Origin of the sequence: Paraburkholderia sp. HC6.4b (assembly GCF_014200875.1) — a bacterium.
In the GTDB taxonomy this organism is placed as follows: domain Bacteria; phylum Pseudomonadota; class Gammaproteobacteria; order Burkholderiales; family Burkholderiaceae; genus Paraburkholderia; species Paraburkholderia tuberum.
In genome coordinates this window covers 1-115,343 of the sequence record NZ_JACHDC010000014.1, presented here as the reverse complement: position 1 = coordinate 115,343, position 115,343 = coordinate 1, and the positions used below count along the sequence as shown (strand labels likewise).

The following is a 115,343-nucleotide window of genomic DNA, read 5'->3' as shown; positions in this document are numbered from 1 at the left end:
CGTGACCACCGCGATGCGGCGGATGCCGGAATTCAGGCAATTGGACAGCGCGAAGTCGATGATCCGGTATTTGCCGCCGAAGTGCACCGCCGGCTTCACGCGCTTGTTCGTGAGCGGGCCGAGCCGGGTACCGCGTCCGCCGGCGAGGACGATCGCGAGGGTAGTGCGTTGTAAGTCGTTCAGCCGTGCCGGAGTATTCATATTTGTCTCCTGTCGATCGGAGTGAGCCCTTCAGCACTCGCTCCGACCGCATGCAAGATGGTTGCTTGATTGATATACCCCCGGGGATGATCTGGTCGCTTCCTCTGCGCTGATGATTCGGGCTGCCTGGCAGTCGTGCCGCATTGCCGTTCTTCGCTGCCTGTTTTCGCGGGTCCCTCAGTCAGTTCTAGCACCGATTGGACGCGAGCGAATAATGTTTATTGCGAGGGCCGCGTGGCGGATCATCCTCAAACGATCGCCTGTTACGGCGCGTTTTTCGGTGCGGCGCAACACATTGGCCACGAGGTCGTGTCCGGACGATGCTCTGAGCCCAGAGCGCGCAATATGCATGCCATCTCGCCGCGGCCGTGTGCCGTGCCCGCAGTGCGCGACTGGCGGCGGAGTTCGGCGGCGCATCGTAGAATCGTGCGCTCCCTGCCTCGTGCATCCCTATTGCGTTTTTTGCAGAGCATTCCGATGAATCTTCACCGCCCATTCCTGCTTGCCCTGTCGAGTGTCTGCGCCTGTGCGATGCTGTGCGCGGCGTCCGTCGCGGTGGCCGCCACGCCGGCGGGCGCGCCGGTCAGCGAGGCGAGCCCGACCGCCGCGGCCGCGTCTTCGCTCGACGATTCCGGCCCGGCCTACGGTCCGGAGCTGCAGGGCTTCAGCTACCCGGCGCCGGTCGAACGCTTCGAATTCACCTCGCAGGGCGTGCCTTTGCAGATGGCCTACATGGACGTGAAGCCCGCGCATGCGAACGGCCGCACCGTGGTGTTGCTGCACGGCAAGAATTTCTGTTCGGCGACGTGGGACGCGACGATTCGCCGGCTGAGCGATGCCGGCTATCGCGTGATCGCACCGGACCAGATCGGCTTTTGCAAATCGAGCAAGCCCGAGCATTACCAGTACAGCTTCCAGCAACTCGCGCGCAATACGCATGCGCTGCTCGATTCGCTCGGCGTCAGCGAGGTGACGGTGGTCGGTCATTCGACGGGCGGCATGCTCGCCGTCCGCTATGCGCTGATGTATCCGCGCGAAACGCAGCAACTGGTGCTCGTGAACCCGATCGGACTCGAGGACTGGAAGGCGAAGGGCGTGCCGTCGCTGTCGGTCGACCAGTGGTATCAGCGGGAGCTGAAGACCACCGCCGACGGCATCCGCCGCTACGAACAGGCGACCTATTACGCGGGGCAATGGCGCGCGGACTACGAACCGTGGGTGCAGATGCTCGCGGGCATGTATCGTGGGCCGGGCAAGCAGATCGTCGCGTGGAATTCCGCGCTGCTCTATGACATGATTTACACGCAACCGGTCGTCTATGAGCTGGGGCAGCTCAGCATGCCGACGCTGTTGCTGATCGGTCAGAAGGACACGACGGCGATCGGTAAGGACGCGGCGCCGCCCGAGGTGCGCGCGAAGCTCGGCCATTATCCGGAACTCGGCCGCGCGGCCGCGAAGGCGATCCCGCATGCGACGCTCGTCGAGTTCGCGGGGTTGGGGCACGCGCCGCAGATGCAGGACCCGCAAGCGTTTCATCAGGCGCTGCTCGATGGGATCGCGGCGGTGCCGACGAATCGGTGAGCGTTCAAAAGGCTTTCTGTCCCGCCACCGTACTCCTACGTCGTTCACCGCTAGGCGAAACTTCCTGGCGGCTACTTTATGGTTCTTCGCGGATTTCAAGGGGGGACGCTCGCGGACAGGCTGTAGTCGGCCAATTTCTGCCGCTCGCCCCGACACAAGTGCGGTCACTCGAACGGCTGGTTCGCCTCCGCAACCTGCCGGATGCTCAAGGCTAACATCTCTTGAGGTTTGTTCGATGCCTGCCCACGTCTGCGGGCGTGGAAACGCGGGATAGCGCGTGCGGGCAGGCGTTGAATAAACCTGAAGATGACTCGACGTCTGGCAGCACATCGACAGAGGCCGGATTTACCCTGATGCAGGATTGATCAAATGGTCAAGCGGGCGGTTTGCGGTATCGGATTTGGTGAAGTGCTGTTTGCGTCACCAGCGGCGGTTTGCGACATTTCATTTAAAGGCTGCGCGTGCGCCGTTATCAATTGGTGAAGCGCGGCCGCAGCATTCGCAGGCTGACCCAGTTTGCATTTATCGTCGGCACGTCCGCCGGGCGCGGTGCGGCACCGCTCGTCTAGAGTATCGGCACGTCCTATGCCTAGGTCACCGCAGGACCCAGCAGAACGCGGTGATCGACATGTCGGAATCAGCAAACGAAATAGGCCAGCATGGAAATGCCTCCTTGGTCATAGGGGGGCATCTTGTCACGCACCGCGTCGGCTACACGCATCACGGCATCTACGTCGGCGATGGCAAGGTGTTGCATTACGCCGGATGGTCCTGTTCGCTGCGTCGCGCCCCGGTGCAGGAGACTTCCTTGAGTGAGTTTGCCGACGGCCACGAGATCCGCGTCGAGCGGACGCCCGGCAGAAGGTACTCGCGTGAGGAAGTGGTCCGGCGTGCGTACTCGCGTCTCGGCGAAGACTGCTACCGGGTGACCACGAACAACTGCGAGCATTTCTGCGCGTGGTGTCTGTGCGGCGAAAGCCGAAGCGATCAGATCGATGCCCTGGTCGCCTTGCCGCAGCGCTGCCTGCACGCGCTGGTCAACATGCTCAGGCAATTCGTGCGCGCAAAACCAATTCATGTCTCCACAGATAGGCTCGCGTGCTGACGAAGCCATCCGCTGTGCGTTTACACCAAATGAACAAGCACGCGCATGCGTGGCGATTTCGCTGGCGCAGTTGCGAGCGCTAGCAGGCATAAGACGCTTCACCAAATGGACAGTCCATTCCGGGTCGTTTTGATGATTTGATCAATCGGTCGCTGGGGTAAGTACTGACCTCGTCATGACGATTCGCCCGCGCAAGCGGTGGCGCCCAAACAGCCAACCCCCGAAGCCGACGGCAGATCGGCCCCTCATAATCGCGGCCCTGGGCCGTGACGATGAGCCGACCTCCCGGCATGCACTTTGCCTAGAATAGAGACGGAGACACCTCATACACATAAAAGGAGGCGCTGTGACAGACAGCACCGCGCGGTTTTCGGCGAGCATGCGGGAGGGGATCGAGAACCTTTCGCGCCGCCTGAAATTTGTCAGACAGGAGGGACACATCTGGCTCGGCGAGAATCGCATGATTCTCCTTCACACAGCCACGCTGGGCGCGCTGCGCAAGGAACTCGTCGACACGCTCGGCCTGGAGCGCACGCGGGGCCTGTTCACGCGAATGGGCTTTCAATCCGGCATGCGCGACGCAGAACTCGCCCGCACTTTACGCCCCACCGCGAGCGATTTCGGCCTGCTCGAACTCGGGCCGTGCCTGCACGTGCTCGAAGGCAACGTGCGAGTGACGCCGATCGAAGTGGACATCGATATCGCCAACGGCAAGTACTACGGCGACCACCTGTGGGAAGACTCGTTCGAAGCCGAAGTGCATCAGAAAATTTTCGGGCTGAGCAATGACCCGGTCTGCTGGATGCAGGTCGGTTACGCGAGTGGTTATACGTCGGCGTTGATGGGCCGCACCATCCTCTACAAGGAGACGCTGTGTTCGGGCTGTGGCGATCCGCATTGCCGCATCGTCGGCAAGCCGGTCGAAGAGTGGCTCGACGGCGACGAGATGCTGAAGCTGTACACGCCCGATCCGGTCATCGAAACGCTGTTGCAATTGCAGAGCGAAGTGGAAAACCTGCGCTCGCTGCAGCAGGAAGTGGCGCAGCCGGAAGAACTGGTCGGCGCGTCCACGGGTTTTCTCGCGGCGTGGGGGCTCGCGCAGCGCGCGGCGTCGAGCGACGTGACCGTGCTGTTGCTCGGCGAAACGGGTGTCGGCAAGGAGCGCTTCGCGCGCGCGTTGCACGGCGTGAGCCGGAGGCGCGACAAGCCCTTTGTCGCCATCAACTGTGCCGCCATGCCGGAGGAGTTGCTCGAGGCCGAGCTTTTCGGCGTTGAGCGAGGCGCGTTTACCGGCGCGCATCAGACGCGGATCGGCCGTTTCGAGCGGGCGGATACCGGCACGCTCTTCCTCGACGAAGTGGGCGAGCTCTCGGCGTCGGCGCAGGCCAAGCTGCTGCGCGTGCTCCAGGAAGGCGAGTTCGAGCGCGTCGGCGACGACCACGTGCGCAAGGTCGACGTGCGGGTTGTCGCCGCGACCAACGTCGAGTTGACGGAAGCGGTGCGGCGCGGCGCGTTTCGCAAGGATCTGTTGTATCGTCTCAATGTCTATCCGGTCACGATCCCGCCGCTGCGCGAGCGGGCCGACGATATCCCGCGTCTTGTCGAGCGATTCATCGCGAAGTACAGCGTGCGGCACAGCAAGCGCGTGCTGGGGCTCACCGATCGCGCGATAGCGACACTGCGCGCCCACGCGTGGCCCGGCAACGTGCGTGAACTCGAAAACGCGGTGGAGCGCGGCGTGATCCTCGCGCGACCAGGCGGTCAGATCACGGAGCGCGATCTGTTCACGGCCCTGCCGGAGTCCGGGGACGACAGCGCCGCATCACTCGACGAGCGTGGCCATCCGCTGCGCGAAAACGCGGACGTCGCCGACGCGTTGTTCGATCACATGATGCGCGAAGGCGTGCCGCTCGACCGCGTCGAGAACATGCTCATCGAAGCCGCGGTCGAACGTGCGGGCGGCAATCTGAGCCAGGCGGCGAGAATGCTCGGCATCACGCGGCCGCAGCTTGCTTATCGCTGGCGCAATCGCGAGAAGACCGCTCCGCCCGCGGACAAATAATCACGCTGCTCCGCTTGACGATTCGGGCCGCCCTTTGGGCGGCTTTTTTTTCTGCTGTGCGATGCGTGGCTCGCGAGACGTTTGATCAATTGATCAAACGTCTTGGCAGAGCATCGGCGCGGCTGGTGCCACGCGTGACCCATGTACCGCATTGCCACGCCTGTTTCGCCACTCCAGACGACGCACAGGCGCGCTGCCGCAGTCTCATCGCATGCAAGAAATCGCCGTCGACACGGCGTGTCGGCGTGCTCTTCATCAAATGATCAAACAGGCCGCCATCGCTTGATGATTTGATCATCGCCTCGCACCGCCATTTCGCGAGATTTGCGGTTTTTCTTCGGGCAAACCCTCGTTTTTTTGTACAAACCGCACATGGCACAGGTCGTGCAATAGACAAGAAAAACGAGGAGGCAACGATGCAAGATCCGAGACCGCTGTTCGACAGGACTCGACGATTCATTCGGATAACTGCGCAACGCGAAGATGGTTATGTCGAATTCGATTTCTCGGTCGGTGACCCCGATCTAGCTGTCGAACTGATCATGAACCAGACGATGTTCGATCGCTTCTGCCAGGTGAACTCGGTTCGCACGATTACGCAAACCGACGAACAGATCGGCCTTACGCGCGAACGCTGGCGATACGAGGGCTAGCGCCAGGCGAAACAGCTCATTCAGAAGAGTAGTGGACAAACACGGAGACAGTCTCATGCAAGTCGAAATCAAGACGCTCAAGGCCCAGCCGCTGCGTCAAACCTATGGGCACGTCGGGCGCCGTTTCGGCGACAAGCCGGCCTCGCGATATCAGGAGGCGACCTACGACATTCAGCCCACCACCAACTTTCACTATCGGCCGACATGGGCGCCGGAGTTTGAGTTGTTCGACGCGAGCCGCACGCAAATCCGCATGAAGGACTGGTACGCGCTGAAGGATCCGCGCCAGTACTACTACGGCGCTTATGTGACGACACGCGCGCGGCAACAGGAGGCGGCCGAAGGCGCGTTCGATCTGGTGGAGCGTCGCGGACTGCTGGCGGGGCTGTCGTACGAATGGCAGGAGCGCTTGATCGCCGGGCTGTTGCCGCTGCGTCACATCGAATGGGGCGCCAATATGAACAACACGCTGTGCGCCGATTACGGCTACGGCACCGCGATTACGCAGGCCTGCACGTTCTGCGCGATGGACCGGCTCGGCATTGCCCAGTATCTGTCGCGTATCGGTCTCGCGCTCGACGGCAACACGGGCGTCGCGCTGGAACGCGCGAAGACCGCGTGGCTGGAAGCCGAGGCCTGGCAGCCGATGCGCCGCCTCGTCGAGGACCTCTTCGTGATCGAAGACTGGTTCGAGACCTTCGTCGCGCAGAACCTTGTGCTCGACGGCTTGCTGTATCCGCTCGTCTATCAGCACTTCGACGCGTTCGTTGCGCAGCACCTCGGTGCAAGTCTCGCGATGCTCACCGAGTTCACGCAGCAATGGCAGTCCGATCACACCAAGTGGGTCGACGCGCTGATCCGCACGGTGAGCGCTGAATCGCCCGAGAACCAGCAACGAATTGCCGGCTGGGTCGAGTACTACCGCGCTCGCACGCTCGACGCGCTTCTCCCCGTTGCAGGCACGCTGCTCGACGGCGCGGGCGCTGCCGCACTCGATGAAAGCGGCGCGCAGTTCGCCGCTCGTCTTACGAAGCTCGGCGCATTGCCGGTGGCAGTAGTCCAACCCTGAGGCCGTCATGCAAAACGTCTACATCGCATTGCAGAACACCGACGAAACGCGCGCGATCGTTGCCGCGATTACCGCCGTGAATCCGGAGGCTACGGTCAACGAGTATCCGGCGATGGTGAAGATCGACGCGCCCGGCAAGCTCGTGATTTCGCGCCCCCACGTATCGGAAGAGTTGGGCCGCGACTGGAACATCCAGGAGCTGCAACTGAATCTGGTGTCGCTGTCGGGAAACATCGATGAAACCGACGATGCCTTCACGCTGCAATGGCACGCCTGATATAAACGGAGACGAATGATGGACGCACGCAAGAAGCTGAACCTGAAAGACAAGTACGCGCTGATGACGCGCGATCTCGGCTGGGAAACCAGTTATCAGCCGATGGACAAGGTGTTCCCGTTCGATCAGTACGAGGGCATCAAGATTCACGACTGGGACAAGTGGGAAGACCCGTTCCGCATGACGATGGACGCGTACTGGAAGTATCAGGCGGAGAAGGAACGCAAACTCTACGCGATCATCGATTCGTTCGCGCAGAACAACGGGCACATGAATGTCTCCGACGCACGCTATATCAACACGCTCAAGCTGTTCCTGACCGGCGTGACGCCGCTCGAATACGCGGCGCATCGCGGTTATGCGCATCTGGGTCGCCATTTTCGCGGGGTTGGTGCGCGCGTCGCTTGCCAGATGCAGTCGATCGATGAATTGCGTCACTGTCAGACTCAGGTCCACACGCTGTCGCTCTACAACAAGTATTTCAACGGCTTCGCGGAATGGCCGCATATGTACGACCGCGTCTGGTATCTATCGGTGCCGAAGTCGTACTTCGAAGATGCGATGAGCGCCGGTCCGTTCGAATTCATCACGGCGATTTCGTTTTCGTTCGAATACGTGCTGACGAACCTGCTGTTCATGCCGTTCATGTCAGGCGCGGCGTACAACGGCGATATGGCGACGGTCACCTTCGGCTTCTCCGCGCAGTCCGATGAGTCGCGTCACATGACGCTCGGTCTCGAAGTCGTGAAGTTTCTCTGCGAGCAGGACCCCGACAATGTGCCGATCGTGCAGAAGTGGCTCGACAAATGGTTCTGGCGTGGTTTCCGGCTGCTGACGCTGGTCGGCATGATGATGGACTACATGCTGCCCAAGCGCGTGATGTCGTGGTCCGAGGCGTGGAAGATCTATTTCGAAGACGCGGGCGGCGCGCTCTTCAAAGACCTCGAACGCTATGGCCTGCGCATGCCGAAGTATCACGAGATCGCGACGCAGACCAAAGACCGCGTCACGCATGAGGCTTGGGCAACGTTCTACAACTATGGCGCCGCTGCTGACTTCCACACCTGGGTGCCCTCCGACGAAGAACTCGACTGGCTTTCCGCCAAGTACCCGGAGACCTTCGACAGCGTCTACCGGCCGCGTTTCGAATACTGGCGCGAACAGCAGCAGGCGGGCAAGCGTTTCTACAACGCCAGTCTGCCGATGCTCTGCCAGACCTGCCAGGTACCGATGTTCTTCAGCGAGCCGGACGACCCGACCAAAATCGCCTACCGCGAATCGACGTATCACGGCATGAAGTTCCACTTTTGCTCGGACGGCTGCAAGGACATCTTCGAAGGCGAGCCCGAGAAATATGTGCAGGCGTGGCTGCCGGTGCACCAGATCTATCAGGGCAACTGTGGTGGCGCGTCGCTCGACGATGTTCTCAAGTACTACAACCTCAACCACGGTCACGACAACCTCGACTTCGCGGGCTCGCCCGACGAACGCAACTGGAATGCGTGGAAAGACGCATCCGGCGCCCACGTTTCAGGCGAATGAGCGCGACGCGACACGAGAACAGACAGACGAAGGAGACAAGCATGAGCATCACCGCGATCAAACCATACGCGTTCGAACCGGCCGACCGCGAGTCGCAATTTCATGGCAACCGGCTGCTCTATATCGGCTGGGAGGACCACTTGATGTTCTGCGCGCCGCTGTGCGTGCCGGTGCCGGCTGACATGACGTTCGGCGCGTTGGTGTCGGACGTGCTACCGGGTCTGTATGACGCGCATCCTGATTTTGCCGCGATCGACTGGCACACGGCGCAGTGGTTCAGATCCGGCGAGCCGTGGCGGCCGGACAGCGAGCGCTCGCTCGCCGACAACGGTCTCGTTCACAAGGACGTGATCCGTCTGCGGACGCCGGGCCTGACTGGCATCGGCGGTTCGTGCAGCTAACGCGGGAGACAGTGATGGACTACACCGTACGTATTGAACCGCTCGGCCAGACCATCGGCATCGAAGCGGGGCAGACGCTGCTCGATGCCTGTTTGCGTCAGGGCGTGTGGCTTCCGCATGCTTGCTGTCACGGGCTGTGTGCGACCTGCAAGGTGCAGGTCATCGACGGCGAGATCGATCAGGGCGACGCGTCGGACTTCGCGCTGATGGACTTCGAGCGCGAAGAGGGCAAGTGCCTGGCGTGCTGCGCGACGCCGATGTCCGATCTCGTGATCGAAGCCGACATCGACGAAGACCCCGACGCGCAAAATCTGCCGCTGCAGGATTACACGGGCACGGTCGTCGCGATCGAAGACGCCACGCCGACTATCCGCGTGATCCGGCTCGCGGTGGAGGGCGCCGGGCGTGTCGCGTTTCAGGCAGGCCAGTACCTGAATCTGCATGTGCCGGGCTGCGGGCAGCCGCGCGCATTCTCGCTTGCCAATGCGCCACATGACGGCGAGATCGAGATGCACATTCGCCGTGTGCCGGACGGGGTCGCGACCGGCTGGCTGCACGACGAACTGCGACCGGGCGCGCAACTGGCGTTCGCCGCGCCGTTCGGCCGCTTCTTCGTGCGCAAACAGGCGCAGATGCCGACGATCTTCCTCGCCGGCGGCTCGGGCCTGTCGAGCCCGAAGTCGATGATCCTCGATCTGCTGAACGAAGGCTCGACGTTGCCGATCACGCTGATCCACGGCGCCCGCACACGCGACGAACTCTATTTCGAAGCCTTTTTCAACGACCTGGCCGAACGCCACCCGAATTTCCGCTACCTGCCCGCGCTGTCGAGCGAGCCGGACGACAGCGGCTGGCCGGGCCCGCGCGGTTTCGTGCACGAGGTCCTGAAAGCGCAGTACTCCGACGCCGCGGGCATCACCGATTTTCGCGGCCACAAGGCGTATCTGTGCGGGCCGCCGCCGATGGTCGAGGCGTGCATCAAAACCTTGATGCAGGGCCGGCTGTTCGAGCGCGACATCTACACGGAGCAGTTCCTGTCGGCGGCGGATGCGAGCGAGGCGGCCAAAAGCCCGCTGTTCCGCATCTGACGCGCTCCGTCAGCTCACTCTAGGAGAGCGGTGATGACCTGGCGGATCGAAGTTGAAAACACCGGCGACACCTTCGGCTGCGCGGAGAACGCCACCGTGCTTCATGCGATGGCGGCGACAGGCGGGCGAGGCATTCCGCTCGGCTGTCGCGGCGGCGGCTGCGGTGTGTGCAAGGTGCAGGTGCTGAGCGGCCGCTATCACGCCTGCAAGATGAGCCGCGCTTGCGTGAGCGCCGACGAGGAAGCGCGCGGCACGGTGCTCGCATGCCGCATCAGTCCGCTCACGGATCTGTCGGTGCGCGTGATCGGCAGGATGGCGCGCTGCATCGACAAGGCGCGCGCCGGAATGGTGGCGGAAGAACACCACGAATCCATCCAGCAGCAACAGGCGCCGGGCGGCGTCTGAACCAGAACATCAAGGAGACACATCATGGCATTGCAAGGCGTACTGCGACCCGGCCATATTGCGCTGCGGGTCCTCGAAATCGATCCGGCGTTGAAGCACTACATCGACGTGCTCGGCCTGCATGAAACCGGCCGCGACGCGCAAGGGCGCGTGTATCTGAAGGCATGGGACGAACATGACCATCACAGCGTCGTGCTGCGCGAAGCGGACGAGCCGGGCATGGATTACCTCGGCTTTCGCGTCGACAGCGAAGCGACGCTCGACCGGCTCGCGAACGCGGTGAAGGAATCGGGCTACGCGAAAGACTTCCTCTGGATGGAAGCCGGCGAGCATCTGCATACAGGGCGGCGTTTCCGCTTCACCGTACCGACCGGCCACTCGATCGAACTCTTCGCGACGAAGGACAAGGTCGGCAGCGCGACCGGCGACGTGAACCCCGACCCCTGGCCCGACGGCCTGCGCGGCATGTCGCCGAGCCGCTTCGATCATTGCCTGCTGTACGGCGACGAACTCGACGATACCGTGAAGCTCTTTCGCGACGTGCTCGGCTTTTCGCTGGCCGAGCAGGTCGTTACACCGGAAGGCATGCAGATCGCCGCGTTCCTGACGTGCTCGAACAAGGCACATGACGTCGCGTTTATCCGCCACGCGGCGAAGAACAAATTTCACCACGTGTCGTTCCAGCTCGACAGTTGGGGCGACGTGCTCAAGGCTGCTGATCTGATTTCCAAGCACGACGTTGCGCTCGACATCGGGCCGACGCGTCACGGCATCACGCGCGGCGCGACGATCTACTTCTTCGATCCGTCCGGCAACCGCAACGAGGTCTTCGCGGGCGGCTACATCCACTACCCTGACAAGCCGACTATCACGTGGCACGACAAGGATCTGGGGCGCGCGATTTTCTATCACGACCGCAAGCTCAACGAGGCCTTCCTGAGCGTGTTGACCTGAGCCGCGCGACTGGCGCAACGAAACGATCGAGACTATCCATGACTGAATTCAAGAATTTCATTGGCGGCGAGTGGGTCGGCACGGATCGCACGTTCGAAGACCGCGACCCGGTCGACGACAGTGTGATCGGGCTCGTGCACGAGGCCGGCCGCGCCGAGGTCAACGCAGCGGTGCAGGCCGCGCGCGTGGCCTTGCACGGACCTTGGGCGCGCATGACGCTGCCGCAGCGCGTCGAACTGCTGTACGCGGTGGCCGACGGCATCAACCGGCGCTTCGACGACTTTCTCGCCGCCGAAATTGCCGATACCGGCAAGCCGCATGCGCTGGCGAGTCACATCGACATTCCGCGCGGCGCGGCGAACTTCAAGGTGTTCGCCGACATCATTCGCAACGTCCCCACCGAAAGCTTCGCCATGGCGACGCAGGACGGCGGCGAAGCCCTCAACTACGGTGTGCGTACGCCGCGCGGTGTGATCGCGGTCGTGTGTCCGTGGAACCTGCCGCTGTTGCTGATGACATGGAAGGTCGCGCCGGCGCTCGCATGCGGCAACACGGTGGTGGTGAAGCCGTCCGAGGAAACGCCGGCTACCGCAACGCTGCTTGGCGAAGTGATGAACGAAGTGGGCGTGCCAAAGGGCGTCTACAACGTCGTGCACGGTTTCGGTCCCGACTCTGCGGGTGCGTTCCTGACTGAGCATCCCGGCGTGAACGCGATCACTTTTACCGGCGAAACGCGCACCGGCGAAGCCATCATGAAGGCTGCGGCGAACGGCGTGCGGCCGGTGTCGTTCGAACTCGGCGGCAAGAACGCGGGCATCGTCTTTGCCGACTGCGATTTCGATGCGGCCGTGATAGGTATCGCGCGTTCCGCTTTTGAAAACACAGGGCAGGTGTGTCTCGGTACGGAGCGCGTCTACGTGCAACGGCCGATTTACGAGCGCTTTGTCGATGCGCTTGCGGCACGAGCGAAGGCGTTGCGTCCGGGGCGCCCCGGCGCCGAAGGCACCACCTTCGGTCCGTTGATCTCGCAGACGCATCGCAGCAAGGTGCTGTCGTACTACGAGCAGGCGCGCGCCGACGGCGCGGTGGTCGTAAGCGGCGGCGGCGTACCCGATATGGCGGCCGGGTTGAAGGACGGCGCGTGGATCGAGCCGACGATCTGGACTGGCCTGCCGGACGGCTCGCGCGTGATCCGCGAGGAAATCTTCGGCCCGTGCTGTCACGTCGCGCCGTTCGATGACGAAGCTGAAGTGATCGCGAAAGCCAACGACACGCCCTACGGTCTCGCCGCCACCGTGTGGACGCGCGACACCGGCACCGCGCATCGCATGGCGCGCGCGCTCGACGTGGGCATCTGCTGGATCAATTCGTGGTTTCTGCGCGATCTGCGCACCGCGTTCGGTGGCGCGAAACAGTCGGGGATCGGCCGAGAAGGCGGTATCCATTCGCTCGAGTTCTATACCGAGCTGCGCAACGTATGCGTCAAGCTGTGAGGGCTGAGATGAATCCGTTAAAAACAGAAGGGCTCGCGCCCGAAGCGATCGAGCGCTACGGCGACGAACTCTATCGCGCGTTGCGTCATGCCGAGCCGGTTGCGCCGCTGACCGCACGCGAACCCGGCATTACGATCGACGACGCCTACCGTATCCAGTTGCGGATGATTGAACGCCGCATCGCGCTCGGCGGCGAACGAGTGATCGGCAAGAAGATCGGCGTGACGAGCGAAGCGGTGATGAACATGCTCGACGTGCGCCAGCCGGACTTCGGGCATCTCACGTCGGCGATGGTGTTCGCGGACGGCGCCGCGATTGACGTGTCGCAACTGATCGCGCCGAAGGCCGAGGGCGAAATCGCGTTCGTGCTGAAACACGACCTTGCGGGGCCGGGCGTGACGAATGCGGACGTATTGCGTGCCACCGAGGCCGTACTGCCGTGCTTCGAGATCGTCGACTCGCGTATTCGCGACTGGAAGATCCGCATTCAGGACACCGTGGCCGACAACGCGTCGTCGGGCGTATTCGTGCTCGGCGATCAGGCGATCGACCCGCGCGAACTCGATCTCGCACTGGTCGGCATGACGCTCGAAAAGAACGGCGAGATAGCGGCAACCGGCGCGGGCGCAGCGGCGCTCGGGCATCCGGCCAACGCGGTGGCGTGGCTCGCGAACACCCTCGGCCGGCTCGGCATGACGCTCAAAGCGGGCGAGGTGATTCTGTCCGGCTCGCTCGCGGCAATGGTGCCGGTGACGGCAGGCGACTCGCTGCGGATCAGTCTCGGCGGCATCGGCAGCGCGTCGGTGCGTTTCATTCAGGGAGAAAAACCATGACGCTCGATCAAACGACGATCGACGCCCTCGCGCATCGGCTCGACGAAGCTGAACTGCAACGGGAGGCGGTCACCAAGATCACCGACGCGTATCCGCAGATCGACTGGGCCGACGCGTATGCGATCCAGGATTCGCTGCGTGCCCGCAAGGAAGCGCGCGGCATGAAAGTCGCGGGCTTGAAGATGGGCCTCACGTCGCACGCGAAGATGCGCCAGATGGGTGTGACAGACCCGGTCTACGGCTTTCTCACCGACTACGGTTCGTGCATGGACGGCGCGGCAATCGACACGTCGTCGCTGATCCACCCGAAAGTGGAAGCGGAAATCGCGTTTGTGACGAAGCATCCGCTTGCAGGTCCCGGCTGCCACATCGGCACCGTGCTGGCCGCAACAGACTTTGTGCTGCCCGCGGTGGAAGTGATCGACTCGCGCTACGAAAACTTCCGCTTCGACCTGAAGAGCGTAATTGCCGACAACACATCGTCGGCGCGCTTCGTGACGGGGGGCCGGCATCGCAGCGCCGCCGGTCTCGACCTGAAGAATCTTGGCGTGGTGCTGGAGAAAAACGGTGAAATCGTCGCGACGGCGTCGGGCGCGGCGGTGCTCGGCCATCCGGCCGCCAGCGTCGCGATGCTCGCCAACATGCTCGGCGCGCGCGGCAAGGCCATTCCCGCGGGCACGTTGATCCTGACCGGCGGCGTGACCGAGGCGATTGCAGTTGCCGCCGGCGATTCGGTCACCGCGCGCTTCCAGCATCTTGGCAGCGTTTCAATGCGCTTCGTCTGAGCGAAGCGTGCCTGCATAAACGGAGACATTTATGCCCATCATCAACGTTCATCTCATGGAAGGCCGGACCGACGAACAGAAGGCGCGTTTGATCGGCGCACTGACCGACGCCGCCATCGAATCCATCGGCGCGCCGCGCGAATCGGTGCGCGTGCTGCTGATCGAAATCCCGAAGACGCACTTCGGGATTGGTGGCAAAACCGCATTCGAACTCGGGCGCTAGTGCGCCACGCATCAAAGGAAATCTGTCCATGTCAAACGTACAGGGCGCATCGGCGCCGCAAAAAGTCGCCATCATCGGCTCCGGCAACATCGGCACCGACCTGATGATCAAGATTCTGCGTCACGGCAAGCATGTCGCGATGGCCGCGCTCGTCGGTATCGATCCGCAGTCGGACGGCCTCGCGCGCGCGCAACGGCTCGGTGTGCCGACGACCGCAGGCGGCATCGACGGATTGCTCGCCATGCCGGACTTCGGTGACATCCGCATCGCGTTCGACGCCACCTCGGCAGGCGCGCACAAGCATCACAACGCGCTGCTGCGGGCGCACGGCATCAAGGTCATCGACCTGACGCCCGCCGCGATCGGACCGTATGTGATTCCGTCGATCAATCTCGACGACGAACTCGACGCGCCCAACATCAACATGGTGACGTGTGGCGGGCAGGCGACGATTCCGATGGTCAACGCGGTGTCGCGTGTGGCGAAGGTCCACTACGCGGAGATCGTTGCGTCGATTTCCAGCCGCTCTGCCGGTCCAGGCACGCGCGCCAACATCGACGAATTCACCGAAACCACGTCGAAGGCGATCGAGGTGCTCGGCGGTGCGACGCGCGGCAAGGCGATCATCGTTCTGAACCCGGCCGAACCGCCGCTCATCATGCGCGACACCGTCTTCACGCTGTCCGATCCCGCGGATCGCGACGCCATAGAAGCGAGCGTCGCTGCGATGGCCGAGCGCGTGCAACGCTACGTGCCGGGTTACCGGCTCAAGCAGCGCGTGCAGTTCGATCTGTTCGACGCAAGCCAGCCGCTGAACGTGCCGGGCGTCGGCCCGATCACAGGGCTGAAGACCTCGATCTTTCTCGAAGTGGAGGGCGCCGCGCACTATCTGCCGGCTTATGCGGGCAACCTCGACATCATGACCTCGGCCGCGCTCGCGTGCGCCGAACGTATCGCCGAAACGCGGCTCGCGCCGCTCGCGGCCTGAACGCGCAACGGAGCGACCATGCATAACCGTAAACTTTATATTTCCGACGTGACACTGCGCGACGGCAGCCACGCGATCCGTCATCAATACAGCATCGCGAACATGAAGGCGATCGCGCGCGCACTCGACGATGCGCGCGTCGATTCAATCGAGGTCGCACACGGCGACGGACTCTGCGGATCGAGCTTCAACTACGGCTTTGGCGCGCACAGCGACGTCGAATGGATTGCGGCCGTCGCTGAAACGGTCAGCCACGCGAAGGTCGCCACGCTGTTGCTGCCAGGCGTCGGCACCGTTCACGATCTGCGCAACGCCTACGATGCGGGCGCGCGCATTGTGCGCGTTGCGACGCATTGCACCGAGGCGGATGTGTCGAAGCAGCATATCGAGCACGCGCGCGAACTCGGCATGGACACCGTCGGCTTTCTGATGATGAGCCACATGACGACGCCCGCCGCATTGGCCCAGCAGGCAAAGCTGATGGAAAGCTATGGCGCGACCTGCGTCTATGTCGTGGACTCGGGCGGCGCACTCTCGATGGACGGCGTGCGCGAGCGCTTCCGCGCCTTCAAGGACGTGTTGAAGCCCGGCACCCAGACCGGCATGCACGCGCACCACAACCTGTCGCTCGGCGTGGCGAATTCGATTGTCGCGGTCGAGGAGGGCTGCGACCGGATCGACGCATCGCTGGCGGGCATGGGTGCGGGGGCGGGCAACGCGCCGCTCGAAGTGTTTATCGCGGCGGCGGACCGGCTTGGGTGGAATCACGGCTGCGATGTGTACGGCCTGCTCGACGCAGCCGATGACATCGTGCGTCCGTTGCAGGATCGGCCGGTGCGTGTCGACCGCGAAACGCTGGCGCTTGGCTATGCGGGCGTCTATTCGAGCTTCCTGCGGCACGCCGAGGCGGCCGCCGGGAAATACGGTCTGAAGACGATCGATATTCTTGTGGAGCTGGGCCGGCGGCGCATGGTCGGCGGGCAGGAAGACATGATCGTCGATGTCGCGCTCGATCTGAAGAAGTAACCCCGTTGCGGGCGGCCGCCAGGCCGTCCACCCACAAAGGCTCACGAAAACAATATCAAGGAGACAGCAAGATGGAAGTTCGAATCGCGTTCAGGCGAGGGATGCTGCTGGCCGGCATTTGCGCCGCACTCAGCACCAACGTGCACGCCACCGAAGGCGGCAGCGACACGATAGGCGAGGGCGCGGAGGCCTTTTTCGCCGGAGCGTTTCCGCCTGCGGGTCTATATGGACTGCTGTACTACACGCATTACTTCGCGTCGCGCTTCAACGACTCGCACGGCAACAGTTCTGTGCCAGGGTTCAAGCTGAATGCCGACGTGCTGATTCCGAGGCTCCTGTACATGTCGAATCTGTCGCTGCTCGGCGGGCGCTTCGGCGCGTATGTGGTGCTGCCGATGGAGCATCTGTCGCTGGACGCGGGAGGCGCGTCGTTCGATCGCACCAATCTCGGCGATCTGATCGTGAGCCCAGCGTTAATCGCGTGGGGCGATGGTTCCCTGCGAACGGTGGGCGCGCTCGAATTCGTGCTGCCGACCGGACAGTATGACAAGAACGCAGCGCTAAACACCGGCAAGCACTATTACACGGTGAGACCGATATTCGGCGTCAGCTGGTTTCCGGCCCCCGGACTGGAGATGTCGGCGAAGATCACTTACAGCTTTAACTCGATGAACACCGCGACCGACTACCACTCGGGCCAACTGTTCCACGTCGACTATGGCGCGAGCTATGCGGTGACGACAAAGGCGCGGGTCGGCATTGCGGGCTATTTCGTCAAGCAGACCACGGACGACACGCAATATGGCGCGTCGGTGAACGGCGACGGTTTTCGCGGTCAGGTCTTCGCAATCGGCCCGGGGTTTCGCTACGAGTTTGCGAAGGGGAGCGTGGACGTGCGTGTGGTGAAGGAGCTTTTCGTGAGAAACAGACCGGCGGGCGAGGCGGTGTGGGCGCGCGCTGTCATCCCGTTCTGACAATCAATCAATGCCGCCGCCAGGAAGGCGACGGCCAAGGAGTTCACCATGACACAGCAACACGATCCTGAAATCGGCCTGCGGATTCGCGCGGCGGGCCTCGACACGAATTATCACGACGTCGGCGCCGGCGAACCGGCGTTGCTGATTCACGGCTCGGGGCCCGGGGTCACCGCGTGGGCAAACTGGCGTCTTACGATCCCAGCGCTCGCCCGTACGCGCCGCGTGATCGCACCCGACATGGCGGGTTTCGGCTACACGGAGCGTCGCGCGGGCACACATTGCGACATGGATCTGTGGGTGAACCACTTGGTCGGTCTGCTGGACGCGCTTGACATCGAGCGCACCGACCTGGTCGGCAACTCGTTCGGCGGCGCCCTCGCGCTGGCAATGGCCGTGCGTCATCCGGAGCGCGTGCGCAAGCTAGTGCTGATGGGTGCAGCGGGTGTGCGCTTCGATCTGACGCCGGGGCTCGATGCAGTGTGGGGCTATGAGCCAACGGTCGCGAACATGCAAAGCATCATGAACGTGTTCGCGTTCGATCGTTCACGCCTCACGCCCGAGTTGGCGGAGTCGCGCTATCGGGCCAGCATCCGGCCCGGCTATCAGGAGTCGTTTTCCGCGATGTTTCCGGCGCCGCGGCAACGCTGGGTCGATGCGCTCGCGTGTCACGAACATGAACTGGGCGAGGTCCGACAATCGACGTTGATCGTGCATGGCCGCGACGATCAGGTGATTCCGCTCGCCAACTCGCTGCGGCTGCTCGAACTCATCGGCCCGTCGCAATTGCACGTCTTCGGTCAATGCGGGCACTGGACGCAGATCGAACATGCCGATGCGTTCAATCAGTTGGTCGACAAATTTCTGGTGGGTTAGAAAAGCTGGCGAGGCGGTCGATCCTCAGTGCGGCAAGACGGGCGCCGCCAGAAAGCTTCGGCGTAGTCGCGTATGTGGTGTGTCACGCCGTTCAGCCTATGGGGTTTGCCCTGCCGACAGGCTAGCGTTTGGTCTCGACGGCACGTTCATGTTTATGTCGATTGGGGGATCGCCCATGCGGGAACACTCGCTTCGGCGCTGCCACGGCAGTGATTCCCGTCGATGCTTCGAAGAACTGCCGCGTGCGGTTCACATGATCAGTGTCGACGCTGAGCTCGCAGGAGCACTGCTTGTCCAGACGAGGCGCCATCCTTTTCCATCGCGTCAAGTAAACGGGCAGATAGAGAAACTGACCCAATCGTGACGCCACGGAGCCGACTTTTCAAGCGTGACAAACGATTATCTGCGGTCGCTCGGCATCGCGCGTTTGCTTTTCTCGTAACCGGCCATTCGCTATAAGCAAGTTCCAAAGGAAGATGAATGTCCGCAACATGGCCGATGAGCTGGCAGTGGCGATCTTCGCGTCAATGGCAGTTCCACCTCCGGAAGCTGTCATTCGAATGATGAGCAGCCGTGGGACCGCTGTGGGTCGTGTGCTGCCGATCGCAGCCTCGCGAGGTTGACGTTGTGTATGCAAATTGCATGGGTCGGCACACGGCCACGAAGTGTCATTCGCCCCTATTGTTGAACAGACGTTCAGACGTCGGTTCTGCAATCGCAAGCGGCCATTGGCCTCCAGAACACGAACGCCTATCTTCGATCGCCATATTTTCCGCTGTCGACAGCTCACCTTGAGACCGAAACAGTGGAAGACACGGTCGCTGCTCTTGATGCCTTGGCGCAATCTGGCGTCGGATTTTGCCGACGCGCACCATAAGTCCCACCACGCAACAGATGCCGCAATAGTCCGAACAGGAAGGCGCAATACGCTGAGATATCGGCATGCATTCGCGACGCCGAGTGCTATTCTTCAGACGCCGGGACTCACGCGTTTCCGTCCGGCTCTGCGGGTCGTCGGCAGCCATTCCGCACGCAGCGGAAAAGGGGCTGTATGTTACATGCGGAACTACCTCGGCCCGCGCGACGCGCACTGCGTCGACAGCAATCGCGCGGACACATCTGGCTCGCCATCGGCATTTCGCTGACTGGACTGTCCCTGACGCCCGTGGCGCTCGCGGCGGGCAGCCTTCCGCAAGGCGGCCGGTACGTCGCCGGCACGGGCACGATAGCCAGCCAGCGGAACGGTCTCGTGATCACGCAACCGGGTTCGACGCGCGGCGTGATTGACTGGAACAGTTTCTCGATCGGCAGGCACAACAGCGTGACATTCGACAACGGCTCGGGCGCGACCCTTAACCGGGTAACGGGTGGCTCACCCTCGGCCATTCTCGGCAGGCTCAGTGCAACGGGAAGCCTGTACGTGATCAATCCGCAGGGCATCGTCGTGGGCCCGTCGGGTGTGATCAGCACGGGTGGCCGCTTCGTCGCGTCCACCCTCGATGTCTGCAACGGCGCATTCATGACCGGTAGCGGCACGCTCACACTGTCGGGCGACTCCGATGCAAGCGTGATCAACCTCGGCAGCATCAGTTCGAGCGGCGGCGATGTGTTCGTGATTGCACGACACGCCGTCATCAACGCCGGGGCCGTGGCGGCACCCAATGGCACGGCGGAACTGGCCGCGGGCGAGCAGGTGTTGCTGCAGGACTCGGCCAGCAGCAGGCAGGTGTTCGTGCAGACAGGCAGTCAGGGCATGGTCGTAGACAAGGGGCGGATAACGGCCGCACAGGTCAGCCTGCAGGCCGCCGACGGCAACGTGTATGCGCTCGCAGGCAGCGGCACGCGCATCCGCGCGACGGGCACGGCCAGCCGCGACGGCCATGTGTGGCTGGTCGCCGACAGCGGCCGTGTGGACCAAGTCGGCAAGATCACCGCGAGCAACGCGGACGACAGCGGCGGGACCGTCGATACACAGGCGGCACAGCTGACGTTCGGCAAGCACACAGTGGTCAATGCAGCCCAATGGAATCTCTCGACGCCTGTTTTCACGATCGATGATGTCGCCGCGCATGCATTGCGCCGCAGCCTGAACGCCGGCACCTCGGTCGATGTCACCACGACGGGTGCAAACGGCACAACGGGCGACCTGGGCGTCGCGTCGAGCCTGCGCTGGAAGAGTTCCGCTTCGCTCACGCTTGCCGCGTACCGCGATGTCTCAGTGGCAAGCGGCAGGACGATTGCGAACAACGGAACGGGCAATTTGACCTTGCGCGCCGACGCTTCGGGCATCGATAACGGCGGCAGCGTCGTCAACAATGGCACCATCGACTGGTCGAAGAGTACGGGCATCGTCAGCGCGCTCTACGATATGAACGGCAGTTACAGCCCCGGTACGTCGATCGGCAATGCTTTATGGACCGCCCCGGCTTACAGCGGCCTGGTCACGCAGATCACCGGCTATCGACTGGTCAATTCGGTAGCGGACCTTCAGGCCGTCGGCAACGACATGACCGGCAACTACGCACTGGGAAAGGATATCGAAGCGAACAACGCTGCGTTCACAACGCTGGGCACTACCGACTACACGATTAGCGCGCCGTTCGCCGGCCAATTCGACGGCATGTGGCATACCATTTCGAATTTTTCGCCGAACCTCGACGCTATCTTCGGTGACATCGGGCAAGGCGGCGTCGTGCGCGACCTGAAAGTCGACGGCCACCCGCCCGCCAATGACACAGGGTTCTACGGTGGAATCGGCCTCCTGGCGATCAATAGCCATGGCACGATCGTCAATACATTCGCCTCTGGCGCGAACAGCTGCGAATGCTTTTCCGCAACGCTATCAGGACTCGTTGGGTCGAACTACGGGCTGATCGAACGCTCTGGAAGCAGTGTTACGGTTCGGACCGGTGGCGAGGCGGCCGGACTCGTTTTCACCAACTATGGGAGGATCGACGAGTCGTATGCAACGGGCTCCGCTACAGGCTTTTATACGCATGGCGGTGGCGCCGGGCTAGTCCTGGAGAACTTCGGTTCCGTTACGCAGTCGTTTGCATCGGGCAGAGTCTCGAGCGGCAACGGGTTGGTCCAGGGAGGCATTTGCGTGGACTGTTCGGGTCTCGGCACCGACGTTTACTGGGATGTCCAGACAACCGGGCAACCGACGAGCGGCGGCAACCTTCCTGCGTCCAACGGGCTCACCACGGCCCAGATGAGCAACCCGGCGAGCTTCGTTGGCTGGGACTTCGGGCCGAACGGCGTGTGGGTCATGCCAACTGGCGCCACGCATCCAGTGCTGCGGTGGCAAGTGGAACATTAGCCTGGCGCGATGTTGGTGGAACTGTCCATCGCGCAGACGACTCGAGACCGGAGTGGGTCGAGCTGAGCCATCGGCCTTGATGTGTTTCGGTTCAATGCGAAGAAAATGACCCGCATGCCATGTCCACGAGCAGTTGACCTTATCGTGCCGGTTGGAGTACAGGCAGTAACGTCGAATGTCTGAGAATGGCCATTTGTGAGACGTTTGCGAAATGCCGTTCCGATGTGTCTGATGGGTCGCGTGCCGCCGATCGCGTCAGGCAGAGGTCGGCCACCTACGGTTGTTCGCCCTTGCGCTTAGATGGTCATTCAACCGGCTGCTCTACTCAAGGAGCGGCCCGAAAGCCAGATTCCGTCCCAGAGAAGATGTCGGCATTTTCCTCACGAGCCTGTCAGACAATGTGTCGCTGGATCGTCAGCAGCCACGCACGCAGATTGCGGTCGGGCCAAAAGGCTTTCCAGCGCGCGAGCGCCCGCTCGGCCGTATCGTGAACCAGATGGTCAGCCCAGACTGAGTCGCCCGTCAGCGCACGCGCATAGCCGCGGCTGCGGGAGCCGAGATATCACTTCCCCGTCGGGGTTCACGCGGCGCTGACGGTCGCCCGAGCGCGCATCAATAGCCGCTGCTGCTGCTGGTGCCGCTGCTGCTGCCCGACGAGCTCGTGTCGCCCGTGGACTGGCACGCGGCCAACGACAACGATGCGACTCCTAGCGCGATGATCACGCATACGGCCGATAGCAGTCTTGATACTTTCATTTAGAACTCTCCTGCACGGCAAACGCGACTGACTTGTCGCGCGGCCGCGCGTTGAGCCGGCGAGTCGCGGATCGCTGGCGGCAAGTGCCGCGACGCCGGTGAACGTTTAAAAAAAGGACAGACAACCTCCTGCAAAACGGGGACGCAACTGCTGTGCGCGGCCGACGATTCCGTTTCGCGGTTCCACGGCTTCGCGGTCTTGCACGCGACGCGCCTAATCTACAAACGCCCACCGGCGCGCCATTATTCCACCGCATTGGTTATTTATGACACGTATCGCCTCGGGACGATGCACGCTCGATGCGGCACAGACTTTGCGCAAGTGCGCCGCGACCGTTTGCTGGCATAGCGCCGCATCGCTAGAACGACGTTCGCGGTTGCCGACGATACCTTGTTCGTGAAGCGCGGCGGATGTCCGAAGAACCCGGAAGCGGCCGATGGTATCGCAACCCCATGACCGGCTAATGTGGGTCGTGTGCTGCCGATCGCAGCCTCGCGAGGTTGACGTTGTGTATGCAAATTGCATGGGTCGGCACACGGCCAGGAAGAGACGTTCGACGCGCACTGGCGAATCGTTGACTATCGGCATAGACAATTTCGCCGTCGCCGCAAAGGGAGCAACCATAGTCGGGTAAGATCGTTTCCGAAAACTGCGCACTGGCCGATGCAACATCGCATCTAGCGATGCCATTATCAAGTATTGACCAGGAAGGATTTAGATAACCGTGAGAACAGAGCCATTCCTACTCGCGATAATTGCGATGCTGCTAAGCAGCCCTTGCCGGGCGGTTGAACCTGCTGCGGCGGTGCCACAGCAAGGCGCTTCGCGTCCTTCCCCGACGGCCATCTCGGAGTACGCGCGCGCGATTCAAAAACGGATAGTGCCCGCCACGAATGCATTGGTGACCGAAGGCGACAAAGACACTGAGGCCGTTTTCCCCGTGGAGATTGATGCGGAAGGGTAACGTGCTATCAATCACTGTGAAGACCTCAAGTGGTGATCCAAAATACGATAGCGCTTACATGGACGCGATCAAGAAAGTCGGACTGCCCAAACCTCCCCAAGGTTTGCCGTTGAAATTGAATCTTGTTGTTCGACCCTTCCACAGTACTCGTGACTGGGACTATAGGTCCTCCCACGCGAACTGACCCAGAAGAGCGTGTCCCATGGAGGTGTCCACGGTACCCTTCTGCTGCAGATGCAAAGCTGGAATGTCTGCTAAGCGTTTCGGCGACTGTCCCTTGTGGGTCGACCTGCGACGATCATCCGCTGCGGGCCGGCAAGCGGTTCTCAATTCAGCTATCGGTCCGGGTTCGTTAAGGGTTATTCGATGCCTGCCATTGGCCGCAGGAATGTGACGGTGCCTCTGCGCGTATTGGCAGGCGTCGAATAACCCTTAACGAACTGGGACCTTCAAAGTTACTTTGTCCCTTCACGTGGATGATAGTTCAGAGGATGGAATGACAAACCCAAGGCCCGCCAGATATAGCCGCTCACTCCATCTGTAGCAATTCTGTAGCAAACCAAAATTCACCCCGCGGTACCGCGCCCATATCCCCACGGCAACAATCGACCGATATCCGAACGTTGCGATATGACAGCGCCTCTTCATCCAAAAAAACCGTCTTATTTTCGCTCGAAATCTGTCACCATTTCATGCGACACCGACTGTGAGCGTAGCGCTGGTCCTGCATTGCGGAAGTGTGTCCTAACGGGAGAGTCCTGATGAGCAAGAAGTCCGAAACGAGCGGTAAGAGCGGCGCGAATGAGTCGACCGCTGCGACGCTGGCCGCGCTGGCGAATTACATCAGTGAGTTCGTCATCAATGGGACGCTCGACACCCGATGCGCCGCGAAACTAGTTAAGCGCCTGAGAAAGGAAGCGGAAACCATTTTGGAAAATGGAAGCGCGACAAGGCTGGCACAAAAGGATCTGAAGAAAGCGTTCGACACGGTTGACGCTGCAGTCCAGGACCACGATGCGAAACTGCTGGTCACAGCTAACGCAGCACTACGTACAGCAGACGAGGAGAAAAAGGCGGAAAAGTCGCCACTGAAGACTCGCACGCCTTGACGCTGTAGTAGCTGCGTCCCTCAGATAATGTTTTCAACGGCGAGATACGCCCGCAGAATCACCTGTAGCACGGTCAGTACCGGCCATCAAGCGTCATTCGCCCCTCCCGTTAGACAGACGTTCAGACGTCGGCTCCGCATTGCAAACGGTCCTTGGCCTTTGGGACACGAGCGCCGGTATCGTCCATCGCCATAGGCTGTCCACAGCACGTGTCACAGGCGACTGGCAGAACCCGGTCGCGTCGTGGCGCAGTTTCGCGTTGAATTCGTAAAAGCATCCGGAGATGCCGGTACACGCCAGGCGGCCACAGCGCACAGAATAAAAGGCGAAGAAGGCGCAAAACGCAGAGATATCGGCATGCGTCGGCGACGCCAGCGGCTATTCTTCAGACGCTGCGACTATTGCGTTTGCGGCCGGCTCTGCGGGTCGTCGGCAGCCATTCCGCGCCCCACGCGGAAAGGGGGGGTATGTCACGGTCACGTCCAAAACTACCTCGGCGCACGCGACGCGCACTGCATCGTCGGCAGTCAGCCGGACGCCTGTGGCTCGTCATCGGCAGCGCGCTCACCGGTCTGTCCTTTGCACATGCGGCGCTCGCGGCGGGCAAACTTCCACAAGGCGGCACTTACGTGGCCGGCGCCGGCGCGATAGCAAGCCAGGCCAACGGCCTCGTGATCACGCAACCGGGTTCGACGCGCGGCGTGATCGAGTGGAACAGTTTTTCGATCGGCAGGAACAACAGCGTGACGTTCGACAACGGCTCGGGCGCGACGCTGAACCGCGTGACGGGCGGCTCGCCGTCCGCCATCTTCGGCAGGCTCAGTGCAACGGGGAGTCTGTATGTGATCAATCCGCAAGGCATCGTCGTGGGGCCATCGGGCGTGATCAGCACCGGTGGCCGTTTCGTCGCGTCAACGCTCGATGTCTGCGACTCCGCGTTCATGCAGGGCGGTGGTTCCCTCACGTTGTCGGGCGACCCGAACGCAAGCGTGATCAACCTCGGCAAGATCAGTTCGAGCAGCGGCGATGTGTTCCTGATTGCGCGACACGCCGTGATCAACGCGGGCACTATCACAGCGCCAAACGGCACGGCCGAACTGGCTGCTGGCGAACAGGTGTTGTTACAGGACTCGGGCAGCAGCAGACAGGTATTCGTGCAGATGGGCAGTCAGGGCACCGTGGTCAATAGAGGGCACATCAAGGCCGCGCAGGTCAGCCTGCAGGCCGCCGACGGCAATGTCTACGCGCTCGCTGGCGGCGGCACGCGCATTCGCGCGACGGGTACCGCGAATCGTGATGGCCACGTGTGGCTCGTCGCCGATGGCGGCCGTGTCAGTCAACTCGGCAAGATCTCCGCGAGCAACGCGGATGGCAGCGGCGGAACGGTCGACACGCAAGCGGCACAACTCGCATTCGGCAGGCAGGCAGCCGTTCACGCGGGCCAATGGAACCTTTTGACGCCGGCTTTCACGATCGATGATGCCGCCGCGCGCGCGTTGCAGCGCAGCCTGAACGCGGGCACGTCGATCGATGTCACGACCACAGGCGCGAACGGCGCAACGGGCGACCTGGGCATTGCTTCGAGCCTGAGCTGGAGCGGTCCGGCTTCGCTCACGCTTGCCGCGTACCACAACGTCTCCGTGACGACGGGCACGACGATAGCGAACAATGGTGCGGGCAATCTGGCCTTGCGCTCCGACGCTTCGGGCATCGATAACGGCGGCGGCGTCATCAACAATGGCACCATCGACTGGTCGAAAAGTACGGGCATCGTCAGCACGCTCTACGATATGAACGGCAGTTACAGCCCCGGCACGCTTGTCGGCAATGCGGCCTGGAGCGTGCCGCTCTACAGCGGGCTGGTGACGCAGATCACCGGCTATAAACTCGTCAATTCGGTCACGGACCTGCAGAGCATCGAGAACGATCTTGCCGGCAACTACGCACTCGGCAAGGACATCGATGCTAGCAATTCCGCGTTCACAACGCTCGGTTACTCTCCCGCCACGCCGTTCACGGGTCAGTTCGACGGTATGTGGCATACGATTTCCAACATCTCTCCGCGTTTCGACGCGGTTTTTAACGATATTGGGGCGAAGGGTGTCGTGCGCGACGTGAACGTCAACTCGAAGGTCGGCACAACGGTTTTCTTTTTTGACGGGACCGCAATATTGGCCACCAGCAATCACGGAACGGTGGCCAACGTCTTTACATCCGGGGCCATTACCTCACAGTCCAATGATGCAGGCGACTCATTCGCCGGGCTTGTCGCCACTAACTACGGGCTGATCGCGCGCTCGGGCAGCAGCGCGACGGTTACGGCCGACGGTTCTGTCGCCGGGCTGGTTATCCTTAACGAAGGTACGATCACCGAGTCATACTCGATCAGCCGAGTCTCCGGAATCAGCTCGCACGGCCCAGCGGGAGGACTCGTCGCGTACAACGGCGGAACGATCACACAGTCCTTTGTGTCGGGTCCCGTGGGGTCGGAATCGCGGCTGGTAGGCGGTGTCTGCGCCAGTTGCAGTGGTCTTGGCAACGATGTCTATTGGGACGTACAGACAACGGGACCGTCGAGTGGCGGCAACCTGCCAGCATCGAACGGGCTCACTACCGCCCAGATGAGCGCCCCGGCGAGTTTTGTCGGCTGGGACTTCGGTCCGAGTGGCGCCTGGACGATGCCGCCCGGGGCCACGCACCCCGTCCTGACCTGGCAAGTCACCGGGCAGTGAGCCATATTTTATGAGCTGGGCCAGATCAGCATGCCGACGCTGCTGCTGATCGGCCAGAAGGACACGACGGCGATCGGCAAGGACGCCTCGCCGCTCGAGGTGCGCGCGAAGCTCGGCCATTACCCCGAATTGGGCCGCGCGGCCGCGAAGGCGATTCCCCATGCGACGCTGGTTGAGTTCGCGGGGCTCGGTCACGCGCCGCAGATGCAGGACCCGGAAGCGTTTCATCAGGCACTACTCGATGGACTCGCGGCGGTGCCGACCAATCGTTGAGCGTTCAAACGGCTTTCTGTCCCGCTACCGTACTCCTGCGTCGTTCACCGCCAGGCGAAACGTCCTGGTAGCTACGTTATGGCCCTTCGCGGATTTCCAGGGAGGACGCTTGCGGACAGGCTCTAGTCGGCCAGGAACTGCTTGCGACCTGAAGACAGCCTAACCGTCAACCGAAGTGGCGGGATGCATTTCAAGCGCCGCGTTGGCGTCCCTTTTAAACGGAACCGCCGCCAGCACCGATGCAAGTACCATCAGACCTCCGCCAAACCATGCCCAGCCAGAAAGATGCTCACCGAGCCATACGTATGCGAATAGCGCGCCGAACGCGGGCTCGCTTCCCATCAGCAAAGCGACGCGCGTTGGGTTGCTGCGCTTGACGGCGAAGTTCTGTGCGAAGAAAGCGAACAACGTACAGGCGAGCACGAGGTAAGCGATGCTCGCCCAGAAGTCACCGTGCCCACTGAGCGACGGCAGCGCATCCCAATGTTGTGACGGCAGCACGAACGTCGCCAGGACACTGCCCAATGCAACGACGCCTGCCTGGACCGCCGTCACCGACAGCGGAGCAAGTTCCGATTCGCGCATCACACGCTTGGTCACGCACACCATCAGCGCACGCAGTAACGCCGCAAGAAGAATCAGCGCGTCGCCCGCGGTCGGAATGATCACGCCTGCGCTCACGAACGCAGCGCCCGTCAGCGACAGGCCCACGGCGATCCATTCGCCACTCGACGGCTTTCGTCGTAGCAACACCCATTCGACCAGCGGCGTAAGCGCGACACACAGACTGATAAGGAACGCCGCATTCGACGCGCGTGTGTGCGCTATCCCGAAAGTCTCGGCCAAAAAGATGCCGAGCAGGATTGCACTGGAGCCGAGCGCACCCAGCAAGGCGGACGCTTTGACGTGTCGGAGCGAGCGCAACGCCGGCGACAACACGAGGAACGTCAGCCCGAAGCGCAACGCCAGCAGACCGAGCACGGGATAGATCGTGAGCGCGCCTTTCACGACCCCATAACTGGTGCCCCACACCATCGCGACCGCAAGCAGCATGAGGTCGGATATCCATAACGCGCTCTTTTGCTTCGACATGACGGACCTTCCGTTTTCATTCGAACGGCCCAAATTGTCGGGTATTGCATTGGCAAATATAATCCGGGTCAGTGGAACATCTTTTATGTTTGAGATGCACAAATGACTGGCGCGCGTGCGAGGGTCGCGATGAATCCCAATGAACTCTTTGCGTTGCTACCCGACATGGCGACGTTTGCGAGGGTTGTCGACGCCGGCAACTTCTCCATTGCCGCGCGGCAACTGGGCAGTACACCGTCGACTGTCAGTCGGCAGATCAAGCGCCTTGAGGATTCGCTTGGCACGCGCTTGCTTGAGCGCTCGACCCGTAGCATCCGTTTGACGGATTCAGGCGCGCAGATCTACCGGTATTGCCGGGATATGGTCGGCGCAGCGTCGGGCGCCGTCGACGTCGCGGGACAAGTGACGGGTGATCCGCGAGGCAAGGTCAGCATCAGTGCGCCGATTTCATTTGCGAGATCTGTCATCCATCCGCTTGTTCCCGAATTTCTGCGCATGTGGCCCGACGTGGATGTCCATCTGGTCTTCGCCGACCACGAAGTCGATCCGCTACGTGACGATGTCGATATGGTGATCCGACTCACGCGTTCGCCTCCGCCAGGCCTTGCTGCCCGGCGACTTGGAGCGGTCAAATGGGTTCTATGCGCGTCACCTGCCTATCTCGCGGAACGGGGGACCCCGGCCGAGCCGCACGACCTTGCTCGGCATGCATGCATGTATCTAGGGGAGACGGTCGACGACAATCGATGGCATTTCCGCCGCGACTCTGAGACACAGTCGGTCGAAGTGAAGGGGCGATACATCGCCAATGATGCGGGCGCGCGATTGGATGCTGCGCTGCATGGCCTGGGCATTGCGAGCTTGCCCGATTTTGCTGCTGCGCAGGCGATTTCCAGGGGCGGCATTGTCCGGGTGCTGACCGACTGGGAGTTCGAGGCCCGTACATATATGGGACCGGTCTGGCTGCTTTATCCGTCGAGTCGTTTTTTACCGTCTCGAGCACGTGCGCTCATCGATTACCTGGTGAGCCAGCTTCACGACAGGTAGGCTGCCACACCGACGGCATCAGGCGCGCAGGGCTGCGCGCCTCCTTTGCTGTCAGCCGTGGTAGAAGCCGTCGGTGACCGAGTTTTGCAGCACGCCGTCGACATAGACGCCGACAGGGTCGCCATCAGCGGACGTGAGGATCGAGCCGATGTGCTGGCCGGGTAGTTTCATCCGGCCGCCTTGGATTTTGGTCATCTCCTGGTGATCAAGTTCTGCAGAATTCTGGATGTCGTCGATGGTCAGCGTGTTCATGATGTGTCTCCTTGAAAGAGGGTTGTACAAACATTTAAGCGGCCGGCTGCTTGCAGCACACAACGCACATGTCATGCCATCCGGGCGTGACATGTGCGGAGCGCATCCCCCCGTGAATCGCGATGATGCGAGTTTGGGCGCCACCATCACTTAGCCAAACGAAGTTGGAAAATCGCTGACATGGCCTTGCTTTCCTTCTCCTGCACGTACTTCAGGTCTGCCTGCTTCGCTATCCGCCCGCCACTCATGTGCGTGCCCCACATATACGCTTTGCTGCTCCTGGCCATCTCCGTCAGATCATCTACTCTTTTTCCTGTTCGAAAGCGAGGCTCTACGCCCGATCCTGACTTAATCGGTGTTGCCGCGCGCCGTGGACACGCAGATATATCTAGGCATGAACGACAGCAACGAATCGCAGGCGTTCTTGACCGAACCGCCCCACTGGTCGATGGTGGCGCATCGATTACACGTACGTGGACCTCCTGGCGGCATCCGACGTTCAAGTTCCGATGTCGCCATTTTTAATTCATCCATTGAAAGGAAATCACCCATGGACCTGAACCTGACAGGCAAGCTCGCACTGGTGAGCGGCAGCACAGCCGGCATCGGTCTCGCTATCGCCACCACGTTGGCGCAGGAGGGCGCTCGTGTGATCGTGAACGGCCGCGCCCAGTCATCTGTGGACGACGTGGTCGCGCAGCTGAAAGCGCAGACGGGCAGCGACGTGCAGGGATTTGCGGGCGATCTCAGTACGGCCGCTTCAGCAGAAGAGCTCGCGCGACGCTATCCGGACGTGGAAATTCTGGTCAACAACCTGGGCATCTTCGAGCCCAAGCCGTTTGAAGAGATTCCCGATGCGGACTGGCAGCGGTTCTTCGACGTCAATGTCTTGAGTGGGGTACGCCTCGCTCGCCTGTTTTTGCCTGCGATGAGGCAGGCCAACTGGGGGCGCATCATTTTCATTTCGAGCGAAAGTGCGGTGCAGATTCCAGCTGAAATGATCCACTACGGGATGACGAAAACCGCGCAGCTGGCGGTCTCGCGGGGGCTCGCCGAAGCCGTTGCCGGCACGGGCATTACGGTCAATAGCGTGCTGCCGGGGCCGACGAAATCGCGGGGAGTGGGTGAATTCGTGGAGACCCTTGCCAAGGCCGACGGCAAATCGTTTGAAGCGTTCGAAACAGAGTTCTTCGAGAAGGTCCGTCCCACCTCGCTCATCAAGCGATTTGGTTCGCCGCAGGAAATCGCGTCGCTCGTGGCCTATATCGCCAGTCCGCTTTCGTCGGCCACGACGGGAGCCGCGTTGCGGGCCGACGGGGGCGTTATAAAGAGCGCCTTCTAGACCCCGAAGGCATTGGGCCGACTTCTCACACGACCGGCCCCAACTCAGTGCAAAGACAAGGGCGGCTTGCCATGAGCCGCCCTTTTTTCGTGCGTCGCCGTGTCCGCCGATCGGTTCGCGAACCGCTTATCTGGCCGCCATCATTTCATCGCGCACCTCGGCGCCGATCTCGAACGAGCGCAGCCGCGCGGCGTGATCGTAAATCTGCGCGGTCAGCATCAACTCGTTCGCGCCGGTCTGCTCGATGATCGATTGCAGACCTTCGCGGATTGCGTCGCGATCGCCGAGCACCGTGCAGGCGAGCGCACGCGCGACGTTGTTCAACTCCATCTCCGACGCGTCGAGCCGCTCGACCGGCGGCTGCAATCGTCCCGGTGTGCCGCGCCGCAGATTGATGAACTGCTGCTGCAGCGACGTGAACAGGCGTGCGGCTTCGTCGTTCGTGTCGGCGGCGAACAGATTGACGCCGACCATCGCATAGGGCTTCGCCAGCGTCGCGGACGGCCGGAACTGCGTGCGATACACCTGCAACGCGGTCATCATGTAATCGGGCGCGAAGTGCGACGCGAACGCGAACGGCAGCCCGAGCGCCGCGGCCAGTTGCGCGCTGTACAGCGACGAACCGAGCAGCCACAGCGGCACGTTCAGGCCCGCGCCCGGCACCGCGCGAATGCGCTGGCCCGCGACCGGCTCAGCGAAATACCGTTGCAATTCGACGACGTCGTCGGGGAAGGTTTCGGCGCTCGCCTGGAGATCGCGGCGCAGCGCGCGAGCGGTGGTCTGATCGGTGCCGGGCGCGCGGCCGAGGCCGAGATCGATCCGCCCCGGATACAGCGACGCGAGCGTGCCGAACTGCTCGGCGATCACGAGCGGCGCATGGTTCGGCAGCATGATGCCGCCGGAGCCGACGCGAATCGTCTTCGTGCCGCCGGCCACGTAGCCGATCACGACCGAGGTCGCCGCGCTCGCGATACCGGTCATGTTGTGATGCTCGGCGAGCCAGTAACGCTTGTAGTTCAGCTTTTCCGCGTGCTGCGCGAGTGACAGTGTGTTCCTGAACGCGTCAGCCGGCGTGGCACCCGCGGTGACCGGCGAAAGATCGAGAACCGAGAAGGGGATCATTGTCTGTTGATTGCGATGGGCGGCGCTTTTGCGCGATGGGGCATTGTGGCAAAGCGGCGCCTTTTCTGCTGGCGGCGCGGCGATGCCCCTGTCGACCGAAGGGTCGGCAGGACCGATGAGGCGCACTGAGGCGCGACCCATGGCGCGGAAATTGCGCGTGCGTAGCGTGTTCGTGCGGCGGTGCTTCGCATTCGCAGTGCGCCCGAATCAGCAATCCAGCGAGTGACCGTGCGCCGATCGGAATTCGAGTGTACGGTTAAGTATCGGTGCGGTGACGCGACCCGTTGCCGGACATCCGGAATGTAGCGAAGGAGTTCCCGATCCCATGAATGTCGTCAAAGAGTTTCGTACCCGGTCATTCCAAGACGTGTCCCACGCATTGCTCGACCGCGAGGAGATCGCGCTCGTCGACGTGCGTGAGGAAGATCCGCACGCGCGCAGTCATCCGTTGTTCGCCGCCAATCTGCCGCTGTCGCGGCTCGAACTCGACGCGCCGCTGCGGCTGCCTCGCCCGGCCGTGCCGATCGTCGTGTTCGATGCCGGCGAAGGCCTCGCGAGGCGTGCGGCCGAGCGCTTCGCCGAACTCGGCTATACCAACGTCGCCTTGCTCGAGGGCGGCCTGCAAGGCTGGCGCGAAGCGGGCGGCGAGTTGTTCAAGGATGTCAACGTGCCGAGCAAGGCGTTCGGCGAACTGGTCGAAAGCGTGCGTCATACGCCGTCGCTGTCCGCGCAGCAGGTGCAGGCGCTGCTCGATCGCGAGGCCGATGTCGTGGTGCTCGACGCGCGCCGCTTCGACGAGTTTCAGATCATGAACATCCCCGGCAGCATCAGCGTGCCGGGCGCGGAGCTGGTGCTGCGCGCCCGGCAGCTCGCGCCGGATCCGGCCACGCGCATCATCGTCAATTGCGCGGGGCGCACGCGCAGCATCATCGGCGCGCAGTCGCTGATCAACGCGGGCGTGCCGAATCCGGTGGCCGCGCTGCGCAACGGCACGATGGGCTGGACGCTCGCCGGTCAACCGCTCGCGCACGGCAGCGCGCGGCGTGTCGAAGGCGCGGTCGACGACGCTTCCCGTCTGGCCGCGGCAGACGGCGCGCGCGCGCTTGCCGACCGGGCGCGCGTGCGCCGCACGTCGCGCGACGAAGCGCGCCGCTGGGCCGACGAAGCGATGCGTACCGTCTATCGCTTCGACGTTCGCAACCCCGAGGAATACGAGGCGGGCCATGTGCCCGGTTTTCGCAGCGCGCCGGGCGGCCAGCTCGTGCAGGAAACCGACCTGTTCGTGACGGTGCGCGGCGCGCGCGTGATCCTCGCGGACAGCGACGGTGTGCGCGCGAACATGACCGCATCGTGGCTCGCGCAGATGAACGTAGAGGTGTACGTGGTCGATGGCCTGACGGCGGCCGATTTCGCCGAGAAGGGCATGGCGCCGTTGGCGCGCAACGCGGTCACGCCGCCCGACGTCGACGACATCGCGCCGGCCGAGCTCGCCGCGCTGCTGCAGTCGACGGGAACCGTCGTGCTCGACTTCACGAGCAGCACGCACTATCTGAGGCGGCATATTCCGGGCGCGTGGTTCGTGATCCGCAGTCAGCTCGCCGACGCGCTGCGCACGCTGCCCGACGCGAAGCGCTATGTGCTCACGTGCGGCAGCGACGTGCTCGCGCGCTTCGTCGCGCCGGAGCTCGCCGCGGCGACCGGGCGGCCGGTGCAGGTGCTGCGCGGCGGCACGATCGCGTGGATCGACGCGGGCCTGCCCGTGGAGTCGGGCGGCACGCGGATGGCGTCGCCGCGGATCGATCGCTATCAGCGGCCGTATGAGGGCACCGAGAACGCGCGCGAAGCGATGAGCGCGTATCTGGAGTGGGAGCATGGGCTCGTCGCGCAACTCGCGCGCGACGGCACGCACGGCTTTCGTGTGATTTGATGGGCCGGCCATCCGGCGGCCGGCCATCCGGGGGCCGGCCATCCGGCACCCCTCTTGCGCCACGCGAATCTTCTGCCGATTCGGTGTAAACGCGCTCTCGTCGAAAGCCTCCGATGCGTTTAGATTAGCGGCATCTGGAAGGCTTTTCGAGGGACCAGGGCGGCCATAAAAGGCAGCGGTTTGTCATTCGGCGATGGCGCAAGGTGAGTAGCCAAGGTTGCTCATCGCTTCGTCTGGAGCAGACCGCTGCGCGTCGTCCGCGGTGCCTCGCGCAAGGCGGCTAATGAGCCGCCGTCACTTTCGGTTGATCCTATCGACCGACATGGCGACGCTGTACACAGCGTCGCCTTTTTGCTTCTGGCGTGCCCATCTCGACGGACCTCAGCCGGTCCATTAGTGCTACGCGCAACACGTTGCGTGCGTAGCCGCACCCGTCGCGCCCGCGTTGCTCGCGGTTTTCTCCGTGCGCGGTTATCCTTGTAGTACACACTACAGACCGGCCAGGCGCCGCGACGACAGATCCCACACATCCGGACAGGAACCGAAGTGAGCCTCAAACCGCTGGGCGTCACGCTACTGATAGCGTGCTTTGCGCTGACCGGCTGCGACCAACAGCAGAGCGATCAAGCCGTGCAAAAACTCAAGGACTTTTTCAACGCCGTCAAACCGGACGCGTTGCTGCTCAAGAACATGACGCCGGGCGTCACGACCGAAGCGCAAATCCTCGCGCAGATGGGCAAGCCCGAGACCACGCGCACCTTCACCGACGGCTCGAAGCGCTTCGAATATCCGCGCGGCCCGCAAGGCCTGAACACCTACATGGTCGACATCGATCGCGACGGCAAGCTGCAGGCGATCACGCAGGTGCTGACCGCGGACAACTTCGCGCAGGTTCGCTCGGGCATGACCGAGGACGAGGTGCGGCGCTTGCTTGGCAAGCCTGGACAGGTGGCGGTGTTTCCGCTGAAGCCGGAAACCGTGTGGAGCTGGAAATGGCGCGAGGGCGGCGTGACCGAAGAAGGCATCTTCAACGTTCACTTCGACCGGAACCAGAGGGTGTACACCACGTCACGCTCGGACGTGATCCGCGGGCGATAGGCGGGGGCAATGTCGATCAGAAGACGGCCGGATAAGCGGGCCGAAAAAGCGGGGTAGGCATGATACGTCGACGTCGATACAGCCGGATCGGGCTGGTGTTGGGGGGCGGCGCCGCGCGCGGCTGGGCGCATATCGGCGCGATTCGCGCGCTGCAAGACGCGGGCATCAGGCCCGACGTCGTGTGCGGCACGTCGATCGGCGCGCTGGTCGGCGCGGTCTATGCGAACGGCGATCTCGACTGGCTCGAGGAGTGGGTGTCGCGCCTCACGTGGCAGACCGTGGTGCGGCTGCTCGATCTGCGCATCTCGGGCGGCCTGCTTGGCGGGCGCAAGGTGATCCAGCTATTCGCCGACAAATTCGCCGGCTGCTCGATCGCGCAACTGCACATGCCGTTCGCGGCGGTCGCGACCGAACTCGACACGGGCCGCGAAATCTGGCTGCAGGACGGCAGCACGATCGACTCGGTGCGCGCATCCATTGCGATTCCGGGCATCTTCACGCCGGTATGGCACAACGGCGTGTGGCTCGTCGACGGCGGGCTCAGCAATCCGGTGCCGGTGTCGGTCGCGCGGGGCATGCGCGCGGACTGCGTGATCGCGATCGATCTGAACAACGACATCCTGAACGGCCGCGATTTCGGCGGCCCGGTCATTCAAACGCCCGCGCTCGATCCCACCGCACCGCCGCCCGTCGCGCTGCGCCGCAACGGCAAGCCATGGCCGCGCTGGCTCGCGCCGGCGGAGGCGAGCGCCACCGACGACGTGCGCGTGCCGCCGAAGCCAAGCGCGCAGGTGCCGTCGATGCTGAGCTCGATCGCGCAAAGCATCGACATCATGCAAGTGCGCATCACGCGCAGCCGGCTCGCTGGCGAACCGGCCGATATCCTGATCCAGCCGCGTCTCGGCGGCATGGGCATCTTCGATTTTCATCGCGCGGCGCCAGCCATCGAGGAAGGGCGCGAGGCGGTCGAGCAGATGCTGCCGGCGATTCGCGCGCGGCTCGGGCTCGACTGAGCGCGAGCTGTCAGGCGTCGGAGCCGGCGTGGACGCGCTGATGCAACGGCGCGACGCGATCGGGCGGTGCGACCGCCGTCGGCGCGGCCTATCGAAAAAGCGACCCGAAACTTGCGAAATCGCCGCACGGCCAGGCGCGCGCGGCGCGCCCGACAACACGATAACCCCCGTGAAACCAAGCGCTACGAGGGTTCCGTCGTGCGTCGAAGTGTCATGTTGCGTCGCAGCAAACCACCCGCTGGGTATTTGAGAAATTGATTTCAGCTTGCGAGACTCCGCGCCATGCCGGAGCAGCGAGCAGCCCATGAAGCCGCCGCCATCCGCGCCAATTCTACGAACCTGGATGGAGACACGCGTGTTCCTATACGGCTTTGGTCCCGTGCTGCTCGCCGGCACGCTCCAGACGATCGAGCTGTCCGTTCTGTCGCTGGCGGCCGCTGTGTTGCTCGGCCTCGCGGGCGCGGCGGCGAAACTCTCGTTCAACCGGCCCCTGCGGGTCATCGCGACCGGCTACACGACGCTGATCCGCTCGGTGCCCGACCTCGTGCTGATGCTGCTGCTGTTCTACAGCATCCAGATCTGGCTCAATGATCTGACCGACATGTTCAGCATCGAGCAGATCGACATCGATCCGTTCGTGGCCGGCGTGCTGACGCTCGGTTTCATCTACGGCGCGTATTTCACCGAGACGTTTCGCGGCGCCTTTCTCGCGGTGCCGCGCGGCCAGCTCGAAGCGGGCAGCGCGTACGGCATGAGCGGCGTGCGCGTGTTCACGCGCATCCTGTTCCCGCAGATGATGCGCTTCGCGCTGCCCGGCATCGGCAACAACTGGCAGGTGCTCGTGAAGGCCACCGCGCTCGTGTCGATCATCGGTCTCGCCGACGTCGTCAAGGCTGCGCAGGACGCGGGCAAAAGCACCTTCAACATGTTCTTCTTCATTCTCGTCGCCGCGCTGATCTATCTGGCGATCACCACCGTATCGAACCTCGTGCTGATCTGGCTGAACCGCCGCTATTCGATCGGCGTGCGACACGCGGAGCTCTGAGCGTCATGATCGACATTCTCAATCAATTCTGGAAGGCGTATCTGTTCTGGGACGGGCAACGCCTGTCGGGTCTTGCGGTGACGCTGTGGCTGCTGGTCGCGTCGATCGCGATCGGCTTCGTGTGCGCCGTGCCGCTCGCGGTTGCGCGCGTGTCGAAGAAGCGCTGGCTGTCGACGCCGGTACGTCTGTACACCTACGTATTTCGCGGCACGCCGCTCTACGTCCAGCTGCTGTTGATCTACACCGGCGTGTACAGTCTCGCGTTCGTGCGCTCGCACAGTCTGCTCGACGCGTTCTTTCGCAGCGGCTTTCACTGTGCGATCCTCGCGTTCGCCTTGAACACCTGCGCGTACACGACCGAGATTTTCGCGGGCGCGATCCGCTCGACCTCGCACGGCGAAGTCGAGGCGGCGCGTGCCTACGGCATGAGCGCGTTCACGATGTACTGGCGCATTGTGATACCGTCCGCGCTGCGCCGCGCGTTGCCGTTGTACAGTAACGAAGTGATCCTGATGCTGCACGCGACGACGGTCGCGTTCACGGCCACGGTGCCCGACATCCTGAAGGTCGCGCGCGACGCGAACTCGGCGACCTACCAGTCGTTCAACGCGTTCGGGCTCGCGGCGCTGATTTATCTCGTGGTGTCGTTCGCGCTCGTCGCGCTGTTCCGGCGTGCCGAGCGTCGCTGGCTCGCGCATCTCGCGGTGCGCACGCACTGAGCGCGCGTTGACGACATAGCATCGGGCGCCTCGAGCTTCGGCAGGGCGGCGTCCGCACCAGACCGATCCGTATTCTCACTGGGAGAGCATCTTGCTCCATACCACTCAAACCGAAGCTTGCAAGCTCGCCGTACAGGACATCCACAAGCGCTACGGCGACAACGAAGTGCTCAAGGGCGTGTCGCTCAACGCGAACAAGGGCGACGTGATCAGCATCATCGGCGCGAGCGGCTCGGGCAAGAGCACTTTCCTGCGTTGCATCAATTTTCTCGAGCGGCCGAACGCCGGGCAGATCATCGTCGACGGCGAAGCGGTCAAGACGAAGACCGATCGCGCCGGCAATCTCGAAGTCGCCGATCACAAGCAGCTGCAGCGCATCCGCACGAAGCTCGCGATGGTGTTCCAGCACTTCAACCTGTGGGCGCACATGAACGTGCTCGAGAACGTGATCGAAGCGCCGATTCATGTGCTCGGTCTGAAGCGCAAGGAGGCCGAGGATCGGGCGCGCGAGTATCTGGAGAAGGTCGGGCTCGCGCCGCGTCTCGAGAAGCAGTATCCGTCGCATCTGTCGGGCGGCCAGCAGCAGCGTGTCGCGATCGCGCGCGCGCTCGCGATGGACCCGGACGTGATGCTGTTCGACGAACCGACCTCCGCGCTCGACCCCGAACTGGTCGGCGAAGTGCTGAAGGTGATGCAGAAGCTCGCCGACGAAGGCCGCACGATGATCGTCGTCACGCACGAAATGGGCTTCGCGCGCAATGTGTCGAACCATGTGATGTTCCTGCACCAGGGCCGTACCGAGGAGGAGGGCAATCCCGCCGAGGTGCTGAGCGCGCCGCGCAGCGAGCGCCTGAAGCAGTTCCTGTCCGGCAGCCTGAAGTAACGCGCGGCTCGCTTTTCACGGACACCCGATGGCCCGCACGTCCAGCCCGGCTCGCACGACCCAGGTCGTGATCGTGGCACTGCCGCCCGTGTCGATGTCGGGCGTCGGGCCGATCGTCGACGCGCTCAGTCTCGCCAACGAAATCGACGGCCGTGCGCTGTATCGCGTGCAGGTATGTTCGTGGGACGGCCGCGCGGTGCCGCTCGCGGGCGGCGCGCAATGGCCGGCCGATGCCGCGTTCGGCGACGCGATCGCGTGTGACTGGCTGATCATCGTCAGCGAGCGGTTCCAGCAGTTCGCCGACTATCGTCTGTTTCTCGCGAGCCTCGCGCGCGTCGGTCAGCGCACGCCGCTCGTCACCGGTATCCACCACGGCGTGTGGTGGCTCGCGATGGCGGGGCAGTTGTCCGGCTATCGCGTCAGCGTGAACTGGGAAACCTATCAGCAGTTCTCCGAACAGTTCGAACGCTCGATCGTCACGCAGCAGATCTTCGAAATCGATCGCGATCGCGCGACCTGCGCGGGCGGCCAGGCGACCGTCGACTTCATGCTCGCGATGATCGGCCGCGAGCACGGGCCCGAACTCGCGGAGCGCATCGCCGATACGCTCGGCGTAGGCGTGCTGCGCGCGGGCGAGGAGCGTCAGCGCATTCCGTTCGTGACCGCGCCGGGCGAGCGTCACCCGCGCCTGAACGACGCGCTGCTGCTGATGGAAGCCAATATCGAGGACCCGCTGACCACCGATGAAATCGCCGGCTTCGTCGGCGTCTCGCGGCGGCAGCTCGAGCGCCTGTTTCGCCAGTATCTCGGCTCGATGCCGTCCAAATACTATCTGGGGCTGCGGCTGTCGAAGGCGCGCACGCAATTGCAGCGCACCAGCAAATCCGTCGTGCAGATCAGCCTCGCATGCGGGTTTGCGTCGGCGGCGCACTTTTCGAATGCGTATCGGGAGCGCTTCGGCGTCACCCCGCGCGAGGATCGCCGCAACTGGATCGACCGCCAGACCGGCGCGCACGGCAGCGCGAGCGAGCCGCGGCCGGCCGCGCTGATCGAGCGGCCCGAGCTCGATTGACGCAAGCCATCTGAAAGCGAAACCGCGGCAAGTTCAGCGCAAAGCTCGACAGCCGCGACGCGCGGAACCTCATAGAAAGCGTCGCGTATGCGCAAGACGTGCCGCGCGCGGTTTCCTACACTAGCTGTATTACCTGTCACCCGTAAAAGGAATTGCCATGAACGACCTGACTGTGACACGCCAGACCTTCGACGAAGTCATGGTGCCGGTGTTTGCCCCCGCCGCCTTCGTACCGGATCGCGGTCTCGGCTCGCGCGTGTGGGACACGCAAGGCCGCGACTACATCGACTTCGCCGGCGGCATCGCCGTCACCGCGCTCGGTCATGCGCATCCCGAGCTGCTGAAGGTATTGCATGAGCAGGGCGGCAAGCTGTGGCACATCGGCAATGGCTACACGAACGAGCCGGTGCTGCGCCTCGCGAAGCGCCTCGAAAGCCTCACGTTCGCCGACCGCGCGTTCTTCGCGAATTCGGGCGCCGAGGCGAACGAGGCCGCGCTGAAGCTCGCGCGCCGCGTCGCGTTCGACCGTCACGGCGCGCAGAAAGATGAAATCATTTCGTTCGCGCAGTCGTTCCACGGCCGCACGCTGTTCACCGTCAGCGTCGGTGGCCAGCCGAAGTACTCGGAAGGCTTCGGCCCGGTGCCGGCCGGCATCACGCATCTGCCGTACAACGACATCGAAGCGGCGAAGAAGGCGATCGGCGCGCAGACCTGCGCGGTGATCGTCGAGCCGATCCAGGGCGAGGGCGGCGTGATCCCGGCCGATCCGGCGTTCCTGAAGGCGCTGCGCGAAGCGTGCGACCAGCACAACGCGCTGCTGATTTTCGATGAAGTGCAAACCGGCGTGGGCCGCAGCGGCTTCTTCTACGCGTACGAGGACACCGGCGTGACGCCGGACATCCTGACCACCGCGAAGGCGCTCGGCAACGGCTTCCCGATCGGCGCGATGCTGACCACCAAAGAGCTCGCCGCGCACTTCAAGGTCGGCGTGCACGGCACGACTTACGGCGGCAATCCGCTCGGCTCGGCGATCGCGGAAAAAGTGGTCGAACTCGTCAGCGACCCGAAGCTGCTCGAAGGCGTACGCTCGCGCAGCGAAGTACTGAAGGGGCATCTCGCGAAACTGAACGAGCGCTTCGGGCTATTTACCGAAGTGCGTGGCAAGGGTCTCCTGATCGGCGCCGAACTGAACGACACGTTCCGGGGCCGCGCGAAGGACTTCGTCACCGCGGCCGGCCAGCACGGCGTGATCATGCTGATGGCGGGTCCGGACGTGCTGCGCTTCGTGCCGTCGCTGATCATGCCGCTCGACGACATGGCCGCAGGCTTCGCGCGCCTCGAGACGGCCTTCGGCGAACTCGTCGGCGCGAACGCGCAGGCGGCGTCGCATTGATGTTCAGGCAGTCCCGCACGCCCACGCTGATGCAGCGGATCATGCGTCACATTCAACAGGAACGATGATGCTCTTCGTACGTCCAGGCCGCCTTGCCGATCTCGATGCGCTCGAGCATATGGCGCGCACCGCGCAGCCGGTGCTGCATTCCCTGCCGCACGACCGGCGCGCGCTCGAAGCGCGGGTCGCGTTGTCGGAAGACTCGTTTCGCGCGGAGGTCGATTTTCCGGGCGAGGAGTTTTATCTGTTCGTGCTCGAAGACTCGGAGACCGGCAAGCTGATGGGCACCGCGAGCATCGTCGCGGCGGCCGGGTACGCGGACCCGTTCTACGTGTTTCGCAACGACGCGCTGATTCATGCGTCGCGCGAACTGCATGTGAATCGCAAGATTCACGCGCTGACGATGTCGCACGAGCTGACCGGCAAGAGCCGGCTCGCGGGCTACTACATCGACCCGTCGCTGCGCGGCGACGCGGCCGCGCAACTGATCTCGCGCGCGCGGATGATGTACATCGCCGCGAATCGCAAGCGCTTCACGCCCGAGGTGTTCTCGCTGCTGCTCGGCGTGACGGACGAAAACGGTGTATCGCCGTTCTGGGAAGCGGTGGGGCGCAAGTTTTTCGGCCGCAATTTCGCCGACATCGAAGTCGAATCGGGCGGCCGCAGCCGCACCTTCATCGCCGAAGTGATGCCGACCTATCCCGTGTATGTGCCGCTGTTGCCCGAAGCGGCGCAGCGCGTGCTCGGCGAGCCGGACGCGAACGCGCTGCTCGCGTATGAGATTCATCTCGAGGAAGGCTTCGAGACCGATCGCTACGTCGATATCTTCGACGCGGGTCCGGTACTGACCGCGCAGGTGGATCGCAGTGTGAGCGTCAAGCACAACGAAACGCGCGTCGTGCGCGAGGCATCTGCGACGCACGGCGCAACGTACCTGATCGCGCACAACGGCGCCGCCGGCGAGTTCCGTTGCGTGCTCGGCGATCTCGCGCCCGGCAAGGAGTCGGGCGCCGGGTTGTCCCAGGCGGCGCGCGCCGCGCTCGGCGTACGGGAAGGCGATGCGGTGCGCTGCGTACCGCTGCATCAGCCGCAGGATGAACAATCGGGAGAAGCGCAATGATCGTCGTTCGCGTAGTACAACGAGGCGATGTGGATGCGCTGATGCGGCTCGCGCAGGAAACCGGGCCGGGCCTGACCACCTTCAAACCGGATCGCGATGCGCTCGCGGCGCGTGTCGAGCGCGCGCGCCGCACGATGGAAGATCAGGCCGCGCCGCACGAGGCCGGTTATTTCTTCGTGATGGAAGACACCGCGACCGGCGACGTGGCCGGCGTCTGCGGTATCGAAACGGCGGTGGGTCTGCAGCAGCCGTTCTACAACTATCGCGTGAGCACGGTCGTGCACGCGAGCCAGGATCTCGGCATCTGGACGCGCATGCACGCGCTGAACATCTCGCACGACCTCACCGGTTATGCGGAAGTGTGCTCGCTGTTCCTGAGCCCGCGTTATCGCACGAGCGGCGTCGGCGGCTTGCTGTCGCGCTCGCGCTTCATGTTTCTCGCGCAGTTTCGCGAGCGTTTTCCGCAGCGTCTGTGCGCGGAGCTGCGCGGCCATTTCGACGAGCAGGGCACGTCGCCGTTCTGGCGCGCGGTCGGCTCGCATTTTTACCAGATCGATTTCAACGCGGCCGACTATTTGAGCTCGCACGGCCGCAAGGCGTTTCTCGCCGAGCTGATGCCGCGCTATCCGGTGTACGTCGAACTTTTGCCGGAAGAGGCGCAGCGCTGCGTCGGCCTCACGCATAACGACACGATTCCCGCGCGCCGCATGCTCGAAGCCGAAGGGCTGCGCTATGAGAATCACGTCGATATTTTCGACGCGGGTCCGGTGCTCGAATGCCATATCGCCGATTTGCGCACGGTGCGCGAAAGCGTGCTGGTGGCGGCTGAAATTGGCGAGGCAGCAGAGCAAGCCGCGCAGGACGGGCCGAAGTCGATGGTATCGAATACATCGCTCGGCGATTTTCGCGTAGGCGTCGTGGCGGGCGTGCCGCGCAACGGTGTGTGCCGCCTGAGCGCGGCCGAGGCCGACGCGCTGCGCGTGCAGGCAGGCGATCCGCTGCGGGTGCTGCCGTTGAAACACAAACAAGGATGATCATGAGCGAGCTTTTCATCGACGGCGAATGGGCCGCCGGCACAGGACCCGTATTCGCATCACGCAATCCCGGCACGGGCGTGGTGGTGTGGCAAGGCAACAGCGCGTCGGCGGACGACGTCGATCGCGCGGTACGTAGCGCGCGCCGCGCGTTCGCCGCATGGTCGGCGCTGACGCTCGACGAGCGCTGCGCGGTGGTGCGCCGCTTCGCCGCGCTCGTGACAGAGCGCAAGGAAGCGCTCGCCGAAGCGATCGGCCGCGAGACCGGCAAGCCGCTGTGGGAAGCGCGCACCGAAGCGGCCTCGATGGCCGCGAAGGTCGAGATCTCGATTCAGTCCTACAGCGAACGCACCGGCGAAAAGCGCTCGGCGATGGCCGACGGCACCGCGGTGCTGCGGCATCGTCCGCATGGCGTGGTGGCGGTGTTCGGGCCGTACAACTTCCCGGGCCATCTGCCGAACGGGCATATCGTGCCCGCGCTGATCGCCGGTAATGCGGTCGTGTTCAAGCCGTCCGAACTCGCGCCCGGCGTCGCGGCGCTGACCGTGCAGATCTGGCGCGACGCGGGGCTGCCTGCCGGCGTGCTGAATCTCGTACAGGGTGAGAAGGACACCGGCATCGCGCTCGCGAATCACCGGCAGATCGACGGACTGTTCTTCACCGGTAGTTCGGATACCGGAACATTGCTGCACAAACAGTTCGGCGGACGGCCGGAGATCGTGCTCGCGCTCGAAATGGGCGGCAACAATCCGCTCGTGATCGGCCCGGTCGCGGACCTCGACGCCGCCGTGCACCACACGATTCAATCGGCGTTTCTGTCGGCGGGGCAGCGCTGCACGTGCGCGCGCCGCATCTTCGTGCCCGACGATGCGTTCGGCGAGCGCTTCCTCGCGCGCCTGACGGAAGTGACCGCGCGCATCGGCGTCGGTGAATACAACGCGAAGCCGCAGCCGTTCATGGGCGCCGTGGTGTCGGCGCGCGCGGCCTCGCGTTTGATCGGCGCGCAGGAGCGTCTGCTCGCGAGCGGCGCGAAGGCTCTGCTGAAAATGGAGCAGCGCGATCCGCAGCTCGGCTTCGTCACGCCCGCGATTCTCGACGTGACCGACGTAAAGGACCTGCCCGACGAGGAGCACTTCGGTCCGCTCGCGCAGATCATCCGCTACCGCAATTTCGACGACGCGCTCGAACGGGCGAACGATACCGAGTTCGGTCTCTCGGCGGGCCTGCTCGCCGACGACGAAGCGCTGTGGGCGCATTTCCAGCGCACGATTCGCGCGGGCATCGTCAACTGGAACCGGCCGACCAATGGCGCTTCTTCAGGAGCGCCGTTCGGCGGGCCGGGCCGCTCCGGCAATCATCGGCCGAGCGCGTACTATGCGGCCGACTACTGCGCATACCCAATGGCCTCGGTCGAGAGCGCGCAACTGACCATGCCCGCGAGCGTCTCGCCGGGCCTCCAATTCTAAGGATCGACGATGCTGCAAGCCACTGAAGCCAATTTCGACGGCCTGGTCGGCCCGACTCACAACTACGCGGGCTTGTCGTTCGGCAACGTCGCGTCGCAGAACAACGAGAAGTCGGTCGCGAATCCGAAGGCCGCCGCGCGCCAGGGTCTGCGCAAGATGAAGCAGCTGGCGGACCTCGGCTTTCATCAGGGCGTGCTGCCGCCGCAGGAGCGTCCGTCGATGCGTCTGTTGCGCGAGCTCGGTTTTTCCGGCGACGATGCTTCGGTGATCGCGCGCGTCGCGAACAACGCGCCCGAACTGCTCGCGGCGGCGAGTTCGGCCTCGGCGATGTGGACCGCGAACGCGGCGACGGTGAGCCCATCCGCGGATACGCACGACGGCCGCGTGCATTTCACGCCGGCCAATCTGTGCAGCAAGCTGCATCGCGCGATCGAACATGAGTCGACACGCCGCACGCTGCGCGCGATGTTCAGCGACGCCGACCGCTTCGTCGTGCACGAGGCGCTGCCCGGCACGCCCGCGCTCGGCGACGAGGGCGCGGCGAATCACACGCGCTTTTGCGAGCAATACAAGGCGCGCGGTGTCGAATTCTTCGTGTATGGCCGCAGCGAGTATCGTCGCGGGCCGGAACCGAAGCGCTATCCGGCGCGCCAGACGTTCGAGGCGAGCCGCGCGGTCGCGCATCGTCATGGCTTGCAGGAAGCGGCGACCGTGTACGCGCAGCAGAACCCCGAAGTGATCGACGCGGGCGTGTTCCATAACGACGTGATCGCGGTCGGCAATCGCAACACGCTGTTCTGCCATCAGCTCGCGTTCGTCGAGCAGCAGGCGGTGTACGACGAGCTGCGCGCGAAGCTCGCGAGCCTGCACGCGGGGTTCAACGTAATCGAAGTGCCCGACGCCCAGGTCAGCGTCGCCGACGCGGTGACGTCGTATCTGTTCAACAGCCAGCTGCTGACTCGGCCCGATGGCAAGCAGGTGCTGGTCGTGCCGCAGGAATGCCGCGAAAATCCGCGCGTGGCCGCGTATCTGGATGAGCTGACTGCGCACAGCGGTCCGATCGACGAAGTGCTCGTGTTCGATCTGCGCGAGAGCATGAAGAACGGTGGCGGCCCCGCATGTCTGAGGCTGCGCGTCGTACTCGACGACACCGAACGCGCGGCGGTCGCGCCGGGTGTGTGGCTCGACGACACGCTGTTCGGCCGTCTCGATGCGTGGATCGAAAAGCACTACCGCGATCGTCTCGCACCCGCCGATCTGACCGATCCGAAGCTGCTGGTCGAGTCGCGCACTGCGCTCGATGAGCTGACGCAAATCCTCGCTCTGGGTTCGCTGTATGACTTCCAGCGCTGAGCACCCGATGGCGGTCCCGAGCGCGATGCTCGACGATTTTCTCGCGTGGACGCTCGCGGGGTCCCGGCCTGCCGCGCATCAAGCGCAAGGCACGTGTGCGAACGGCGTGCGCTGGACGTGGCAGGGCGACGGTGTGCTCGTCATCGAGCCCGCGGAGCAGCACGCGGACATCCGTAGCGTGCTCGTGTCGGCCGGCGTGCATGGCGACGAAACCGCGCCGATCGAACTGCTGTCGCGCATCGTCGCCGATATCGCGCAGGGCCGCGCCGTGCTTGCCTGCCGGTTGCTCGTGATTCTCGGCAACATCGAGGCGATGCGCGACGGCGGCCGCTATCGCGACGACGATCTGAACCGGCTGTTCAGCGGCCGTCATCTGCAACTGCCGCACAGTCATGAGGCGCCGCGCGCGGCCGCGCTCGAACAGGCCGCGACGCGCTTTTTCGCCGACGCGTCCGCCGCGCCCGGCGCGCGCTGGCATATCGACATGCATACGGCGATCCGCGCGTCGGTGTTCGAGCGCTTCGCGCTGTTGCCGCATACCGGCAAGCCGTTTTCGCGCGCGATGTTCGAATGGCTCGGCGACGCGCGTATCAGCGCGGTGCTGCTGCACACGACGAAGGGCAACACCTATTCGCACTTCACCGCGCAAGCGTGTGGCGCTGCTGCGTGCACGCTCGAACTCGGCAAGGTGCGGCCGTTCGGCGAGAACGACCTGACACGCTTCGAGGGCGCGGATCTCGCGGTGCGCGCGCTGCTGGCCGGCACGCGCGTGGGTTCGCGAGCCAACACGCAAGCCGACGCGCAAGCCGCTCTGCCGCGTGTGTTCACCGTCGTCGATCAGCTGACCAAGCAAAGCGACGCATTCGAGCTGCTGCTCGCGCCGGACGTGCCGAACTTCACGCCGCTCATCAAGGGCAGCTTGCTGGCGCGCGACGGCGACTATCAATACACGGTGCAGCGCGACGAAGAGCGCATCGTGTTTCCGAACCCGACGGTCAAGCCCGGCCTGCGCGCCGGTCTGCTCGTCGTCGACACCACCGCCGACACACTGTCCAGGCTTGTCTAGACAGGTTCCATGTACAATCGCCGGCTTCGCGGCTGTCGCATCCACGGGTCACGCCGGCCGCGCGAGTCCGAAGCGCGGCGGCGTAATCCGCCTGTGCGCGCCGAATCGGCTCCGTTTCAGTCCACACCGTAAAGGAACATCCGTAATGAAGAAGAATTGGCCCAACCTGGCCGCACTCGCGCTGGTCGCGACGGCGGTGTTGACGGCAGGCACCGCGTCGGCGGCTGAGATCAAGGAAGTGCGCTTCGGCGTCGAGGCGTCGTATGCGCCCTTCGAATCGAAATCGCCCGCTGGCGAGTTGCAGGGCTTCGACATCGACGTCGGCAATGCCGTGTGCGCGAAGCTGAAGGCCAAATGCGTGTGGGTCGAGAACTCGTTCGACGGCCTGATCCCGGCGCTCGAAGCGCGCAAGTTCAGCGCGATCAACTCGGACATGACGATCACCGACCAGCGTCGCCAGGCGATCGACTTCACCGATCCGATCTACACGATCCCGAACCAGATGATCGCGAAGAAGGGCAGCGCTCTGCAGCCGACGCCCGCATCGCTGAAGGGCAAGCACGTCGGCGTGCTGCAGGGCACGATCCAGGAAACCTATGCGAAGGCGCGCTGGGCGCCGGCCGGGGTCGACGTCGTGCCCTATCAGACGCAGGACCAGATCTACGCGGACCTCGCGTCGGGCCGTCTCGATGCGTCGTTCCAGGACGCCGAAGCGGCATCGAAGGGCTTTCTGAAGAAGCCGCAGGGCGCGGGCTTCGAGTTCGCCGGTCCGGCCGTCAGCGACGACAAGCTGCTCGGCGCGGGTGTCGGCTACGGCGTGCGCAAGAACGACAAGGCACTGAAGGATGCGCTGAACGGCGCGTTGAAGGAGCTGAAGGCGGATGGCACGATCGACCGCCTCGCCGCCAAATACTTCGACGTGAAAGTCGTGCTGAAGTAGCGATGCATCGAAGTGTGCAAAACGGCCGCGCGTTGCGGCCGTTTTGCTTTCTGCACGCGTGTCGCAAACGTTCAGCAAATATTTCGAGATATTGCCTCGTAAGCCTGTTCGTGCCCAATGACGCTGCGATAAAATTGCGACGCACACTGCCGCGCGCGACGGAGCTTGCAACGTCATAGAAACGCGCCAACGTGCAGCGAAAAACAGAACATAGCGGCTAGGCGCCAGCGGCGCCGAGCGGGGGACTGGAATGACCACCATCGCAATCGAGACTCTGAGCCACAGCGGCACGACCGACGACGCGTCGCTCACCGCCAGCTACGCAAGGCAGCCCATTCTGAATCGGGACGGCATGCTGTGCGGCTATGAGATCAAGGTGCGTGCGCCCGAGCTGCCGCTTGCCGACGCGGACCTCACCGCCCCGCAAGCCAATACCGATCTCCCGCCCGAAACCGACGCGTTGCCGGGCCGCGCGCCCACGCCGGTGCAACGCGTCGCGCGTGCGATCGTGCGCGGGCTCGTGCAGGGCGACGTGCGCGGCGCGCTGACCGGCCATCCGGCCTACGTCGACGTGAGCCGCGAGCTGCTGCTCGACGACGCGATCCTGAGACTGCCCGCCGAGCGCTTCATGCTCGAGCTGCCTTCATCGCTCGAAGTCGACGACGCGTTGATCGCGCGTGTCGTGTATCTGCATGGCCGCCGCTACCGCTTCGCGCTCGACGACGTCACGCAGCCCAACGAGACTTTCGCGAAGCTGCTGCCGTACGCCGAAGTCGTCAAGATCGACGTCACGCGCACACCGCGCGCGCTGCTGCCGAAGCTCGCGAGCGTGCTGAAGTCGGCTGGCAAGCTGCTGCTCGCATCAGGTGTCGATGCGCAGGCCGACTTCGAAACGTTGCACGAGCTCGGCTTCGACCGCTTCCAGGGTTATTACTTCGCGCGCGCGCAAAGCTCGGCGACGCGCCGAGTCAGCGCGCCGCGCCACGCGCTGCTCAATCTGCTGCAACTGCTCGCGGGCGACCCGACGGTCGCGCAGCTCGAAGCCGAGCTGAAGCTGAACCCGGTGCTCGTCATGCATCTGATGAAGCTCGCGAATTCGAGCGGCCTCGCGGTCGGTCACAAGGTGACGACGCTGCGCGACGCGATCAACGCGACCGGCACCGACCGCATCGCGCGCTGGACGCAGCTGCTGCTCTACGCAGACGGCCGCAAGGTCGCGCTGGAGGACGATCCGCTGCTGCAACTCGCGGCCACGCGCGCGCGCTTCATGGAACTCGCGATCGAGCGCATGCCCGAGGCGGGCCGCGACGAAGCCGATGCGGCCTTCCTGACCGGTGTGTTTTCGTTCGTCGATGCGGTGTTCGGCGGCTCGCTCGAAAATACGCTGAACATCCTTACGCTGTCGCGACCGATCCAGGCCGCGATCCTGCATCGCGAGGGCAGGCTGGGTCTGCTGTTGAGCGCGGTCGAAGCGCTCGAAGGCGGCGCATGGGAGCGCGTCGCCACGCTATGCGAGCGTCTTGCTCCGTTGACCGTGGAAGAGGTCGCGCAGATGGGTCTCGCGGCCGGCGCATGGGCCGGCGTCGCGGATCGCAGCGCGGAAGGGCTCGAGCGGATCGAGGATTGAGTGGGGTAAAAGCCCCACACGGTGCCCGGATAAAATCGTTTGCGGGCAAACACGGAAAGGATCGAAGTGAAGCGGCGTGATCAACGATCACGCCAGGTCTTCACATCGTCTCCATTTCCCGCATCTGCCCCTGGCCGAAAAAACGTCCTAACTCCCGTGCCAGTTCGTTGAGCACGCTCATCTCCTTCTGCGAGATGCGGCGCGCCTCCTGCGTATGCGACCAGTCGCCGTAGAGCAGCGCGACGGTCTGATCGGTTTCGTCGACGATCGGCAGCAGCACGAACGCGCGCGCGTCGTCGAACGAGCGCCGGAACCACTCGGGCAGCCGCGCGACCATCTTCGGATCGCGCGCATTCTCGATGAAGATGCCCACCGAGTTCGCGATCGCGAGATGAAATACGTCGGGTTCGAACGCGGTGCTGAACGAGAGCCGCGGCAGCGCCGCGTCGATCTTCGGCCCGAAGCCGAGACGCGCCTTGAACGTGCCGCTGCTGTGCTTGACGTACACCACGGTGCGCGAGAAGCCGAGCGCCGCGAGCACGGTCTCGGCGGCCATCGCGAGCGTCGGTGCGAGCGGGCTGCCCTCGGGCAGGTCGCGCAGATCCTTCACCCCGATCTCGATGCGCGCCTCGGGTGTGAGCGCCTCGCGCGCGATCGCATCGGCATTCGCGCGTAACTCGACGATCTCGCGCATCACGCTGTCGCCGCCATCCTCACGCGATAGCGCGACGCTCATCTGCAGCAGCACCTCGGGGTCGGTGTTCAGCGCGCCGCTGTACTCGTGCGCAAGCTCGCCGATGCGTGCCTCGCGCTCCCCCTCGGGCATGTTCTGCTGGGTGAGCACGTCGGCGACCGCGGTCGAGTAATTGGTGATCGCGCGCAGCCACTGCACCTGGCGCGGTTGGGTCACATCCTCCGGATCGAACTCACCCATGCCCGAGCGGATCGTGTCAGGCAGGCGCCAGCGCACCGCGGCTTCGGCGCCGATTTCATCGAACGTCACGCCGAGCACGAGCACGCACGCATCGGTTTCGAGTGCGCCGCCGTCGATATGGCGGCGAATCTGGTCCCATTCGGCGTCGAGATAGAACACGACCAGCAGCTTGCCGATCTGCCGCATCAGCGTGCAGACCACCGCTTCCTCACCGGCGCGCAGGTCGCCGCGCTCGGTCAGCTTGCGCGCGACGCAGCCCGACAGCAGCGTGCGGTTCAGTTCGAGTTTCGCGTCGATGCGGCGCGGCGCGCTTTGATGAAAGTGATCGACGATCTTCAGACCGACGACCAGATGGCCGACCGCATCCATGCCGAGCACCATCAGCGCGCGCGACACGGTCGTGATGTTGCCGCCGAACGCCATGTACATCGCCGAGTTCGCGAGGCGCAGCACCTTCTGGGTGAGCGCGAAGTCCGACAGCACCACTTGCACGAGGCCGGTGAAGTCGAGGTCGTCGTTGGTCACTGCCGCCATGGTGGTGCGCAGCGATTGCGACAGCATAGGGAAATCGCCGCGCTCGCTCATTCGCGTCCAGAGCCGGTCGAGCACTGCCGCCTTTACCATGTGAGTCCCGCAAAAGCCATACGTGTTCCAGTGAATGCCATGCCGGTCGTGAGCCGGCTTGTTGCGCTGCCTGGGCGTCGTGTCTGCATCGCCCGTTACGCGCCGTGCAACTGAAGCTCGCGCGATTCGAAGCGCTGCGCGAGTTCCTCGGACGGCAGCGCCTTGCAAACGAGCCAGCCCTGAATGTGATCGCAGCCCATCTCGGTGAGCAACGCGCGTTGCGCTTCCGTTTCGACGCCCTCGGCTACCAGTTCGAGGTCGAGCGTCTGCGCAAGGCCGACGACAGCGCTAACGATTGCCTGATCGTTTCGCGAGGTTAGCAGATTCTCGACGAAACTCCGGTCGATCTTCAGCTTCGCGAGCGGAAAACGCTGCAGGTACGCGAGGCTCGAATAGCCGGTGCCGAAGTCGTCGACGGCGAAGCGGATGCCCATCGCGGTCAGCTCTTCGAGCAAGCCTTTCGCGTGCGCCGGATCGTGCATCAGCAGACTTTCGGTGATCTCGAAGACGAGGCGGCGCGGATCGATGCCGGTCAGCTCGATCGCCTCGCGCACCGAGTCCTTGAAGCGCGGATCGCGAAACTGCTGCGGCGACACGTTGACGGCCACGTACTGCAGCGAGATGCCCTTCGCGTCCCACTGGATCAGTTGCATGCACGCGACCTTCAGCACCCAGTTGCCGAGAAAGTTGATGAGCCCGATCGACTCCGCGAGCGGAATGAACATCGACGGCGGCACGAGGCCATGCACCGGATGCGTCCAGCGAATCAACGCCTCGACACCGACCACGCCCCGCGTGCGGCTGCTCGTGATCGGCTGGAAGTGTAGCGAAAACTCGCCGTTGCGTACGCCGTCGTAGAGGTCGGCCTCGAGCTTGAGGCGCTCGGCGTCGGCCGGGTTGTCGTCGGGTACGTAGAACGCCAGCGTGTTGCCGCCCGCGGCCTTCGCCTGCAACAGCGCGTGGTCGGCCCAGCGCAGCAGGTGCGTGTCGTGGCCGCCGGTGTCGTTGGCGTGGCGCACGTCCGGGTACAGCGCGATGCCGATGCTGGCCGACAGGTGCACCTGCTGACCCTTGAACACGTACGGCTGCTGGATCGCGGTCAACAGACGCCGCGCCAGCGCTTCGGCGGCCGCCGCCGCGTCGGTGCGGCTCGCGGCAGGCTTCACGAGGATCGCGAACTCGTCGCTGGCGACGCGCGCGATCGTTTCATTCGGGCTCGTCATGTTCAACAGGCGCCGCGACGTGTCGCGCAGCATCTCGTCGCCGGCGTCGTAGCCGAGTGCGCGATTCACGCGCTGATAGTCGTCGAGATCGAGCAGCAAGAGCGCGACCGGCGTGCCGTGCGCGTCGGCCTTCTGTTGCGCGTCGAGCAACGCGTGCAGCAAGCCCGACTGGTTCGGCAGGCTGGTCAGCCGGTCCAGATGCAGCGCCTGGGTCAGGCGCTCTTCGGTGGCGCGCCACGACGACACGTCGAAGCCGGCGATCGCGTAGCCGTCGACGCCGTCGTGGCTGCTGCGCACGACCCGCAGCTCGACCGTGATCGGATAGGTCAGCGACTTGACGAGCCCGAGCGTCGCTTTCTCGACGTTGCCCGAGGCCGCCGCGAGCTTGAGCAGCGCGTCGAGGCGCGGCACGTCGGCGGGCGCGACCAGATCGTGCAGCGTCGCGGTTTTCAGGTATTCGCGGTGATAGCCGATGAAGCGCAGGCTCGCGTCGGACACGTAGATGAAGCGCAGCGCATCGTCGACGTGCGCGAGCAGATCGACCGCGCCGACCACCTGTTCCAGTGGGGGCGGGCGCTTCGCGCTGCTCGGCTGGTCGTCGTCCTCGCGCCGGCCGAACGCCCACAGCCGGTCGATGACCGTGCGCAAGGAGCCCCGGCGGGGCGCGGTGATCGTGTTCGCTTCCATGTTTGTCGCTGGCAACCTGGGTTCGTCCGCAGGCGGGGCTGCTTGTCCGCCGCTCCGGGCGGCCAGGAGATAGCAGGCCGCCCCATCAGAACGAGATAACGACGCATGCGGGGAAATCTTTAGCGGCCCGTGGAGAAAAACATCTGGTAAGGAGAAGCCCGGCGCCGTCGCCGGGACGATTCGGTTAAAGTGACGTCGCTTCGCGGCCGTTAATACGGCGAATCCCCTTTTTTGGCGACGCTGATGACGTCGCGCTGCATAGACTTTCCGAACCTTGCACTGATGATCCATGTCCGAACGCCCCGTCGTCAGGTCCGCCAGAGCCCCACGGCCCGTCCCGCGGGACGTCGAGGTGCGTGATGTCCTCGCCGGCGCGTCGGCCGGCTATCGTGAGCACGGGGGGCTGGACGCTGCCCCGCAGTACGTCTATGTCGGCCGCCAGCCGATTCTCGATCGCGATGGCGCGCTTCACGCCTACGAGCTGCTGTTCCGTGCCGGAACGTACAACTACGCCGAAATCAGCGACGACACGCAGGCCACCGCGCAGGTGGTCGCGCGCACGATCGGCGGAATCGGCGTACCCGCCGTGCTCGGCCAGCATCGCGGCTTCGTCAATATCGATCGCGCGCTGCTCTTTAGCGACATCGTCCATCTGATGCCGCCCGAGCGCTTCGTGCTCGAAATCCTCGAAACCGTGCGCTACGACGCCTCGCTCGCGCGTCGTCTCGGCGAGTTGCGCGGCGCCGGCTTCCAGGTCGCGCTCGACGACGTCCACGATCTGTCCGACGAGCTGAACGCGATGCTGCCGTACGCCGACATCGTCAAGATCGATTTCCTGCAGACGCCGCGCCGCACCGTCGCGAAGCTCGCGTCGACGTTGCGCGGCCACGGCAAGACGCTGCTCGCCGAGAAGGTCGAGACGCGCGAGGACTTCGCGCTCGCCCACGAGCTCGGTTTCGATCTGTTCCAGGGCTACTTCTTCGCGCGGCCGCAGGTGCTGGCCGCGCCGCGCAACCGCTCGCTGCGTCCGGGCCTGCTGCGGCTGCTCGCGCTGCTGTCGCGCGACGCCGGCATCGTCGAGCTCGAGGCGGAGCTGAAGGTCAACCCGGGCGTGGTCGTGCAACTGCTGCGGCTCGTCAATTCGAGTGCATTCGGCCTCGGGCGCAATATCGCGTCGCTGCGCGAGGCGATCATCGCGACCGGCACGCGGCAGATCGCGCGCTGGGCGCAACTGCTGCTGTACTCGGACACCGGCGAGTTGCCGTGGCGCGCCGATCCGCTCGTGCAACTGGCGGCGACGCGCTCGCGCTTCATGGAACTCGCCGCGAACTGGCTGCGTCCGGCCGACGGCGAATTCGCCGACGCCGCGTTCATGACCGGGATTTTTTCGCTCGTGCACATCGTGCTCGACAGCACGCCGGACGCGGTGCTCGAGAAACTCGGCCTCGCGCCGCAGATTCGCGACGCGATCGTCGCGCGCAAGGGCGAGCTGGGCGCGCTGCTGCTGATCGCCGAGGTCGCGGGCGAGGGCGGCGACGCGGCGCCGGTCGCGACGGCGGCGGGCTTCCACGCGCTGACGCCCGACGTGCTGTCGGAGCTGAACCTGTCGGCGGCGGCGTGGTTCGGCGCGCACGTGGCGGAATTGGGCGTTTGATACGTCGAGTTCGCGCGCCGCACCCTTTCGATTCGCTTGTGATCCGGGCGACGACCCACGCCGCGTGCGCATCCGTGGTCCAATAGTAAGTTCAGCGAAGGCCTGTGACGTCGGCCGAAGCTGTCTCCGATGGACCCGATCAATTGCGTGCGCTCACGCGTGGAGGAGCAGATGAAGACAAAACCCATACCGGCGGTACTGGCCGCCGTCATGGCGTTCGGATTCGCAATGCATTCGCCGCTCGCCTCGGCAACCCTGAAGCCCGGCGATACGGCGCCGACGTTTACCGCCGAGGCCTCGCTCGGCGGCAAGACCTACGCGTATTCGCTCGCCGACGAACTGAAGAAGGGCCCGGTCGTGCTGTACTTCTATCCGGCCGCGTTCACGAAGGGCTGCACGATCGAGGCGCACGAGTTCGCCGATGCGGTCGACCAATACAAGAAGTACGGCGCGACGGTGATCGGCGTGTCGCACGACAACATCGATACGCTGACGAAGTTTTCGGTCAGCGAATGCCGCAGCAAATTCCCGGTCGCGGCCGACGCCGACGCGAAGGTGATCAATGCGTACGACGCGGCCATGCCGTTGAAGGCCGGCATGGCGAATCGCGTGTCGTACGTGATCTCGCCCGACGGCAAGATCATCTACGAGTACACGAGCCTGTCGCCCGACAAGCATGTCGAGAACACGCTGAACGCGCTCAAGGAGTGGTCGGCCGCGCATAAGGGGCAGTGAGGCGCAGTGAGGGGCCGAACGCGCCGTCGCGTTTGCCGACGTTAGCCGACTAAAACCATTTGCCGGATGAGCTTGCGATGCCGATTGTCGTTGCGTTGATTGCGCTGATCGCGCTGGGGTACGGCGCGGTGCGTGCCTTTTATGCGCTGCAGGCCGCTTTCGGGCTGGCGGTGGCGGAGGGTGTGGCTGTGCTGGTCGCGTTGCTGATCGCCGGTGCGCTCGCGTACTGGCGGCAGCGGCGCCGCGAAGTCGCGCCGAACGTGCGCGACGGCGACTGGACGCACGAATTGAAGGGCAGTTGGGGCTCGGTGCGGCTCGCGGCGGCCAAGCGGCTCTGCGAGATTCGCGTCGGCGACCAGCAGGGCGCGTATATCTTCGCCGATCTGCTCGGCGCCGAAGCACAGGGCCGCGACGCACAGGCGCGGCTCGCGCTGAAGGTCAAGGACTCACGGCACGGCGAGTGGCTCGTGCCGATGTCGAACGAGCGGGCGGCGCGCCGATGGCAGCGGATTTTCTCGCTGGCCATCGAGCAGAAGCTGTGAGCGCCACCTTCACTACGTCATGACGACGTCGGCGTCGCGCCACCCGCGCGGCGTGCCTTTCTCGCCTCCCAGCGCACGCGGATGCGATCCATGTACAGATAGACGACCGGCGTCGTATAGAGCGTCAGCATCTGGCTGACGATCAGCCCGCCGACGATCGAAATACCGAGCGGCGCGCGCATCTCCGCGCCTTCGCCGCTGCCGAACGCGAGCGGCAACGCGCCGAGCAGCGCGGCGAAGGTGGTCATCATGATCGGCCGGAAGCGCAGCAGACAGGCCTGGTAGATCGCGTCGCGCGACGACATTCCCTTGCGCGACGCGTCGATCGCGAAGTCCACCATCATGATCGCGTTCTTCTTCACGATGCCGATCAGCAGGATCACACCGATCAGCGCGATGATGCTGAACTCGGTCTTGAACAGCAGCAGCGCGAGCAACGCGCCGACGCCCGCGGACGGCAGCGTCGACAGGATCGTCAGCGGGTGGATGTAGCTCTCGTACAGGATGCCGAGCACGATATACACCGCCGCGAGCGCGGCGAGGATCAGGATCGGCTGGTCGGACATCGACTGCTGGAACGCCTGCGCGGTGCCCTGGAAGCTGCCGTGAATCGTGGCGGGCATGCCGATCTCGGCCATCGTGTCGTAGATCGCCTGCGTGGCGGTGGACAGCGACACGCCCGGCGGCAGGTTGAACGAGATCGTCGAGGCGACGAACTGGCTCTGGTGATTGACCGATAGCGGCGTGGTGCCGGGCCCGAAGCTCGCGATCGCCGACAGCGGCACCATCGTCTCCTTCGCGGTCGACACCGCCGAGCCCGACGACGCGCTCGACTTGCCGCTCGCCGCGATGGAGTTGATGGCCTGATTGCGCGCGGAGTCGGCTGCGATGCTGGCCGCGCTCGTCGCGGTGGTGGCGGCCATGCCGCCGGTTGCCGCGCTCGTCGTGGTCGACGTGCTGGTCGCTCTGGACGTCACGGTGCCGGCCGGCGCGTTGGTGGTCTGCGCGCCGCTCGCGCTGCCGCCCGACGTGCTGACGAAAATCTGCTTCAGCATCTCCGGGCTCTGCCAGTATTGCGGCGCGACTTCCATCACGACGTGATACTGGTTCAGCGGGTTGTAGATCGTCGACACCTGGCGCTGGCCGAACGCGTCATACAGCGTGTTGTCGATCTGCGCGGGCTTGATGCCGAGGCGCGATGCCGTGGCGCGATCGATCGTCACCATCGCTTCGAGACCGCCTTGCTGCTGGTCGGAGTTCACGTCCGCGAGCTCCTTGCGTGCCTGCAGCGCCTCGGTGAGCTTCGGCCCCCACTTGTACAGATCGGGCGTCGAGTCGGCGAGCAGCGTGAACTGATACTGCGCGTTCGATTGCCGGCCGCCCACGCGAATGTCCTGCACCGCCTGCAGGAACGTGCGCGCGCCGGCCACGTCGCCGAGCGGCGCGCGCAGCTGCTGGATCACCTGGTCGGCGGACAGCTTGCGCTCGCTCTTCGGCTTCAGCGACATGAACATGAAGCCCGAGTTGGTCTGCCGGCCGCCGGTGAAGCCGGCCACGCTGTCGACCGCCGGATTCTTGCTGACGATTTCCATCATCTCCGAGAACTTGCCTTTCATCGCCTGGAACGACGTGCTCTGGTCGGCCTGGATGCCGCCGATCAGGCGCCCCGTGTCCTGCTGCGGGAAGAAGCCCTTTGGCACGATGATATAAAGCGCCACGTTCAGCGCGATGGTCAGCAGCAGAACCATGACGATCAGGAGCGGATGCACGAGCGCCCAGCCGAGCGTGCGCTCGTAGCCGCGATGCATCGACGTGAAGCCGCGTTCGAGCCAGCGGCCGAAGCGGTTTTCCTCATGCTTTTCGTGCGGCTCGCGCAGCAGGCGCGAGCACATCATCGGCGTGAGCGTCAGCGATACGACCAGCGACACCGCGATCGCCAGCGACAGCGTCAGCGCGAACTCGCGGAACAGCCGCCCGACGATGCCGCCCATCAGCAGGATCGGCAGGAACACGGCGACGAGCGAGATGCTGATCGACATCACCGTGAAGCCGACCTCGCGCGCGCCGATGAACGCGGCCTTCATGCGCGGCACGCCGTCTTCGATGTGGCGCGAGATGTTTTCGAGCACGACGATCGCGTCGTCGACGACGAAGCCGGTCGCGATGGTCAACGCCATCAGCGACAGATTGTCGATCGAGAAGCCCATCAGGTACATCGCGCCGAACGTGCCGACGATCGAGATCGGCACGGCCACGCTCGGAATCAGCGTGGCGCGCCAGTTGCGCAGGAACAGGAACACCACCATCACGACGAGCGTGACCGCGATCACGAGCGTGCGCTCGGTGTCCCTCAACGACGCGCGGATCGTCGTCGAGCGGTCCGAGGTCGGCGCGATGTCGACGTCGGCGGGCAGCGACGCGTGCAGTTGCGGCAGCATCGCCTTCACGCGGTCGACGGTCTCGATGATATTCGCGCCCGGCTGCCGGTACAGGATCACGAGCACCGAGCGCTTGCCATTGAAGAGACCGAGATTGCGCAGATCTTCGACCGAATCGACGACTTCGCCCATGTCGGAGAGTTTGACCGGCGCGCCGTTGCGATAGGCAATGACGAGGTCCTTGTACTGCGACGCCTTGCTCGCCTGGTCGTTGGTGTACAGCTGTACGCGGTTCTCGCCGAACTCGATCGAGCCCTTCGGGCTGTTCGCATTGGCCGCAGCGAGCGCCGCGCGCACGTCCTCGAGGCCGATGCCGTAATGCGACAGCGCATGCGGCAGCAACTCGACGCGCACGGCCGGATTCGCCGAACCGCTGACATCCACTTCGCCAACCCCCTGCACCTGCGACAACGACTGCTGCAGCACCGTCGCGGCCGAATCGTAGAGCTGGCCCGCCGTCAGCGTGCTCGACGTCAGCGCGAGAATCAGGATCGGCGCGTCGGCCGGGTTGACCTTGTGGTAGGTCGGGTTGCTGCGCAGGCTCGCGGGCAGGTCGGCGCGCGCCGCGTTGATCGCCGCCTGCACGTCGCGCGCGGCGCCGTCGATGTTGCGGTTCAGGCCGAACTGCAGCGTGATGCGCGTCGAGCCGACCGAGCTCTGCGAGGTCATCTCGGTGACGTCGGCGATCGAGCCGAGATGCCGCTCGAGCGGACTCGCGACGCTCGTCGCGACGGTCTCCGGGCTTGCGCCCGGCAGCGTCGCCTGCACCGAGATGGTCGGGAAGTCGACCTGCGGCAGCGGCGCGACCGGCAGCTTCGTGAACGCGAATACCCCCGACAACGCGATGCCGATCGCCAGCAGCGTGGTGGCGACCGGACGGGAGATAAACGGACGCGACAGGTTCATCGCTCAGTTCCCTGCATCGGTGGCGGGCGGCGTGGCGCTACCGGACGAATCGCCGCGGTTAAAGCGCTCGCGCAGCCGGCGGCCGAGCGAATCGAACGCGAGGTAGATCACCGGCGTCGTGAACAGGGTCAGCAACTGGCTCACGATGAGGCCGCCGGCGATTGCGATACCGAGCGGCCGGCGCAGCTCCGAGCCCGCGCCGGTGCCGAGCATCAGCGGCAGCGCGCCGAGCAGCGCGGCGAGCGTGGTCATCAGGATCGGCCGGAAGCGCAGCAGACACGCCTGGTAGATCGCCTCGCGCGGCGGCTTGCCTTCCTCGCGCTCGGCGTAGAGCGCGAAGTCGATCATCATGATCGCGTTCTTCTTCACGATACCGATCAGCAGCACGATGCCGATGATGCCGATGATGTCGAGATCGTGGCCGGTGATCAGCAGCGCGAGCAGCGCGCCGACGCCGGCCGACGGCAGCGTCGACAGAATCGTGATCGGATGGATGAAGCTCTCGTACAGCACGCCGAGCACGATGTACATCGTGACGATCGCCGCGAGGATCAGGAACAGCTCGTTGGCGAGCGACGCCTGGAACGCGAGCGCCGCGCCCTGGAAGCGCGTCTGGAACGACGCGGGCAGACCGACGTCCTTCTCGGCCTGCTGGATCGCCTTGACCGCCGCGCCGAGCGACGAACCCGGCGCGAGGTTGAACGACACCGTGGTGGCCGGGAACTGGCTCAGGTGAGTGACCAGCAGCGGCGCGGGTTGCTCGATGAACTTCGCGATCGACGACAGCGGCACCTGGCCGCCTGTCGACGTGGAAGAGGGCAGGTAGATCGAGTTCAGCGACGTGGTGTAGTGCTGCATCGTCGGCTGCGCTTCGAGAATCACGCGGTACTGGTTCGACTGCGTGAAGATCGTCGAAATGATGCGCTGGCCGAACGCATCGTACAACGCGTTGTCGATCGTGGCCGGTGTGATGCCGAAGCGCGCGGCGGTCGCGCGGTCGATCTCGATGAACACCGAGCGGCCGTTGTCCTGCAGATTGGTCGCGACGTCCGCAAGCTCGGGCGACTGCTTCAACCGGTCGACCAGCTTCGGCACCCACGTGGTGAATTCGCTGATGTTCGGATCGGTCAGCATGAACTGATACTGCGTCGGGCTGACGGTCGAGTCGATCGTCAGGTCCTGCACCGGCTGCATGTACAGCGACGCGCCCGGAATATGCGCGACGTCTTTCTGCAACTGGCGGATCACCTCGCTCGCGGTATTGCTGCGGTCGTCGCGCGGCTTCAGGTTGATCAGCATGCGGCCGCTGTTCAGCGTGATGTTGCTGCCGTCCACGCCGATGAACGAGGTCAGGCTTTCGACGTCCGGGTTCTTCAGGATCTGGTCGGCGAGCGCCTGCTGACGCTCGGCCATCGATGCGAACGACACCGACTGCGGCATCTGCGTGATCGCCTGGATCACGCCGGTGTCCTGCACCGGGAAGAAGCCCTTCGGCACGAACACGTACAGCAGGCCGGTCAGCACCAGCGTGAGCACCGCGACGACCAGCGTGGAGCGCTGACGGTTCAGCACCCACGTGAGCGCGACCGCGTAGCGCGCGATCACCCAGTCGATGAAGCGGTGCGCCTTCGCCTCGAAACGGTGACTGTCGTGCGGCGGCGTGTGGCGCAACAGCTTCGCGCACATCATCGGCACGAGCGTCAGCGACACGACCGCCGAGATGACGATCGTCACCGCGAGCGTGATCGCGAATTCGTGGAACAGGCGCCCGACCACGTCGCCCATGAAGAGCAGCGGAATCAGCACCGCGATCAGCGAGACCGTCAGCGAAATGATCGTGAAGCCGATCTGCTTCGAGCCCTTCAGCGCGGCTTCGAGCGCCGTGTCGCCTTGCTCGACGTAGCGCGCGATGTTCTCGATCATCACGATCGCGTCGTCGACGACGAAGCCGGTGGCGATGGTCAGTGCCATCAGCGACAGGTTGTCGAGCGAGAAGCCGCACAGGTACATCACCGCGAGCGTGCCGATCAGCGACAGCGGCACCGACAGGCTCGGAATGATCGTCGCGTAGACGTTGGCGAGGAACAGGTACATCACCAGCACGACCAGCACGACCGACATCGCCAGTTCGAACTGCACGTCGCGCACCGACGCGCGGATCGTCGTGGTGCGGTCGGTGACGACCTCGACGTCGAGCGCGGCGGGCAGCGACTGCTGCAACTGCGGCAGCAGCGCCTTGATGCTGTCGACCACCTGGATCACGTTCGCGCCTGGCTGGCGCTGCACGTTCAGGATGATCGCGGGCGTGTTGTCGACCCACGCGCCGAGCTTCGTATTCTCCGGTCCCGCCACGATGCTCGCGACGTCGGTCAGCATCACCGGACGGCCGCTCTTGTACGCGACCACGGCGCTCTTGTATTCGTCGGCGTCGGTCAACTGGTCGTTCGAGTTGATCGTGTAGTTGCGCGTCGGACCGTCGAAATTGCCCTTCGGCGTATTGACGTTCAGGTTCGAGACAGTGGTGCGCAGGTCGTCGAGATTCAGGCCGTACGCGGCGAGCGCGCGCGGGTTCGCCTGAATGCGGATCGCCGGGCGCTGGCCGCCCGACAGGCTCACGAGACCCACCCCGGCGACCTGCGAAATCTTCTGCGCGAGACGCGTGTCGGCGAGATCCTGCACCTGCGTGAGCGGCAGTGTCTTCGACGTGATCGCGAGCGTGATGATCGGCGCGTCGGCCGGGTTGACCTTCGCGTAGATCGGCGGCGCGGGCAGGTCGGACGGCAGCAGGTTGCCCGCCGCGTTGATCGCCGCCTGGACCTCCTGCTCGGCGATGTCGAGCGGCAGGTCGAGGCTGAACTGCAGCGTGATGATCGACGAGCCGGCCGAGCTTTGCGACGACATCTGGTTCAGCGACGGCATCTGCCCGAATTGCCTCTCGAGCGGCGCCGTCACGGACGACGTCATCACGTCCGGGCTCGCGCCCGGATAGAAGGTCTGCACCTGGATCGTCGGATAGTCGACCTCGGGCAGCGCGGACAGCGGCAGAAAGCGCAGCGCGACGAGGCCGACCAGCATGATCGCCGCCATCAGCAGCGCGGTGCCGACAGGACGCAGAATAAAAGCGCGGGATGGATTCATGCGGTAAGTGCCGTGCCTTTACTTTATTGCGATGCTTGCGCCGCGTGCCGGCCGCGATGCGCGTGCGCGCCGGATGCGGCCGATGCGCCGGACGCGCCACGCGGCCGCTCGGCCGGAATCGTGATCTTCGCGCCTTCGCGCAGCCGGTCCGAACCGTCGATCACGACGCGCTCGCCGACCGCGAGGCCCGACTGGATGCTGGTGCGCTCGCCGTCGACCGGGCCGACCTTGACCTGGCGCACGGTGACCGTGTTGTCGGGCTTCACGACGTACACGAAGGTACCCATCGAGCCGTTGAGCACCGCCGAGGTCGGCACGATCACCGCGTTCCTGATCGTATCGACGAGCAGGCGAGTGTTGACGAACTGGTTCGGGAACAGGCCGTTGTCCTTGTTCTCGAAGATCGCGCGCAGTTTGATCGTGCCGGTGGTCGTGTCGATCTGATTGTCCATCGTCTTTAGCGAGCCGACTTCGAGCGGATGCGTGTTGCTGCGGTCGTACGCGGTGGCCGACAGCGACTCGCCGTTCTGCGTGTGCTGGATGATCTGCTGCAGATTGTCTTCGGAAGTCGTGAACAACACGCTGATCGGATCGAGCTGCGTAATCACGACGATGCCGTTGGTGAGGCCCGAGGTCACGTAGTTGCCCGGGTCGACCTGACGCAGACCGACGCGTCCCGACACCGGCGCGGTGATGCGCGCGTACACGAGGTCGAGCTTGAAGCTGTCGATGTTCGCCTGGTCGGACTTCACCGTGCCTTCGTATTGCCGCACCAGCGACGCCTGCGTGTCGACCTGCTGACTCGCGATCGAGTCCTGCGTGAGCAGCGTCTGATAGCGCTTCAGATCGAGACGCGCGGTGGCGAGCAGCGCCTCGTCGCGCACCAGCGTGCCCTCGGCGTTGCGCAGCGAAATTTCGTACGGGCGCGGGTCGATCTGGGCCAGTACGTCGCCCTTCTTGACCATCTGGCCTTCCTTGAAATAGACGTCCTGCAGCACGCCGCTCAGTTGCGGCAGCACGGTGACGGTGGCGAGCGGCGTGACCGTGCCGAGCGCAGTCAGCACGACCGGCATCTCGCCCTGCGTCGCGGCGGCGACGTGCACCGGCTGCGCCATGTTGGCCATCGCGTTCGGGCCGCCGCGGCCGAAGCGGCCGCTGCGCGCGCCGCTCGGCGCCCCCGGCGCGCTCGCGCCGCTGCCGGCGCCGCCCCACGGATGCCAGCGCCACAGCACGACGCCGAACACGACCAGCGCCGCGACGATCAGCGCGACAGTGCGGCCACGGTGGCGTTTCACCGCGCCGGGCGCGCTCGATTGCGCGCCGTTCGCGGACGGCTGGGAAGCGGCAGGGCGTTGGGTTTCCGGGTGCTTTTGTTGTTCGTCCATCGGTTCGGTCGGGTGGCTGGCTTGATGATGTGAGCCGCCGATGCGCTCGCCGCCATTCGAAGGGCGGTGGGCCGGCACACGGGCGGCATGTCAGGCGGTCGTGGCGGCGGGCGCCGCGCAATGTTCAGCGCGATGCTACCCGAGGCGCGGGACAGAGATGTTAACGCAATGCGGAATCATCGCGGCTGGACGCGGCCGGTTCGACGACGCTCACGGCTCGCGGCGCGCGGTCCCGCGACGGGATGCGTGATCGTACGTTGCGGCGTCTGTAACAGTCCAGCCGCGTATTTTTCGGTTGATTACGAAGGTTACAGCATGTCGGCGCATCGTCGGGCGAGGGCGGGCCGCCGTCGCCACTCTCGCACATCACGGGCGGCTGGCGCCGCGTTCGATCCGCGCGGGGCGCCGTTTGGCGCCCGATGCCGCCGACGGCTTATTCGTCGAGCCGGCGCCCCGGCGTGCCGCCGATCTCCAGCACGATCTTGTCGATGCATTCGAGCAGCGCGGGCGCGGCGCGCGCGATCAGCCAGTCGCGCGGACATTGGTCGGCCGAGCCGCCGCAATTGACTGCGTAGCGCTCGCCCGACGGCCCGACGAAGCCGAGCGCGATCGCGTTCAGCCCGTTGTACCACTCGCCGGTGGCGATTGCGAAGCCGCGCTCGAGGGTGTCCTGGATCGCGCTTGCGAGACGGCTGCCGATATAGCCCCAATCGTCACCTTCGGCCGTCTGCAGGCCGACCAGCAGACGGTCGCGGTCCGGTTGCGCGAGCGCCGCGAGGTACGCCCGGCCGACGGCGGTGCGCGTCAAGCTCATGCGCGAGCCGATTTCGAGTCGCGACACGAGCACCGCCGAACGCGGCCGGATCGCGTCGATGACGACCATGTCGTAGCGGTCGCGCACCGCCAGATGCACCGACAACGCGGTGCGTTCCGCGAGTTCGATCAGAAACGGCCGCGCGCGCGAGCGGATGTCGAAGTTGCGCAGAAAGCCGTTGCTCAGCTCGAGCACCGACGAGGTCAGCACGAAGCGTTCGCTGTCGGGTAGTCGCAGCAGAAAACCGGTGCCGACGAGCGTCGCGGTGATGCGCGACACGGTGGGCTTCGGGATGCCGGTCAACTCGGCGAGTTCGCGATTGCTGAGTGGTGCGTGCGCGGCAGCGACGGCGCGCAGTACGGTCAGGCCGCGCGCGAGCGCGGTGACTTCATCGCCCGGGCCGTCTCGGTCTTTGCTGGCGGGGACCTTGGCGGCGACGGGTTGGTTGGGAGTGGATCGGTTCATGCGTTTTTATGGAACAGCATTTCAAATTGTTCGTGCGACAACCTGTTGACGGCCGCTCACAGAGGCAGGGACATCTCCAAACCGGGGCACCCATTCATACATTTTTAAGAAAAGTCATTGTATCGGAAGAAATTGCCGATCGATGGTCGACTACTTCTTTTTGCTTGACTTAGTCAGCATAACCATAAAAAATGGAACCGCATTTCGAAAGTCGCTTGTCTCCGCTGCATTTTGGTGCGCGCGAGGGGAAAAATCCTAAAATCCAGGATCGGTTGCCCGTCCAATGCGCTCGAGCCTTTCGAATATCTTCTCTCAGGTTCTAGCACGGCCCTCGGAATGGCTAGAACTTTTTAAGGCGTCACGGCAACGTGACGCTTTTTTTTTGTTGTTATGGGAGCACAACAAAGTTTGCGGGAAGTAAGGGAGAGCGGTTCAGATACAACAAAGTCTGCGGCGACGCGTATTTTTATTGTGCAATGCGCCAATTTTAATGGTGATAGATTGGTGCTCTGCCTCGGCGATGCAAACCGGAGCACTTTGTCTCAACGCCGAGATCACGAGCGCGAATGCGGATTTCCACGAGTGGTTCAACCAAGTCATACGCTTGGGGCGCCTCAATTGCGCTATCGCGCAATTGCTTGAGAACTCCAGAGGAAAGGTCCGTGCAGAGGTGGCGGTTCGTGTCGCTGCCTTCAGGGTCAGCCATCCGTAAGTGACGGCATAGTCATCGGGGCTGCGAAGTATTTCGGATTTTATCCAAGACTGCCCTAACGCAGTCCTGTTGGGACGGTGGCGATGCGCGCGAGCGGCATTTTGGAGTGACAAAAGTTTGCCACCGAGCTCAGAATCATCTCCCGTGCTATTTCCAATAAGCGCTTCGATGTCATCCCAGAATCCCGCTGGGAGTTCCGGTTCTACATCGTCGTCCATATAGTTTTCATTAATTTTTGACGCGGCGAAAGCGGCGCGGAGGAACGCGTTCGCGTGGCCTTGTAGTTGCGAGAAGAATATCTTGATGGGGAAAGAGGTTGCCGCACGGCCAAGTATGGGCATAGTCGTCCCATTCTTGACCACTGACGGGATACGACTCGTTGAACAGCGCTGAAGCATCGATCGGGAATCCATACTCGGTTGATTTGAGTGCATTGAGCAAACCATCGCACAGCTCGGCAACCCGTTCCGGGGCGAAACTGCAGGCGGCCGCAAGTGCTGCACGGACAACGCGCGCGCTATTTTCCCCGTCGAGCGTAGTGCCGCTCAGAATTGCATCGTAGCCAGATAAATCGGGAGCATCAGCAGAGCGAACTGTGATATCGCACCGCGCGAGGTCGATATTCAGAAGTAGGTTCTGTGATGGGCATGCGCTCTCCATTCACAGTACGCTACCTTCGATGCGATCCTCGGCTCAGCTGCATCGAGCTTGTAATAACCCAAGGCAGCCTGTTCATACTGATGTGATGTCAAGCAAGCGTCAGCAGCGCACTCAACTCCCCAATCTGGATTGGGTTGATGATGTATCCGGAGAAGTCGAAGATCGTGTATCGCAAGGACAGCAATCGCACTGGCACTTATCCGAACGTGCAGTTTACGTTCCTCGGTTTTACGTTTAGACCGAGAGGGGCATTGAGCAAACACCAGCGGCGATTTACTGGCTTTCTGCCAGCGGCGAGCAGCGATGCCTTAAAGCGGATGAGACAGCACGTGCGAAGTTGGCGAATACACCGACGAACATCGGCGACGCTGGATGAACTTGCGCAGCAATGCAACACGACGATACAAGGGTGGTGGAACTACTATGGGGCGTTCTACCGGGCGGCGATGCACAGCCTCTTCGGCTACATCGACCTATGGCTTATGCGGTGGGCTCGACGAAAGTACAGGAGGCTGCGGCAGCGCAAGCGACGTAGTGCGGAATGGCTACGCAAGATGAAGTTCGCCCACCTCAGGTTGTTTGTCCACTGGCGTATCGTTGGCGTATCGGTCGGATAACGGGAGCCGAATGAGTCGAGAGGCTCACGTTGGGTTCTGCGAGAGACTCGGGGTGCAACTCCCCGGGTCTACTCACCTCATAACAGCCAGCCACGATGATCCCGCCGATCACGCCGGTCTCGAGTGGGCATCCTTTTGTTTTCGGAATGTCCTATATTCGCGGCAAGTGATCCCGATCACCAACCTCGCTGCCGCGGCGGACCGTCCGGGCCGGTTGCGGAACGCGCACGCTGACCATTACTGAGTTCTCACGCTTGACCCCGGGCTTCGCTTTCGCGGTGCCGACCCTGTGAATCGATTGACGTTTTAAGTTTCGCTTAAGTTTCGATCTCTACGGTTACCCCTCCGAAGACACGGTCGCCCCGAAGGCATGCGGACAGATGTTGGGCAAGCGCACCGACAGCGGTATCCGAACAAGCCCGAGCTTCGCGACGCGTGCGTAGCGCGAATGAGCGTGGCGGGCGTGGCCATGCAAAGTTGGCATCGGGTCCGGCCTCTCTTCATTCGTGACGGCACGCGAGCCAAGTCGCCGTCGTTCAATATCACCGCTTCCCGCCGTTCCTTCATGAGTTTTCCCACATTCGAAGTGCCGGCAGCACGCACCGGCAAACTCCTGTTTTTCCGTTCGACCCCTTGCGTCCACGCGACGGATGCGCCGGCGCTTTGCTCGCCGCCACTCCCGCTGCCACGGACCGGTCGCGCCCGGCTCGCGCAGCAGGCAATACGTCCGGCAGATGTTTCGTGAGCGTCGGGACATGCGTGCGTGCATCCTGATCCTGGTTTTGTTCTCCTTATTCGCCGGTCCCGCGATGGCGCGCGCCCGTCATATCAAACGCGTCGTGGCGAAACCCGCGGTGCTCGCGCGCGCTGCGATGGTCGTCGATCTGACGACCGGGCGCGCGCTGTATATGAAGCATGCGGATCAGCGCCTCCCGATCGCGTCGTTGACCAAACTTCTGACCGCAATGGTGGTGATCGACTCGAAACGCTCGCTGGTCAAGCCGTCACGCATCACGGACGCCGATGTCGACCGCTTGAAGTGGTCGCGCTCGCGCCTGCCGGTCGGCTCGCTGCTGCTGCGTCGAACGATGCTGCATATCGCGCTGATGTCGTCGGAGAATCGCGCGGCATTTGCGCTGAGCCGTGATTATTCGGGCGGACGTGCCGGCTTTGTCAAAGCAATGAATCGCAAGGCGCGGCGTCTGCACATGACTCACAGCCATTTCGTCGATCCGACCGGACTGTCGCCGCAGAACGTATCGAGCGCGCGCGATCTGGTGAAACTCGCAAGCGCCGCGTACCGGTATCCGAAGATACAAGCGTATTCGACGTCCCATAGGCAAGTCGTTCTTGGCGGCGACGGCCCGCTGATGTATCACAACACCGATCCGCTCGTGCATCGCGCGTCATGGCACGTTGCGCTGCAAAAAACAGGCTTTACGAACGAGGCCGGTCATTGCCTGATCGTGATGACGCCGGTGAGCGGACACATGATGGTGATCGTGCTGCTCGGCGCTCCGAATCCGCACGCGCACTTTCAGGACGCGATCGAGCTGCGGCGCTGGATCCGAACCATGCGCCACCGCTGAGCGCGCAACGCGCTGGGGCGTTGCGTCCGTCGCCGAGGTTGCGTTTCGCAACGCCCACCGTTGACTGATTTGCGCGGTTTTGCGCGGCGGCCTCACAGCTCGGGTCGGCGATCGAATCGTTATTCCAGCGGTGTGTCAATGAAACAAGTTTCGCGAGCTAGCGACGGCAGGTGGATTTTGCCGCACGCCCGGATTGCGATGTTGTTGAAGGATCGAACGCTGGTCGCTGACTATGTTAGGTGCCTGACGTTCGCAGCTTCGCGGTATCCGAATCTTCGATCGACCATGTGACGTTATCGGCTTCCCGGCGAGTGATGGCTAATTTGACAGAGCGTCAAGGAAAGAATGCGAGCGTCGGCTAGGACAACGGGCACGAGATCGGCGGCAGGCTATCGCATGAAGCAAGATATCTGCTGGTTGCAGGCGCGGTGATCGGGGGGAGGGCTAACGGTCATCGCCAACGCACCCAGTCCGGCCGAGATCATCCTTGTGCGAGGGGGATTTTCTGACGAATCCGTCAGTGCCCTCTGGCTGCTGGCCAGCCCCATTCTTCCGACCGCTACGGCGTGCGTAGCATTCGTTTTGCTGCAGACGCCTTGCCAATCGCGCTGACGCGCTCGGACAAGCATGACTACCAGTAAAGTCGTTAAAAGCTTCGGGTGCAACGGCAGCCAGCGTGCGCTTTATGGGCGTCGCTCTCTAGGCCTAAGTGAAAAGGAAACGACGTGCTTCTTCCAGACACCACAGGAAGCCGTGACGGGAATCCACACATACTTTTGTCGAAGCTTGGCGACTGCAGGCATATCTACCGTTGCATCGAGTGTTGCCGATTGCCCTGATTCTTGCGCGCCTCTCCCGGGCAATACTCTTGCGTGTAACGCATTGCCCGCCGAAACGATAATTGAATCGTAGCGCTGCCCAGTTCGAACCCATTGGTCGAACGCCGCGATGCAATTTACGACCGCTTCGCGAACATGGATGCGTCTGAGAAAGGCGTAGTCGGCTAGTGGTGAGGGTTTCGGTTGCGCATGAGCCAGGTGATAGGTCCAGCAACATACGACGAGAAAAAAAAGACTAGTGATAACCTTCATTCGGTAGCAAGCCCGCAGGGGGCACTTATCCATAGGGCAACAAACCGTGAGTATACACGCAGCCTTAAACCGGCTTTCTGCACGCTTTGCCCGAAGCGGGGATGCCCACGACAATTGCGCAGCAGTGCTGCGAGTCGGGATTGCCGGAGCGGAGCGATACTCGCATCACCGCCGAACGAGAAGGAACTGGATGCTTGCCGCGGCATTTGGATGCGCCATGCTCATATCGTGTTCACGAACGCATGATGTGTTTGAAGGTGCACCCATTTACTCGGGCGCGACTGAGCTGGACGTGTCATCCGTGGTCGAATGCATCACCGAACGCTGGAAGCGTAGCACGCGCAAATTGCACCGTTCGCGCTCCGGGGAGGGTGTGCGATTGCAAGGTAAGACTTTCTTTCGTGGCGTACCCGTTGGCGTGACGGTAGCTCGCGCAATGGGGCGCACTCGCGTGCAGTTCTTTCAGGAACGGTCGACAGATCACATCTATATGTCGTTTGTGAAAGGCTGTGTGCGGTAGAGATCGAGCGCAGAGGGGCTCGTGCTAGTATTTCGGAGATCCCAGGCTCCGATGCTTCCTCGTACTGCCCATGTTGGCGGCCGTTCCCGTCCAGGTGGCGAAGGTCATCTCCTCTGAAATCACTCAATGCGTTTCCGCTCCAGGTCCATCAATTTTTCGCCAATTTCGACTAGACCACATGCGCTGCCGCGTTGGCGTTCGCACGCGCTGGGAGCGGCTTTCTCATTGGGGTTTCTCGTCCTCGCTGCGCGAGCGGCGTGGGTGCAGGGGATCAACGATAGGTTTTATCAGAAGCAGGGGGAACTTCGACAGTTGCGCGAGTTCAGCATTCATGCGACGCGTGGACGCATTCTCGACCGCGACGGGAGAGCGCTGGCGGTCAGCCTTCCGACGCGCACGTTATGGCTGGATGCGGACGGTGCGGACACGGTCTCGTCCGACCAGGCATCTGCACTGGGTAAGTTGCTCGACATTGACGCGGACTGGATCGGCGCAATGGCGGCGTCCCACAAATCATTTGTCTACCTCAAGCGGCAGGTGCCCCTGGATGTTGCGCAGCGGGCGATGCTTCTCGATGTGCCGGGCGTTTATGCCCAACCAGATTACCGTCGCTACTATCCGGAAGGCAGCATTGTGGCGCATGTCACCGGTTTCGCTGGCGTCGACGGTAATGGTCTGGAGGGCATTGAAAAAGTCGATAATCGCCTACTGACCGGTGGCAATGGCAGGCGCCGCGTGCTGCGAAACGCTCAAGGGCAGGTCATCGATACGCTTGCGCTGCAACGTCCCATCGCCGGCAAGGACGTGACGCTCACCATCGATGAGCCCGTCCAGTACGCAACCTTCAAAGCCTTGCGTGATGCCGTTGAGCGCACCGATGCACATTCAGGCTCGGCGATCGTTCTGGACGCACACACTGGCGAGATTCTCGCAATGGCAAACTGGCCGAGTTTCGATCCGAACACCCGCCGCAGAAGAACGGGCGAGGCGATGCGCAACTACGCTGTCACCGATGTGTTCGAGCCGGGCTCGGTCATGAAGCCCCTGACGATCGCACTGGCGTTGCAACGCAATGAGATATCGCCTCGCTCCGTGGTACCGACCAACGGTGGAAGGCTGCGACTCGACGGGGCCGTGATTCACGACGACAAGAACTTCGGCACTTTGACGGTTAGCGGCGTCGTGCAGAAGTCAAGCAACGTGGGCACGACAAAAATCGCGCTGCTGATGAAGCCACACGACATGTGGAACAACTTCCGTGCTGTCGGGCTGGGTCGGGCGCCCCGCGCGGGCTTGCCGGGCGCGGCAACCGGCACGCTGCGTCCTTACCAGAACTGGCGGCGGATCGAGCAGGCAACGATGTCGTACGGCTACGGTCTGTCCGCGTCGTTGCTGCAACTGGCGCAAATGTACACGGTGTTCGGCAATGAAGGTCTGTTTGTACCCGCTACGATTCATCCGCGACATGGTATGCCGGCGCATGGTCGACGCGTTTATTCGCCACGCGTCGCGGCGGAAGTGCTCACCATGCTTGAGTCCGTGGTGTCCGAGGACGGTACAGCACCACAGGCAGCCGTACCGGGCTATACGGCCGCAGGCAAGACCGGAACCGCATATCGTTGGACCGCGCGCGGCTACGACCGCAGTCAGTATCGGGCGTCGTTCGTTGGGATTGTCCCGGCACAACATCCGAGGGTGATCATCGCGGTGTCGATCGACCGGCCCCACGTGGGCTCGCATTTCGGCGGCGCAGTCGCAGGACCTGCCTTCTCGGATATCGCGGCGAAGACCATGAATCTTCTGGGCGTGACGCCTGATGATCCTGGCGCACAATTTGTGCAGGACAATCCAGGGCCGGTCACATAGACGATATGCTCGAGATCGCGTCTCACGCGCTGTCGTTAGCGGTCGACGCCTGGCAATCCTTTTGCCGTAACTGGCCACCGCATACGGACCGTTTTCATTCTTCCTTGACGCCTGCTGCCCGACGGATAATCCAGCCAACCGTGAGCCCCTGACCCAGGATCGACGAAACGACCACACAGTACGTCAACGCGAGGACGATGTCGCGCCCCGGTCCAGGCTGAATCGATAGTGCCAGTGCAACGGAAATGCCACCACGCAGCCCGCCCCATGTAAGCACGCTCCACGCTCCTTTCGGTAGCCGGGACGCCCGCCCAAGCAGCATGACAGGCAGTCCCACAGAAACCAGTCGCGCGAGCAGTGCGACCAGTGCCGCACCGGCGCCAGCGAGTAGTATCCTGCCGGGGAACTCGACGAGCAGAACCTCCATGCCGATCAATACAAAAAGAACGGCATTCAGAATCTCATCGATCAACTCCCAGAACATGTCCACGTATCGCCGGGTCGTCTCGGACATCGCGTCGGCGCGGCCGCGGTTGCCGATCATCACGCCCGCAACCACCATGGCGAGTGGCCCGGAGACATGCAGATGATTAGCGAGCGCGTAGCCGCCGATCACCGATGCGAGCGTCATCAGGACTTCGACCTGGTAATGGTCGACGCTTTTGAGCAGCCGATATGTCAGATAGCCTACGACCCCGCCGAATAGCAGGCCGCCGCCGGCTTCCAGGATAAATGCAGCCAACCCCGTCTGGACGGATGGAGTGACGCCCGTGCTGGCCATCGTGAGCAGCAGAGAGAAAAGCACGACCCCGACGCCGTCGTTGAAGAGCGACTCTCCAGTAATGACCACCTTCAGGCCTTCGGGCGCGCCTGCGGACTTCAGGATGCCCATCACCGCGACGGGGTCCGTTGGCGAAATCAGGGCGCCGAACAGCAGGCAGAAGGGCAGCGCGAGTTCGACTCCGCAAAGGGGGAGCAGTTTCCACATCGCGAATCCGATCAGCAGCGTGGAGGTCGCCGTACTGAGCACAGCCAGACTGATGATCTGGGTCCGGAAAGCCTTCAGCTTGCGTAAATCCACATGCATCGCGCCGGCGAACAGCAAAAGCGACAGCATGCCTTGCAGAAGCACCTCACTGAAATTGATCGAGTTGACGAGATGCTCTTCTGCAAGGCGCAGACCGTGCGCGACGCCAAGCTTGTCCAGTCCAACGATCGCAAGGGAGAGTCCGAGCGCCGTTACCATGACGCCGATCGTCGTCGGAAGCCTCAGAAAGCGGTGATTCACATACGCCAGTAGCGCGGTGACGACCAGACAGATGGCAATGATGTCGAGCATGCGGCGTGGTGGGAAATGAAGGTTCTGGGTTGGATTGAGCGGACCAGCGGCGCTGGATCATGTGGTCGGATTCGCACGGGAAATCTATGTTGAATTTTCTGCATCCGGACCCCAGCCGTGCTTTGGAAAACGGGAGTATGCGCGGTTGCCAAACAGGTCATCCGGCAGACGCGTGGGGCAGCCAGGCGCCTGAAATCCTCTCCCAGGCATTAACCCGAACACGCTCAGGAACGGCCCGGGCGGTATTCGGAAGCGTTTATTGTGCCTCTCGAGTAGCCAATTCCGCGTGCGGTGCGAACGATGACCTCTTTGCACCGTCCTCCGCCTGTTGCTTGTTCACGACGTGGAGCGTGCGCGTCGGGAAAGCGAATTCAATACCCCGTCTACCAAATTGGGTCATCAACTCGAGATTGATTTCCTGCTGTATGTCCATGTACAGGTTGTAGGCGGGATTGGTGACGTAATACACGACTTCGAAATCGAGCGAGCTGTCGCCGAACCCCTTGAAATGCGCACGATCAAAGCGGGTCTTTCCGGCGGATTCGACTGCCTTCTGTACCATGGCAGGAACGGCGCGCAATTGCTCGGGACTCGCATCGTATGTCACCCTGAAATTGAACAGAATGCGCCGCTCGGCCATTCGCTTGTAGTTGTGAATCGTGTTTTTCAGCAGTTCGGTATTGCTGCAAACGATCTGTTCTCCACTCAGACTCCGGATGCGCGTGGTCTTGAGTCCGATGTGCTCGATGCTCCCGGCAATCTCACCGAAGACGATGAAGTCGCCAATCTCGAATGGCTTGTCGAGTCCGATGGCCAGCGATGCGAAAAGATCACTCAAAATGCTTTGTACCGCGAGTGCGACGGCAACACCACCCACACCCAGGCTCGCGACAAATGCGGTGATGTTCACGCCCATGTTGGCGAGCACCGCCAGCATAAGAACGGACCACAGCAGCGCGCGCAACGTCCACGACAGCATGGTCGTGATGACCGGATTGTGGGCGAGCCTCTCTGTCGCTTCCAGCCGCCTCTCGGTCCATAGCGTCACGCCACGGTTTATCCACAGGGCCAGCTGAAAACCGATGATGAGAAACCAGAGATGGCCAAGACGGGCGTCCCACCTGTCCGGCAATGTCAGAAACTTCGTGCCGACCAGCGCTGCTGCCGCGAGTAGCGTAAGCCGGTGCGTGCCTTCAATGACCTGAACCAGCATATCGTCGAGACGGGTTGACGTTCGTCGGGACAGCATCGAAAGTCGCGTGATGGCGAACTTCAGCAGATAGATCAACGCCAGGTAGCTGGCGATGGTCGCGATCGCCGCATAGACCCACTCGCTGGCAGGGATACCCAGAAACGCGTTCAGGTCGAGCCACTTTTTCATCGATTTTCCTCTCCAATTGATTCCGCGTGACGGAACTCAAAGACGTGAGCGGTGTAAGCGCTCGTACCAGTCTGTCAGGCCTCCAGGAAGATAGTTCCCCAATTAGCTCGAGTCGGTGGCGTGGACGCGCATTCCCCGTTGACTCGATCTGGCGCGGCCCGGGCGCTCGTCCGGCTCACCTCTTCAGAAATCCAGTGTCGTGCATTTCCTGAGAAACTCGATGCATTCAGGCTGGTTTGGCCAGCACGACGAAGCCGTTGTACTCGTCAAGCTGCTCTCGCCGCTCAGCCATGCCGGTCTCCATCGTCAAGTATGCGGAACCGCCGTGCGCGGCTCAGTCCCAGTTTTCGTCGCACCATTTGATAGCCCACGCTTTCGCGCAAGATATGGCATCGGCCTCGTCGGCGAACGAATCGATATCACCTGAATCATGCGTTTCGACGCGGTCTTCCGCGTCGCCCGGTCCGCGACTGATTCTGGCTCTCGCAACGTAGCGACCATCGTTAGCGCGGTGCGCCCGGCAATCGATGTGAAATGTTCCGTAGTTGTACTGCATCGCGGCACCTCAACATTCGTTTGTTACATCAGTTGTCACGCAATCAGTCTGCATGTGCTCTTCAGCGGGGCTGCAACGCGATGTCGCGTGGGTACTCGAGCCGATTGCGTCGTCGGCGTAGGGCGGCACGATGCGCCAATCGCCGTCGGTTAGCTCGCGCGATCGGCTGAATGTCCCAGCACCGGTTCACGGTCGTCACTGCGCTCAGCAGCCGAGAGATCCCTCAGAAAACTCGAACTCCACCAGTGCACATCGAACTGGCGGATCCGCCCCATTAATGCTGCGTGACGACTGATCCGTTCTTCGATTGACATCGTCAGCGCACGCTGAATGACCTGCGCTGTCCCGTGCGTATCGTACGGATTCACCAGAAGAGCTTCTTTCAATTGTTCCGCTGCGCCGGCAAATCGGGAGAGAACCAGCACGCCGGGATCGGCTGGGTCCTGCGCGGCGATAAACTCCTTGGCGACCAGGTTCATCCCATCGCGCAGTGGCGTGACAAGCGCGACGCGGCTTGCGCGATATAGTCCCGGTAGCCGCCTACGGGCGACGTTGCGATGAATATAACGAACCGGCATCCAGTCAAGTTCGCCGAAGTCACCGTTTATCGCGCCGCAGAGGCTGTCCATCTCGCGGCGCAGATCGTCATAGGCACCCACGTCTTCCCGGCTCGGGGACGCGATCTGGATGAGTGTTGCGCTGTTGCGGTTCTCGGGGTAGTTCGCGAGAAGCTCACGAAACGCGTGCACGCGCTGCGGTAGACCCTTTGAGTAATCCAGCCTGTCGACGCCGAGAAGCAGGCGGCGTCGGGAGTACTCCTGTCGCATACGATCGAACATTTCGACACCCTCCCGGTCCTGCGCGAGAGCGGCGAACTCATCGACGTCGATTCCTATCGGATACGCCCCGACCCGCAACGTGCGATTGAAGGCCCGAAGCTGTGCGCCGGGTAGCGCGTCAGCGCCGGCTTCGGACTCTACGTAGTGCGTAAAATGCGTCACATCCGCTTCGCTCTGGAAGCCGGCCAGATCGTAGGCGAATAGTGAACGCATGAGCCATTCGTGCTCTGGAATGGCCGCCATGATGAGAGGCGGTGGCATCGGGACATGCAGAAAGAATCCGATCCGGTTGCCGCACCCCATCGCTCTGAGTTCGGCAGCAAGGGGGATCAGGTGATAGTCATGGACCCAGATGATGTCGTCGGGCCTGAGCAACGGTAGCAGCTTCCGCGCGAACAGCTGGTTGACCCGCCGGTACCCTGCTGCGAATCGTACATCAAAATTCGCGAGGTCCAGCCGGTAGTGGAATACTGGCCATAAAACATCGTTCGCGTATCCCAGATAGTAGCTATCGTAATCCTGCTGGTTCAGGTCAAGCGTCGCCAGTTGTATGTTCCCGATTGTTTGCAGTCTGACGCTGGTCTCGCTGTCAGATTCGGGTGCCGCGTCGCGAATCTTGCCGCTCCAGCCAAACCACATCCCACCTGTCTGTTGCAGACTCTCTTTTACCGCTACAGCGAGACCTCCCGCTGCGGCCTTCCGGAGGTCAGCAGTGCGATTCGAAACAACAACAAGACGGCTCACTCAATCCCCCGGTTGGATACCGCAGCGCAAGGCAAGGGCGTGAGCGTGTTATCAGCAGGTCCGATTTGCCCAGCGCTACCGCTTGTCGCGAGGACAAAACCGCCTTTACCAAGCGTCCGTTCTTTACTACAGTGTGTAAGCAATCGTAACACAGTAGTGTCAGCGCTATTCAAAGCCGCAAAGTTCACTTCGCGCTTGGCAAACGGCGAATTACTCGAATCAACCTTCGCAATATCGCCCTGATTGCAGAGCGGGACATCGAGAGAAATTTTGCACTGTATCAATTGTCGTTGCAAACACTCATCGAGCGGCTGCGGCAACCTCGCATCATGACTTTGCCGCTGGCGGTACGGCGGCAAGTTCTTTTCGATCGCATGGCAACCGCGGGATCGCTTGGAACCGTCCTGGTCGTCGATCGCTCGGGTCGCGTTTTGCTCGACTCGGATGATGCGACGCCTGAACAGGTAAGTGTGGCGAGTCAAAAATATTTCATCGTTCAACGAGACGATCCGCACGCGGGCTTTTATATCAGTGATCCCTATTCTTCCCCATTGCGTTTCGGCACGCCCAGCATAGCCCTGAGCAAGCGGATATCCGAGTCAGACGGATCGTTCGGTGGAATCGTCGTCCTGGTCATCAGTCTCGACTACTTTCGCGCCTTGCTGTTTCGCTAATCGGGAAGGATGGCGTCACGATCATGCGTCAACCTCTCGGTAATGGAATCCTTGGGAAGGACATCCGCCAGTCCCATACATTGCGGCGATTCATCTCGGCAGAGCGTCGTTCGCCAAGTCACGTAGCCCGCGCGAGTGATCGCTGGATATTTCGGTCTCCATGGGGAGTTACTCCCTTCGCGTTCAGTTTTGCGCCCGCCGACGAAGCCAGCATGACAGCCGCTGCGGCGATCTCATCGACGTCGCCGAAGGGCTTTGACGGGTTGAGCTGTTCGTACCAGGCGACCATCGCGGGATCTTCCCATTGTGAACGCGCCATCTCTGTCTTGAAGGTGCCGGGTGCGATGCCGTTCGCACAAACCCCCTTGATTAGCGGGCAACAGGCGGTCGGGTATGGACTAGCGGAATCGCGTAGTTGCCTCCGGACAGTTGATGGACGCGGCCCTGAAACTAGCTGACAAGCTGCTCGCCCAGGCACACAACGCCCTTCGGGAGACCAGGAAGATCATGAATGCGGTTCTGCGTCAGAGTGCATCGCACGTGCTCGACACGACGCTAGCAGCGCAGCTTTCCGCCACGCTAAGCGATGAGCATCATCAGCTTGCAGGAGCATTTCTCGCTGGCCAGAAGCGCGCCTGGCGCGCCCCGGACTGCGGCGTACTCCATGCGCCCTCAGCTTTTCAGCATCCGTATTACCCAGCTTCTCGACATACGGCACCTGTCCGATTTAAGTTTGTACTGACGCCTACAATGGCGGCGTCCGCCCGAGCCGCCGGCAGATTAAATTTCTGTTGACGGATGTTTTGAGGCTAGCCGATAGTCACTGCCGAAAAGACCCGTTAATTCCAGGCTCATGCGTGAAAGACACAACCCAATCTCTCTCATCGCGCGCTGACCATGTTTATTTCAGCGTGCGCGACGATATCTTCGACATGCGCCTGCTGCCCGGCGATCGTATGACCGAAGGCAGTATCGCGGATCGCTTCGGCGTTTCCCGCACACCGGCGCGCGAGGCGCTGCAGCGCCTCCAAAGCGACGGGTTGATGCGCGGCTATGTGCGCGGCGGCTGGGAAGTCGTGCCGATCGATTTCAAGCGCTTCGAAGATCTATACGAAATGCGCAAGCTGATCGAGTCGTTTTCGGTCAGCCGGTTCTTTGGGGTCGACGGCGCCTTATCCGCGACCGCCTTGCAGATGCTCGAGCGGCTCGAGCGCATCTGGAACGTTCCTCACGCACAGCGCGTTCGCGATGGCCGCGAGATGGTGGCACTCGACGAAGCCTTTCACGAGGCGTTGGTCGTCGCCGCCGGCAACGCCGAGTTGAGCGCGGCCATGCAGCGCGTGACCGACCGCATCCGCGTGGTGCGGCGGCTCGATCTCGTCTATGGTGACTGCATCGATGACACTTACGACGAACACATTGCAATTCTCGCGGCCATCCGCAATCTTGCGGCGGACAGTGCCGTCGAGTTGCTGGGACGGCACATAGAAGGGAGCCGGGCGGAGGTGCGCACGCTGACGACCGAGCGCCTGCAACGCGCCCGCACCGCATTGGAGCCTTACAGCGCTCCCTATGCACCACCAAGGTTGCGCGGCACCATCTAGCAACATACGTCGGAGCGGCTCGAGCTTTTAAGCTCCTTCTGCAGTCAGCCTCTGCGGGAATTCTGGCTGATGGCACGGTTTTCGCATAGACATGGGTATGTATACAAGCAAACCCCTGTTGCTCCCATGGCATCCAAATTCCTGAATCCGGGCCGCGGAACCCGCGGCATGGCGGTTGCGCCTCACGCGCTCGCTGCGCAGAGCGCTCTCGCGATCCTGCGTGAAGGCGGCAACGCCGTCGAAGCGATGATTTCCGCCGCCGCGACCATCGCGGTCGTCTATCCGCACATGAACAGCATAGGCGGGGACGGCTTCTGGCTGATCTCCCGTCCCGGCGCCGAGCCGGTCGGCATCGAAGCATGTGGCGCGGCGGCGCTGGCCGCAACAATCGACGAATACCGCGCGCGCGGACTGTCGGCGATTCCCGTGCGCGGCCCGCTCGCAGCCAATACCGTGGCCGGCACGGTGTCGGGCTGGCAGCGCGCGCAGCGCTGGTCGGCCGAAACGCTCGGGGGCAGGCTGCCGGTCAAACGCCTGCTGGAAGACGCGATCCATTACGCGAAGCACGGCGTGCCGGTCACGTGCAGCCACGCGCAGTGTGTGGAGAGCCGCCTTGCCGAATTGCGCCCGCTCGCGGGTTTCACCGAAACCTTTCTACCCGGCGGTTCCGTGCCCGTTACCGGCGAGCGCTTCGTCGCACCGCGTCTTGCCGCTACGCTCGAACGTCTGGCCGACGCGGGCTTCGACGACTTCTATCGGGGCGACCTCGCACGCAGCATTGCCAGCGATCTGCAGTCGGCGGGCTCCCTGCTGAGCCTTGCGGATCTCGAACGGCACGAGGCGCGCCTGCGAACGCCGCTCGCGCTCAAGCACTCGCTGGGCACGATCTATAACATGCCCCCGCCGACCCAGGGGCTGGTGTCGCTGCTGATTCTGGGCATCCTCGATCGGGTGCTGACGAAGGACATGGACCCGCTTGGTCCCGAGTTCGTGCATGCGTGCGTCGAAGCGACCAAGCTGGCGTTCGCCGTGCGCGACGCCGAGATTACCGACCCGGATTACATGCGCGTCGATCCGCGTGAGTTGCTGCAGCCGGCCGCGCTTGACGCGATGGCCGCGCAAGTCTCGATTACGGAGGCCGCGCCGTGGGGCACCGGTCGCGGGCCGGGCGATACGGTGTGGCTTGGCGTGACAGACAGCAACGGCGTCGCGGTGAGCTTCATCCAGAGCATCTATCACGAGTTCGGCAGCGGCATCGTGCTGGCGGGGTCGGGCATCAACTGGCAGAACCGCGGCTGCAGTTTTTCTCTCGACGAGCGCGCACGCAATCCGCTGATGCCGCTGCGCCGGCCTTTTCATACGCTGAACCCGGCGCTCGCACGTTTTGCCGACGGCCGTACGATGGTCTACGGCAACATGGGCGGCGACGGCCAGCCGCAATCGCAGAGCGCGGTTTTCTCACGCATCGCGAAATTCGGCTGGAATCCGCAAGCCGCGATCGATGCGCCGCGTTGGCTGCTGGGCCGGACCTGGGGCCAGTCGACCGACACGCTCAAGCTCGAAGCGCGCTTCGCGCCCGGCACAGTGGCCCGGCTCGAAGCGCTCGGCCACCAGGTCGAGACGATGCAGGCCTACGACGAGGCAATGGGACACGCCGGCGCAATCGTTCGGTATCCAGATGGATTGATTGAAGCGGGCTACGATCCGCGCAGTGACGGGGCAGCCGCGGGCTGGTAGACGCACACGCGCGCTTTTTTTCAATCAGATTGCAGGTCCGGCCTTTGAGGCCCGGAGGACGCTGCACGTCTGCCGGGCGCCGGCAGGCATTTGCTCAGTAAATGGAGTTTCGATGACCACACCCACACGCTCGCAATCCATAGCGTCGGCGGACCTCAGCAGCACTTCGACCACCGTGACAGACAACCGTTGGCTTCAGCTGGGGCTGGGTCTCGTCTGCATGATGGCGATCTCGAGTCCGCAATATGTATGGACGCTGATGACCAAACCGCTCGCCGCGAAACTCGGCGTAGCGCTACCTGAACTGCAAGTCACGTTCTCGCTGCTGATCATATTGCAGACGTTTTTCTCGGCGTTTCAGGGCAAGCTGATCGACCGCTTCGGACCGCGCATGCCGATCTCGATCGGCACCGCGATGGCGGGCCTGAGCTGGATTCTGGCCTCGCAGGTGCATAGCGCGCCGATGCTCTATCTGACCTACGGTGTGATCGGCGGGCTGGGCACGGGCATTGTGTATGTCGGCGTGGTGGGGCTGATGGTGCGCTGGTTCCCGACCAGGCGCGGCTTCGCGGCGGGCGCGGTGGCTGCCGGCTATGGCATGGGCGCGATCGTCACGACGTTCCCGATCGCCACGTCGCTGCAGACACGCGGCATCGAAGCCACGCTGTGGATGTTCGGCATTGCGTTCGCCGTGGTCGGTCTGCTGGCTTCGCAGGGTTTGCGCGTGCCGCCTTCGCACGACGATGCCGCCGGTTCCGCGGGTTCCGCGGGTTCCATTTCCGCGCCGACGGTCGCGAGTTTTCGCCCGTCGCAGACACTGAAGACGCCGCTCTTCTGGCTGATGTTCGCGATGATGACCATGATGTCCACGTCGGGTCTGATGGTCACCTCGCAGATGGCCACCTTCGCCGCCGACTTCGGCGTGACCAAGGTGCTTGTGTTCGGCATGGCTGCGCTACCGCTGGCGTTGACAATCGACCGCTTCACGAACGGACTCACGCGGCCGCTGTTCGGCTGGGTGTCGGACAAGGTGGGGCGCGAGAACACGATGTTCTTCGCGTTCGCGCTCGAAGGCGTAGCAATGGCGCTGTGGCTGCTCACGCGCGATAACGCCGTGCTATTCGTACTGCTGTCGGGCGTGGTGTTCTTCGGCTGGGGCGAAATCTTCTCATTGTTCCCGGCGACGCTGACGGACACCTTCGGCACCCGTCACGCCACCGAGAACTACGGCTGGCTCTACATCTCGCAAGGGATCGGCTCGATCTTCGGCGGCCCGCTCGCGGCATTGCTGCATCAGCACGCGGGCAGTTGGGAGCCGGTGTTCTCCACCGCGATCACGCTCGATATCGCCACCGCACTGCTGGCCATTGCCGTGCTTAAGCCGATGCGCCGCCGCTTTCTCGCCGCACAGCGGGGCGTTTGACTCCGCCCGCCGTCTGCCGCAATGCACACCGAACCGTCGTCGAGGAACAAACATCCCCGTTCAGCTTGCCTTACGCAATATCCGCAAATCGTTTTCGAACAAACTCGGCTCGGTCGACGTCCTCGGCGGTCTGACCTTCGATATTCACGAACGCGATTTCGTCAGCATCATCGGGCCTTCGGGCTGCGGGAAAACGACCGTGTTCAACGTGATCGCCGGCCTGCTCGAGGCGGATAGCGGCGATATCGTCTATCGCGGGCAAAGCGTCGACGGCTTTACGCGGCAAGGTCGGCTACATGATGCAGCGCGACCTGCTGCTGCCGTGGCGTACCGTGCTGCAAAACGTGCTGATCGGACCGGAACTGTCGAATATGCCGGCCGCTCAGGCGCACGACATGGCGATGGAATACCTCAACACGTATGGCCTCGCGGGCTTCGAACATGCCTATCCCCGCATGCTGTCGGGCGGCATGCGTCAGCGCGTCGCGCTCATCCGCACGCTGATCAACGATCCCGACATCATCTTGCTGGACGAGCCGTTCTCGGCGCTCGACTACCAGACGCGCCTGTACCTGGAAGGCGTGTTGATGGAAGCTGTCGAAACGTTCCATAAGACAGTGGTGCTCGTCACACACGATATCGACGAAGCGGTCGCGTTGTCCAGGCGCGTGGTCGTGCTCGGCGGCCGGCCTTCGCAGGTGAAGAAGATCTATGACATCGACATCGCCGCGCGCTCGCCGATCGGTGCGCGCAGCGACCCCAACTTCGCGGGTTACTTTCATGCATTGTGCGGCGAGCTCGATATTCAGACGGAGGTAATGGCAGCATGACGCAGTCCATTTCCATCCATAAATCGGCACCGGCACGGCGTGCACCGAAGGCTCGCGTGCGGTACGCACTTGACAGCGGCTGGGGCCGCTCGCTGCTGCAACTGGCGGCCGTGATTGCGTTCTTCGCCATCTGGGAAGGGGCGGCGCGCTTGGGCTGGGTATCGAATTTCCTCGTCGGTTCGCCGTCGAAAATCCTCGCGGCGCTTGTGCGCGACATGCAATCGCATCAGCTTTTTATCGACACCGGCTATACGCTTTTCGAAGCCATTCTCGGTTTCGTGTTCGGCACGGCGGTCGGATCGGTGTGCGGGCTCGCGCTGTGGTATTCGCCGTTCGTCGCGCGGCTGATCGAGCCATTCATCGTCGCGATCAACAGTGTGCCGAAGATCGCTTTCGCACCGATCGTGATCTTGTGGTTCGGCACCGGGTTGATCTCGAAGGTCGCGCTGGCCATTTCGCTGACCGCGATCGTCGCGCTGATCGCCGCGTATGAAGCGGCCAAAGACGCCGATCCCGATTTGCAGGCGCTGCTTGTCACGCTCGGCGCGAACAAAAACGATGTCTTCATGAAGGTGGTGGTGCCGTTCACTCTACCCTATGTGATCTCCACCTTTCGCATCAACGTCGGCTTCGGTCTGGTTGGCGCGGTGGTGGGCGAATTCATCTCGTCAGAGAAGGGCCTCGGGCACATGATCTTTACAGCGTCGAGCCTGTATGACCTCAACACCGTGTGGGCGGGCCTGTTCGTACTGGTGGCGATCGGCTTCGTTCTGTACTTTTTGATCGACCTGCTCGAGCGCAAGCTGCTGCCGTGGCGGCAGGCGTCGAATACCACCACGCTCAAGGTTTAACCCATTTCCGGCAGTCCAACCACTTCATCTCAGGACAGACGATGGCACTCACCGCAAGAAAGGCGCTGAGCGCGCTGAGCATCGCTTTAACAGTGAGCGTTGCAGCTGTTTCGACGCCGGCGCTTGCCGCAGGCAAGAAAGTGACTATTTCGCAAGCGTTCCAGTCGATGCTGTATTTGCCGCTCTATGTAGCGATCGACGGTGGCTTCTTCGAGAAGCAGGGACTCGACGTTAGCAAGCAGACGGCGGGTAGCCCGAGCGCGGCGCTCTCCGCCGTGCTGTCGGGCAGCGCCGATTTCTCGCTGCACGGGCCGGAGTGGACGGCCGTGGCCGCCGAGAAGGGCGCGGATGTCGACGTGATCGCCAACGTCGTGAACGGTGCGGCGGTGTGGATCGCGGTTGCGCCGGACGTGAAGTTCAGCGGCATCAAGGATGTGAAGGATCAGGTTGTCGTGTCGGGACAGATGCCGACTACGAGCACGTCGCTGTTCTTCAAGCTGTTGAAGGAGAACGGCATGTCCCAGAGTGACATCAAGCTGGTTCAGGTGCCGCTCGGCTCGGAGATCGGACCGCTGGTCGCCGGTCAGTCGAAGATCGCGGTGATGTATGAGCCGGGTCTCGATCAGGCCGTCGCGAAGGGCATGAAAGTCGTGCTCGGCTTTCCGAAGCTCTATGGCGAATACGCGTTCTCGTCGATCTCCGCCAAACGCAGCGTCGATCCTGATGCGGCCGCGAGGTTCGTGAAGGGGCTGCAAAACGCGCTGGTTTTCATGCAGGGCCATCCTGCGGAAACCGCGGCGATCGCTCGCAAGGAATTCCCGACGCTCGATCCCGTGGTGGTCGATGCAGCCGTCAAGCGCATGCTGGACGAAGGCGTGTATCCGAAGAACGTCGGCATCACGCCGAAAGCGCTGACCGTCGCGATGGACACGCAGATCGCGCTCGGCAACCTGAAGCAGCAACCCAGCTACGATAGGTTCGTCGTTCAGAGTTACATTCAGCCGGCGCTTGCCGCGAAATGACACCGTTTGCCGACGCTTCCATGACTATGTTCCCTGCTTCTTCCACCGTCGCCCCGATTCCCACTATCGCCCGGATTCGCGCCGAGGTCGCCTCGGGCAATGCAGACGTCGCGCAGTACGTCGTGCGCGCCTACGATGCCGCGTGCGAATCGCAGGCGTCATTGCATGCGTTCTGCTATTTGCCGGAGATCGCGCCGGTCAATGCCGTCGATGCGACGGCGCCGTTGGCCGGCGTGCCTGTCGCGGTGAAGGACGTTCTGGATACCGCCGACATGCCGACCGAATTCAACTCACCCGCCTACAAGGGCCGACGCCCTGAGCACGATGCGTGGGTGGTGGCGCGTCTGCGTGCGGCGGGCGCGTCGATTATCGGTAAGACCGTGACCACCGAATTCGCCTGGCGTCAGCCGGGCGCGACCGTCAACCCGTGGAATGGCGGGTTCACACCGGGTGGTTCGTCGAGTGGCTCCGCGGCGGCGGTGGCGGCGGGCATCGTGCCGCTCGCACTCGGCACGCAGACCCAGGGCTCGGTGATCCGGCCCGCGGCGTACTGCGGCATCGTCGGGTTCAAGCCGACTTATGGCGCGATCGCGCGCACGGGCGTGTTGCCGCTGGCGTGGTCGCTCGATCACGTCGGCATGTTCGCGACGCGCGTCGCCGATGTAGCTTACACACTGGCGCTCGTCACTGGGGCCGATGCAGCCGATCCGCACGTCTCGCACGTTCCGCACACTGCCGCGACGACGCGCGGCACTGGGACGCGGCGCATCGGCGTGCTGTCGAAACAGGTCGGCGGCGAAGTCGAGCCGGCGCAGCAGGCCGCGCTGGACAGGCTCGCGGCCCAGCTCGCGCGAGACGGTGCCGAGATAGTCTCAGTCGATCTGCCTGTCGAGATCTTCGAAACGCCCGCGCATGCGTTGAAACTGATGTCCGTGGAAGCGGCCATCACGCACGGCGAACTGGTCGATCGCACGCCCGAGCTCGTGAGCCAGGCAATGCGCGGTCTCGTCGACGAGGGACGCAAGCTGCCCGTCACCGCCTATGCCCGGATCAAGGCGGCGCAGATGCCGATGGCGCATCGCTTTCACGACTGGCTGACGCGCACGATGGCGCTCGATGCGCTGCTGGTCGCGCCGGCCACGGGCGAGCCGCCGCGCGGACTCGACTATACGGGCGACGCATCGTTCTGCGCACCGTGGACGTTCCTCGGTGTACCGGCCGTGACCGTTCCGGTGGGATTCGGGCCGGCGGGCTTGCCGCTTGGCGCACAACTGGTGGGCGCCGCTCACGGCGACCTGGATTTGCTGATGTTGGCGGAGTGGGTGGAATCGCGCACTGGCTGGCAAGCTACGGTGGCTCAGCAGCACGGCTGAGCGCAGAGGCAAGGCCGGGGGCAATCGAAAACCGCATAACGCCGAGGGGCCGGTGAGCTGGCCTTTCCCATCGGCCGGTGTTGATGTTCGTAAATTCCGCTAGCCGTGTTCACAGCAGCTATCCGGCGGCGAAGGCCAATATCCCCGAACTGGCGAACCTCAGGCATGTGTTCGTCAAGGCGAGCGCTCGTGTCAACAACCGCGCAAAGCAGTCATCAGCCGACGCGCGAGCGCGAGCGCCGAATGCGTGGTTTCCGAGCCCCAGAGATATTGATCAGGCATCCGGATCGAAGCAACGCGTTCTGATCGCGTCGACGTCGACCGAGCTTTCGTCGTGCGCGAGCAACTGGCTGTCCGGCAGGCGCAAGGCACGAGGTTGTCAGCGAGTTCAGGCTGATCTGCGTGTTGACCGCCAGCTCCAGTTCGCCATCATGCCTCATCAGCAGCAGTAGCTGTGAAGTTCGAAAAGAACTCCACATCCTCGTCCCAACAGGGGCGGATAGGTGTCGTAGTGCTACATGAGCAATCAAGCATCGTCATGCATCCGCCAGTGCCAAAGTGACATCTTTTGACACACCTTTCCAACAGATTTGAGGTCGCGATCTCTGTACATTCTCTTCTCGGCGCGCGATCCGCTTCGTGCGCCCTCTATGTAAAGGAGGATGCTCATGAAAACTCGAACGTTTGCCATGCTGGTGGGTGGGGCTTTGCTCACATCCATGACTGCTTCCGCGTTCGCCGGCGTGGTCGTCGGTATCGCCGTGCCGGCTCCCGTCGCGGTCGTTCCGGCGGCACCTGTCTATGCGCCGCCGACCGTGGTCGTGCAAAACGGTTACGCAGCAGCCGTGCCAGCGGCAGTCGCACCGGTTGTGACGGTTTCGCCAGTGCCCCCACCTCCCATGGCGGTCGCCGTCATGCCACGTCGTCCTGTGATGTATGTAGTTAGGGTGCCGCGTCGCGTCTGGCTGCCAGGTCACTGGGTAGGTGGGGTCTGGGTGGCCGGTCACTGGTCGTGAAATGTTTGCGCCGAACCCGTCTCGTGCGATACATCACCCCGGTCCATCAAAGCAGCAAAGCCATGTTGAACATCGCTTCGGCGCCAACGCTGCTCGCCGCGATCGGCTGGTTGGCGACTTTGTGCTGCTGGGCGTCCTCGGTGCACTTACGGTTGGAGGGTGCATGAGGCTGAATGGACGTGCACCCAAACGATTGTCCCCCGCAGCGATAATTCACCATCGTTTAACAGCTCCGCATCGCAGTGCGCAGTGCCGTATGCGGCGCTAATGAACCTCGCGGAGCTCGCGCGACGCTATGGCAATTCGTCCGCCATCCTTTTGGACGCGCTGTACGGCATGACCGCGCAAGTGGATGAGTGCCTTTCCCGGGCAAGGATGCAGAGGACCCACTGCGATCCCGGGACCGGTCAATCGAATGCAAAAGGCATCTGACTGTTTTATGTATACCTGCGTAGCAGGTCATCGAGAGAGCGAGATGAAAGGAAGCGGTATGTCGGTATGGCGGGGTTCCCTTTTCGCGCGCAACGTATTGCTGTTGATTGTACTGATGCTGACAAGTCAGATCCTGGTCTTTGCCGTCTATCTGAACTTTATCCAGAAGCCAAGAGTTGACGATGGGGCCGCGCTCGTTGCATCGCAGATCCGGATCCTGGACCGGCTGTTGTCAGTCCTGCCGGACGACGAGCGAAGCCGGCAACTGCTGGAAATGAACGGAGCGCCCCAAGGTGAACTGCCGCCGCCACAGGCTCGCGACGGGTTGCCTCCCGACTACATGGCGCACCGCTTTTTCGGTCGACTGGCATCGGAACTTGCCCCGGACGACCAGCTTCGCTGGGAGCGCGACGGGCACCGGATCTGGGTGCGTCTACATGTGCAGGACGTGCGGTACTGGGTGGCGCTGCGTGGAACGTCGGCCATGAGCAGTACGCTGCCTTGGGCGCTGATCGGCCTGTTGTTAAGTGCGGCCACCCTTCCTGCTCTTGGGGCCTATCTGATCCACCGGCCGGTCGAACAGGCGCTGCGCCGGCTGGCGCGCGCTGCCGGCACCATCGAGCGTGGCGTTTGGCCCGAAGCGGTTCCCGTGAGCGGCCCGCGCGAGCTGGCAACAGTAGCGGAGGCGTTCAACCGGATGGCGTCGACGCTCGAAGATCTCGAAGCGACGCGCGCCGAAATGCTTGCGGGCATATCGCATGATATCCGCACGCCGCTGACCAAGCTGCGCATGGCCATCTTCGCGCCGGAGTCATTCGAGGCCCCGGCCGCCAGTGCGGAACGCTTTGTCGAGGAGATCGACACCATCGTCCAGCAGTTTATCGATTTCGCCCGTGGGTGGGATAGCGAACCGGCGACGCACGGCGATCTGAACGCGCTGATCGAACAGCTCGCCGCCGACTATGCAGGTCTCGGTCGCACGTTCGAACTGTCGCTCGCGGAATTGCCACCTGTTGCGTTCCGACCGGTCGGCATGCAGCGCCTGTTGATGAACCTGATGCAGAACGCGGTCGTGTACGGTCAGGTCGGGCTCGCAGTCCGGACTACCGTGGACGCGCGAAGTGTCACGATTGCGGTTGAGGATCGGGGGCCGGGCCTGCCTCAAGAGCTTCTGTCGTTGATCAAGCAACCATTCCGGCGCGGCTCAGAGGCGGATCGAAAGGGCGGGAGCGGCCTCGGCCTCGCGATAGCGGAGCACGTCGCACAGCAGCATGGCGGCACGCTCGATCTCTTCCAGAATGCGCCATCCGGACTCAAGGCCGTGGTGCAAATTCCCATTCCTTAACGGGCACTTGTCGGCGCGATGACTGCGCCGTCGACGTGGTGTGGCAGGGACTACGACTTAATGTGACGTTCGAGCCCCGCCCAAAGGGTCTGGCAGGGCAGCGTGAGCATTTGATGAGATGGCCATTTTTCATGGTTGTGTAATGAAAAACCTTACAAGATACTTTGCGGTACTTAGTATATTCATGGCCGGCGTCGTGGCCGTTGGGTGGTTCCACCAGGCTCACGGTCACCGTCAGACGGCTGTCGCACCAGATCCGATCCCCGTGAGCGCGGTTGCGGCTTCGGTTACCGATGTTCCTGTCTATATCGACTCGCTCGGCACCGTGACACCGACACGTACCGTCACGGTCATCACGCAGGTCAACGGGATACTGCGTTCCGTCGATTTCAGCGAGGGGCAGACGATCAGGAAAGGACAGGTGATTGCACGCATCGATTCGCGGGCGCTCGAAGCGCAGCTGCTGCAGGCACAGGGTACGCTGCGTCATGACCAGGCCGTACTCGCAAACGCGAAACTGGACCTGCAACGTTATCAGCAGCTGATCAAAGCGGGCTCGATTACGCAGCAGACGCTCGATACGCAAGTTGCTACCGTCCAGGAGGACGAAGGCACGGTGCTGGCGGACACGGGCAACGTGAACAATCTGCAGGTTCAGGTCGGCTATTGCACCATCACGTCTCCCGTGGACGGCGTCGTGGGCCTGCGCCTGGTCGACCCCGGCAACTACGTGAGCAGCACCAGCACGACCGGTATCGCGGTCGTTACGCAACTGCAGCCGGCGACCGTGACCTACTCGGTGCCAGAAGACGACCTGGGACGGATCCGGCGGGCGATGTCGCAGGGGGAGGTTCAGGTGCTGGCCTATGACCGTGACGGCAAATCGTTGCTCGCGAAGGGCTCGCTGCTTGCGGTCGACAACCTCGTCAATACGAGCGCCGGCACGATCAACGTCAAGGCAGTCTTCCCCGATTCCGGCAACGCGCTGTTCCCGAACGAATTCGTGAATGTCCGGATGCAGGTCGACACGCTGCAGCGGATTCCGGTCGTGCCGACTACGGCGATCCAGCATGGCGCGAACGGCGATTTCGTTTTCGTGATCGGCGGCGCAGGCGCAGTGGCATTGCGCAACGTGAAGACCGGACCGGTAAAAGGCGACGACACGGCGATTCTCGATGGCGGGGTGAAGGAAGGAGAGCGGGTCGCGACCGACGGTGCAGACAGGCTCGATACCGGCTCGATCGTGAAAGTCGTGGCGCACTGAGCGGAGCCGACGATGAACGCTTCACGAATCTTTATCGAGCGACCCATTGCGACCGCGCTGTTGATGATCGCGTTGTTTCTGGCCGGGGTGCTGGGATACATCCTGCTGCCTGTTTCGGCGCTACCGGAAATCGACTATCCGACGATCCAGGTCTACACGCAGTATCCCGGCGCAAGCCCGGATGTGGTCAGTTCGTCGATCACCTCGCCGCTCGAAAGACAGCTCGGCCAGATGTCGGGGCTGAAGGCGATGAACTCGACGAGCTCGAACGGCACATCGGTGATCACGTTGCAGTTCGATCTGTCGTTCTCGCTCGACGTCGCCGAGCAGGAAGTGCAGGCCGCGATCAATGCGTCGTCGAGCTTTCTGCCGGCTAATCTGCCGTATCCGCCTGTCTACAGCAAGGTCAACCCTGCCGACCCCCCGGTGCTCACGCTGTCGCTGACCTCCGACGTGCTGCCGCTGACGAAGATCGAGGATCTGGCCGATACCCGGCTTGCGCAGAAGATCTCGCAGATTTCAGGCGTGGGTCTCGTCACGATCAGCGGCGGTCAGCGGCCGGCCGTGCGGGTTCAGACCGATACCGGCGCGCTCAACGCACTCGGCATGTCGATCGACGACGTGCGCACCGCGCTCGGCAGTGCCAACGTTGACCAGGCGAAGGGCAGTCTCGACGGAAAATACCAGTCGTATTCGATCGGTGCGAACGACCAGCTGCAATCGGCGGCGGACTATCGCGACCTGATCATCGCGTACCGGCAACGCGCACCGGTTCGGCTGGCGCAGATCGCCAGGCCGATCGACAGCGCCGAGAATGTGCAACAGGCGGCGTGGACCAACAGCACGCCGTCTATCGTGCTGAACATCCAGCGGCAGCCGGGCGCCAACGTGATCGATGTGGTCGATAGCGTGCAGAAGCTGTTGCCGCAACTGCGGGCGAGCTTGCCCGCATCGGTGAAGGTCGCCGTGCTGACGGATCGCACGAAGACGATCCGCGCGTCGGTTGCCGACGTCGAAACGGAGCTGGCAATCGCCGTGGCGCTCGTCGTGATGGTGATCTTCGTATTCCTGCGCAATGTGCCCGCTACCGTGATTCCCGCAGTCACCGTGCCGCTTTCGCTCGTTGGCACGCTCGCGGTCGCGTACGGGCTCGGCTTTTCGCTGAATAACCTCACGTTGATGTCGCTGACTGTCGCGACAGGCTTTGTCGTCGACGACGCGATCGTAATGATCGAGAACATTACGCGCTACATCGAGGCTGGGGAAACGCCCCTGAGGGCCGCGATCAAGGGTGCGAAGGAGATCGGCTTTACGATCGTCTCGTTGTCCGTGTCGCTGATTGCGGTGATGATCCCGTTGCTGTTCATGGGCGACGTGGTCGGGCGCCTGTTCCGCGAGTTCGCGCTGACGCTGTCGGTCGCGATCGTCCTGTCGGCGTTGGTGTCGCTGACGCTTACGCCGATGATGTGCTCGCGCATGTTAAAAGCGCAGCCACACTCGCATCGGGTCGATTTCTTCGACCGGCTCAACAGCAGGTACATACGCGGTCTCGACTGGGTATTGTCGCATCGGCGCCTGACGATCGCATCGGTGGTGTTGACGGCCACGCTGACGTTCGTCGTGCTGATGCTGATGCCGAAGGGCTTCTTTCCCGAGCAGGACACAGGTCTGATCGAAGGTGTCGTGCAGGCCGCGCCGACCATTTCGTTCCAGCGCATGATCGGCCAACAGCAGCAGGTCGTCGACCGGGTCGCACGCGATCCGGCAGTCGCAAGTCTCTCGTCGTTTGTCGGCATCGACCAGACGAGACCGACGATCAATCAGGGCACCCTGTTGATCAATCTGAAGGACAAGGGCGAGCGAGCGCGCATCGACGAGGTGATTCGCCGACTGACCGATGACACCGCAGGCCTCGCGGGCGTGCGCCTGTTTCTGCATCCGGTGCAGGATCTGACGCTCGACGACACCATCTCGACGACGAGCTACCGGCTCGGCGTGCAGTCGACCGATCCGGCGCTGCTCACTCGCTGGACTGGCGAGCTGGTTGGCGCGTTGCGCGGCGATCCGGCGTTTGCCGACGTGCAGAGCGAGGCGATGCAGTCAGGCAATCAGGTGCAACTCACGTTCGACCGCGATACCGCGTCGCGCCTTGGCATCACCCCGCAGGCGATCGACGATGTGCTGTACGACGCGTTTGGTCAGCGGCAGGTGTCGACGATCTACACGCAGCTGAACCAGTATCACGTGGTGCTGGTCGCGAGAAACAACGCCGACGACCTTGCGCATCTGCTTTCAGGACTCTATGTAAATACGTCGTCGGGCAGCCTCGCGCCGCTCGCGTCGATGGCGACGATGAAGGTGATGCCCGCGCCGTTGCGGATTGATCGCAAGGGCCAGTTCCCGTATGCGGACGTGTCGTTCAATCTCGCTCCCGGATACAGCCTCGGCACGGCGATCGCCCGTCTTGAGCGGGTCAAGGAGCAGATAGGGTTGCCGCAGTCCGTCCAGGTGTCGCTGGAAGGATCGGCCGCGACCTTTCAGTCGTCGCTGGCGAGTGAAGGGTACCTGGTCGCCGCTGCCGTGATCGTGGTCTATCTGATGCTCGGCATCCTGTACGAGAGCTTCATTCATCCGGTCACGATCCTGTCCACGCTCCCTTCGGCGGCGCTTGGCGCACTGCTGGCGCTGCTGATGACCGGAACCCAGTTCGACATCATGGGCCTGATCGGCATCGTGCTGCTGATCGGCATCGTGATGAAAAACGCGATCATGATGATCGACTTCGCGCTGGACGGGCAGCGCAACCACGGCCTGTCCGCACACGATGCGATCCGGCGTGCGGCTGAACAGCGCTTCCGTCCGATCCTGATGACGACGATGGCGTCGCTGTTCGGCGCACTGCCGCTCGCGTTCGGCTCCGGCATGGGCTCCGAGTTGAGGCATCCACTTGGCATCGCGATTATCGGCGGCCTGTGCGTCAGCCAGTTGCTGACCTTGTTCTCGACGCCGGTGATCTATCTGGCGATGCATCGTCTGGAAAGACGCTTTGCCGCGGACGAGCCGATCGTAACGGAGTATGTGCAATGAACCTGTCTGGCCCATTCGTCAGACGGCCCATCGCGACGACGTTGCTGGCTGTCGCCCTTGCTCTATTCGGTATCCTGGCATTCAGGCTGCTGCCGGTTGCGCCGCTGCCCGAAATCGACTTTCCTACGATCCTGGTGCAGGGGCAACTGCCCGGCGCCGATCCGACGACCGTGGCCACCTCGGTCACAACGCCGCTCGAGCGGCAGTTCGGCCATATTGCGGGCCTCGCTCAGATGACGTCGGTCAGCTCGCGCGGGCAAACGCAGATCACGTTGCAGTTCGACCTGAGCCGGAATATCGACGGCGCGGCACGCGACGTGCAGGCCGCGATCAACGCGGCGAAAACCAACCTGTCGCCCAACATGGACGGCAGCCCGACGTATCGCAAGGTCAATCCCGCGGATTCGCCCATCCTCGTGATCAGTCTGACCTCCGACACGGCCACGCCAGCCCAGCTTTACGACGCGGCGTCGACGGTGCTGCAACAGAAGCTGATGCAGACAACCGGCGTGGGCAACGTGGTGGTGGGCGGCGCCGCGCTGCCGGCGGTGCGGGTTGAACTGAATCCAGACCGGGTGAGCCACTACGGCATCAGTCTGGAGCAGATCCGCAGCACGATCGGGAATGCGAATGTCGATTTGCCCAAGGGATCGATGTCGGCGAGCGGGCAGAACTATTCGATCGGCGCGAACGACATGCTGTATTCGCCCGCCGACTACGGACGGCTGATCGTCAGGCAGAACAACGGCAACATCGTGCGTGTGTCGGACCTCGGCTATGTACGTCAGGATGTCGAGCAGCTTGAGAACTACGGCCTGTCGAACGGCAAGCCGGCCGTGTTGCTGGTCCTCTATAAGGAACCGGGCGCGAACGTGATCGACGCCGTCGACAACGTGAAGGCGGAACTGCCGGCGCTCGAGGCGGCGATCCCGTCGACCATCAAGCTGGCGATTTCGGTGGACCGCACGAAGACGATTCGCGGCTCGCTGCTCGACGTCGAAATGACGCTGCTTGTATCCATCGTGCTCGTGACGGCCGTCACGTTCGCGTTCTTTCGCAGCTGGCGCGCGACGCTCATTCCGGCGATCGTCGTACCGCTGTCGCTGCTGGGTACGTTCGGGGTCATGTACGTCCTTGGCTACAGCTTGAACAACCTCTCGCTGATGGCCTTGACCATTTCGACCGGTTTCGTGGTCGACGATGCAATCGTCGTCGTCGAAAACATCATGCGGCATCTGGCGCGCGGCAAGAAGCCCATCGAGGCGGCACTCGCAGGGGCGCAGGAACTGGGCTTCACGGTGTTTTCGATCAGCGTTTCGCTGATCGCGGTATTCGTCCCGCTGCTGTTCATGGGGGGACTGATGGGCCGGCTGCTGCGTGAGTTCTCGGTGTCGCTTTCCGTTGCGATCGTGATGTCGATGCTGATTTCGCTCACGGTCACGCCGATGCTGACGAGCATTTTCCTGCGCGCAGGACCGCAAGCCGGGAACGGCGACGAGCATCACGAGAGCGGATTTTCTCGCCTGTACGGCACGTCGTTGCGCTGGGTCATCCGGCATCCGCTATTGATGGGTGGCGTGACGGTGCTGGTGTTCGTGCTGAACCTCTGGCTGTTCACCGTGGTTCCGAAAGGCTTCTTCCCGGAGGAAGACACGGGGCTGCTGCTTGGCACGCTGCAGGCGTCGCAAAGCATCTCCTGGCACGAGATGCAGCATCAGTTCCAGATGGTCAACAAGGCGGTGCAGGAGAATCCGAACGTCGCGTTCGTGGGTGGCTTCGTGGGGGGAGCGAACGCGCTCAACAACGCACTGCTGTTCGTCACGCTCAAGCCCCTGGGTGAGCGTCGCGCGACGGCCGATCAGGTGATCGCTCAGGTGCGCCGACGGCTTGCCGATATGCCGGGGACACAGCTCTATCTGCAGTCGTTGCAGGACCTTGCGGCCGGTGGCCGACAGAGCGCCGCGCAGTACCAGTACACCCTTACCGCGGACGACCAGGCGACACTCGATCAATGGGTGCCGAAGTTAGTCGCGCAGATGCACAAGATGCCGGCGCTGGCCGACATCAACACCGACCAGCAGGACCAGAGCATGCAGGTCGGCATCGACGTCGACCGCGACTCCGCCGCGCGAATGGGCGTGAGCTTCAAAGATATCGACGAGGCGCTTTATGACGCGTTCGGCGAACGGCAGGTCTCGGCCATCTACGGGAACGCGAATCAATATCACGTCGTGATGGAGGTGGCACCCGAGTACTGGACAAGTCCTTCGGTACTGAAGGACATCCATGTTCCGGCGAGTCCGGCGCTCGCCACGAGCGGCGCGTCGACGACCGCCGCCGGGGGGGCGACCGGCGCAAGCGCCGCTACGCCGTCGGCCGCGGCCCAGGCGAACGGTTCAGCGCTGGTGTCGCTCGCCGCGATGGCCCGGTTCTCGACCGACCCCAGCGCCATTTCGATCAATCACCAGGCTACGTTCCCCGCCATTACCGTATCGTTCAACCTGCGCCCCGGTGCATCGATCGGACCCGTGACGCAGCAGATCAGTCAGGCCGTCGCTGCGCTCAGAATGCCGGCGAGTATCTCCGGCGCGTTCGCCGGCACGGCAGCAGCGTTTCGTGAGTCGATGGCGAGCGAGCCGCTGCTGATCCTCGCCGCGCTGTTGTCGGTGTACGTCGTGCTCGGCATGCTGTACGAGAACCTGGTTCATCCTTTGACGATTCTCTCGACGCTGCCTTCTGCGGGCGTCGGCGCTTTGATCGCGCTGCTGCTCACTCACACGGAGCTGTCGATCATCGCGTTGATCGGCGTGCTGATGCTGATCGGCATCGTGAAGAAGAACGCGATCATGATGATCGACTTCGCGATTGCCGAAGGGCGTCAGCATGCACTGCCGCCGGAGGAGGCGATCGTGCGCGCGGGCCTGATCCGCTTCCGTCCGATCATGATGACGACGGTCGCCGCAATTTTCGGCGCGCTGCCGCTCGTGCTGGGGTCAGGCTACGGATCCGAATTCCGCAAGCCGCTCGGTATCTCGATCATCGGCGGTCTGGTGTTCAGCCAGGTCATCACGCTCTATACCACCCCTGTCATCTATCTCTGGCTCGATCGGGCGTCGCGGCGGTTGCGGTGCCGAAGGAAACACGCATGAAATCGCCCATCGGATACCTGTCGGCCGTGTCGGTCGGCATGCGCTGCTGCGCCTGCGCGCTCGGCGCCACGCTTTGGCTTTCGGGCTGCGCGGTCGGCCCGGACTATCACCAGCCGGCCGTAGCGATTCCAACGCAGTTCAAGGAAGCGGGCACACAGTGGCGACTTGCGGCGCCCAATCCGCAGGCTTCGCTCTCAACCCGGTGGTGGGACGCGTACGACGATCCCGAGCTGTCCCGGCTCGTCGACGCAGCGCTGCAGTCGAATCAGTCGATTGCAGGCGCGGCGGCCGCCTATCGGCTCGCGCAGGCCACCGTCGCTGCAGACCGGGCGAGCCTGTTTCTGACGCTCGGTGTCGACGCGTCGGCCTCGCACAGCTCGAGCACGACGGCGGAATACGCGAAGGCCTACGCGAGTTGGGAAGTCGATCTGTGGGGCGGCGTGCGCCGGCAGATCGAGTCGGGCAAGGCGAACGCGCAGAGCGCGGATGCGACGCTTGCCGGCGAGCGCTTGTCGATTGCCGCGACGCTGGCGACCGACTATTTCGACATCCGCCAGCTCGATATCGACATCGACCTGTTGCGGCAGCAGGAGGCGGTCAACGGGCGGATTCTCGCGATCACGCGCGCAGCGCTGGCACAGGGGACCGCGTCGCAAGTCGATCTGCTGTATGCGCAGGACACGCAGGAGGCGGTTGTCGCGAACCTGCAAATTTCACAGACCTCGCGCGAGCAGGACGAGCACGCAATCGCGGCGCTCACGGGTGTGCCGCCGGCTTCGTTGTCGATTGCACCGCGGCTCGACTATGTGTTTCGCGAGCCCGAGGTGCCATCCGTGCTGCCGTCTGCGTTGCTGGAAAGACGGCCTGACGTGGTCAGCGCGGAACGCACCGCTGCTGCTGCGAACGCGCTTATCGGGGTAGAGAAGGCCGCATTCTTTCCGGACCTCGATTTATCGGCACAGGGTCTCGTGCAGCACAACACCTTCGCGACGCTGTTCTCATTGCCGACCCGGATGTGGTCGCTCGGTCCCTCACTTGCCGCCACGCTGTTTGACGGTGGTGCCCGCGTGGCCGCCGTGCACAAGGCGCAGGCGACCTATGACGAAGACGTCGCATCTTATCGCGAAGCCGTGCTCACGGCGTTCCAGAACGTGGAAGACAGCCTGTCGTCATTGAACCATCTGCGCCAGCAGGAGCACGCGTTTGCCGACATTTACCAGCGCAACCGGCAGTTGCTGGAGAGCGTCGCCGCGCAACTGACGGCCGGAACCGCGAGCGAGCAGTCCGATTTGACTCAGCAAGTGACGCTACTCACGGCCAGACAGAACCTGAACGATACGCAGGGGGCACTGGCGAAAAGCGGCGTTGGGCTGGTGAAGAACCTGGGCGGCGGCTGGATGTCGTCGAAGAGCCAGGCCCCGATCCCATGATGGCGGGCGCGCCGTTGTAACGTCGTCTGCCGATCTGCGCGGTCCAGAGTCCGATAGCGCCCACGACCGTTTTTCAAAGTCCGCGTCTCGAACCGCGTGCAAGGCCCCGTTACGTCCACTTGTGCGGTATCGCTTCCCCGCGACGTGGCTTGACATGACATGCAACACATTTCCAACAACATGTAGCGCACAGGTTCCCTACATTGGCGGCTGTGTCATGCGGGGTTCGCCAGTGGGGTGAATCCATCACATGGAGAGTGTGCAGTGAAATTTAAAATCGTTCTCGTGTCTGCTGCCAGTGCGGTAATTTCTATGGCTGTCGGCAAGGCGCCTGCTGGGTCCCTGGCGATTGATATCAGCGTGGGCGTTGCGGTTCGCCGGACAACCATCGATAGATGGGCTTGAACATGCATGACTATCGCTTTGTCGCCGCGGTTCTCAAGCGAAGCCGCGCACGACGGTGGCTGGGCGCGCTCGCCGTCATCGCCACTGAGTGCCTGCCTTACTCACCAGCGTTGGCGCAGTCGTCGCTGGACGATAGCGTGGGCATCAACGTGACCGCATTGCCCCACTATGAAGGCAGCAAGTCCTATCGTGTGCTGCCGTTGCCCATGCTGTCGCTGTTGAACGGGGCAATCTTCGTGCAGGGGCTCACGGGCGGCGTCGCCTACCCGTTGGGGCCGAGTGTTGCGGTGGGCCCGCTGATCGGCGTTCAGCTGGGCCGCAACCAGGACTATGCGGCGGTGCTCAACGGCATCGGAGATATCGCAACGTCCTTCGACTTCGGTGCGTTCGCGCGCTGGCACTATTTGGATCGGTGGGCGCTGCTTACCACTTCTGAGCGCTTACTTCGCGCTGCATCATCGTGAGAGCACTATCAATGAACCAGAATCTGACATCGACTCGTATTGCGCCACTGCTTGTCTGCCTCGCTGTTGGGTTGGGCATGGCGGGGTGTGCGGTCACGCCGCCGAGTGCGCCTACCGTCATGGCGGTCCCAGCGAACGGCAAGACCCTCAACCAGTTCCAGCAGGACGACTATAGCTGCCGCACGTACGCGACGCAGGTCATGAATCCGGCGGCGGCCTCGCATCAGCCGGCAACCTCCGGACTTGCTGCTACCGCCGTCGGCACGGCTGGAGGCGCTGCGGCCGGGGCTCTGATCGGCGCCGGGGCGGGCAACGCCGGTGCCGGCGCCGCAATCGGTGCGGGTGCCGGACTGCTGCTCGGCAGCATGACGGGCTCGGCGCAGCACAATCAGACCGAAGCGTCGTTGCAGCAGCAATACGACAACGCGTACGCGCAATGCATCACGGCAAAGGGAGATACGATCGAAACACCTCGTTCGGCAGCGATCGTCGTGCCCGTACGCCCCGTGCCGCCCCGCGCCGTAATCTATGGCGCGCCCCCACCTTACTACTACGCGCCGTACTGATTTCGCTCGTATGGTCGTGTCATGGCTTGACCTGGAATTCTGCCGGCTGGAAATCCTGGGTCGAGCTTTGTCCCCTGGCTATTCCGTGCACGTCATTCATTTCTTAACGGAGTCTTTGATGAAACGTTTATTCATTATTCTGGCTGCAACGTTCGCTGTGTCGTCTGCGTTCGCGCAGAGCAGCATGCAGCAGATGTTGGAAGCGCGCTTTACTGCCGCGAATGCAACTCATGACGGCAAGCTCACGAAAGAACAGGCGGAGGCAGGTATGCCGCGCGTCGCAGCCCATTTCGATGAGATCGATACTACGCATCAAGGGTACGTGACGCTTGAGCAGATCGAGCAGTTCGCTGCGCAGCATCGGCAGTAAGCGCTTGCAAGGCAAGCTTCAATACCCTCGGGTGGTTTAACCGTGTATTGAATATGTCCCATCGGGTCGCCTCATCACGTCGAATGATGGGGCTGCTGCGCGCTCCGGTTACCCGACGCTAGCAACCCGCCATGGGCAAGTCGATAGCTGGAAGTCCTGCGGGCCTGGCGCACCGAAATCAATCCGAGCGTGCTCGTCGCGCCCGGCGCTCCAGTGGAGGGCGACCTGGACAGGGAGACCAACACCGCGAATCTTGGCCCCCCAAATGCGGATTACGGTCTGGGACACGAGCGGCGCGGCGTCCCCAGCGGTAACGCCTGAACGCATCCCTAATGCCAGTCGCTGAGCCTCAATCGAAAGGAGTTGAATTAATGCTTAATGCGCGTGTTCTTTGTCGCTTTGCGCTTGCTGCCGGTTTTTGCATGAGTGCCGCGGTGCTTAGCGGCTGTGTAGTCGTTCCGGTGGGTCGTCCAATAATGGCCCGGCCACTGGTTGTAGTCCCTCGACCGCCACTGATCGTCGCTCCCGCGTACTATTGACCTGAGTCTATTCGCGTCCGCCCCGTGGGCGGGCGGGATGCATAGCGGCCGCTTTGCATCCTGTCCGAAGCTCGCCGCAGGGACGATGCGCAACTGCGTCCAGTTCACGGATAGCGACCAGGATATAACGGCCGCTCAAAAATCGTGTATATCCGAGTGAGTCAGTGAGCCGGCGCTCGACTTATCTTCGATTACCCTTGCCATGGCGTTCGCGGTGGTCACCACTTGGCCGCTGCTACCGTATAGTAGTTTGGCGACTGGTCGCGCTCGAAGCAATAAGCGCATATACAGCAGTATGAGGGCAACCAGAGACCTCAGTTATGCGAATGGTGAGTTGATGTGCCGGCAGCATGCTCTTCGAGGTCCGGCACGAAGATGTATCCGCACCCGCGAACGGTCTGGATGAATCGTGGTGTCGACGGGTCAGTTTCCACGATGCGGCGCAGACGATAGATCTGAACGTCGATGCCGCGATCGGCGGACTCGGATTCCGCGCCATGAAGTGACTTGAGCAGACGCCGGCGGGTGAGTGTGCACATGGGAGAATTAACGAAAATCTGCAGCAGCGCAAACTCACTGGCAGATAAGGTAAGAGACGTCTCTCCGCTATTCAGAGTGCGCGACTGAAAGTCCAGCGTGAACGCGCCGAATGTGTAAGGTTGCCGTCGTTGGGGAATGCCCGCATCGGGTACGGCGCGCTGGCGCCGCAGCACGGACTGAATCCGTGCTACCAGCTCACGCGGGTTAAACGGTTTGCGGAGATAGTCATCGGCACCCAATTCAAGGCCAGCGATGCGGTCCTCTTCGTTGGCGCGGGCGGTGAGCATCAAGACTGGAATGTCGTCGCCTGATGCGCGCAACCTACGTAGTGCCGTCAAGCCGTCGACGCCCGGCATCATAAGATCGAGCACTATCAGGTCTGGGCGTTCGTGTTTGAGCCGGTGTTCGAGCGAACGCGCATCATGTAGCACTGACACGTCGAAACCCCACCTTACCAGGTAGCGGCGAGTCGCATCACACAATTCGGCGTCGTCGTCGATTAGAAGAATCTGAGCTGACATAGGAAGAGAATAACGCTCACAAACGAGTGATGACCGGGGCCGCGACTAACCGCAATGCGAGCGCACCGCAGAAGCTGCAGCACACGATCGATCGAAGAAATGTAGGCGAATTTCATAACGCCAGGTGTTAGCAAATCATGTCAGGAAATGTCATCGACGGGGCCTGTTTTTCTGTCCGCAAATGCACGGGTGCACTCGCTTTCTCGCTGACCACGAGCGACAGCTGTAATATGAGCAGTCAGGATGGCATGCCCGGCACATACGGGTGGCGCCGGGCGGTCGTGGGCTTTCGCCAGTCAGTGTTGTGGCCAGCACAATCGATGACATCTTTTGACATACCTTTCCAACACATCCAGTGCGGAGATCCTTGTATATTCCGTTCGTCGAACCATACGGAACTTCCTGTGGCATGCAGATGCATGCGAAGGTGTTAGCGGATTGCAAGTCCGTTTTCTTGCCAAAGGAGGCATTGGATGTCGCTACGGAGCTGCATGCCGCACTGGCACTGTCCGAGGTGCAACGTATCGCCGCAGACATCAAGCGGATTGGTAAGCAGTGCAGGCGCAACTGCAGGCCGGCAGGCCGCCCGGCGCAGCCCGCTTCGACGAGATTGTCGCCGCCCACCGAGGCACGTGACGGCTGTAGCAAAGCTAAGCGGTTCGCCGCCTAGCATCGGAAACAGGAACTAAAAGACAGGCGTTATTAGAGGTGTCTGCTTAATCATATGTCAGATGATCTGCCAACCGGTCGCATCATCGTGCTTGACGATGATGTTGAAATCCGCAATATGCTGCAACGCTTTCTGACGGCACAAGGTTTCTCGGTGCGCGCGGTGAAGACAGGCATTGAGTTGGACCTATTGATCGAGCGCTACCCGTTCGACCTGTTGATTCTCGATATCATGATGCCAGGCGAAGACGGCCTGTCCATCTGCCGTCGGTTGCGTGCTCGGAGAGAGACAATCCCCATCCTCATGCTAACAGCGCGTGGCGATCCCGCGGACAAGGTCGTAGGTTTGGAGATCGGCGCCGACGACTATCTCGCGAAACCGTTTCTGCCGAGCGAGCTGATAGCGCGGGTTCGGGCGATGTTACGTCGGCAGCAGTTTCAGGTGCGCCTGCAAAACGTGCGGGGTGAGATGCTGCTCGCAGGCGAGTCGCAATGCTTGCGGTTCGGCGCCTTCAGGCTGGACGTTCGGCGTAGAGAATTGATGTCGGACGAAGCGGGCATCGTCGAACTCGGCGCAGCTGAAATGCGTCTCCTGTGTGCGCTTGCGGAGACGCCAAACCGTCCCGTAAGCCGCGCAAATCTGATAGAGCGCGCGCGCGGGTCGCAATATGAGGCGAGCGCCCGCAGCGTTGACGTGCAAGTTCTTCGCTTACGACAGGTGATTGAGACAGAGGCAAGCTCGCCCCGACATATCCGCACGGTGTGGGGCCTCGGCTACATGCTCGTTGCAACCTCAAACTAAAGCGTCACCTGTTGGACGCTCGACAGTGACATTCAAGCCGCTTCCTCTGCTTTCCGTGTACACCGCGCGCAACGCCGTGGCTACAGCGTTCATCGGGGTCTCTTGCGCTGCAACTCCCGCAACTCGTGTGGCTCCCGACAAAGCGTCGAGCGTGCCGCCGCTGCTCGGGTAAAACAACAAGGCAGGGTAGTTTCCGTCATCGCTTGCGCGACCGTTCGGCTATTTCAGGCCCTGTCCAGCGCCTTGATCGCAAGCGCAGCGCCAGCCGCGCGCGTCTCGACGTGCAGCTTACGGAACAGATGTTCGAGGTGCTTGTTCACCGTGCGCGGCGCCATGCCGAGAATGTCGCCGATATCGCGATTCGTCTTGCCGCGAGAGACCCAGAGCAGCACTTCGGCCTCGCGCGCCGTCAAATTGAAGCGCGCCGCGAGTGCGCTGCTGTGCACAGTGTCATCGGTCTCCTTGAGGGTGAGGATCCACTCTCCAGGATCGGGAGCGGAGGTTGCGCTCGCAGAACGCCGCACGTGTCCTGCGGTGAATTCGAGGACGGCGCCGGTCGGACTCCCGCGCCCGAGCCAGTCCGCAAACCAGTCGCGCAACAGCGGCGGCAACATGGGGTGCGCAACCGCTTGCACGAGGTCATCGGCGTGGCTGGCCCGGTAGGCAGAAATTTGCCGTGCCGCTTGCGGACTCTGCCAGCGGATCGCGCCATCGGCGCCGACGATCAGCGCCGCCCGCGCATCGAGCGACAGTGCCGCGTGCGCATAGAGTTGCGCACGTGAGCGCTGCACGTGTGCGCCAATGCGCGCGCAAACCTCCTCGGGACGCACGGGTTTCGTCACATAGTCGATGCCGCCGACGCGAAACGCGCGTACCACATGCTCGCTTTCCGTTAATGCCGTCATGAAGATCACGGGCAGATGTTCGTGGCGAACGTCCTGCTTCAGGTGCCTGCAGGTCTCGAAGCCATCCATGCCAGGCATCATCGCGTCGAGCAACACGACGTCGGGCGTCACGCGTGCGAGGCGCTTGAGCGCATCTTCGCCCGAAAGCGCGACCAGCACCGCGTAACCATGTGCCTGAAGCGTATCGGAGAGAAATGCGAGGTTGTCCGGCGTGTCGTCGACAATCAACACGACGGGACGCTCGCGCAGCCACTCGGGCGACGCATCGGTGGAGTTCATCGCGCGCGCGTCAGACGTCCGCGGCGCGAGACAGTCGGTCGAGTTCATGCTCAAGCTCCCTTAGCTGAAAGCGTTCCGCCAAAGCGCGCAACACGTCGATCTGCTCCTGTAGCGCGGGCCAGGTCGCGCGCGCCGAGTCGAGTTGTTCGATCACGCCTTGCAGGTAGCCGACTTCGAGGTGTGCGCGCAGCCGCTCGAGCACCGCTTTCGGCCACGCGAGGTCCAGTGACGCGTGCCTGACGGGCGGCGTGGCTTGCGCGGACGCGGACGGCTCGGATGCGATCCAGTCGAGCACGAGTAACTGCGCGAGCTTGTCGAGCAACAAATTGATCTGGAGCGGCTTCACGAGATATCCGGCGCATCCGGTCGCGCTCGCGCGTTCCCGATCGTCGGCAAATGCATTAGCCGAAAGCAGCACAATCGGGGCGTTCGACAACTGGTTTTCGCGGATCAGCCGGCTGGCTTCGTAGCCGTCCATCAGCGGCATTGAGATGTCCATGATGATCACGTCGACGCTGTGTGTCGCCAGCCAGCGCAACGCGTCGGGGCCGCTCTCCGCCTCGGCGACGTCGAAGCCGAGCGGCGTCAGCAGTTGCACGACGATGCCGCGCTGATCCGCGAGATCGTCGACGACGAGAATCGCGCGCTTCGGCCCGGTATAGCCGCGGATCGCCGCGAGTTCAGTGCGCGCGTCGGCTGCGCTGTTCACTGCTGGCGCGAACAGTCGCACGATGAAGCGCGTGCCGCGCCCGACCTCGCTGTCCACTTCCAGACTGCCACCGAGTGCCTGCGTGAGAAGCCGGCAGATCGTGAGCCCCAGTCCCGCGCCGTGATCGTGCGCATGCGCCGCTTCGCCTCGCTCGAACGGCAGGAACAGGCGCTCCATCTCGGCCGGAGGAATTCCCGGGCCGGTGTCGACTACTTCGAACTTCAACGTGTCGAGCACGTGACTCACACGCAGCGTCACAGTACCCGTGGACGTGAAGCGAATCGCGTTGCCGATCAGGTTGGTCAAAATCTGACCCATGCATTTCTGGTCGGTACGCACGGTGGCGGGCAGGCGGCCTACGGTCTGCACGTCGAAAGCGAGCGCTTTCTCGAGCGCCTGCGGGCGCAGCATTGAGGTGACGTGCGCGACGAAATCCACCAGTGACACGCGTGCGATGTTCAGTTCCAGCTTGCCCGCCTCGATACGCGCGACGTCGAGCAGCCCATCGACGAGCGCAAGCAGATGTTCGCCGCTGCGGTGAATCGTTCGCACGGCGCTGTAGCGCGTCGGCGAAAACTCCTCTTTCGCCTGCAAAAGCAACTGTGCATAGCCGAGAATGCTGTTCAGCGGTGTGCGCAACTCGTGGCTCAAACCGGACACGTAGCGGCTTTTCGCCTGATTCGCCGATTCGGCGGCGGCCGTCGCGCGCTTGAGCGCGGCGTCGGTTTTCTGGTGCGCGTCGATTTCCTGCATCAGCAATTCGTTTTGCCGTTGCGATTCTTCCTGCGTGACGCGGCGGCTTTCGCGCTCCAGCACGAACCACCACGCCGCTATGCAGCCGACGAGAGAAAGCGCGAAGAATATCTTCAGAAAACTGTGGCCGATCGCGCTGTCGATCGACGATCCGTCGACGGCGAGCGAGGTCACACTCTGCGACCAGGTCAGATAGAGCACGCTCGCGAGCACCGCGAGTATCGCGCACATGAGGCTGGCATAGTGCATGAGACGCAGCGCGGCTGGGCCGAGCCGCACGCGGGGAAACACGCGATGTAGCGCGCGATCGGCTTGCGACGCGAAGCGTGCGTGCGGCTTGCAGCGATCGTGGCAGCGCGAATCGAGCGAACAGCACAGCGAGCAGATCGTGCCGCCGTAGGCAGGGCAGAAGGCTGTGTCTTCCGGTTCGAACGCGTTCTCGCAGATCGCGCAGCGAAGCGAAGTGGCGTTGCCCGTGGGTTGGGCGGCGCGCGCGATGTAGTAGCGTCCGCGCGTGACGATCGCGAGCACCGGAGCACAGGCGACCGCCACGCCGAACGCGATGAACGACGACATGGCTTGTGCCAGCAAGCCGAACATGCCGCTCTGCGCGAGCATCGCGGCGGCGGCGGCGATCAGCATCGCGCCTACGCCGACGGGATTCACGTCGTACAGGTGTGCGCGTTTGAATTCGATATGACGCGGGCTAAGCCCAAGCGGCTTGTTGATGACGAGATCGGCGAACAGTGCGCCGATCCACGCGATCGCGATGTTTGCGTAGAGCGACAGCACCCTGGCGATCGCCTCGAATACACCCATTTCCACGAGCAGCAGCGCGATCATCACATTGAACACGAGCCACACCACCCGCCCCGGATGGCTATGCGTCAGACGCGCAAAAAAATTCGACCACGCAAGCGAGCCCGCGTACGCATTCGTCACGTTGATCTTCAACTGCGAAACGATCACGAACAGCGTCATCGCGGGCAGCGCCCAACTCGCGAGCCCAAACGGATCGAGCAGCAAGTGATAGGCGACGAGGTACATCTGGGTGGGCTGCGTGGCCTCCGCCGGACTGACTTCGTACTGGATCGCGACGAAGGCGAGGAATGCGCCGCCGAGCATCTTGAGCGCGCCGGGCACGATCCAGCCTGGTCCCGCCGACAGCAGCGCGAGCCACCAGCGCGTGTGGTTCTTTGCAGTCAGCGGCGGCAGGAAGCGCAAGTAATCCACCTGCTCGCCGACCTGCACGATCAATGCAAACACCACGGTCGAGGCCTGCCCGAACGCGATCACGCTGAACGCGCGGCCTTGCGGAGCGAAGCCGGCAAAGGTCGTCCATTCGTGCACCAGACCCGGATGGTGCCACAGCACAGCCGCATAGGGCAGCGCGAACAGTACCAGCCACAGCGGCTGAGTCCAGCTTTGCAGCCGATTGATCAGCGTGATGCCGAACATCACGATCGGAATCACGACGAGCGAGCTCAGTACATAGGCGATCGCCAGCGAGATATGAAAATAGAGTTGCAACGCGAGCGACATGATGGCCGCTTCGAGCGCGAAGAAAATAAACGTGAAGACGGCATAGAGCAGCGACGTGAACGTCGAGCCGATATAGCCGAAGCCCGCGCCGCGCGTAAGCAGATCCATGTCGACGCCATGGCGCGCGGCGTAAAAGCTGATCGGCAGACTGGTGAGCCAGATGAGCACCGATACGACCGCGATCGCCCAGACCGCGTTCGTAAAGCCATAGTTGACGACGAGACTGCCGCCGATCGCTTCGAGCACCAGAAAAGACACGGCGCCGATTGCCGTGTTGGCGACGCGCAGTTCCGACCAGCGTCGAAACGAACGCGGCGTGAAGCGCAACGCGTAATCCTCGAGCGTTTCGTCGCCGACCCACGCATTGTAGTCGCGCCGCACCTTGACGATGCGTTGGGTACTGGGCGTGCCCACTGACGGGTGACTCTGGGGCATGGAGATGAGCTGGATTGGTGCGGAAACGATCGGATCGGTGTCTGATGCAAATTACATTCCAGTGCGACTGCGGGGAATACGTCAATCGACGTATTCCGGTTGCCAATTTGGCTTTCTACATTGCGTCCAACCTCGAACCAGCTCTCGCAAGAAGCGCAGGGCGACCGATAAGGAGAATGTGATGTCCGCAGACGATCGAATCGATGATGATGCTCGCACACCGTCGCCGTTGCGCCGGAAACTGATCGGCGGCCTCGCCGCCGCGCCGTTGATGGCGCTGGGGCTGCCACGTACTTCGTTTGCTCAAACGCCGCCCACCGCCAAGGTGAACACCACCGGACTCGCGGTGACCGATACCACGGTGACAGTCGGCCAGTTGCATTCGGCGACCGGCACGATGGCGATCTCCGAAACCGGTTCGATCCAGGCCGAACGCCTCGCGATCGAGCAGATCAACGCAATGGGCGGCGTGCTCGGGCGCAAGATCCAGATCATTCAGGAAGACGGCGCCTCCGACTGGCCGACTTTCGCGGAGAAGTCGAAGAAGCTGCTCGAGAACGACCACGTCGCCGCCGTGTTCGGCTGCTGGACCTCGGCCTCGCGCAAGGCAGTGTTGCCGGTGTTCGAGAAGGACAATGGGCTGCTCTATTACCCGACCTTCTACGAAGGCCTCGAACAGTCGAAGAACGTGTTCTACACGGGCCAGGAAGCGACCCAGCAGATTCTCTGGGCGCTCGACTGGGCGTCGAACACGAAGAAGGCCAAGACGTTTTTCCTGATTGGTTCCGACTATATCTGGCCGCGTACGTCGAACAAGATCGCGCGCCGTCATATCGAGCAGCATCTGCACGCGAAGGTCGTCGGCGAGGAGTATTACCCGCTCGGCACGACCGAGTTTGCGTCGCTGATGAACAAGATCAAGCTCGCGCGGCCGGACTGCATTTTCGCGAGCGTGGTGGGCGGCTCGAACGTTGCGTTCTACAAGCAGCTCAAGGCGGCCGGCATCACTCCTCAGAAGCAGTTCCTGCTGACGCTATCGGTAACCGAGGACGAAGTGCTCGGCATCGGCGGCGACAACTTCGCGGGCTTCTATTCGTCGATGAAATACTTCGAGGCACTCGATAACGAGAACAACAAGAAGTTCGTCGCTGCGTTCAAGGCGCGCTACGGCCAGAAGTCCGTGATCGGCGACGTGACCCAGGCCGCGTATCTCGGCCCATGGATCTGGAAGGCCGCCTGCGAACGCGCGGGCAGCTTCGACGTGGACAAGGTGGTGGCGTCGTCGGCGGGCATCGACGTGGCCAATGCGCCGCAGGGCTATGCGAAGGTCGATGCGAATCACCACCTGTGGAGCCGCTCGCTGATCGGCCAGGGCCAGGCAGACGGCCAATTCAAGGTCGTCGCGCAGTCCGACCAGCCGATCCAGCCGAATCCGTTCCCGAAGGGCTACATGTAATCCGTCAACCGCAGCTGCGCGGCGACGCAACGCGCCGCCGCGCGAGGAGCGCTCGATGTCCGCCACCGACATTTTCAACATCACGCTGATGCAGGGCTTCGCCGGTCTGAGCCTGTTCAGCGTTCTGCTCCTGATGGGGCTTGGGCTCGCCGTGATCTTCGGCCAGATGGGCGTGATCAACATGGCGCACGGTGAATTCATGACGATCGGCGCTTATACCGTCTACATGTTTTCGTGGTTCTCGCAGAACGTCTGGCACGCGTTCACGCCGGTGTACTTTTTCTTCGCGATCGTCGCGGCGTTCGGCCTCGCGTTCGCGGCGGGCTGGCTCGCCGAATGGGCATTGATCCGCCATCTATACCGCCGTCCGCTCGACACGCTGCTCGCTACCTGGGGTCTGAGTCTCGGCATGCAGCAAGTGTTTCGCTCGACGTTCGGGCCGAAGGAAGTGAGTCCTGCGCTGCCCGACTGGCTGATGGGCTCCTGGGAGCCAGCGCCAGGCCTGGATATTCCAGTCAGCGGCATGTTCGTGATGGGACTCGCGCTGGTCATGACAGGCGGACTGCTGCTCGCGCTCTACCGCTCGCGCTGGGGCCTGCGCGTGCGTGCCACGGTTGCCAACCGGCCCATGGCCAACGCTGCCGGCATCAACACGCGGCGCACTGACCGGATGACCTTCGCGATCGGCTGCGGTATTGCGGGGGTGGCGGGCGCGGCGTTCACGGCGATCGGCTCGACCGGACCCACCAGCGGTTCTCTTTATATCGTCGATTCGTTTCTTGTCGTCACCTTTGGCGGCGCGGCGAGCCTGCTCGGCACCGTGGCCTCGGCGTTCGGCATCGCGCAGATGCAGTCGATCAGCGAGTTTTTCCTGTCGGGTTCGATTGCACGTGTTCTTACGCTGCTGACGGTCGTCGTGATCCTGATGCTGCGTCCGCAGGGACTCTTTGCGTCGAAGGTGCGGCGCGTGTGAGTGCGGGGCGCCGTGCACGGCTCATTCACTGATTAATTCGTATGGAGATGGACATGGAACCCATCCAAGCCGTGGCGGGGAGCGTTTCCCCGCGATCCGGTCCCAGCGCGCCGGGAGGCTGGCGCGCGCTCGCGATGCGGCTCGACGCGTCGGGTTACGTGGGCATCGCGATACTCGCGGTGCTGATCGTTGTCGTGTTTCCGCTTGTGCTGGATACGTTTCGCTTGAACCTGATGGGCAAGTACCTCACCTACGCTTTCGTGGCGATTGGCCTCGTGATCGCGTGGGGCTACGGCGGCGTGCTCAGCCTCGGACAAGGCGTGTTCTTCGGCCTCGGCGGTTACGCGATGGCGATGTTCCTCAAGCTCGAGGCGTCCGACCCGGCCGCCACCCACACGCAGACCACGCCCGGCATTCCCGACTTCATGGACTGGAATCAGCTCACCGCGCTGCCTACGTGGTGGAGGCCGTTTCATTCTCTACCGTTCTCGATCCTCGCCGTGCTCGTGGTGCCTACGGCTCTCGCGTTCGTCGTCGGTTATGCGATGTTCAAGCGGCGGGTGGGCGGCGTGTACTTCGCGATCATCACGCAGGCGGTCGCCTTGATTCTTTCGGTGCTGATCATCGGCCAGCAAGGATATACGGGTGGCGTGAACGGGATCACCGATCTGCGCACGCTGCTCGGCTGGGACATCCGCACCGACCACGCGAAGCTGGTTCTTTATTTCGTCAATGCGGTGCTGCTGATCGGCGCGCTGCTCGCCTGTCGCTGGGTCCAGCGCAGCAAGCTCGGGACGCTGCTGCTCGCGATGCGCGACAAGGAGGACCGCGTGCGCTTCTCCGGTTACGACGTCGCGATGTTCAAGGTGTTCGCGTTCTGCCTCGCGGCGCTGCTCGCGGCTGTCGGTGGCGCAATGTTCACGCTGCAGGTGGGTTTCATGTCACCGTCGTTCGTCGGTATCGTGCCGTCGATCGAGATGGTGATCTATGCCGCAGTCGGCGGGCGCATGTCACTGGTGGGCGCGGTGTATGGCGCGATTCTCGTCAACCTCGGCAAAAGCTGGTTCTCGGAGAGCCTGCCTAATCTCTGGCTCTATCTGATGGCGGCGATGTTCATCGGCGTGGTGATGGCCTTTCCGAACGGGCTCGCGGGTCTCTACGAAGAGCATGCCCGGCCGCGTATCCGCCGGTGGCTCGGCGCAGCGAACAAGGAGATCTGACGCATGAGCAACACTGACTTTCTGCTTGCGATCGAAGATCTGAGCGTGTCGTTCGACGGTTTCAAGGCGATCGATTCGTTGAACCTCTATCTCGAGCGCGGCGAATTGCGCGTCGTGATCGGCCCGAACGGTGCGGGCAAAACGACGCTGCTCGATCTGATTTGCGGCAAGACCAGGGAAACCGCCGGCAGCATCAAGTTCCGCAACGAGGAAATCACGAATCTCGCCGAGTTCCGGCGGGTGCGCAAGGGCATCGGCCGCAAGTTCCAGACGCCGTCGATCTACGAAAACCTGAGCGTCGCGCAAAACCTCGAAGTGTCGTTTCCGCGCGGACGCAGCGTGTTCGGCGCGCTCGCCTATCGCGAGGATGCCGAAGTGGCCGACCGGGTGCGTGCGGTAGCCGATGAGATCGGTCTTGCCGCTTCGCTCGATCTCGAAGCCGGGCTGCTGTCGCACGGCCAGAAGCAGTGGCTGGAAATCGGCATGTTACTGATGCAGGACCCCGAACTCCTGATGCTGGACGAACCGATTGCAGGCATGAGCGCGCGCGAACGGGAAGTCACAGCGGAACTGCTCGATCACATTTGCCGCAATCGCTCGATGATCGTGATCGAGCACGACATGGCCTTCGTCGAGCGGATCGCGCACAAGGTCACGGTCATGCATCAAGGCAAGATCCTCGCGGAAGGGCCGATGGCGCAGGTGCAATCCGATCCTCGCGTGATCGATGTCTATCTCGGCCACTGAATTTACACGGAGAACACATCATGCTGGAAGTCGACGATCTCGTGGTCAGCTACGGCCAGAGCGAGGTGCTGCACGGCATCGGATTTTCCGTGGCGAGCGGCGAAAGCGTCGCGGTGATGGGCCGCAACGGCATGGGCAAGACGACGCTTTTCAAGGCGCTAATCGGCATGCTGCCCGCCAATCGCGGCACGGTGCGGGTGGGCGGCGCCGACGTGTCCAAAGACGAGAGCTACCGGCGCGTGGCGAAAGGCATCGGCTACGTGCCGCAAGGCCGGCAGATCTTCGCGTCGCTGAGCGTCGAGGAGAACATCCAGACGGGCCTCGAAAAGGCGCGCAGCCAGCTCGTGCCCGACGATCTCTACGCGCTCTTTCCCGTGCTGTTCGACATGCGACGGCGCAAGGGCGGCAACCTCTCGGGCGGCCAGCAACAGCAGCTCGCGATTGCGCGCGCGCTCGCGACCGATCCGAAGGTGTTGCTGCTCGACGAGCCTACCGAGGGCATTCAGCCGTCCGTCATCAAGGACATCGCGAAGGCGCTCAATCAGATTCGCACGACCCGCAACATCGCCATCGTGGTGTCCGAGCAGGTGTTGAGCTTCGCGCTCGACGTCGCCGACCGGCTCTTCGTGATCGAAGGCGGCCGCTTCGTACATCAAAGCACCCGCGATGCAGGCGACACCGACCGCATCCGCGAATACCTCTCGGTATGAGTGCGGCGCACCGAACCGCATTTACTGACCCTCGAACCACGGAGCGAACGCAATGCCCGAAACTCTCATCAAGGTGGATCTGAACCAGCCGGCCTACGAAAACACGCAGGTGCACAACCGCTGGCACCCGGATATTCCGATGGCTTGCTGGGTCAAGCCCGGCGACGACTTCATCCTCGAAACCTACGACTGGACCGGCGGCTTCATCAAGAACGATGACAGCGCCGACGACGTGCGCGACATCGATCTGTCGATCGTCCATTTTCTGTCCGGCCCGGTCGGCGTGCATGGCGCGGAACCCGGCGATCTGCTGGTCGTGGACCTGCTCGACATCGGTGCGAAGTCCGAGAGCCAGTGGGGCTTCAACGGATTTTTCTCGAAGTCCAATGGTGGCGGTTTTCTCACCGACCATTTTCCCGCCGCGCAGAAGTCGATCTGGGATTTTCACGGCGTCTATACGAACTCGCGCCACATTCCAGGCGTGAATTTCGCGGGTCTGATTCACCCCGGCCTGATCGGATGCCTGCCTGATCCGAAACTGCTAGAAACGTGGAACGCACGCGAAACCGGCCTGATCGCGACCGCGCCGGAGCGCGTGCCGCCACTGGCGAATCCGCCGTTCGCAGCGACCGCGCATATGGGGCAACTCACGGGCGACGCGCGTGACAAGGCGGCGGCGCAAGGGGCGCGCACCGTGCCGCCGCGTGAGCACGGCGGTAATTGCGACATCAAGGATCTGTCGCGCGGCTCGAAGGTGTTCTTCCCCGTCTACGTGGATGGCGCAGGACTTTCCGTCGGCGATCTGCACTTCAGCCAGGGCGACGGCGAGATCACGTTTTGCGGCGCGATCGAAATGGCGGGCTGGGTACACATGCGCGTGAATCTGATCAAGGGCGGCATGGCGAAATACGGAATTCGCAATCCGGTATTCCAGCCGAGTCCTATCACGCCGAATTACAACGATTACCTCATTTTCGAAGGCATTTCGGTCGACGAGCAGGGCGCTCAGCATTATCTCGACGTGACGGTCGCGTATCGGCAAGCGTGCCTGAATGCGATCGAGTATCTGAAGAAGTTCGGCTATTCGGGCGCGCAGGCGTATTCGTTGCTCGGTTGTGCGCCGGTGCAGGGGCACATCAGCGGCGTGGTCGATATTCCCAATGCGTGCGCGACCTTGTGGCTGCCGACACAGATTTTCGACTTCGACATTCGCCCGAATGCCGATGGGCCCATCCAGCACATCAAGGGCGGTGTGGATTTGCCATGCTCGCCGGATCTCGCGAACGTCTGAGCCAACGCTACCAGGAGAGCCTGTCATGCCGATCTACGACTTCGAATGTGCGAGTTGCGGTCCGTTTTCCGTCATGCGGTGCATGGCGGACCGCGAAAAGCCTTGCCGCTGTCCCGAGTGCGGAGGGGAGAGTGGCCGGGTGATCAGCGCGCCGTCGCTAGCCTTGATGGCGAATACACGGCGCTCCGCGCACGCAACGAACGAGCGCGCGCAGCACGCGCCGCGCCAGTCCGGTGACGGGGCGCCGTTGCGTCATCGGGCGGGATGCAGTTGCTGCTCGGGTGGCAGCGCGAAGCTCGCGGGATCGGCTTCGGACGGACTCAAACGGCCGGCAGGACGACCATGGATGATCAGCCACTAGACATAATGGTCGCTGCTGAGTGAAGACCGCAGGGGCCCGTCTCGGGTATCGTGGGTTGCGCACCGAAGTGTGCCGAGCCACATACGCCT

At 63.0% G+C, this 115,343-nt stretch carries 94 protein-coding genes and 4 pseudogenes (1 of these 98 running past the window's edge); 74 read left to right on the top strand and 24 right to left on the bottom strand.

Translation table 11 applies throughout. The features are described 5' to 3' along the window. Positions 1–201: the start of a glucose-1-phosphate adenylyltransferase gene (glgC, locus tag HDG34_RS21500; RefSeq protein WP_184062082.1), read on the bottom strand. 1,065 nt of this gene lie to the left of the window's left edge; 201 of the gene's 1,266 nt are visible here — the first part of the coding sequence; the start codon lies at positions 199–201; its stop codon lies off the left edge, out of view. A gap of 477 nt (positions 202–678) precedes the next feature. Between glgC and HDG34_RS21495 the strand changes: the two genes are divergently transcribed. From HDG34_RS21495 to HDG34_RS21485, 3 genes are all read left to right on the top strand, one after another. Further along, positions 679–1,782 carry an alpha/beta fold hydrolase gene (locus HDG34_RS21495; protein WP_184062081.1) on the top strand — a complete coding sequence of 368 codons (1,104 nt, stop codon included), beginning with the start codon at positions 679–681 and terminating at the stop codon, positions 1,780–1,782. Between the two features lie 628 nt (positions 1,783–2,410). After that, on the top strand, positions 2,411–2,887 hold the full coding sequence (locus HDG34_RS21490; RefSeq protein ID WP_260321285.1) for a lecithin retinol acyltransferase family protein: 477 nt from the start codon (positions 2,411–2,413) through the stop codon (positions 2,885–2,887). Positions 2,888–3,233: 346 nt separating this feature from the next. Further along, positions 3,234–4,949 (top strand): sigma-54-dependent Fis family transcriptional regulator, encoded by a 1,716-nt coding sequence (locus tag HDG34_RS21485; protein WP_184062080.1) that lies wholly within the window; start codon positions 3,234–3,236, stop codon positions 4,947–4,949. An 85-nt stretch (positions 4,950–5,034) separates the two neighbouring features. Here HDG34_RS21485 and HDG34_RS40200 read toward each other — a convergent pair whose 3' ends face one another. Further along, entirely contained in the window at positions 5,035–5,247 is a 213-nt protein-coding gene (locus tag HDG34_RS40200) for a hypothetical protein (RefSeq protein ID WP_184062079.1), read from the bottom strand. A gap of 118 nt (positions 5,248–5,365) precedes the next feature. Between HDG34_RS40200 and HDG34_RS21475 the strand changes: the two genes are divergently transcribed. From HDG34_RS21475 to HDG34_RS21395, 17 genes are all read left to right on the top strand, one after another. Beyond that, the gene (locus HDG34_RS21475) at positions 5,366–5,602 is read left to right on the top strand and encodes a phenol hydroxylase subunit (protein ID WP_018424328.1); all 237 of its coding nucleotides are present in this window, start codon (positions 5,366–5,368) and stop codon (positions 5,600–5,602) included. 55 nt (positions 5,603–5,657) lie between these two features. Beyond that, the gene (locus HDG34_RS21470) at positions 5,658–6,671 is read left to right on the top strand and encodes an aromatic/alkene monooxygenase hydroxylase subunit beta (protein ID WP_018424329.1); all 1,014 of its coding nucleotides are present in this window, start codon (positions 5,658–5,660) and stop codon (positions 6,669–6,671) included. A 7-nt stretch (positions 6,672–6,678) separates the two neighbouring features. Beyond that, entirely contained in the window at positions 6,679–6,948 is a 270-nt protein-coding gene (locus HDG34_RS21465) for an MmoB/DmpM family protein (protein WP_018424330.1), read from the top strand. Between the two features lie 18 nt (positions 6,949–6,966). Continuing rightward, entirely contained in the window at positions 6,967–8,490 is a 1,524-nt protein-coding gene (locus HDG34_RS21460; RefSeq protein ID WP_184062168.1) for an aromatic/alkene/methane monooxygenase hydroxylase/oxygenase subunit alpha, read from the top strand. Between the two features lie 41 nt (positions 8,491–8,531). After that, positions 8,532–8,891: a phenol hydroxylase subunit P4 gene (locus HDG34_RS21455; RefSeq protein WP_184062078.1), complete on the top strand. Its 360-nt coding sequence runs from the start codon at positions 8,532–8,534 to the stop codon at positions 8,889–8,891. A 14-nt stretch (positions 8,892–8,905) separates the two neighbouring features. Beyond that, positions 8,906–9,979: an NADH:ubiquinone reductase (Na(+)-transporting) subunit F gene (locus tag HDG34_RS21450; RefSeq protein ID WP_184062077.1), complete on the top strand. Its 1,074-nt coding sequence runs from the start codon at positions 8,906–8,908 to the stop codon at positions 9,977–9,979. Between the two features lie 33 nt (positions 9,980–10,012). Then, complete coding sequence (locus HDG34_RS21445) at positions 10,013–10,384, top strand: 2Fe-2S iron-sulfur cluster-binding protein (RefSeq protein WP_184062076.1); 372 nt, start codon at positions 10,013–10,015, stop codon at positions 10,382–10,384. A gap of 24 nt (positions 10,385–10,408) precedes the next feature. Then, the gene (locus HDG34_RS21440; protein WP_184062075.1) at positions 10,409–11,338 is read left to right on the top strand and encodes a catechol 2,3-dioxygenase; all 930 of its coding nucleotides are present in this window, start codon (positions 10,409–10,411) and stop codon (positions 11,336–11,338) included. 38 nt (positions 11,339–11,376) lie between these two features. Beyond that, on the top strand, positions 11,377–12,831 hold the full coding sequence (locus tag HDG34_RS21435) for a 2-hydroxymuconic semialdehyde dehydrogenase (protein WP_184062074.1): 1,455 nt from the start codon (positions 11,377–11,379) through the stop codon (positions 12,829–12,831). 8 nt (positions 12,832–12,839) lie between these two features. Beyond that, a complete protein-coding gene (gene dmpE, locus HDG34_RS21430) occupies positions 12,840–13,664 on the top strand; it encodes a 2-oxopent-4-enoate hydratase (RefSeq protein WP_184062073.1) in 825 nt (274 codons plus the stop codon). Continuing rightward, entirely contained in the window at positions 13,661–14,449 is a 789-nt protein-coding gene (gene dmpH / locus HDG34_RS21425) for a 2-oxo-3-hexenedioate decarboxylase (protein WP_184062072.1), read from the top strand. The genes dmpE and dmpH overlap by 4 nt, the downstream gene beginning before the upstream one ends. Before the next feature lie 31 nt (positions 14,450–14,480). After that, complete coding sequence (locus HDG34_RS21420; protein ID WP_018424339.1) at positions 14,481–14,672, top strand: 2-hydroxymuconate tautomerase; 192 nt, start codon at positions 14,481–14,483, stop codon at positions 14,670–14,672. 28 nt (positions 14,673–14,700) lie between these two features. After that, the gene (locus HDG34_RS21415; protein ID WP_184062071.1) at positions 14,701–15,660 is read left to right on the top strand and encodes an acetaldehyde dehydrogenase (acetylating); all 960 of its coding nucleotides are present in this window, start codon (positions 14,701–14,703) and stop codon (positions 15,658–15,660) included. Between the two features lie 18 nt (positions 15,661–15,678). Continuing rightward, entirely contained in the window at positions 15,679–16,686 is a 1,008-nt protein-coding gene (gene dmpG, locus HDG34_RS21410; protein ID WP_184062070.1) for a 4-hydroxy-2-oxovalerate aldolase, read from the top strand. Positions 16,687–16,757: 71 nt separating this feature from the next. Continuing rightward, on the top strand, positions 16,758–17,660 hold the full coding sequence (locus HDG34_RS21405) for a transporter (RefSeq protein WP_184062069.1): 903 nt from the start codon (positions 16,758–16,760) through the stop codon (positions 17,658–17,660). Positions 17,661–17,708: 48 nt separating this feature from the next. Next, positions 17,709–18,536, top strand: a complete 828-nt coding sequence (locus HDG34_RS21400) for an alpha/beta fold hydrolase (RefSeq protein ID WP_184062068.1) — start codon at positions 17,709–17,711, stop codon at positions 18,534–18,536. Positions 18,537–19,587: 1,051 nt separating this feature from the next. Further along, positions 19,588–21,855 carry a filamentous hemagglutinin N-terminal domain-containing protein gene (locus tag HDG34_RS21395; protein WP_184062067.1) on the top strand — a complete coding sequence of 756 codons (2,268 nt, stop codon included), beginning with the start codon at positions 19,588–19,590 and terminating at the stop codon, positions 21,853–21,855. A gap of 397 nt (positions 21,856–22,252) precedes the next feature. Here HDG34_RS21395 and HDG34_RS21390 read toward each other — a convergent pair. Then, a pseudogene (locus HDG34_RS21390) lies at positions 22,253–22,439 on the bottom strand (sigma factor); the annotation flags it as partial. 28 nt (positions 22,440–22,467) lie between these two features. Then, positions 22,468–22,611 (bottom strand): hypothetical protein, encoded by a 144-nt coding sequence (locus tag HDG34_RS21385; protein WP_184062066.1) that lies wholly within the window; start codon positions 22,609–22,611, stop codon positions 22,468–22,470. A 951-nt stretch (positions 22,612–23,562) separates the two neighbouring features. On the opposite strand from HDG34_RS21385, the gene HDG34_RS40195 reads away from it, so the two are divergent. From HDG34_RS40195 to HDG34_RS21365, 4 genes and pseudogenes are all read left to right on the top strand, one after another. Then, positions 23,563–23,760, top strand: a complete 198-nt coding sequence (locus HDG34_RS40195; protein WP_409259488.1) for an energy transducer TonB — start codon at positions 23,563–23,565, stop codon at positions 23,758–23,760. A gap of 577 nt (positions 23,761–24,337) precedes the next feature. Continuing rightward, the gene (locus tag HDG34_RS21375) at positions 24,338–24,685 is read left to right on the top strand and encodes a hypothetical protein (RefSeq protein WP_184062064.1); all 348 of its coding nucleotides are present in this window, start codon (positions 24,338–24,340) and stop codon (positions 24,683–24,685) included. A 467-nt stretch (positions 24,686–25,152) separates the two neighbouring features. Continuing rightward, a complete protein-coding gene (locus tag HDG34_RS21370) occupies positions 25,153–27,417 on the top strand; it encodes a filamentous hemagglutinin N-terminal domain-containing protein (RefSeq protein WP_184062063.1) in 2,265 nt (754 codons plus the stop codon). Positions 27,418–27,420: 3 nt separating this feature from the next. Further along, positions 27,421–27,690: pseudogene (locus HDG34_RS21365) on the top strand (alpha/beta fold hydrolase); the annotation flags it as partial. A 159-nt stretch (positions 27,691–27,849) separates the two neighbouring features. Here the strand turns inward: HDG34_RS21365 and HDG34_RS21360 are convergent. Beyond that, positions 27,850–28,782, bottom strand: a complete 933-nt coding sequence (locus HDG34_RS21360) for a DMT family transporter (RefSeq protein WP_184062062.1) — start codon at positions 28,780–28,782, stop codon at positions 27,850–27,852. A gap of 129 nt (positions 28,783–28,911) precedes the next feature. Here HDG34_RS21360 and HDG34_RS21355 point away from each other — a divergent pair, with 129 nt between their 5' ends. Then, a complete protein-coding gene (locus tag HDG34_RS21355) occupies positions 28,912–29,829 on the top strand; it encodes a LysR family transcriptional regulator (protein ID WP_184062061.1) in 918 nt (305 codons plus the stop codon). 51 nt (positions 29,830–29,880) lie between these two features. Here HDG34_RS21355 and HDG34_RS21350 read toward each other — a convergent pair whose 3' ends face one another. Continuing rightward, positions 29,881–30,081 (bottom strand): hypothetical protein, encoded by a 201-nt coding sequence (locus HDG34_RS21350; protein ID WP_184062060.1) that lies wholly within the window; start codon positions 30,079–30,081, stop codon positions 29,881–29,883. Between the two features lie 550 nt (positions 30,082–30,631). Here HDG34_RS21350 and HDG34_RS21345 point away from each other — a divergent pair. Then, positions 30,632–31,423 (top strand): SDR family NAD(P)-dependent oxidoreductase, encoded by a 792-nt coding sequence (locus HDG34_RS21345; RefSeq protein ID WP_184062059.1) that lies wholly within the window; start codon positions 30,632–30,634, stop codon positions 31,421–31,423. 126 nt (positions 31,424–31,549) lie between these two features. Here the strand turns inward: HDG34_RS21345 and HDG34_RS21340 are convergent, their stop codons facing one another. Beyond that, a complete protein-coding gene (locus tag HDG34_RS21340) occupies positions 31,550–32,545 on the bottom strand; it encodes an LLM class flavin-dependent oxidoreductase (protein ID WP_184062058.1) in 996 nt (331 codons plus the stop codon). Between the two features lie 325 nt (positions 32,546–32,870). On the opposite strand from HDG34_RS21340, the gene HDG34_RS21335 reads away from it, so the two are divergent. The 15 genes from HDG34_RS21335 (at position 32,871) to HDG34_RS21265 (ending at position 50,301) form a co-directional block, all read left to right on the top strand. After that, complete coding sequence (locus HDG34_RS21335) at positions 32,871–34,472, top strand: rhodanese-related sulfurtransferase (RefSeq protein ID WP_184062057.1); 1,602 nt, start codon at positions 32,871–32,873, stop codon at positions 34,470–34,472. Positions 34,473–35,018: 546 nt separating this feature from the next. After that, entirely contained in the window at positions 35,019–35,570 is a 552-nt protein-coding gene (gene bamE / locus HDG34_RS21330) for an outer membrane protein assembly factor BamE (RefSeq protein WP_090803993.1), read from the top strand. A 59-nt stretch (positions 35,571–35,629) separates the two neighbouring features. Further along, positions 35,630–36,583 carry a patatin-like phospholipase family protein gene (locus tag HDG34_RS21325; RefSeq protein ID WP_184044233.1) on the top strand — a complete coding sequence of 318 codons (954 nt, stop codon included), beginning with the start codon at positions 35,630–35,632 and terminating at the stop codon, positions 36,581–36,583. Positions 36,584–36,938: 355 nt separating this feature from the next. Further along, complete coding sequence (locus tag HDG34_RS21320; protein WP_090805677.1) at positions 36,939–37,628, top strand: ABC transporter permease; 690 nt, start codon at positions 36,939–36,941, stop codon at positions 37,626–37,628. A gap of 5 nt (positions 37,629–37,633) precedes the next feature. Next, a complete protein-coding gene (locus HDG34_RS21315; RefSeq protein WP_184062056.1) occupies positions 37,634–38,347 on the top strand; it encodes an ABC transporter permease in 714 nt (237 codons plus the stop codon). A gap of 91 nt (positions 38,348–38,438) precedes the next feature. Continuing rightward, a complete protein-coding gene (locus HDG34_RS21310) occupies positions 38,439–39,230 on the top strand; it encodes an ABC transporter ATP-binding protein (protein ID WP_184032922.1) in 792 nt (263 codons plus the stop codon). 28 nt (positions 39,231–39,258) lie between these two features. Further along, positions 39,259–40,302, top strand: a complete 1,044-nt coding sequence (locus tag HDG34_RS21305; RefSeq protein ID WP_184062055.1) for a GlxA family transcriptional regulator — start codon at positions 39,259–39,261, stop codon at positions 40,300–40,302. A 157-nt stretch (positions 40,303–40,459) separates the two neighbouring features. After that, complete coding sequence (locus HDG34_RS21300; RefSeq protein ID WP_184062054.1) at positions 40,460–41,695, top strand: aspartate aminotransferase family protein; 1,236 nt, start codon at positions 40,460–40,462, stop codon at positions 41,693–41,695. 67 nt (positions 41,696–41,762) lie between these two features. Next, positions 41,763–42,815 (top strand): arginine/ornithine succinyltransferase subunit alpha, encoded by a 1,053-nt coding sequence (gene aruF / locus HDG34_RS21295; RefSeq protein WP_184062167.1) that lies wholly within the window; start codon positions 41,763–41,765, stop codon positions 42,813–42,815. Continuing rightward, positions 42,812–43,849 (top strand): arginine N-succinyltransferase, encoded by a 1,038-nt coding sequence (gene astA, locus HDG34_RS21290; protein ID WP_184008656.1) that lies wholly within the window; start codon positions 42,812–42,814, stop codon positions 43,847–43,849. Before aruF ends, astA begins: the two co-directional genes overlap by 4 nt. A 2-nt stretch (positions 43,850–43,851) precedes the next feature. Beyond that, complete coding sequence (gene astD, locus HDG34_RS21285) at positions 43,852–45,315, top strand: succinylglutamate-semialdehyde dehydrogenase (RefSeq protein ID WP_184062053.1); 1,464 nt, start codon at positions 43,852–43,854, stop codon at positions 45,313–45,315. A 12-nt stretch (positions 45,316–45,327) separates the two neighbouring features. Next, positions 45,328–46,668, top strand: a complete 1,341-nt coding sequence (astB, locus tag HDG34_RS21280) for an N-succinylarginine dihydrolase (RefSeq protein WP_184062166.1) — start codon at positions 45,328–45,330, stop codon at positions 46,666–46,668. After that, complete coding sequence (gene astE / locus HDG34_RS21275; RefSeq protein WP_184062052.1) at positions 46,652–47,734, top strand: succinylglutamate desuccinylase; 1,083 nt, start codon at positions 46,652–46,654, stop codon at positions 47,732–47,734. The genes astB and astE overlap by 17 nt, the downstream gene beginning before the upstream one ends. Positions 47,735–47,879: 145 nt before the next feature. Then, positions 47,880–48,674 (top strand): ABC transporter substrate-binding protein, encoded by a 795-nt coding sequence (locus HDG34_RS21270; RefSeq protein ID WP_090804009.1) that lies wholly within the window; start codon positions 47,880–47,882, stop codon positions 48,672–48,674. 250 nt (positions 48,675–48,924) lie between these two features. Further along, on the top strand, positions 48,925–50,301 hold the full coding sequence (locus HDG34_RS21265; protein ID WP_090804011.1) for an EAL and HDOD domain-containing protein: 1,377 nt from the start codon (positions 48,925–48,927) through the stop codon (positions 50,299–50,301). A gap of 100 nt (positions 50,302–50,401) precedes the next feature. On the opposite strand, the gene HDG34_RS21260 is transcribed toward HDG34_RS21265, so the two are convergent. Next, positions 50,402–51,859 carry an HDOD domain-containing protein gene (locus HDG34_RS21260; protein ID WP_184062051.1) on the bottom strand — a complete coding sequence of 486 codons (1,458 nt, stop codon included), beginning with the start codon at positions 51,857–51,859 and terminating at the stop codon, positions 50,402–50,404. A gap of 95 nt (positions 51,860–51,954) precedes the next feature. Further along, positions 51,955–53,646: a putative bifunctional diguanylate cyclase/phosphodiesterase gene (locus tag HDG34_RS21255; protein WP_409259504.1), complete on the bottom strand. Its 1,692-nt coding sequence runs from the start codon at positions 53,644–53,646 to the stop codon at positions 51,955–51,957. A gap of 475 nt (positions 53,647–54,121) precedes the next feature. On the opposite strand from HDG34_RS21255, the gene HDG34_RS21250 reads away from it, so the two are divergent. The 3 genes from HDG34_RS21250 to HDG34_RS21240 all read left to right on the top strand — a co-directional run bounded on the left by HDG34_RS21250 (position 54,122) and on the right by HDG34_RS21240 (position 56,700). Further along, positions 54,122–55,423 carry an EAL domain-containing protein gene (locus tag HDG34_RS21250; protein WP_184062049.1) on the top strand — a complete coding sequence of 434 codons (1,302 nt, stop codon included), beginning with the start codon at positions 54,122–54,124 and terminating at the stop codon, positions 55,421–55,423. Between the two features lie 171 nt (positions 55,424–55,594). Beyond that, positions 55,595–56,158, top strand: a complete 564-nt coding sequence (locus tag HDG34_RS21245) for a peroxiredoxin (protein WP_184062048.1) — start codon at positions 55,595–55,597, stop codon at positions 56,156–56,158. A gap of 77 nt (positions 56,159–56,235) precedes the next feature. Next, the gene (locus HDG34_RS21240) at positions 56,236–56,700 is read left to right on the top strand and encodes a hypothetical protein (protein WP_090804017.1); all 465 of its coding nucleotides are present in this window, start codon (positions 56,236–56,238) and stop codon (positions 56,698–56,700) included. Positions 56,701–56,717: 17 nt separating this feature from the next. Here HDG34_RS21240 and HDG34_RS21235 read toward each other — a convergent pair whose 3' ends face one another. The 6 genes from HDG34_RS21235 to HDG34_RS21210 form a co-directional block, all read right to left on the bottom strand. Beyond that, a complete protein-coding gene (locus tag HDG34_RS21235) occupies positions 56,718–60,044 on the bottom strand; it encodes an efflux RND transporter permease subunit (protein ID WP_184062047.1) in 3,327 nt (1,108 codons plus the stop codon). A 3-nt stretch (positions 60,045–60,047) separates the two neighbouring features. Then, entirely contained in the window at positions 60,048–63,182 is a 3,135-nt protein-coding gene (locus tag HDG34_RS21230; protein WP_184062046.1) for an MdtB/MuxB family multidrug efflux RND transporter permease subunit, read from the bottom strand. A gap of 23 nt (positions 63,183–63,205) precedes the next feature. Next, positions 63,206–64,567 (bottom strand): MdtA/MuxA family multidrug efflux RND transporter periplasmic adaptor subunit, encoded by a 1,362-nt coding sequence (locus HDG34_RS21225; RefSeq protein ID WP_184062045.1) that lies wholly within the window; start codon positions 64,565–64,567, stop codon positions 63,206–63,208. Between the two features lie 433 nt (positions 64,568–65,000). Then, entirely contained in the window at positions 65,001–65,846 is an 846-nt protein-coding gene (locus HDG34_RS21220) for an IclR family transcriptional regulator (RefSeq protein WP_184062044.1), read from the bottom strand. 432 nt (positions 65,847–66,278) lie between these two features. Continuing rightward, a complete protein-coding gene (locus HDG34_RS21215; RefSeq protein WP_184062043.1) occupies positions 66,279–66,776 on the bottom strand; it encodes a hypothetical protein in 498 nt (165 codons plus the stop codon). Between the two features lie 10 nt (positions 66,777–66,786). Continuing rightward, on the bottom strand, positions 66,787–67,218 hold the full coding sequence (locus HDG34_RS21210) for a hypothetical protein (protein WP_184062042.1): 432 nt from the start codon (positions 67,216–67,218) through the stop codon (positions 66,787–66,789). 137 nt (positions 67,219–67,355) lie between these two features. Here HDG34_RS21210 and HDG34_RS39860 point away from each other — a divergent pair, with 137 nt between their 5' ends. The 3 genes from HDG34_RS39860 (at position 67,356) to HDG34_RS39355 (ending at position 70,036) form a co-directional block, all read left to right on the top strand. After that, entirely contained in the window at positions 67,356–67,835 is a 480-nt protein-coding gene (locus HDG34_RS39860) for a group II intron maturase-specific domain-containing protein (protein WP_311735647.1), read from the top strand. An 839-nt stretch (positions 67,836–68,674) separates the two neighbouring features. Next, positions 68,675–69,424 carry a serine hydrolase gene (locus tag HDG34_RS21200; RefSeq protein WP_311734823.1) on the top strand — a complete coding sequence of 250 codons (750 nt, stop codon included), beginning with the start codon at positions 68,675–68,677 and terminating at the stop codon, positions 69,422–69,424. A 489-nt stretch (positions 69,425–69,913) separates the two neighbouring features. Continuing rightward, complete coding sequence (locus HDG34_RS39355) at positions 69,914–70,036, top strand: hypothetical protein (protein WP_311734824.1); 123 nt, start codon at positions 69,914–69,916, stop codon at positions 70,034–70,036. A 71-nt stretch (positions 70,037–70,107) separates the two neighbouring features. On the opposite strand, the gene HDG34_RS40190 is transcribed toward HDG34_RS39355, so the two are convergent. Continuing rightward, the gene (locus HDG34_RS40190; protein WP_409259479.1) at positions 70,108–70,515 is read right to left on the bottom strand and encodes a BspC domain-containing protein; all 408 of its coding nucleotides are present in this window, start codon (positions 70,513–70,515) and stop codon (positions 70,108–70,110) included. 745 nt (positions 70,516–71,260) lie between these two features. On the opposite strand from HDG34_RS40190, the gene HDG34_RS21190 reads away from it, so the two are divergent. Next, positions 71,261–72,901: a penicillin-binding protein 2 gene (locus HDG34_RS21190; protein WP_260321279.1), complete on the top strand. Its 1,641-nt coding sequence runs from the start codon at positions 71,261–71,263 to the stop codon at positions 72,899–72,901. A 94-nt stretch (positions 72,902–72,995) separates the two neighbouring features. On the opposite strand, the gene HDG34_RS21185 is transcribed toward HDG34_RS21190, so the two are convergent. The 4 genes from HDG34_RS21185 to otsA form a co-directional block, all read right to left on the bottom strand. After that, positions 72,996–74,240 (bottom strand): sodium:proton antiporter, encoded by a 1,245-nt coding sequence (locus tag HDG34_RS21185; RefSeq protein ID WP_184062040.1) that lies wholly within the window; start codon positions 74,238–74,240, stop codon positions 72,996–72,998. Between the two features lie 256 nt (positions 74,241–74,496). After that, positions 74,497–75,621, bottom strand: a complete 1,125-nt coding sequence (locus HDG34_RS21180) for a mechanosensitive ion channel family protein (RefSeq protein WP_184062039.1) — start codon at positions 75,619–75,621, stop codon at positions 74,497–74,499. A gap of 334 nt (positions 75,622–75,955) precedes the next feature. Next, a complete protein-coding gene (locus HDG34_RS21175) occupies positions 75,956–76,177 on the bottom strand; it encodes a hypothetical protein (RefSeq protein WP_184062038.1) in 222 nt (73 codons plus the stop codon). A gap of 149 nt (positions 76,178–76,326) precedes the next feature. After that, positions 76,327–77,760 (bottom strand): alpha,alpha-trehalose-phosphate synthase (UDP-forming), encoded by a 1,434-nt coding sequence (gene otsA, locus HDG34_RS21170; protein WP_184062037.1) that lies wholly within the window; start codon positions 77,758–77,760, stop codon positions 76,327–76,329. Between the two features lie 290 nt (positions 77,761–78,050). On the opposite strand from otsA, the gene HDG34_RS21165 reads away from it, so the two are divergent. After that, positions 78,051–78,434 carry a hypothetical protein gene (locus HDG34_RS21165; RefSeq protein ID WP_184062036.1) on the top strand — a complete coding sequence of 128 codons (384 nt, stop codon included), beginning with the start codon at positions 78,051–78,053 and terminating at the stop codon, positions 78,432–78,434. A gap of 118 nt (positions 78,435–78,552) precedes the next feature. On the opposite strand, the gene HDG34_RS21160 is transcribed toward HDG34_RS21165, so the two are convergent. Further along, positions 78,553–78,912, bottom strand: coding sequence for an SDR family oxidoreductase (locus tag HDG34_RS21160; RefSeq protein ID WP_184062035.1), 360 nt, complete (start codon positions 78,910–78,912; stop codon positions 78,553–78,555). A gap of 379 nt (positions 78,913–79,291) precedes the next feature. Here HDG34_RS21160 and HDG34_RS21155 point away from each other — a divergent pair, with 379 nt between their 5' ends. From HDG34_RS21155 to HDG34_RS21080, 17 genes and pseudogenes are all read left to right on the top strand, one after another. Next, on the top strand, positions 79,292–80,038 hold the full coding sequence (locus HDG34_RS21155; RefSeq protein WP_184062034.1) for a GntR family transcriptional regulator: 747 nt from the start codon (positions 79,292–79,294) through the stop codon (positions 80,036–80,038). Positions 80,039–80,164: 126 nt separating this feature from the next. Beyond that, positions 80,165–81,775, top strand: coding sequence for a gamma-glutamyltransferase family protein (locus tag HDG34_RS21150; protein ID WP_184062033.1), 1,611 nt, complete (start codon positions 80,165–80,167; stop codon positions 81,773–81,775). Between the two features lie 112 nt (positions 81,776–81,887). Then, positions 81,888–83,198, top strand: a complete 1,311-nt coding sequence (gene oxlT / locus HDG34_RS21145) for an oxalate/formate MFS antiporter (RefSeq protein WP_184062032.1) — start codon at positions 81,888–81,890, stop codon at positions 83,196–83,198. Next, positions 83,143–84,028 (top strand): annotated as a pseudogene (locus HDG34_RS21140) (ABC transporter ATP-binding protein). The gene oxlT and the pseudogene HDG34_RS21140 overlap by 56 nt, the downstream one beginning before the upstream one ends. Continuing rightward, positions 84,025–84,879, top strand: coding sequence for an ABC transporter permease (locus HDG34_RS21135; RefSeq protein ID WP_184062031.1), 855 nt, complete (start codon positions 84,025–84,027; stop codon positions 84,877–84,879). Before HDG34_RS21140 ends, HDG34_RS21135 begins: the two are co-directional and overlap by 4 nt. 41 nt (positions 84,880–84,920) lie before the next feature. After that, on the top strand, positions 84,921–85,901 hold the full coding sequence (locus tag HDG34_RS21130) for an ABC transporter substrate-binding protein (protein WP_184062030.1): 981 nt from the start codon (positions 84,921–84,923) through the stop codon (positions 85,899–85,901). A gap of 20 nt (positions 85,902–85,921) precedes the next feature. After that, a complete protein-coding gene (locus HDG34_RS21125; protein WP_184062029.1) occupies positions 85,922–87,274 on the top strand; it encodes an amidase in 1,353 nt (450 codons plus the stop codon). 116 nt (positions 87,275–87,390) lie between these two features. Beyond that, positions 87,391–87,538 (top strand): annotated as a pseudogene (locus HDG34_RS39350) (IS6 family transposase); the annotation flags it as partial. 404 nt (positions 87,539–87,942) lie between these two features. Then, complete coding sequence (locus HDG34_RS21120) at positions 87,943–88,290, top strand: hypothetical protein (protein WP_184062028.1); 348 nt, start codon at positions 87,943–87,945, stop codon at positions 88,288–88,290. A 475-nt stretch (positions 88,291–88,765) separates the two neighbouring features. Then, positions 88,766–90,067 carry an ATP-binding protein gene (locus HDG34_RS21115; RefSeq protein WP_260321278.1) on the top strand — a complete coding sequence of 434 codons (1,302 nt, stop codon included), beginning with the start codon at positions 88,766–88,768 and terminating at the stop codon, positions 90,065–90,067. Between the two features lie 265 nt (positions 90,068–90,332). Further along, on the top strand, positions 90,333–91,331 hold the full coding sequence (locus HDG34_RS21110) for an efflux RND transporter periplasmic adaptor subunit (RefSeq protein ID WP_311734825.1): 999 nt from the start codon (positions 90,333–90,335) through the stop codon (positions 91,329–91,331). 12 nt (positions 91,332–91,343) lie between these two features. Next, a complete protein-coding gene (locus HDG34_RS21105; RefSeq protein WP_184062026.1) occupies positions 91,344–94,418 on the top strand; it encodes an efflux RND transporter permease subunit in 3,075 nt (1,024 codons plus the stop codon). After that, complete coding sequence (locus tag HDG34_RS21100) at positions 94,415–97,567, top strand: efflux RND transporter permease subunit (protein ID WP_184062025.1); 3,153 nt, start codon at positions 94,415–94,417, stop codon at positions 97,565–97,567. The genes HDG34_RS21105 and HDG34_RS21100 overlap by 4 nt, the downstream gene beginning before the upstream one ends. Continuing rightward, positions 97,564–98,997 carry an efflux transporter outer membrane subunit gene (locus HDG34_RS21095; protein WP_184062024.1) on the top strand — a complete coding sequence of 478 codons (1,434 nt, stop codon included), beginning with the start codon at positions 97,564–97,566 and terminating at the stop codon, positions 98,995–98,997. Before HDG34_RS21100 ends, HDG34_RS21095 begins: the two co-directional genes overlap by 4 nt. A 395-nt stretch (positions 98,998–99,392) precedes the next feature. After that, the gene (locus HDG34_RS21090) at positions 99,393–99,866 is read left to right on the top strand and encodes a MipA/OmpV family protein (RefSeq protein ID WP_184062023.1); all 474 of its coding nucleotides are present in this window, start codon (positions 99,393–99,395) and stop codon (positions 99,864–99,866) included. Between the two features lie 119 nt (positions 99,867–99,985). Beyond that, positions 99,986–100,432 carry a glycine zipper domain-containing protein gene (locus tag HDG34_RS21085; RefSeq protein WP_184062022.1) on the top strand — a complete coding sequence of 149 codons (447 nt, stop codon included), beginning with the start codon at positions 99,986–99,988 and terminating at the stop codon, positions 100,430–100,432. A gap of 118 nt (positions 100,433–100,550) precedes the next feature. After that, positions 100,551–100,802, top strand: coding sequence for an EF-hand domain-containing protein (locus HDG34_RS21080; RefSeq protein ID WP_184062163.1), 252 nt, complete (start codon positions 100,551–100,553; stop codon positions 100,800–100,802). Positions 100,803–101,655: 853 nt separating this feature from the next. Here the strand turns inward: HDG34_RS21080 and HDG34_RS21075 are convergent. After that, positions 101,656–102,402 (bottom strand): response regulator, encoded by a 747-nt coding sequence (locus HDG34_RS21075; RefSeq protein ID WP_184062021.1) that lies wholly within the window; start codon positions 102,400–102,402, stop codon positions 101,656–101,658. Between the two features lie 724 nt (positions 102,403–103,126). Between HDG34_RS21075 and HDG34_RS21070 the strand changes: the two genes are divergently transcribed. Continuing rightward, positions 103,127–103,873, top strand: a complete 747-nt coding sequence (locus HDG34_RS21070) for a response regulator (protein ID WP_184062020.1) — start codon at positions 103,127–103,129, stop codon at positions 103,871–103,873. Between the two features lie 224 nt (positions 103,874–104,097). Here HDG34_RS21070 and HDG34_RS21065 read toward each other — a convergent pair whose 3' ends face one another. After that, positions 104,098–105,057 (bottom strand): response regulator transcription factor, encoded by a 960-nt coding sequence (locus tag HDG34_RS21065; RefSeq protein WP_311734826.1) that lies wholly within the window; start codon positions 105,055–105,057, stop codon positions 104,098–104,100. A gap of 10 nt (positions 105,058–105,067) precedes the next feature. Then, positions 105,068–108,496 carry an ATP-binding protein gene (locus tag HDG34_RS21060; protein WP_184062018.1) on the bottom strand — a complete coding sequence of 1,143 codons (3,429 nt, stop codon included), beginning with the start codon at positions 108,494–108,496 and terminating at the stop codon, positions 105,068–105,070. Between the two features lie 181 nt (positions 108,497–108,677). Here HDG34_RS21060 and urtA point away from each other — a divergent pair, with 181 nt between their 5' ends. Genes urtA through HDG34_RS21025 form a run of 7 tightly spaced genes read left to right on the top strand, consistent with a single transcriptional unit; the run spans position 108,678 to position 115,254 of the window. Continuing rightward, a complete protein-coding gene (urtA, locus tag HDG34_RS21055; protein WP_090804068.1) occupies positions 108,678–109,952 on the top strand; it encodes an urea ABC transporter substrate-binding protein in 1,275 nt (424 codons plus the stop codon). Positions 109,953–110,007: 55 nt separating this feature from the next. Next, positions 110,008–110,925, top strand: a complete 918-nt coding sequence (urtB, locus tag HDG34_RS21050) for an urea ABC transporter permease subunit UrtB (protein WP_090804070.1) — start codon at positions 110,008–110,010, stop codon at positions 110,923–110,925. A 53-nt stretch (positions 110,926–110,978) separates the two neighbouring features. Continuing rightward, complete coding sequence (gene urtC / locus HDG34_RS21045; protein ID WP_184039859.1) at positions 110,979–112,145, top strand: urea ABC transporter permease subunit UrtC; 1,167 nt, start codon at positions 110,979–110,981, stop codon at positions 112,143–112,145. 3 nt (positions 112,146–112,148) lie between these two features. Beyond that, complete coding sequence (gene urtD / locus HDG34_RS21040) at positions 112,149–112,892, top strand: urea ABC transporter ATP-binding protein UrtD (RefSeq protein ID WP_090804072.1); 744 nt, start codon at positions 112,149–112,151, stop codon at positions 112,890–112,892. 20 nt (positions 112,893–112,912) lie between these two features. Next, on the top strand, positions 112,913–113,602 hold the full coding sequence (urtE, locus tag HDG34_RS21035; protein ID WP_184062017.1) for an urea ABC transporter ATP-binding subunit UrtE: 690 nt from the start codon (positions 112,913–112,915) through the stop codon (positions 113,600–113,602). A 52-nt stretch (positions 113,603–113,654) separates the two neighbouring features. After that, complete coding sequence (fmdA, locus tag HDG34_RS21030) at positions 113,655–114,893, top strand: formamidase (RefSeq protein WP_184039865.1); 1,239 nt, start codon at positions 113,655–113,657, stop codon at positions 114,891–114,893. Further along, positions 114,820–115,254: an FmdB family zinc ribbon protein gene (locus HDG34_RS21025; RefSeq protein WP_409259474.1), complete on the top strand. Its 435-nt coding sequence runs from the start codon at positions 114,820–114,822 to the stop codon at positions 115,252–115,254. Before fmdA ends, HDG34_RS21025 begins: the two co-directional genes overlap by 74 nt. Positions 115,255–115,343: the final 89 nt, after the last annotated feature.

Bases quoted from the DNA above. Each gene is read 5' to 3' on its own strand.
- HDG34_RS21495 (WP_184062081.1), top strand. From the start codon at position 679: ATGAATCTTCACCGCCCATTCCTGCTTGCCCTGTCGAGTGTCTGCGCC.
- HDG34_RS21490 (WP_260321285.1), top strand. From the start codon at position 2,411: ATGTCGGAATCAGCAAACGAAATAGGCCAGCATGGAAATGCCTCCTTG.
- HDG34_RS40200 (WP_184062079.1), bottom strand. From the start codon at position 5,247: ATGATCAAATCATCAAGCGATGGCGGCCTGTTTGATCATTTGATGAAG.
- HDG34_RS21475 (WP_018424328.1), top strand. From the start codon at position 5,366: ATGCAAGATCCGAGACCGCTGTTCGACAGGACTCGACGATTCATTCGG.
- HDG34_RS21470 (WP_018424329.1), top strand. From the start codon at position 5,658: ATGCAAGTCGAAATCAAGACGCTCAAGGCCCAGCCGCTGCGTCAAACC.
- HDG34_RS21465 (WP_018424330.1), top strand. From the start codon at position 6,679: ATGCAAAACGTCTACATCGCATTGCAGAACACCGACGAAACGCGCGCG.
- HDG34_RS21460 (WP_184062168.1), top strand. From the start codon at position 6,967: ATGGACGCACGCAAGAAGCTGAACCTGAAAGACAAGTACGCGCTGATG.
- HDG34_RS21455 (WP_184062078.1), top strand. From the start codon at position 8,532: ATGAGCATCACCGCGATCAAACCATACGCGTTCGAACCGGCCGACCGC.
- HDG34_RS21450 (WP_184062077.1), top strand. From the start codon at position 8,906: ATGGACTACACCGTACGTATTGAACCGCTCGGCCAGACCATCGGCATC.
- HDG34_RS21445 (WP_184062076.1), top strand. From the start codon at position 10,013: ATGACCTGGCGGATCGAAGTTGAAAACACCGGCGACACCTTCGGCTGC.
- HDG34_RS21440 (WP_184062075.1), top strand. From the start codon at position 10,409: ATGGCATTGCAAGGCGTACTGCGACCCGGCCATATTGCGCTGCGGGTC.
- HDG34_RS21435 (WP_184062074.1), top strand. From the start codon at position 11,377: ATGACTGAATTCAAGAATTTCATTGGCGGCGAGTGGGTCGGCACGGAT.
- dmpE (WP_184062073.1), top strand. From the start codon at position 12,840: ATGAATCCGTTAAAAACAGAAGGGCTCGCGCCCGAAGCGATCGAGCGC.
- dmpH (WP_184062072.1), top strand. From the start codon at position 13,661: ATGACGCTCGATCAAACGACGATCGACGCCCTCGCGCATCGGCTCGAC.
- HDG34_RS21420 (WP_018424339.1), top strand. From the start codon at position 14,481: ATGCCCATCATCAACGTTCATCTCATGGAAGGCCGGACCGACGAACAG.
- HDG34_RS21415 (WP_184062071.1), top strand. From the start codon at position 14,701: ATGTCAAACGTACAGGGCGCATCGGCGCCGCAAAAAGTCGCCATCATC.
- dmpG (WP_184062070.1), top strand. From the start codon at position 15,679: ATGCATAACCGTAAACTTTATATTTCCGACGTGACACTGCGCGACGGC.
- HDG34_RS21405 (WP_184062069.1), top strand. From the start codon at position 16,758: ATGGAAGTTCGAATCGCGTTCAGGCGAGGGATGCTGCTGGCCGGCATT.
- HDG34_RS21400 (WP_184062068.1), top strand. From the start codon at position 17,709: ATGACACAGCAACACGATCCTGAAATCGGCCTGCGGATTCGCGCGGCG.
- HDG34_RS21395 (WP_184062067.1), top strand. From the start codon at position 19,588: ATGTTACATGCGGAACTACCTCGGCCCGCGCGACGCGCACTGCGTCGA.
- HDG34_RS21385 (WP_184062066.1), bottom strand. From the start codon at position 22,611: ATGAAAGTATCAAGACTGCTATCGGCCGTATGCGTGATCATCGCGCTA.
- HDG34_RS40195 (WP_409259488.1), top strand. From the start codon at position 23,563: ATGCGGAAGGGTAACGTGCTATCAATCACTGTGAAGACCTCAAGTGGT.
- HDG34_RS21375 (WP_184062064.1), top strand. From the start codon at position 24,338: ATGAGCAAGAAGTCCGAAACGAGCGGTAAGAGCGGCGCGAATGAGTCG.
- HDG34_RS21370 (WP_184062063.1), top strand. From the start codon at position 25,153: ATGTCACGGTCACGTCCAAAACTACCTCGGCGCACGCGACGCGCACTG.
- HDG34_RS21360 (WP_184062062.1), bottom strand. From the start codon at position 28,782: ATGTCGAAGCAAAAGAGCGCGTTATGGATATCCGACCTCATGCTGCTT.
- HDG34_RS21355 (WP_184062061.1), top strand. From the start codon at position 28,912: ATGAATCCCAATGAACTCTTTGCGTTGCTACCCGACATGGCGACGTTT.
- HDG34_RS21350 (WP_184062060.1), bottom strand. From the start codon at position 30,081: ATGAACACGCTGACCATCGACGACATCCAGAATTCTGCAGAACTTGAT.
- HDG34_RS21345 (WP_184062059.1), top strand. From the start codon at position 30,632: ATGGACCTGAACCTGACAGGCAAGCTCGCACTGGTGAGCGGCAGCACA.
- HDG34_RS21340 (WP_184062058.1), bottom strand. From the start codon at position 32,545: ATGATCCCCTTCTCGGTTCTCGATCTTTCGCCGGTCACCGCGGGTGCC.
- HDG34_RS21335 (WP_184062057.1), top strand. From the start codon at position 32,871: ATGAATGTCGTCAAAGAGTTTCGTACCCGGTCATTCCAAGACGTGTCC.
- HDG34_RS21325 (WP_184044233.1), top strand. From the start codon at position 35,630: ATGATACGTCGACGTCGATACAGCCGGATCGGGCTGGTGTTGGGGGGC.
- HDG34_RS21315 (WP_184062056.1), top strand. From the start codon at position 37,634: ATGATCGACATTCTCAATCAATTCTGGAAGGCGTATCTGTTCTGGGAC.
- HDG34_RS21305 (WP_184062055.1), top strand. From the start codon at position 39,259: ATGGCCCGCACGTCCAGCCCGGCTCGCACGACCCAGGTCGTGATCGTG.
- HDG34_RS21300 (WP_184062054.1), top strand. From the start codon at position 40,460: ATGAACGACCTGACTGTGACACGCCAGACCTTCGACGAAGTCATGGTG.
- aruF (WP_184062167.1), top strand. From the start codon at position 41,763: ATGCTCTTCGTACGTCCAGGCCGCCTTGCCGATCTCGATGCGCTCGAG.
- astA (WP_184008656.1), top strand. From the start codon at position 42,812: ATGATCGTCGTTCGCGTAGTACAACGAGGCGATGTGGATGCGCTGATG.
- astD (WP_184062053.1), top strand. From the start codon at position 43,852: ATGAGCGAGCTTTTCATCGACGGCGAATGGGCCGCCGGCACAGGACCC.
- astE (WP_184062052.1), top strand. From the start codon at position 46,652: ATGACTTCCAGCGCTGAGCACCCGATGGCGGTCCCGAGCGCGATGCTC.
- HDG34_RS21270 (WP_090804009.1), top strand. From the start codon at position 47,880: ATGAAGAAGAATTGGCCCAACCTGGCCGCACTCGCGCTGGTCGCGACG.
- HDG34_RS21265 (WP_090804011.1), top strand. From the start codon at position 48,925: ATGACCACCATCGCAATCGAGACTCTGAGCCACAGCGGCACGACCGAC.
- HDG34_RS21260 (WP_184062051.1), bottom strand. From the start codon at position 51,859: ATGGTAAAGGCGGCAGTGCTCGACCGGCTCTGGACGCGAATGAGCGAG.
- HDG34_RS21245 (WP_184062048.1), top strand. From the start codon at position 55,595: ATGAAGACAAAACCCATACCGGCGGTACTGGCCGCCGTCATGGCGTTC.
- HDG34_RS21240 (WP_090804017.1), top strand. From the start codon at position 56,236: ATGCCGATTGTCGTTGCGTTGATTGCGCTGATCGCGCTGGGGTACGGC.
- HDG34_RS21235 (WP_184062047.1), bottom strand. From the start codon at position 60,044: ATGAACCTGTCGCGTCCGTTTATCTCCCGTCCGGTCGCCACCACGCTG.
- HDG34_RS21230 (WP_184062046.1), bottom strand. From the start codon at position 63,182: ATGAATCCATCCCGCGCTTTTATTCTGCGTCCTGTCGGCACCGCGCTG.
- HDG34_RS21225 (WP_184062045.1), bottom strand. From the start codon at position 64,567: ATGGACGAACAACAAAAGCACCCGGAAACCCAACGCCCTGCCGCTTCC.
- HDG34_RS21220 (WP_184062044.1), bottom strand. From the start codon at position 65,846: ATGAACCGATCCACTCCCAACCAACCCGTCGCCGCCAAGGTCCCCGCC.
- HDG34_RS21215 (WP_184062043.1), bottom strand. From the start codon at position 66,776: ATGGACGACGATGTAGAACCGGAACTCCCAGCGGGATTCTGGGATGAC.
- HDG34_RS21210 (WP_184062042.1), bottom strand. From the start codon at position 67,218: ATGGAGAGCGCATGCCCATCACAGAACCTACTTCTGAATATCGACCTC.
- HDG34_RS39860 (WP_311735647.1), top strand. From the start codon at position 67,356: ATGATGTATCCGGAGAAGTCGAAGATCGTGTATCGCAAGGACAGCAAT.
- HDG34_RS40190 (WP_409259479.1), bottom strand. From the start codon at position 70,515: ATGAAGGTTATCACTAGTCTTTTTTTTCTCGTCGTATGTTGCTGGACC.
- HDG34_RS21185 (WP_184062040.1), bottom strand. From the start codon at position 74,240: ATGCTCGACATCATTGCCATCTGTCTGGTCGTCACCGCGCTACTGGCG.
- HDG34_RS21180 (WP_184062039.1), bottom strand. From the start codon at position 75,621: ATGAAAAAGTGGCTCGACCTGAACGCGTTTCTGGGTATCCCTGCCAGC.
- HDG34_RS21175 (WP_184062038.1), bottom strand. From the start codon at position 76,177: ATGCAGTACAACTACGGAACATTTCACATCGATTGCCGGGCGCACCGC.
- HDG34_RS21150 (WP_184062033.1), top strand. From the start codon at position 80,165: ATGGCATCCAAATTCCTGAATCCGGGCCGCGGAACCCGCGGCATGGCG.
- oxlT (WP_184062032.1), top strand. From the start codon at position 81,888: ATGACCACACCCACACGCTCGCAATCCATAGCGTCGGCGGACCTCAGC.
- HDG34_RS21135 (WP_184062031.1), top strand. From the start codon at position 84,025: ATGACGCAGTCCATTTCCATCCATAAATCGGCACCGGCACGGCGTGCA.
- HDG34_RS21130 (WP_184062030.1), top strand. From the start codon at position 84,921: ATGGCACTCACCGCAAGAAAGGCGCTGAGCGCGCTGAGCATCGCTTTA.
- HDG34_RS21125 (WP_184062029.1), top strand. From the start codon at position 85,922: ATGACTATGTTCCCTGCTTCTTCCACCGTCGCCCCGATTCCCACTATC.
- HDG34_RS21120 (WP_184062028.1), top strand. From the start codon at position 87,943: ATGAAAACTCGAACGTTTGCCATGCTGGTGGGTGGGGCTTTGCTCACA.
- HDG34_RS21115 (WP_260321278.1), top strand. From the start codon at position 88,766: ATGAAAGGAAGCGGTATGTCGGTATGGCGGGGTTCCCTTTTCGCGCGC.
- HDG34_RS21105 (WP_184062026.1), top strand. From the start codon at position 91,344: ATGAACGCTTCACGAATCTTTATCGAGCGACCCATTGCGACCGCGCTG.
- HDG34_RS21100 (WP_184062025.1), top strand. From the start codon at position 94,415: ATGAACCTGTCTGGCCCATTCGTCAGACGGCCCATCGCGACGACGTTG.
- HDG34_RS21095 (WP_184062024.1), top strand. From the start codon at position 97,564: ATGAAATCGCCCATCGGATACCTGTCGGCCGTGTCGGTCGGCATGCGC.
- HDG34_RS21090 (WP_184062023.1), top strand. From the start codon at position 99,393: ATGGGCTTGAACATGCATGACTATCGCTTTGTCGCCGCGGTTCTCAAG.
- HDG34_RS21085 (WP_184062022.1), top strand. From the start codon at position 99,986: ATGGCGGTCCCAGCGAACGGCAAGACCCTCAACCAGTTCCAGCAGGAC.
- HDG34_RS21080 (WP_184062163.1), top strand. From the start codon at position 100,551: ATGAAACGTTTATTCATTATTCTGGCTGCAACGTTCGCTGTGTCGTCT.
- HDG34_RS21075 (WP_184062021.1), bottom strand. From the start codon at position 102,402: ATGTCAGCTCAGATTCTTCTAATCGACGACGACGCCGAATTGTGTGAT.
- HDG34_RS21070 (WP_184062020.1), top strand. From the start codon at position 103,127: ATGTCAGATGATCTGCCAACCGGTCGCATCATCGTGCTTGACGATGAT.
- HDG34_RS21065 (WP_311734826.1), bottom strand. From the start codon at position 105,057: ATGAACTCCACCGATGCGTCGCCCGAGTGGCTGCGCGAGCGTCCCGTC.
- HDG34_RS21060 (WP_184062018.1), bottom strand. From the start codon at position 108,496: ATGCCCCAGAGTCACCCGTCAGTGGGCACGCCCAGTACCCAACGCATC.
- urtA (WP_090804068.1), top strand. From the start codon at position 108,678: ATGTCCGCAGACGATCGAATCGATGATGATGCTCGCACACCGTCGCCG.
- urtB (WP_090804070.1), top strand. From the start codon at position 110,008: ATGTCCGCCACCGACATTTTCAACATCACGCTGATGCAGGGCTTCGCC.
- urtC (WP_184039859.1), top strand. From the start codon at position 110,979: ATGGAACCCATCCAAGCCGTGGCGGGGAGCGTTTCCCCGCGATCCGGT.
- urtD (WP_090804072.1), top strand. From the start codon at position 112,149: ATGAGCAACACTGACTTTCTGCTTGCGATCGAAGATCTGAGCGTGTCG.
- urtE (WP_184062017.1), top strand. From the start codon at position 112,913: ATGCTGGAAGTCGACGATCTCGTGGTCAGCTACGGCCAGAGCGAGGTG.
- fmdA (WP_184039865.1), top strand. From the start codon at position 113,655: ATGCCCGAAACTCTCATCAAGGTGGATCTGAACCAGCCGGCCTACGAA.
- HDG34_RS21025 (WP_409259474.1), top strand. From the start codon at position 114,820: ATGCCGATGGGCCCATCCAGCACATCAAGGGCGGTGTGGATTTGCCAT.